The sequence below is a fragment of the Micromonospora zhanjiangensis genome, assembly GCF_042650605.1.
Lineage (GTDB): Bacteria > Actinomycetota > Actinomycetes > Mycobacteriales > Micromonosporaceae > Micromonospora_J > Micromonospora_J zhanjiangensis.
The window spans coordinates 226,869-337,651 of the sequence record NZ_JBHSBN010000003.1; the positions used below are offsets into that span (position 1 = coordinate 226,869).

General features: G+C 73.1%; 110 protein-coding genes, 1 tRNA gene, 4 pseudogenes and 1 riboswitch (2 of these 116 cut by a window edge). Of the genes and pseudogenes, 57 read left to right on the top strand and 58 right to left on the bottom strand.

Annotation, left to right across the window (positions count from 1 at the left end):
* On the bottom strand, positions 1 to 609 hold the 5' portion of the coding sequence (locus ACFOX0_RS06950) for an ArsB/NhaD family transporter (protein WP_377542868.1). The gene continues 123 nt to the left of window position 1, outside the view; only the first 609 of its 732 coding nucleotides appear in the window; it begins with the start codon at positions 607 to 609; its stop codon lies beyond the left edge, outside the window.
* A gap of 166 nt (positions 610 to 775) precedes the next feature.
* Here ACFOX0_RS06950 and gltX point away from each other — a divergent pair, with 166 nt between their 5' ends.
* On the top strand, positions 776 to 2,185 hold the full coding sequence (gene gltX, locus ACFOX0_RS06955) for a glutamate--tRNA ligase (protein WP_377542870.1): 1,410 nt from the start codon (positions 776 to 778) through the stop codon (positions 2,183 to 2,185).
* 224 nt (positions 2,186 to 2,409) lie between these two features.
* Positions 2,410 to 3,753 (top strand): poly(ethylene terephthalate) hydrolase family protein, encoded by a 1,344-nt coding sequence (locus tag ACFOX0_RS06960; RefSeq protein WP_377542871.1) that lies wholly within the window; start codon positions 2,410 to 2,412, stop codon positions 3,751 to 3,753.
* Here the strand turns inward: ACFOX0_RS06960 and ACFOX0_RS06965 are convergent.
* Positions 3,734 to 4,123, bottom strand: coding sequence for a copper resistance protein CopC (locus ACFOX0_RS06965; RefSeq protein ID WP_377542873.1), 390 nt, complete (start codon positions 4,121 to 4,123; stop codon positions 3,734 to 3,736). The genes ACFOX0_RS06960 and ACFOX0_RS06965 overlap by 20 nt on opposite strands.
* 318 nt (positions 4,124 to 4,441) lie before the next feature.
* Between ACFOX0_RS06965 and ACFOX0_RS06970 the strand changes: the two genes are divergently transcribed.
* On the top strand, positions 4,442 to 5,140 hold the full coding sequence (locus ACFOX0_RS06970; RefSeq protein WP_377542875.1) for a hypothetical protein: 699 nt from the start codon (positions 4,442 to 4,444) through the stop codon (positions 5,138 to 5,140).
* Between the two features lie 24 nt (positions 5,141 to 5,164).
* Here the strand turns inward: ACFOX0_RS06970 and ACFOX0_RS06975 are convergent, their stop codons facing one another.
* Positions 5,165 to 5,596, bottom strand: coding sequence for a hypothetical protein (locus ACFOX0_RS06975; protein WP_377542876.1), 432 nt, complete (start codon positions 5,594 to 5,596; stop codon positions 5,165 to 5,167).
* A 184-nt stretch (positions 5,597 to 5,780) separates the two neighbouring features.
* Positions 5,781 to 6,350 (bottom strand): hypothetical protein, encoded by a 570-nt coding sequence (locus ACFOX0_RS06980; RefSeq protein WP_377542878.1) that lies wholly within the window; start codon positions 6,348 to 6,350, stop codon positions 5,781 to 5,783.
* Between the two features lie 181 nt (positions 6,351 to 6,531).
* Between ACFOX0_RS06980 and ACFOX0_RS06985 the strand changes: the two genes are divergently transcribed.
* Both ACFOX0_RS06985 and ACFOX0_RS06990 read left to right on the top strand, forming a co-directional pair.
* Positions 6,532 to 7,803: a sensor histidine kinase gene (locus tag ACFOX0_RS06985; RefSeq protein ID WP_377542879.1), complete on the top strand. Its 1,272-nt coding sequence runs from the start codon at positions 6,532 to 6,534 to the stop codon at positions 7,801 to 7,803.
* Positions 7,800 to 8,465 (top strand): response regulator, encoded by a 666-nt coding sequence (locus tag ACFOX0_RS06990; protein ID WP_377542881.1) that lies wholly within the window; start codon positions 7,800 to 7,802, stop codon positions 8,463 to 8,465. Before ACFOX0_RS06985 ends, ACFOX0_RS06990 begins: the two co-directional genes overlap by 4 nt.
* Positions 8,466 to 8,532: 67 nt before the next feature.
* Here ACFOX0_RS06990 and ACFOX0_RS06995 read toward each other — a convergent pair whose 3' ends face one another.
* Positions 8,533 to 9,207: a phosphatase PAP2 family protein gene (locus ACFOX0_RS06995; protein ID WP_377542882.1), complete on the bottom strand. Its 675-nt coding sequence runs from the start codon at positions 9,205 to 9,207 to the stop codon at positions 8,533 to 8,535.
* A gap of 201 nt (positions 9,208 to 9,408) precedes the next feature.
* Here ACFOX0_RS06995 and ACFOX0_RS07000 point away from each other — a divergent pair, with 201 nt between their 5' ends.
* From ACFOX0_RS07000 to ACFOX0_RS07015, 4 genes and pseudogenes are all read left to right on the top strand, one after another.
* Positions 9,409 to 10,584, top strand: coding sequence for a PucR family transcriptional regulator (locus ACFOX0_RS07000; protein WP_377543110.1), 1,176 nt, complete (start codon positions 9,409 to 9,411; stop codon positions 10,582 to 10,584).
* Between the two features lie 136 nt (positions 10,585 to 10,720).
* Positions 10,721 to 11,644: pseudogene (locus ACFOX0_RS07005) on the top strand (ACP S-malonyltransferase); the annotation flags it as partial.
* On the top strand, positions 11,644 to 12,588 hold the full coding sequence (locus ACFOX0_RS07010; protein WP_377543112.1) for a beta-ketoacyl-ACP synthase III: 945 nt from the start codon (positions 11,644 to 11,646) through the stop codon (positions 12,586 to 12,588). The pseudogene ACFOX0_RS07005 and the gene ACFOX0_RS07010, both read left to right, overlap by 1 nt.
* Before the next feature lie 152 nt (positions 12,589 to 12,740).
* Entirely contained in the window at positions 12,741 to 12,980 is a 240-nt protein-coding gene (locus ACFOX0_RS07015) for an acyl carrier protein (protein ID WP_377542883.1), read from the top strand.
* Between the two features lies 1 nt (position 12,981).
* Here ACFOX0_RS07015 and ACFOX0_RS07020 read toward each other — a convergent pair whose 3' ends face one another.
* The gene (locus ACFOX0_RS07020) at positions 12,982 to 13,365 is read right to left on the bottom strand and encodes a zinc ribbon domain-containing protein (RefSeq protein ID WP_377542884.1); all 384 of its coding nucleotides are present in this window, start codon (positions 13,363 to 13,365) and stop codon (positions 12,982 to 12,984) included.
* Positions 13,366 to 13,418: 53 nt separating this feature from the next.
* Here ACFOX0_RS07020 and ACFOX0_RS07025 point away from each other — a divergent pair.
* Together ACFOX0_RS07025 and fabF are read left to right on the top strand one after the other, a co-directional pair.
* Positions 13,419 to 13,574: pseudogene (locus tag ACFOX0_RS07025) on the top strand (IS200/IS605 family transposase); the annotation flags it as partial.
* A gap of 108 nt (positions 13,575 to 13,682) precedes the next feature.
* Positions 13,683 to 14,909: a beta-ketoacyl-ACP synthase II gene (gene fabF, locus ACFOX0_RS07030; RefSeq protein ID WP_377542885.1), complete on the top strand. Its 1,227-nt coding sequence runs from the start codon at positions 13,683 to 13,685 to the stop codon at positions 14,907 to 14,909.
* Between the two features lie 160 nt (positions 14,910 to 15,069).
* Here the strand turns inward: fabF and ACFOX0_RS07035 are convergent, their stop codons facing one another.
* From ACFOX0_RS07035 to ACFOX0_RS07045, 3 genes are all read right to left on the bottom strand, one after another.
* Positions 15,070 to 15,288 (bottom strand): hypothetical protein, encoded by a 219-nt coding sequence (locus ACFOX0_RS07035; RefSeq protein ID WP_377542886.1) that lies wholly within the window; start codon positions 15,286 to 15,288, stop codon positions 15,070 to 15,072.
* Between the two features lie 43 nt (positions 15,289 to 15,331).
* Positions 15,332 to 17,050 carry a glycoside hydrolase family 3 protein gene (locus ACFOX0_RS07040; RefSeq protein WP_377542887.1) on the bottom strand — a complete coding sequence of 573 codons (1,719 nt, stop codon included), beginning with the start codon at positions 17,048 to 17,050 and terminating at the stop codon, positions 15,332 to 15,334.
* A 72-nt stretch (positions 17,051 to 17,122) separates the two neighbouring features.
* Complete coding sequence (locus tag ACFOX0_RS07045) at positions 17,123 to 17,614, bottom strand: DUF3145 domain-containing protein (protein ID WP_377542888.1); 492 nt, start codon at positions 17,612 to 17,614, stop codon at positions 17,123 to 17,125.
* A 329-nt stretch (positions 17,615 to 17,943) separates the two neighbouring features.
* Here ACFOX0_RS07045 and ACFOX0_RS07050 point away from each other — a divergent pair, with 329 nt between their 5' ends.
* From ACFOX0_RS07050 to ACFOX0_RS07075, 6 genes and pseudogenes are all read left to right on the top strand, one after another.
* Positions 17,944 to 18,273: a hypothetical protein gene (locus ACFOX0_RS07050; protein WP_377542889.1), complete on the top strand. Its 330-nt coding sequence runs from the start codon at positions 17,944 to 17,946 to the stop codon at positions 18,271 to 18,273.
* Between the two features lie 213 nt (positions 18,274 to 18,486).
* A pseudogene (locus tag ACFOX0_RS07055) lies at positions 18,487 to 18,702 on the top strand (alpha/beta fold hydrolase); the annotation flags it as partial.
* 298 nt (positions 18,703 to 19,000) lie between these two features.
* Positions 19,001 to 20,968: a HelD family protein gene (locus tag ACFOX0_RS07060; RefSeq protein ID WP_377543114.1), complete on the top strand. Its 1,968-nt coding sequence runs from the start codon at positions 19,001 to 19,003 to the stop codon at positions 20,966 to 20,968.
* Between the two features lie 35 nt (positions 20,969 to 21,003).
* Positions 21,004 to 21,273, top strand: coding sequence for a hypothetical protein (locus ACFOX0_RS07065; RefSeq protein WP_377542890.1), 270 nt, complete (start codon positions 21,004 to 21,006; stop codon positions 21,271 to 21,273).
* A 127-nt stretch (positions 21,274 to 21,400) separates the two neighbouring features.
* Entirely contained in the window at positions 21,401 to 22,318 is a 918-nt protein-coding gene (locus ACFOX0_RS07070) for a cation diffusion facilitator family transporter (RefSeq protein ID WP_377542891.1), read from the top strand.
* 183 nt (positions 22,319 to 22,501) lie between these two features.
* A riboswitch (cyclic di-AMP (ydaO/yuaA leader) is annotated at positions 22,502 to 22,632 on the top strand.
* A gap of 2 nt (positions 22,633 to 22,634) precedes the next feature.
* Entirely contained in the window at positions 22,635 to 23,675 is a 1,041-nt protein-coding gene (locus tag ACFOX0_RS07075; RefSeq protein ID WP_377542893.1) for a coiled-coil domain-containing protein, read from the top strand.
* A 257-nt stretch (positions 23,676 to 23,932) separates the two neighbouring features.
* Here ACFOX0_RS07075 and ACFOX0_RS07080 read toward each other — a convergent pair whose 3' ends face one another.
* Positions 23,933 to 24,385 (bottom strand): SRPBCC family protein, encoded by a 453-nt coding sequence (locus ACFOX0_RS07080; protein ID WP_377542894.1) that lies wholly within the window; start codon positions 24,383 to 24,385, stop codon positions 23,933 to 23,935.
* A 107-nt stretch (positions 24,386 to 24,492) separates the two neighbouring features.
* On the opposite strand from ACFOX0_RS07080, the gene surE reads away from it, so the two are divergent.
* Positions 24,493 to 25,305, top strand: coding sequence for a 5'/3'-nucleotidase SurE (surE, locus tag ACFOX0_RS07085; protein ID WP_377542896.1), 813 nt, complete (start codon positions 24,493 to 24,495; stop codon positions 25,303 to 25,305).
* Between the two features lie 22 nt (positions 25,306 to 25,327).
* Here surE and ACFOX0_RS07090 read toward each other — a convergent pair whose 3' ends face one another.
* Complete coding sequence (locus tag ACFOX0_RS07090; RefSeq protein ID WP_377542898.1) at positions 25,328 to 25,723, bottom strand: STAS domain-containing protein; 396 nt, start codon at positions 25,721 to 25,723, stop codon at positions 25,328 to 25,330.
* A gap of 409 nt (positions 25,724 to 26,132) precedes the next feature.
* Between ACFOX0_RS07090 and ACFOX0_RS07095 the strand changes: the two genes are divergently transcribed.
* Positions 26,133 to 26,558 (top strand): hypothetical protein, encoded by a 426-nt coding sequence (locus ACFOX0_RS07095; protein ID WP_377542899.1) that lies wholly within the window; start codon positions 26,133 to 26,135, stop codon positions 26,556 to 26,558.
* Positions 26,559 to 26,663: 105 nt separating this feature from the next.
* Here ACFOX0_RS07095 and ACFOX0_RS07100 read toward each other — a convergent pair whose 3' ends face one another.
* Positions 26,664 to 27,107, bottom strand: a complete 444-nt coding sequence (locus tag ACFOX0_RS07100) for a hypothetical protein (protein WP_377542900.1) — start codon at positions 27,105 to 27,107, stop codon at positions 26,664 to 26,666.
* Positions 27,108 to 27,370: 263 nt separating this feature from the next.
* On the opposite strand from ACFOX0_RS07100, the gene ACFOX0_RS07105 reads away from it, so the two are divergent.
* Entirely contained in the window at positions 27,371 to 28,048 is a 678-nt protein-coding gene (locus tag ACFOX0_RS07105) for a BON domain-containing protein (RefSeq protein WP_377542902.1), read from the top strand.
* Entirely contained in the window at positions 28,045 to 28,644 is a 600-nt protein-coding gene (locus tag ACFOX0_RS07110; protein ID WP_377542904.1) for a DsbA family protein, read from the top strand. Before ACFOX0_RS07105 ends, ACFOX0_RS07110 begins: the two co-directional genes overlap by 4 nt.
* A 128-nt stretch (positions 28,645 to 28,772) precedes the next feature.
* Here ACFOX0_RS07110 and ACFOX0_RS07115 read toward each other — a convergent pair whose 3' ends face one another.
* Positions 28,773 to 31,769, bottom strand: coding sequence for a LuxR C-terminal-related transcriptional regulator (locus ACFOX0_RS07115; protein ID WP_377542905.1), 2,997 nt, complete (start codon positions 31,767 to 31,769; stop codon positions 28,773 to 28,775).
* Between the two features lie 325 nt (positions 31,770 to 32,094).
* Here ACFOX0_RS07115 and ACFOX0_RS07120 point away from each other — a divergent pair, with 325 nt between their 5' ends.
* From ACFOX0_RS07120 to ACFOX0_RS07135, 4 genes are all read left to right on the top strand, one after another.
* Positions 32,095 to 32,490 carry a hypothetical protein gene (locus ACFOX0_RS07120; protein ID WP_377542906.1) on the top strand — a complete coding sequence of 132 codons (396 nt, stop codon included), beginning with the start codon at positions 32,095 to 32,097 and terminating at the stop codon, positions 32,488 to 32,490.
* Positions 32,487 to 33,671 (top strand): zinc-dependent alcohol dehydrogenase, encoded by a 1,185-nt coding sequence (locus ACFOX0_RS07125; RefSeq protein WP_377542907.1) that lies wholly within the window; start codon positions 32,487 to 32,489, stop codon positions 33,669 to 33,671. Before ACFOX0_RS07120 ends, ACFOX0_RS07125 begins: the two co-directional genes overlap by 4 nt.
* Before the next feature lie 24 nt (positions 33,672 to 33,695).
* Positions 33,696 to 34,868, top strand: a complete 1,173-nt coding sequence (locus ACFOX0_RS07130) for a saccharopine dehydrogenase family protein (protein WP_377542908.1) — start codon at positions 33,696 to 33,698, stop codon at positions 34,866 to 34,868.
* Between the two features lie 211 nt (positions 34,869 to 35,079).
* The gene (locus ACFOX0_RS07135) at positions 35,080 to 35,922 is read left to right on the top strand and encodes a hypothetical protein (RefSeq protein ID WP_377542910.1); all 843 of its coding nucleotides are present in this window, start codon (positions 35,080 to 35,082) and stop codon (positions 35,920 to 35,922) included.
* 134 nt (positions 35,923 to 36,056) lie between these two features.
* Here ACFOX0_RS07135 and ACFOX0_RS07140 read toward each other — a convergent pair whose 3' ends face one another.
* A complete protein-coding gene (locus ACFOX0_RS07140; RefSeq protein ID WP_377542911.1) occupies positions 36,057 to 36,728 on the bottom strand; it encodes a lysophospholipid acyltransferase family protein in 672 nt (223 codons plus the stop codon).
* A gap of 65 nt (positions 36,729 to 36,793) precedes the next feature.
* On the opposite strand from ACFOX0_RS07140, the gene ACFOX0_RS07145 reads away from it, so the two are divergent.
* Both ACFOX0_RS07145 and ACFOX0_RS07150 read left to right on the top strand, forming a co-directional pair.
* Complete coding sequence (locus ACFOX0_RS07145; protein ID WP_377542912.1) at positions 36,794 to 37,483, top strand: TetR/AcrR family transcriptional regulator; 690 nt, start codon at positions 36,794 to 36,796, stop codon at positions 37,481 to 37,483.
* 47 nt (positions 37,484 to 37,530) lie between these two features.
* Positions 37,531 to 38,598 carry a DNA polymerase III subunit beta family protein gene (locus tag ACFOX0_RS07150; RefSeq protein ID WP_377543115.1) on the top strand — a complete coding sequence of 356 codons (1,068 nt, stop codon included), beginning with the start codon at positions 37,531 to 37,533 and terminating at the stop codon, positions 38,596 to 38,598.
* Here the strand turns inward: ACFOX0_RS07150 and ACFOX0_RS07155 are convergent.
* The 3 genes from ACFOX0_RS07155 to ACFOX0_RS07165 form a co-directional block, all read right to left on the bottom strand.
* Positions 38,591 to 39,100: a DUF6114 domain-containing protein gene (locus ACFOX0_RS07155; RefSeq protein WP_377542913.1), complete on the bottom strand. Its 510-nt coding sequence runs from the start codon at positions 39,098 to 39,100 to the stop codon at positions 38,591 to 38,593. The two genes, ACFOX0_RS07150 and ACFOX0_RS07155, sit on opposite strands and share 8 nt — an antisense overlap.
* Before the next feature lies 1 nt (position 39,101).
* Positions 39,102 to 39,755, bottom strand: a complete 654-nt coding sequence (locus tag ACFOX0_RS07160; RefSeq protein ID WP_377542914.1) for a DUF6230 family protein — start codon at positions 39,753 to 39,755, stop codon at positions 39,102 to 39,104.
* A 225-nt stretch (positions 39,756 to 39,980) separates the two neighbouring features.
* Positions 39,981 to 40,739 (bottom strand): TetR/AcrR family transcriptional regulator, encoded by a 759-nt coding sequence (locus ACFOX0_RS07165; RefSeq protein WP_377542916.1) that lies wholly within the window; start codon positions 40,737 to 40,739, stop codon positions 39,981 to 39,983.
* Positions 40,740 to 41,118: 379 nt separating this feature from the next.
* Here ACFOX0_RS07165 and ACFOX0_RS07170 point away from each other — a divergent pair, with 379 nt between their 5' ends.
* The 4 genes from ACFOX0_RS07170 to mgrA all read left to right on the top strand — a co-directional run bounded on the left by ACFOX0_RS07170 (position 41,119) and on the right by mgrA (position 44,772).
* Positions 41,119 to 41,787, top strand: coding sequence for a Tat pathway signal sequence domain protein (locus ACFOX0_RS07170; protein WP_377542917.1), 669 nt, complete (start codon positions 41,119 to 41,121; stop codon positions 41,785 to 41,787).
* Between the two features lie 339 nt (positions 41,788 to 42,126).
* Positions 42,127 to 42,483 (top strand): YciI family protein, encoded by a 357-nt coding sequence (locus tag ACFOX0_RS07175; protein ID WP_377542918.1) that lies wholly within the window; start codon positions 42,127 to 42,129, stop codon positions 42,481 to 42,483.
* Complete coding sequence (locus ACFOX0_RS07180) at positions 42,480 to 43,721, top strand: RNA polymerase sigma factor (RefSeq protein WP_377542919.1); 1,242 nt, start codon at positions 42,480 to 42,482, stop codon at positions 43,719 to 43,721. The genes ACFOX0_RS07175 and ACFOX0_RS07180 overlap by 4 nt, the downstream gene beginning before the upstream one ends.
* Positions 43,722 to 43,779: 58 nt before the next feature.
* Positions 43,780 to 44,772, top strand: a complete 993-nt coding sequence (mgrA, locus tag ACFOX0_RS07185; protein WP_377542920.1) for an L-glyceraldehyde 3-phosphate reductase — start codon at positions 43,780 to 43,782, stop codon at positions 44,770 to 44,772.
* 68 nt (positions 44,773 to 44,840) lie between these two features.
* Here mgrA and ACFOX0_RS07190 read toward each other — a convergent pair whose 3' ends face one another.
* The 9 genes and pseudogenes from ACFOX0_RS07190 to ACFOX0_RS07230 all read right to left on the bottom strand — a co-directional run bounded on the left by ACFOX0_RS07190 (position 44,841) and on the right by ACFOX0_RS07230 (position 58,192).
* Positions 44,841 to 45,545, bottom strand: coding sequence for a lytic polysaccharide monooxygenase (locus ACFOX0_RS07190; RefSeq protein WP_377542921.1), 705 nt, complete (start codon positions 45,543 to 45,545; stop codon positions 44,841 to 44,843).
* Positions 45,546 to 45,659: 114 nt separating this feature from the next.
* Positions 45,660 to 46,643, bottom strand: coding sequence for a cytochrome c biogenesis CcdA family protein (locus ACFOX0_RS07195; RefSeq protein ID WP_377542923.1), 984 nt, complete (start codon positions 46,641 to 46,643; stop codon positions 45,660 to 45,662).
* Positions 46,644 to 46,649: 6 nt separating this feature from the next.
* Entirely contained in the window at positions 46,650 to 47,231 is a 582-nt protein-coding gene (locus ACFOX0_RS07200) for a TlpA family protein disulfide reductase (RefSeq protein ID WP_377542924.1), read from the bottom strand.
* 62 nt (positions 47,232 to 47,293) lie between these two features.
* Positions 47,294 to 48,760 carry an NADH-ubiquinone oxidoreductase-F iron-sulfur binding region domain-containing protein gene (locus tag ACFOX0_RS07205; RefSeq protein WP_377542925.1) on the bottom strand — a complete coding sequence of 489 codons (1,467 nt, stop codon included), beginning with the start codon at positions 48,758 to 48,760 and terminating at the stop codon, positions 47,294 to 47,296.
* On the bottom strand, positions 48,757 to 50,646 hold the full coding sequence (locus ACFOX0_RS07210) for a hypothetical protein (protein WP_377542926.1): 1,890 nt from the start codon (positions 50,644 to 50,646) through the stop codon (positions 48,757 to 48,759). Before ACFOX0_RS07210 ends, ACFOX0_RS07205 begins: the two co-directional genes overlap by 4 nt.
* 275 nt (positions 50,647 to 50,921) lie before the next feature.
* Positions 50,922 to 53,003, bottom strand: a pseudogene (locus ACFOX0_RS07215) (transglycosylase domain-containing protein); the annotation flags it as partial.
* A 112-nt stretch (positions 53,004 to 53,115) separates the two neighbouring features.
* A complete protein-coding gene (locus ACFOX0_RS07220) occupies positions 53,116 to 53,925 on the bottom strand; it encodes a DUF2306 domain-containing protein (RefSeq protein WP_377542927.1) in 810 nt (269 codons plus the stop codon).
* A 168-nt stretch (positions 53,926 to 54,093) separates the two neighbouring features.
* A complete protein-coding gene (locus ACFOX0_RS07225; protein ID WP_377542928.1) occupies positions 54,094 to 57,615 on the bottom strand; it encodes an AfsR/SARP family transcriptional regulator in 3,522 nt (1,173 codons plus the stop codon).
* 97 nt (positions 57,616 to 57,712) lie between these two features.
* Positions 57,713 to 58,192 carry a cupin domain-containing protein gene (locus tag ACFOX0_RS07230; RefSeq protein ID WP_377542929.1) on the bottom strand — a complete coding sequence of 160 codons (480 nt, stop codon included), beginning with the start codon at positions 58,190 to 58,192 and terminating at the stop codon, positions 57,713 to 57,715.
* A 237-nt stretch (positions 58,193 to 58,429) separates the two neighbouring features.
* Here ACFOX0_RS07230 and ACFOX0_RS07235 point away from each other — a divergent pair, with 237 nt between their 5' ends.
* Complete coding sequence (locus ACFOX0_RS07235) at positions 58,430 to 59,014, top strand: GNAT family N-acetyltransferase (protein WP_377542931.1); 585 nt, start codon at positions 58,430 to 58,432, stop codon at positions 59,012 to 59,014.
* Between the two features lie 10 nt (positions 59,015 to 59,024).
* Here ACFOX0_RS07235 and ACFOX0_RS07240 read toward each other — a convergent pair whose 3' ends face one another.
* From ACFOX0_RS07240 to ACFOX0_RS07250, 3 genes are all read right to left on the bottom strand, one after another.
* Positions 59,025 to 60,464, bottom strand: coding sequence for an HNH endonuclease signature motif containing protein (locus ACFOX0_RS07240; RefSeq protein WP_377542932.1), 1,440 nt, complete (start codon positions 60,462 to 60,464; stop codon positions 59,025 to 59,027).
* Between the two features lie 178 nt (positions 60,465 to 60,642).
* On the bottom strand, positions 60,643 to 61,842 hold the full coding sequence (locus tag ACFOX0_RS07245) for an RtcB family protein (protein WP_377542933.1): 1,200 nt from the start codon (positions 61,840 to 61,842) through the stop codon (positions 60,643 to 60,645).
* Positions 61,843 to 61,871: 29 nt separating this feature from the next.
* A tRNA-Gly gene (locus ACFOX0_RS07250) sits at positions 61,872 to 61,947 on the bottom strand.
* Between the two features lie 473 nt (positions 61,948 to 62,420).
* On the opposite strand from ACFOX0_RS07250, the gene ACFOX0_RS07255 reads away from it, so the two are divergent.
* Positions 62,421 to 65,606: a penicillin acylase family protein gene (locus ACFOX0_RS07255; protein ID WP_377542934.1), complete on the top strand. Its 3,186-nt coding sequence runs from the start codon at positions 62,421 to 62,423 to the stop codon at positions 65,604 to 65,606.
* Between the two features lie 76 nt (positions 65,607 to 65,682).
* Here the strand turns inward: ACFOX0_RS07255 and ACFOX0_RS07260 are convergent, their stop codons facing one another.
* Complete coding sequence (locus tag ACFOX0_RS07260) at positions 65,683 to 66,729, bottom strand: glutathione S-transferase family protein (protein WP_377542935.1); 1,047 nt, start codon at positions 66,727 to 66,729, stop codon at positions 65,683 to 65,685.
* A 170-nt stretch (positions 66,730 to 66,899) separates the two neighbouring features.
* On the opposite strand from ACFOX0_RS07260, the gene ACFOX0_RS07265 reads away from it, so the two are divergent.
* Both ACFOX0_RS07265 and ACFOX0_RS07270 read left to right on the top strand, forming a co-directional pair.
* On the top strand, positions 66,900 to 67,097 hold the full coding sequence (locus ACFOX0_RS07265) for a hypothetical protein (RefSeq protein ID WP_377542936.1): 198 nt from the start codon (positions 66,900 to 66,902) through the stop codon (positions 67,095 to 67,097).
* Positions 67,098 to 67,162: 65 nt separating this feature from the next.
* Entirely contained in the window at positions 67,163 to 68,233 is a 1,071-nt protein-coding gene (locus ACFOX0_RS07270) for a LacI family DNA-binding transcriptional regulator (RefSeq protein WP_377542937.1), read from the top strand.
* Positions 68,234 to 68,280: 47 nt separating this feature from the next.
* Here ACFOX0_RS07270 and ACFOX0_RS07275 read toward each other — a convergent pair whose 3' ends face one another.
* The 7 genes from ACFOX0_RS07275 to ACFOX0_RS07305 all read right to left on the bottom strand — a co-directional run bounded on the left by ACFOX0_RS07275 (position 68,281) and on the right by ACFOX0_RS07305 (position 75,306).
* Complete coding sequence (locus ACFOX0_RS07275; RefSeq protein WP_377542938.1) at positions 68,281 to 69,744, bottom strand: tryptophanase; 1,464 nt, start codon at positions 69,742 to 69,744, stop codon at positions 68,281 to 68,283.
* Complete coding sequence (locus ACFOX0_RS07280; protein ID WP_377542939.1) at positions 69,741 to 71,045, bottom strand: styrene monooxygenase/indole monooxygenase family protein; 1,305 nt, start codon at positions 71,043 to 71,045, stop codon at positions 69,741 to 69,743. The genes ACFOX0_RS07275 and ACFOX0_RS07280 overlap by 4 nt, the downstream gene beginning before the upstream one ends.
* Before the next feature lie 21 nt (positions 71,046 to 71,066).
* Complete coding sequence (locus ACFOX0_RS07285; RefSeq protein WP_377543117.1) at positions 71,067 to 71,657, bottom strand: GTP-binding protein; 591 nt, start codon at positions 71,655 to 71,657, stop codon at positions 71,067 to 71,069.
* A complete protein-coding gene (locus ACFOX0_RS07290) occupies positions 71,647 to 71,994 on the bottom strand; it encodes a DUF742 domain-containing protein (protein ID WP_377542940.1) in 348 nt (115 codons plus the stop codon). The genes ACFOX0_RS07285 and ACFOX0_RS07290 overlap by 11 nt, the downstream gene beginning before the upstream one ends.
* Positions 71,995 to 72,040: 46 nt before the next feature.
* Positions 72,041 to 72,502: a roadblock/LC7 domain-containing protein gene (locus tag ACFOX0_RS07295; protein ID WP_377542941.1), complete on the bottom strand. Its 462-nt coding sequence runs from the start codon at positions 72,500 to 72,502 to the stop codon at positions 72,041 to 72,043.
* Entirely contained in the window at positions 72,499 to 73,668 is a 1,170-nt protein-coding gene (locus ACFOX0_RS07300) for a sensor histidine kinase (protein ID WP_377542942.1), read from the bottom strand. The genes ACFOX0_RS07295 and ACFOX0_RS07300 overlap by 4 nt, the downstream gene beginning before the upstream one ends.
* Positions 73,669 to 74,046: 378 nt before the next feature.
* Positions 74,047 to 75,306 carry an FAD-binding protein gene (locus tag ACFOX0_RS07305; protein ID WP_377542943.1) on the bottom strand — a complete coding sequence of 420 codons (1,260 nt, stop codon included), beginning with the start codon at positions 75,304 to 75,306 and terminating at the stop codon, positions 74,047 to 74,049.
* Between the two features lie 534 nt (positions 75,307 to 75,840).
* On the opposite strand from ACFOX0_RS07305, the gene ACFOX0_RS07310 reads away from it, so the two are divergent.
* Positions 75,841 to 76,779: a helix-turn-helix transcriptional regulator gene (locus tag ACFOX0_RS07310; protein WP_377542944.1), complete on the top strand. Its 939-nt coding sequence runs from the start codon at positions 75,841 to 75,843 to the stop codon at positions 76,777 to 76,779.
* Between the two features lie 184 nt (positions 76,780 to 76,963).
* Here the strand turns inward: ACFOX0_RS07310 and ACFOX0_RS07315 are convergent, their stop codons facing one another.
* Entirely contained in the window at positions 76,964 to 77,419 is a 456-nt protein-coding gene (locus ACFOX0_RS07315; protein WP_377542945.1) for a DUF3761 domain-containing protein, read from the bottom strand.
* Between the two features lie 361 nt (positions 77,420 to 77,780).
* The gene (map, locus tag ACFOX0_RS07320) at positions 77,781 to 78,599 is read right to left on the bottom strand and encodes a type I methionyl aminopeptidase (RefSeq protein ID WP_377542947.1); all 819 of its coding nucleotides are present in this window, start codon (positions 78,597 to 78,599) and stop codon (positions 77,781 to 77,783) included.
* 76 nt (positions 78,600 to 78,675) lie between these two features.
* On the opposite strand from map, the gene ACFOX0_RS07325 reads away from it, so the two are divergent.
* Entirely contained in the window at positions 78,676 to 78,942 is a 267-nt protein-coding gene (locus ACFOX0_RS07325) for a helix-turn-helix domain-containing protein (protein ID WP_377542949.1), read from the top strand.
* Positions 78,943 to 78,974: 32 nt separating this feature from the next.
* On the opposite strand, the gene ACFOX0_RS07330 is transcribed toward ACFOX0_RS07325, so the two are convergent.
* Together ACFOX0_RS07330 and ACFOX0_RS07335 are read right to left on the bottom strand one after the other, a co-directional pair.
* Positions 78,975 to 79,712, bottom strand: coding sequence for a phosphotransferase family protein (locus ACFOX0_RS07330; RefSeq protein WP_377542950.1), 738 nt, complete (start codon positions 79,710 to 79,712; stop codon positions 78,975 to 78,977).
* Positions 79,713 to 79,784: 72 nt separating this feature from the next.
* Positions 79,785 to 80,339, bottom strand: a complete 555-nt coding sequence (locus ACFOX0_RS07335) for a Uma2 family endonuclease (protein WP_377542951.1) — start codon at positions 80,337 to 80,339, stop codon at positions 79,785 to 79,787.
* Positions 80,340 to 80,532: 193 nt separating this feature from the next.
* On the opposite strand from ACFOX0_RS07335, the gene ACFOX0_RS07340 reads away from it, so the two are divergent.
* The 6 genes from ACFOX0_RS07340 to ACFOX0_RS07365 all read left to right on the top strand — a co-directional run bounded on the left by ACFOX0_RS07340 (position 80,533) and on the right by ACFOX0_RS07365 (position 85,351).
* Positions 80,533 to 80,793, top strand: coding sequence for a hypothetical protein (locus ACFOX0_RS07340; protein ID WP_377542953.1), 261 nt, complete (start codon positions 80,533 to 80,535; stop codon positions 80,791 to 80,793).
* A gap of 8 nt (positions 80,794 to 80,801) precedes the next feature.
* Complete coding sequence (locus tag ACFOX0_RS07345) at positions 80,802 to 81,497, top strand: hypothetical protein (protein ID WP_377542955.1); 696 nt, start codon at positions 80,802 to 80,804, stop codon at positions 81,495 to 81,497.
* Positions 81,445 to 81,876: a hypothetical protein gene (locus ACFOX0_RS07350; RefSeq protein WP_377542957.1), complete on the top strand. Its 432-nt coding sequence runs from the start codon at positions 81,445 to 81,447 to the stop codon at positions 81,874 to 81,876. The genes ACFOX0_RS07345 and ACFOX0_RS07350 overlap by 53 nt, the downstream gene beginning before the upstream one ends.
* A 116-nt stretch (positions 81,877 to 81,992) precedes the next feature.
* Positions 81,993 to 84,083 (top strand): hypothetical protein, encoded by a 2,091-nt coding sequence (locus ACFOX0_RS07355; RefSeq protein ID WP_377542959.1) that lies wholly within the window; start codon positions 81,993 to 81,995, stop codon positions 84,081 to 84,083.
* Between the two features lie 199 nt (positions 84,084 to 84,282).
* On the top strand, positions 84,283 to 85,164 hold the full coding sequence (locus tag ACFOX0_RS07360; RefSeq protein ID WP_377542960.1) for a helix-turn-helix domain-containing protein: 882 nt from the start codon (positions 84,283 to 84,285) through the stop codon (positions 85,162 to 85,164).
* Positions 85,157 to 85,351, top strand: a complete 195-nt coding sequence (locus tag ACFOX0_RS07365) for a DUF397 domain-containing protein (protein WP_377542962.1) — start codon at positions 85,157 to 85,159, stop codon at positions 85,349 to 85,351. The genes ACFOX0_RS07360 and ACFOX0_RS07365 overlap by 8 nt, the downstream gene beginning before the upstream one ends.
* Positions 85,352 to 85,678: 327 nt before the next feature.
* Here the strand turns inward: ACFOX0_RS07365 and ACFOX0_RS07370 are convergent, their stop codons facing one another.
* From ACFOX0_RS07370 to ACFOX0_RS07395, 6 genes are all read right to left on the bottom strand, one after another.
* On the bottom strand, positions 85,679 to 85,993 hold the full coding sequence (locus tag ACFOX0_RS07370) for a helix-turn-helix domain-containing protein (protein ID WP_377542963.1): 315 nt from the start codon (positions 85,991 to 85,993) through the stop codon (positions 85,679 to 85,681).
* A gap of 121 nt (positions 85,994 to 86,114) precedes the next feature.
* The gene (locus ACFOX0_RS07375) at positions 86,115 to 86,315 is read right to left on the bottom strand and encodes a hypothetical protein (RefSeq protein ID WP_377542965.1); all 201 of its coding nucleotides are present in this window, start codon (positions 86,313 to 86,315) and stop codon (positions 86,115 to 86,117) included.
* Positions 86,308 to 86,508: a hypothetical protein gene (locus ACFOX0_RS07380; protein ID WP_377542967.1), complete on the bottom strand. Its 201-nt coding sequence runs from the start codon at positions 86,506 to 86,508 to the stop codon at positions 86,308 to 86,310. Before ACFOX0_RS07380 ends, ACFOX0_RS07375 begins: the two co-directional genes overlap by 8 nt.
* Positions 86,505 to 86,711: a hypothetical protein gene (locus ACFOX0_RS07385; RefSeq protein ID WP_377542969.1), complete on the bottom strand. Its 207-nt coding sequence runs from the start codon at positions 86,709 to 86,711 to the stop codon at positions 86,505 to 86,507. Before ACFOX0_RS07385 ends, ACFOX0_RS07380 begins: the two co-directional genes overlap by 4 nt.
* A 314-nt stretch (positions 86,712 to 87,025) precedes the next feature.
* Positions 87,026 to 87,241: a DUF397 domain-containing protein gene (locus ACFOX0_RS07390; protein WP_377542971.1), complete on the bottom strand. Its 216-nt coding sequence runs from the start codon at positions 87,239 to 87,241 to the stop codon at positions 87,026 to 87,028.
* A gap of 9 nt (positions 87,242 to 87,250) precedes the next feature.
* Positions 87,251 to 88,132, bottom strand: coding sequence for a Scr1 family TA system antitoxin-like transcriptional regulator (locus ACFOX0_RS07395; protein WP_377542973.1), 882 nt, complete (start codon positions 88,130 to 88,132; stop codon positions 87,251 to 87,253).
* A gap of 112 nt (positions 88,133 to 88,244) precedes the next feature.
* Between ACFOX0_RS07395 and ACFOX0_RS07400 the strand changes: the two genes are divergently transcribed.
* From ACFOX0_RS07400 to ACFOX0_RS07410, 3 genes are all read left to right on the top strand, one after another.
* Positions 88,245 to 89,021, top strand: coding sequence for a GntR family transcriptional regulator (locus tag ACFOX0_RS07400; RefSeq protein WP_377542974.1), 777 nt, complete (start codon positions 88,245 to 88,247; stop codon positions 89,019 to 89,021).
* 165 nt (positions 89,022 to 89,186) lie between these two features.
* On the top strand, positions 89,187 to 90,014 hold the full coding sequence (locus ACFOX0_RS07405; RefSeq protein ID WP_377542975.1) for a methyltransferase domain-containing protein: 828 nt from the start codon (positions 89,187 to 89,189) through the stop codon (positions 90,012 to 90,014).
* Positions 90,015 to 90,161: 147 nt separating this feature from the next.
* Positions 90,162 to 91,142, top strand: a complete 981-nt coding sequence (locus ACFOX0_RS07410; protein WP_377542977.1) for a hypothetical protein — start codon at positions 90,162 to 90,164, stop codon at positions 91,140 to 91,142.
* A 54-nt stretch (positions 91,143 to 91,196) separates the two neighbouring features.
* Here ACFOX0_RS07410 and ACFOX0_RS07415 read toward each other — a convergent pair whose 3' ends face one another.
* Positions 91,197 to 91,721: a GNAT family N-acetyltransferase gene (locus ACFOX0_RS07415; protein WP_377542978.1), complete on the bottom strand. Its 525-nt coding sequence runs from the start codon at positions 91,719 to 91,721 to the stop codon at positions 91,197 to 91,199.
* 60 nt (positions 91,722 to 91,781) lie between these two features.
* Between ACFOX0_RS07415 and ACFOX0_RS07420 the strand changes: the two genes are divergently transcribed.
* From ACFOX0_RS07420 to ACFOX0_RS07430, 3 genes are all read left to right on the top strand, one after another.
* Complete coding sequence (locus tag ACFOX0_RS07420; RefSeq protein ID WP_377542979.1) at positions 91,782 to 92,207, top strand: MarR family winged helix-turn-helix transcriptional regulator; 426 nt, start codon at positions 91,782 to 91,784, stop codon at positions 92,205 to 92,207.
* Positions 92,208 to 92,264: 57 nt separating this feature from the next.
* Positions 92,265 to 93,095 (top strand): alpha/beta fold hydrolase, encoded by an 831-nt coding sequence (locus tag ACFOX0_RS07425; RefSeq protein WP_377542981.1) that lies wholly within the window; start codon positions 92,265 to 92,267, stop codon positions 93,093 to 93,095.
* Positions 93,096 to 93,172: 77 nt separating this feature from the next.
* On the top strand, positions 93,173 to 93,931 hold the full coding sequence (locus ACFOX0_RS07430; RefSeq protein ID WP_377542983.1) for a class I SAM-dependent methyltransferase: 759 nt from the start codon (positions 93,173 to 93,175) through the stop codon (positions 93,929 to 93,931).
* Between the two features lie 113 nt (positions 93,932 to 94,044).
* On the opposite strand, the gene ACFOX0_RS07435 is transcribed toward ACFOX0_RS07430, so the two are convergent.
* From ACFOX0_RS07435 to ACFOX0_RS07445, 3 genes are read right to left on the bottom strand one after another with little or no spacing between them, the layout of a single operon-like run.
* Positions 94,045 to 96,246, bottom strand: a complete 2,202-nt coding sequence (locus ACFOX0_RS07435) for an FtsX-like permease family protein (protein WP_377542984.1) — start codon at positions 96,244 to 96,246, stop codon at positions 94,045 to 94,047.
* On the bottom strand, positions 96,243 to 96,917 hold the full coding sequence (locus tag ACFOX0_RS07440) for an ABC transporter ATP-binding protein (RefSeq protein ID WP_377542985.1): 675 nt from the start codon (positions 96,915 to 96,917) through the stop codon (positions 96,243 to 96,245). The genes ACFOX0_RS07435 and ACFOX0_RS07440 overlap by 4 nt, the downstream gene beginning before the upstream one ends.
* Positions 96,914 to 97,438, bottom strand: a complete 525-nt coding sequence (locus ACFOX0_RS07445) for a PadR family transcriptional regulator (RefSeq protein WP_377542986.1) — start codon at positions 97,436 to 97,438, stop codon at positions 96,914 to 96,916. Before ACFOX0_RS07445 ends, ACFOX0_RS07440 begins: the two co-directional genes overlap by 4 nt.
* A 92-nt stretch (positions 97,439 to 97,530) precedes the next feature.
* Here ACFOX0_RS07445 and ACFOX0_RS07450 point away from each other — a divergent pair, with 92 nt between their 5' ends.
* Positions 97,531 to 98,133: a sugar O-acetyltransferase gene (locus tag ACFOX0_RS07450; RefSeq protein WP_377542987.1), complete on the top strand. Its 603-nt coding sequence runs from the start codon at positions 97,531 to 97,533 to the stop codon at positions 98,131 to 98,133.
* 10 nt (positions 98,134 to 98,143) lie between these two features.
* Here the strand turns inward: ACFOX0_RS07450 and ACFOX0_RS07455 are convergent, their stop codons facing one another.
* Both ACFOX0_RS07455 and ACFOX0_RS07460 read right to left on the bottom strand, forming a co-directional pair.
* A complete protein-coding gene (locus tag ACFOX0_RS07455) occupies positions 98,144 to 98,923 on the bottom strand; it encodes a response regulator (RefSeq protein WP_377542988.1) in 780 nt (259 codons plus the stop codon).
* Entirely contained in the window at positions 98,920 to 99,780 is an 861-nt protein-coding gene (locus ACFOX0_RS07460) for a sensor histidine kinase (RefSeq protein WP_377542989.1), read from the bottom strand. The genes ACFOX0_RS07455 and ACFOX0_RS07460 overlap by 4 nt, the downstream gene beginning before the upstream one ends.
* A 134-nt stretch (positions 99,781 to 99,914) precedes the next feature.
* Here ACFOX0_RS07460 and ACFOX0_RS07465 point away from each other — a divergent pair, with 134 nt between their 5' ends.
* The 3 genes from ACFOX0_RS07465 to ACFOX0_RS07475 are packed head-to-tail and all read left to right on the top strand — an operon-like array spanning position 99,915 to position 102,120.
* Complete coding sequence (locus ACFOX0_RS07465; RefSeq protein ID WP_377542990.1) at positions 99,915 to 100,622, top strand: ABC transporter ATP-binding protein; 708 nt, start codon at positions 99,915 to 99,917, stop codon at positions 100,620 to 100,622.
* Positions 100,619 to 101,407 carry a hypothetical protein gene (locus ACFOX0_RS07470; RefSeq protein ID WP_377542992.1) on the top strand — a complete coding sequence of 263 codons (789 nt, stop codon included), beginning with the start codon at positions 100,619 to 100,621 and terminating at the stop codon, positions 101,405 to 101,407. Before ACFOX0_RS07465 ends, ACFOX0_RS07470 begins: the two co-directional genes overlap by 4 nt.
* A complete protein-coding gene (locus tag ACFOX0_RS07475) occupies positions 101,404 to 102,120 on the top strand; it encodes a hypothetical protein (RefSeq protein ID WP_377542994.1) in 717 nt (238 codons plus the stop codon). Before ACFOX0_RS07470 ends, ACFOX0_RS07475 begins: the two co-directional genes overlap by 4 nt.
* A gap of 126 nt (positions 102,121 to 102,246) precedes the next feature.
* Here ACFOX0_RS07475 and ACFOX0_RS07480 read toward each other — a convergent pair whose 3' ends face one another.
* Positions 102,247 to 103,098, bottom strand: coding sequence for an alpha/beta fold hydrolase (locus ACFOX0_RS07480; protein WP_377542996.1), 852 nt, complete (start codon positions 103,096 to 103,098; stop codon positions 102,247 to 102,249).
* A gap of 178 nt (positions 103,099 to 103,276) precedes the next feature.
* Here ACFOX0_RS07480 and ACFOX0_RS07485 point away from each other — a divergent pair, with 178 nt between their 5' ends.
* On the top strand, positions 103,277 to 104,233 hold the full coding sequence (locus ACFOX0_RS07485; protein WP_377542997.1) for an ATP-binding cassette domain-containing protein: 957 nt from the start codon (positions 103,277 to 103,279) through the stop codon (positions 104,231 to 104,233).
* Positions 104,230 to 105,063, top strand: coding sequence for an ABC transporter permease (locus tag ACFOX0_RS07490; RefSeq protein ID WP_377542998.1), 834 nt, complete (start codon positions 104,230 to 104,232; stop codon positions 105,061 to 105,063). Before ACFOX0_RS07485 ends, ACFOX0_RS07490 begins: the two co-directional genes overlap by 4 nt.
* 71 nt (positions 105,064 to 105,134) lie before the next feature.
* Here ACFOX0_RS07490 and ACFOX0_RS07495 read toward each other — a convergent pair whose 3' ends face one another.
* Positions 105,135 to 108,311 carry a BTAD domain-containing putative transcriptional regulator gene (locus tag ACFOX0_RS07495; protein ID WP_377543000.1) on the bottom strand — a complete coding sequence of 1,059 codons (3,177 nt, stop codon included), beginning with the start codon at positions 108,309 to 108,311 and terminating at the stop codon, positions 105,135 to 105,137.
* A gap of 112 nt (positions 108,312 to 108,423) precedes the next feature.
* On the opposite strand from ACFOX0_RS07495, the gene ACFOX0_RS07500 reads away from it, so the two are divergent.
* Positions 108,424 to 108,609 (top strand): hypothetical protein, encoded by a 186-nt coding sequence (locus tag ACFOX0_RS07500; protein WP_377543001.1) that lies wholly within the window; start codon positions 108,424 to 108,426, stop codon positions 108,607 to 108,609.
* On the opposite strand, the gene ACFOX0_RS07505 is transcribed toward ACFOX0_RS07500, so the two are convergent.
* The gene (locus ACFOX0_RS07505; protein WP_377543003.1) at positions 108,606 to 109,316 is read right to left on the bottom strand and encodes an alpha/beta fold hydrolase; all 711 of its coding nucleotides are present in this window, start codon (positions 109,314 to 109,316) and stop codon (positions 108,606 to 108,608) included. The genes ACFOX0_RS07500 and ACFOX0_RS07505 overlap by 4 nt on opposite strands.
* The gene (locus tag ACFOX0_RS07510) at positions 109,313 to 109,690 is read right to left on the bottom strand and encodes a hypothetical protein (protein WP_377543004.1); all 378 of its coding nucleotides are present in this window, start codon (positions 109,688 to 109,690) and stop codon (positions 109,313 to 109,315) included. The genes ACFOX0_RS07505 and ACFOX0_RS07510 overlap by 4 nt, the downstream gene beginning before the upstream one ends.
* Before the next feature lie 95 nt (positions 109,691 to 109,785).
* Between ACFOX0_RS07510 and ACFOX0_RS07515 the strand changes: the two genes are divergently transcribed.
* Positions 109,786 to 110,712 (top strand): LysR family transcriptional regulator, encoded by a 927-nt coding sequence (locus ACFOX0_RS07515; RefSeq protein ID WP_377543005.1) that lies wholly within the window; start codon positions 109,786 to 109,788, stop codon positions 110,710 to 110,712.
* Positions 110,713 to 110,716: 4 nt separating this feature from the next.
* Here ACFOX0_RS07515 and ACFOX0_RS07520 read toward each other — a convergent pair whose 3' ends face one another.
* Positions 110,717 to 110,783 carry the 3' end of a TetR/AcrR family transcriptional regulator gene (locus tag ACFOX0_RS07520; protein ID WP_377543007.1) on the bottom strand. 539 nt of this gene lie beyond the right edge of the window, so the window shows 67 of its 606 coding nt (coding positions 540-606); the start codon falls outside the window, past its right edge — the gene reads right to left on this strand; its stop codon occupies positions 110,717 to 110,719.

Here is a 110,783-nt window from a genome sequence, read left to right on the forward strand (position 1 = left end):
AGGGCGCCAGTACAGCAACCACAGGCGGGCGGCGGTGGCCAGCAACGCGGCGACCTGCGGCAGCGCCATCCGCTCGGCGAACCGCAGGACGGTCAGGCCGACCCGCTCGGCGGCCAGCAGGTTGGTCAGGTTGGACACCGGCAGCAGCAGGCTCGCCGTGTTGGCCAGCCAGACCGTGGTCATGGCCAGCGGCAGTGGAGCGATGCCGGCCCGGACCGCCATGGCGATCATGACCGGGGTGAGCAGCACGGCGGTGGTGTCCAGGTTCAGCACGAGCGTGGTCAGCGTGGCCAGCCCGACGCTCAGCCCGAACAGTGCCGGGTAGCTGCCCCGGGCCAGCCCGGCCATCCGGGCCGCCAGCACGTCGAAGAACTCGGCCCGGGCGGCCAGCTCGGCCAGGATCAGCACCGCGAACAGGAACACCAGCAGCGGCGCGATCCGCCGTACCGTGGCGGCCGCGTCGTGCTCGGGCACCAGACCCACCGCGAGCAGCAGCAACCCGACCCCGAGCAGGCCGAGCGCCAGCACGTCCGAGCCGCCCAGCCGGCTCCACCACCGCCGTACGCCGGGACGCGGCGCCTCCCGCTCCCCCACCGTCACCGCATCCACGCTCTCTCCCCGGCGCGGCCGGCGGCCCGGCGGCTCGCACGCGCGCCGACCCGGACTACCCCGCACGGCGCGGCGCGACACCGTGACCCGCCCGACGTCCACCACCCCCGGTCCGGGGGGAAACCTGGTGGCGAGCCCACCCGGGGCCGCCCGTAGGCTTGACCCCGTGACGGTACGCGTACGCTTCGCCCCATCCCCGACCGGAATGTTCCACGTCGGCGGCGCCCGCTCGGCGCTGCAGAACTGGATCTTCGCCAAGCAGCAGAGCGGCGTCTTCGTGCTGCGGATCGAGGACACCGACGCCGCCCGGAACCGCCCGGAGTGGACCGAGGGCATCCTGTCCGCGCTGGACTGGATCGGCATCCGGCGGGGCAGCTACGAGGGGCCGCACTTCCAGTCGGAGAACGCGGCCGAGCACCGGGCCGCCGCCGCCCGGCTGTACGAGTCCGGCCGCGCCTACTACTGCGACTGCACCCGGGACGCGGTGCAGGCCCGCACCGGGTCGCAGCACAAGGGGTACGACGGGTTCTGCCGGGACCGGAGCCTCGGCCCGGGCGAGGGGCGGGCGCTGCGGTTCCGTACGCCCGACGAGGGTGCCACGGTGGTGGTCGACCTGATCCGGGGCGAGCCGACCTTCGACAACAAGCTGATCGAGGACTTCGTGATCGCCCGCGGCGACGGGTCACCGGTGTTCCTGCTGGCCAACGTCGTCGACGACATGACCATGGGGATCACCCACGTGATCCGGGCCGAGGAGCACCTGCCGAACACCCCGAAGCAGCAGCTGCTGTGGGACGCGCTCGGGGTGAAGCCCCCGGTCTGGGCGCACGTGCCGGTGGTGGTCAACGAGAAGCGGCAGAAGCTGTCCAAGCGCCGGGACAAGGTGGCCCTGGAGGCGTACCGGGACGAGGGTTACCTCGCGGCCGCGATGCGCAACTACCTGATGCTGCTCGGTTGGGCGCCGTCCGGGGACCGGGAGATCGTCCCGTGGTCGGTGATCGAGGACGAGTTCCGGCTGTCCGAGGTCAACCCGTCACCGGCGTTCTTCGACGAGAAGAAGCTGCGGGCCTTCAACGGCGAGTACATCCGCGCGCTGCCGGTCGAGGAGTTCGTCGCCGCCTGCCAGCCGTGGCTGACCGGGACGGAGACCATCGCGCCGCCGCCGTGGCGGCCGGAGGAGTTCGACCCGGCCGCGTTCGCCGCGGTCGCGCCGCTGGCGCAGACCCGGATCGCGGTGCTCGGCGAGATCGTGCCGAACGTCGACTTCCTCTTCCTGGAGTCGCCGCTGATCGACGAGGCGGCCTGGGCCAAGGCGATGAAGGATGGCGCGGGCGAGTTGCTGGACGCCGCCGTCGCCGGGTACGAGGCGCTGGCCGACTGGACCGCCGCGCCGCTGAAGGCGGCACTGGAGGAGGTCGGCACGGCGCGCGGGTTGAAGCTCGGCAAGACCCAGGCCCCGGTACGGGTGGCGGTGACCGGCCGGACGGTGGGGCTGCCGCTGTTCGAGTCGCTGGAGGTGCTCGGTCGGGAGCGGACGCTCGCCCGCCTGCGGGCGGCCCGGGTCCGCCTGCCCTGACCGCCCCGCCCCAGCCCCCGCACCAGCCGAAAGCGCCGTCCGTGGTCCGGAGGGGCGTCGACCCGTACCGCCGGGCCGACGTCCTCCGGATCGGCGGATGCTATTGACGTTTCCCTATGTTAGCGTTAACAGATTGTTACCGGCTGAGACGGACGCACCCGGTGTCGCCGACCTGCCACCGCGGCGTGTCCCAGCCGCCACCGCGACAGTCAGGAGAAACGGCCGTGCGATCGGAAGCCACCTCGTCCCCGCCACCGGATGACGCCGCCACCGGGCGGACACCGCCGGGCGGTCCCCGCCGCCGGATCGGGCGGATCCTGGCCGCCGCCGTCGCGGTCGGCATGCTCACCGCCACGGTCGCGGTCTCCGCGGCGTCGGCCGCCGACAACCCGTACCAGCGGGGACCGGATCCGACCCTGGCCAGCGTCGCGGCGACCCGCGGGCCGTTCGCCACCACCCAGACCACGGTGCCGGCCGGCAACGGCTTCAACGGGGGCTACCTCTACTACCCCACCGACACCAGCCTCGGGACGTGGGGCGCGGTGGCGATCGTGCCCGGCTACAGCGCGCTGTTCGCCAACGAAGAGGCCTGGATGGGGCCGTGGCTGGCGTCCTTCGGGTTCGTCGTGCTCGGCATCGAGACCAACAGCCGCACCGACGGCGCGGAGCCGCGCGGTACCCAACTGCTGGCCGCCCTCGACTACCTGACCCGGTCCAGTCCGGTGCGTACCCGGGTCGACCCCAACCGGTTGGGCGTCATCGGCCACTCCGCCGGTGGCGCCGGCGCGCTCAGCGCGGCGCTGCGGCGGCCGTCACTGCGGTCCGTGGTCGGCCTCGCGCCCGGCGCGCCCGGCGGCGGCATCAACCTGGCCGACGACCGGGTGCCGACGATGTTCATCTCCGGTGAACGGGACACCACCGTCACCCGGTCCTACCTCCAGGGGCTCTACACCACCCTGCCGGCCAGCACGGAGAACGCCTGGGTGGAGATCACCGGCAACGACCACCTGTCGTTCACCAGGTCGAACCCGACCGAGATGCGCACCCTGATCCCCTGGTTGAAGATCTTCCTCGACAACGACACCCGGTACGCGCAGTTCCTCTGCCCGCTGGCGGACCCGAGCAACATCTCCATGTACCGCAACACCTGCCCGCTGGTACCGCCGGGCCTGCCGACCCCGACGCCGACGACCTCGTCCCCGGGCGACCCGTCGAGCCCGCCGCCGTCCAGCCCACCGCCGTCCACGCCGCCGCCGTCCAGCCCGCCGCCGGCCGGGGCCTGCGCCGCGACCTACCGCACCACCAGCACGTGGCCGGGCGGCTTCCAGGGCGAGGTCACGGTGACCGCCGGCAACGCGGCGATCAACGGTTGGACCGTCCGGTGGACCCTCGCCGGCGGCCAGAGCATCAGCCAGGTGTGGAACGGCACCCTGACCACGAGCGGCTCGTCCGTCTCGGTGCGGAACGTGTCGTACAACGGGTCCCTGCCGGCGGGTGGTTCGGCCACGTTCGGCTTCCTCGGCTCCGGCACGGCCACCAGCCCGGTGATCACCTGCACCAGCCCGTGACGATGCGCGCCGCCGGCCCGGCCGCCCGGACAACCGGGTGGCCGGCCGGCGGAGTCCTCGACGCGGGTCCTAGCTCGGACGGCGGCGGGCCAGCACGACGGCCGCGGTGGCGGCGGCGAGCAGCAGGACGCCGCCTGTCCGGGCCGGTTATCGTGATCTTCGTCGCAGCCGGGTCGAGCTTCGCTGCGAAGGCCGGCCGCAGCCGCGCCGGCGCCTTCGCCAGCCGCGCCCGGTTGGCCGGATCGCTGCTGGTCAGCGAGTTGTGTGCGGCCGCCGGACCGGCCGGCAGCAGTGCGCACAGCAGCCCTGTGACGACGGTCGGCAGCCGCACCGCGGATCGTCGAACCCCGCCCCCCACGGACGCCTCCATGCCGATACGATTCGCCCACCGATCACCTTCTGCCGGCTAGTCGGCCAGAGATCGCAGATAGTTCCAAAACACCGCACCGGAAGGTGCAACCGAACGGCCTACTCCGGAGTCTTTCAGGGGAGCGTCCGCACACCCCGCGATACACCACGTCACGGGCGCGGCAGCCGTTCGGGGACAGCGGACCGGCCGGCGGTCCAGCGGTCCACGGGGGCGAGGAGGGCGGCAATGAACCTTTTTCAACCTGAACCGCGCGGTGCACACGCGCCGTCCTCGGCCGCCGCCGCCGACGGCCCGCAAGGAGAGGTTGAAAGAGGCTCAATGAACCGGACGTCCAGGCGGCTGATCATCCTGCTGGCGGCGGCCTGTTCCGCCGTCGCGCTCACCGGCGCCACCGTGGCCGGGGCGGCGGCCGCTGCCGCGCCACGGGCCGCGGTCACCGGCACCACCGCGACGGCGCCCAAGCCCGGGCCGAAGGCGCCGCTGTCCGTACGGATCAGCGGTGAGCAGATGGGCGAGCCGCTGGTCATCCGCGCCGAGACCGACGAGACGCTGTACGACGCGGTGTTCGACCAGGTGAGCTGGATGGGCGGGGCCGGTCAGGCGCGGGCGCTGTCCGCCGAGGACCTCGGCGTCAAGTACACGGTGCTGGTGTTCTCCGGGGACGTCGCCACGCAGACCTACGACCTCTACCCGTTCGCCAAGGGCGGACCGCGCGCCTGCCGCCCGGCCAAGCAGCCGGGCCGCACCGGCACGGCCGCCTGGTTCTACGGCCGGCTCAACATGCCGGAGACGCTGCGCGCCGCCGGGGTGCCGCTGGCCGAACGGCCCGGCACGGTCACCGGCGGTATCGGCGGTGGGGTCGCGGTCGAGCGGGCCGAGACGCTCGATCCGGGCAAGGACGTCGACCGAGTCCTCGGTGACCTGCAACGGGTGCTGCTGCTCAACGCCGGGGTGGTCATCGCCATCACGGCCGGCCTGGCAGCCATCGCGCTGCTGATCCGCCGCCGCAGCGGGTGAGCCCGCACCGGAGGTGATCCGGGTTCAGCACCACCGGCGTGGCGGGCGCTCCCGTCGGGCGGTACGCGACGCCGGGCGGACCGCGCCGTGCCGGTGCGCGCCGGCCCAACCAGGACGGTCCGGACGGCAGCCGACCGGGTCAGGTCCGGGTTCGGCGCGGCGGCGCGGCTCGTCCTCGACCGGGTCGGCGGGACGCGGACGAGGCACCCGCGCGGTGGCGTACTCGGTGCCGGGCTCCGGCTCGGCCGGACGACCGGCGGCGGGCGACGCCGTGCCGACCGGTGGCTCGACGGCGGTGCCCGACGGCGCGGACCCCGGGTGGGTCGTCGGGTGCGGACGGAGCTCCCCGATCCAGCGCAGCTGCAGCCCCGGCCGGGCCGGCGCCGGCTGCTGATCGCCCAGCAGACAGGGCTGGTCGCCGTCGGCACAGCCGCGCTCGGCCTCGCCGTGCACCATCCCGACCTCCTCAGGCTCCACCGCCGCCGCGCGGGCGTGCTCCGCTCCGACCGGCCCACCGGGGCTCGTTGCCCGGGCGAACCTTTCGGGTCCTCACCGTACTGGCCGGCACCGACGGACCGGACGGCGCCGTCGGCGGAGATCACCTGGCCGACCGGGCCGTGGGCGGCAAGCGCACCGCCGGTCACCGTCCCGGGCGGCCCGGTTGACCCGGTACGGCCGACCGGAGGACCGCCCCGATCGTGGCCCAGAGCGGGGCGACGACGAACCAGATGACGACCACGGCACCGAGCCGCATCATCCACCGCACCAGTTCGCCGGTCCGCTCGGCATCGCCGACCAACAGGATGGCGGTGCCGAGCAGCGCGCAGGCGATGGCGGCGGCGAGCACGGCCTTGCCCCACTCCCGCCACTCGTACCGGGCCCGGCCCCAGCCGTTCTTCGGCGGCTTCCACGGCGGCGGTCCGCCGCCGAACCAGTGGGCGAACCGCTGGTCGGCCCAGCGGATCATGGTGTGCCCGAAGGCGACGGAGAACCCGAGGTACGCGGCGGCCAGGCCGTGCGTGACGTTCGCCGTGGCGCCCCGGCTCAGGTCGACCGTGGTGGCGATCAGCAGCACCACGTCCACCAGCGGCACGCAGACCAGCAGGACGGCACCCAGCCGGCGCCGGCGCAGCAGGTACCGGGCCAGCAGGCCGGCGCCGAGCAGCACCCAGAAACCGATCTCGCACGCGGCGATCACCGCCAGGACCATGAGACGGACCTCCACTTCGTCCGTTCCAGCCTGTCGCCCCGCACCGGCGTCGGCCTCGACGCGCACGACGAGATCCGGGTCCGTCGAACGATGGAGAGTACGACTTTCGGCGTACCCGGGCCGGTCCCGTCTCGTCGGGCGGGTGGAGACCGGCGGGTCGGGCGTGTGGTGGGATCGGACGGTGACCTCCTGGTTCGCCGGCCGACGGCGCCACCTGCGGCTGGACCTGGCGCTGGCCGGCGCGTCGTTCGCGGTGGGGCTGGTGCTGATCGGGATGGGCAACGTGCGGGTGTTGCCCACCGGTGGGCACACCCCGCCGACGGTGTTCGCGGTGTTCCTGTTCACGGCCTGCGTCGCGGTGGCCCTGCGCCGGTTCGCGCCGCGGACGAGCCTGGCGGTGGGGACCGCCGCGCTCGTCGCCGACCTGGTGGCGGGCGGTTCGCTGGCCACCAGCCTGGTGTACACCCAGGTGCTGTACGACGCGTGCGTCTACGGTCCGCCCCGGCTGTGGCGGTGGCTGCTGCGGATCGCGGTGGCGCTGACCGTGCTCGGCGCGGTGGCCGGGGTGCTGGTCGCCCGCTCCTGGCAGGGCGTCGCGCTGGGCGTACTGGTGATCCTGGTCGCGGTCCTGCCGGTGGTGACCGGGATCAGCGTCCGGCAGTACCGGGACCAGGCGGCGGAGGCCCGGGCCCGCGCCGAGCAGACCGCCCGGCTGGCGGAGCTCGACCGGCGCCAGGCGGTGCTGGCCGAACGGCACCGGATGGCCCGGGAACTGCACGACGTGATCGCCAACCAGCTCAGCGCGGTGGCCATCCACGCCACCGCCGCGCTCTCCGTCCGTGACCTCGACCGCGCGCAGTTGGACCAGGCGCTGCGGGTGATCCGGGAGAACAGCGTCCGCGGGCTGGCCGAGATGCGACAGATGATCGGGCTGCTCCGGGAGCCGGCGGACCCGATGGGCCCGGCCGACGACGGTCCGGGCGAGGACCGGCCGAGCGACGACGGTCCGGTGGGTGGCGTACCGGTGGGTGGACCGGGGGCGGCCGATCCGCCCACCCGGGTCCGGCTGGCCGAGGTGGACCGGCTGGTCCGGTGGGTCGGCGACGCCGGCCTGACGGTACGGCTGGACACCGTCGGCGCGGCCCGTCCGTTGCCGATCAGCGTCGACCTGGCCGCCTACCGGATCGTTCAGGAGGCGTTGACCAACGCGCTCAAGCACGGCTGCGGGGAGACGACCGTGACGGTCGGCTACCGGCCGGACGAGGTGACGGTGACCGTGGAGAACCCGCTGCCCACCGACGGCCCGGTGGGCGCGACGCTGCCCGGTGCCGGCGCCGGGCTGATCGGCATGCGGGAGCGGGCCGCGTTGCTGCACGGCCGGTTCGACGCCGGCCGGCACGGGGACCGCTGGCGGGTGCACGCCGAACTACCGACCGGGGAGACGCGGGAATGACCGACCGGATCACGGTGCTGCTCGCCGACGATCAGGAGGCCGTCCGGGCCGGCCTGGCGCTGATCCTGGCCAGCGCGCCGGACATCGAGGTGGTCGGCCAGGCCGCCGACGGCGAGGAGGCCGTCCGGCTGTGCCGCGAGCTGCGCCCGCGGGTGGCCGTGCTCGACATCCGGATGCCCCGGCTGGACGGCATCTCGGCGACCCGGGAGATCGCCGCCGAGGCCCTGGCCGACGTGCTGGTCCTGACCACCTTCGATCTCGACGAGTACGTCTTCGGCGCGCTGCGGGCCGGTGCCGCCGGTTTCCTGCTCAAGGACACCGACGCGGCCGGTCTGGTGGACGCGGTCCGCACGGTCGCCCGGGGCGAGGGGGTGATCGCGCCGGCGGTGACCCGCCGGTTGATCCAGGCGTTCGCGGCCACCACGCCCGCCGCGCCGGCGAGCACCCGGGCCGCCGTGGCCGGGTTGACCCCGCGCGAACGCGACGTGCTGGCCTGCCTGGGCCTGGGCCTGTCCAACCAGCAGGTCGCCGACCGGCTGGCGATGGCCGAGAGCACCACCAAGACCCATGTCAGCCGGATCCTCACCAAGCTCGGCCTGCGCAGCCGGGTGCAGGCCGCCATCCTGGCCCAGGAGTTGGGCCTGCCCGCACCCGGCGACTGAGCCGCCCCCGGGAACCGGGCCCGAGCTCACCCCTGCGGAGTGGACCCGCGGCGGCCGGCCCTGGCACTCACCCGGCCGGGACCGGCCCGCGGGCGGTCGGTCCGGCACCGGTCCGGTCGGCAGCCACCCGGTCGGAGCCGGCCAGTCGGGCGGCCAACGGCACCAGCGTCAGGGCCAGCAACCACCCGCCGAGCACGTCGACCGGCCAGTGCGCCAGCAGCGCCACCCGGGTCAGTCCGATCAGGACCGCGAACGCGGCGGCCAGGACGGCCAGCGCGACCCGTGCCGGCCGGCCCAGCCGGTGCCACAGCAGCAGGACCGCCGCCAGGGCCGCGGCGGCGGCGTTGCTGGTGTGCCCGCTGGGGAACCCGTTGCTGGTCGCCACGACGAACCCGTCGACCGGTCGGGGATGGTGCAGCAGCAGGTGCAGCAGGCTCCAGGTGACCGGGACCAGCACCGTCACCACGGCGCAGAACACCGCCGGCCGGCGCCGCCGGGCGGCCGCCAGGACCAGCGTGGCCAGCAGGCCGGCGGCCAGGAACGGGCCGGTCGCGGCCACGTCGGTGGCGATCCGGAGCACGGCGATCAGGCCGGGCCGGTCCGTGCCGTACCCGCGGAAGGCGGCACTGACCGCGGCGTCGAGGCCGGCCAGCGGCGCCCAGCCGACCATGGTGAGGGCGAGCAGTGCCAGGAGACCGGCCAGCGCGACCAGCGGGACCGCCAGCGGCGTACGGGTGATCATGTCCGCATGGTCGCACGCGGACGCGCCCGGGCGGGCCCGCGTCCGGCGTGGCAGGCTGGACCGGTGACTGACCGTTCCGGAGCCGCGAACGCGCAGGCCGGCGGCGCCGGATCCCGGTCCCGGGGCGCCGGGACCGGCCGGTCCCGGTCGGCCGGGCCCGGCCCGGCGGGCGACCGTGCGGCCGGCCCCGCCGGCGGCGACCTGACCGAGACGGTACGCCGGATCGAGCGCGCGGCCGGCTCGCTGGCCAGCGCCAGCCTGGCCCGGATGGACGACGCGCTGCCCTGGTTCCGCGGCCTGCCGGCCGACCAGCGGTCCTGGGTGATGCTGGTCGCCCAGGCCGGCGTCCGGTCGTTGGTGGAGTGGCTGCGGCAGGGCGGCGGTGTGGCGGACAGCCCGCAGGAGGTCTCCGACGAGGTGTTCGCGGCCGCCCCGCGCGCCCTGGCCCGGTCGATCAGCCTCCAGCAGACGGTCGCGCTGATCAAGGTCACCATCGACGTGGTCGAGGAGCAGGTCCCGCATCTGGCCGCCGTGGGCGAGGAGGTACTGCTGCGCGAGGTGGTGCTCCGGTTCTCCCGGGAGATCGCCTTCGCGGCGGCCCGGGTGTACGCCCGGGCCGCCGAGTCGCGCGGCGCCTGGGACGCCCGGTTGCAGGCGCTGCTGGTGGACGCGCTGCTGCGCGGCGACTCGTCGGACGTGCTGGCCAGCCGGGCGGCGGCGCTGGGCTGGTCGGACGCCCCGCCGGTGGCGGTGGCGGTCGGCCGGTCACCGGGCGGCGATGTCACCGCCGTGCTGCACACCGTCTACCGGATCGCCCGGCGGATCGACGTCGAGATCATCGGTGGGGTGCACGGCGACCGGCTCGTTCTCGTGCTCGGCGGGGTGGCCAATCCGTTGGCCGCCACCGAGCGGCTGCTGGCCGGCTTCGGTGACGGACCGGTGGTGGTCGGTCCGGCGGTGCCCAGCCTGGACACGGCGACCGACTCGGCCCGGGCGGCGCTGGCCGGGTTCCGGGCCGCGCCGGCCTGGCCGACCGCGCCGCGCCCGGTCGCGGCCGCGGACCTGCTGCCCGAGCGCGCGTTGGCCGGCGACTCGGAGGCCCGCCGCGACCTGCGGCAGGACGTCTACGGGGTGCTGGTACGGGCCGGTGGTGAGCTGCTGGAGACGCTGGACGCGTTCTTCGCCGCCGGCGGGGTGCTGGAGAGCGCCGCCCGGGCGCTGTACGTGCACCCCAACACCGTGCGCTACCGGCTGCGCCGGATCGCCGAGGTGACCGGCTTCGCGCCGCTGGCGCCCCGGGACGCGTTCGCCCTGCGGGTGGCCCTCACGGTGGGCCGGTTGGACCCGGCAGCCCTGGGAATCCCGAATCAGACGTGAAGCATGAATGCCCACGTAATCGCCCATAACACTCATGATCATTGCCGATATTTGTCGGAACTCTACAAAGCTCGTAGTACGGTTTGGTGACTGCCGGCACCCAACTGACCGCCAAGTATCCGGGAGAGTCGTAGACGTGCTCGCCGTACTCTCCCCCGGCCAGGGTTCACAGAAGCCCGGCTTCCTCGCCCCCTGGCTCGACCTGCCCGGAGCCCGGGACCGCCTGGCCGAGTGGTCGACGCTGGCCGGGGTCGACCTGGTCCACCTGGGCACCCGGGCCGACGCCGACGAGATCAAGGACACCGCGCGGACCCAGCCGCTGCTGGTCGCCGCCGCGCTGCTGGCCGCCGAGCAGCTGCCCATGTCCGAGGTCGGACTGACCGCCGGGCACAGCGTGGGCGAACTGGGCGCCGCCGCCCTGGCCGGCGTGCTGTCCGCCGAGGCGGCGATCACGCTGGCCGGCGCCCGGGGCCGGGAGATGGCCGCCGCCTGCGCGTTGGAACCGACCGGGATGGCCGCCGTGCTCGGCGGCGACCCGGACGAGGTGCTCACCGCCATCGAGGCGGCCGGCCTGCACGCCGCCAACCGTAACGGCGCCGGACAGGTTGTCGTGGCCGGGGCGGTCGACCGGCTGGAGAAGTTCGCCGCGCAGCCGCCGACCCGGGCCCGGGTCATCACGTTGCAGGTCGCCGGCGCGTTCCACACCCCGTACATGGCGCCGGCCGAGGCGGCGCTCGGCGCGGTGGCCGCCGACATCACACCCGCCGATCCGGCCCGGCTGCTGCTGTCCAACCTCGACGGCACCGCGGTCGACGACGGCCGGGAACTGCTCCGGCGACTGGTCCGCCAGGTCACCGCGCCGGTCCGCTGGGATCTGTGCATGCGTACCCTGGCCGAGGTCGGCGTCACCGGCGTGATCGAACTCCCGCCGGCCGGCACGCTCGCCGGGCTGGTCAAGCGGGAACTGCGGGCGACCGGCGGACCCGAGATCGTCACCCTGAACACCCCCGACGACCTGCCGGCCGCCCGGGACCTGATCGCCCGCACCGGAGGACACGCCTGATGGGTTCGCGCATCATCGCCATGGGCCACTACCAGCCGTCCCGGGTGGTCACCAACGACGAGTTGGCCCAGATCGTGGACACCAACGACGAGTGGATCCGGGACCGCGTCGGCATCGTCACCCGCCGGATCGCCGACACCGAGACGGTGGCCGACATGGCGACGGCCGCCGCCGGCAAGGCGCTGGCCAACTCGGGCCTGAGCGCCGCCGACATCGACCTGGTCGTGGTGGCCACCTGCACGTCGGTGGACCGCAGCCCGAACGTGGCCTGCCGGGTCGCCGCCAAGCTGGGCATCACCGCGCCGGGCGCCTTCGACATCAACACCGCCTGCTCGGGCTTCTCCTACGCGCTGGGCACCGTCGACCACGCGCTGAGCGCGGGGGCGGCCCGCAACGCGATCGTGATCGGGGCGGAGAAGCTGTCCGACTTCACCGACTGGACCGACCGGTCGACCTGCATCATCTTCGGCGACGCCGCCGGCGCCGCGGTGGTCACCGCCACCGGCCCGGGCGAGGAGTCCGGCGTCGGCCCGGTGGTCTGGGGCTCGGCCCCGGAGAAGAGCGACGCGGTACGCATCGAGGGCTGGCGCCCGTACATCGAGCAGGAGGGCCAGTCGGTGTTCCGCTGGGCCACCACCGCCCTCGCGCCGCTGGCCCGGCAGGCCTGCGAGCGGGCCGGTGTCAGCCCGCGGGAACTGGCGGCGTTCGTGCCGCACCAGGCCAACGCCCGGATCATCGACGGCATCGTCAAGCGGCTGGACATCCCGCAGGCGGTCATCGCCAAGGACATCGTCGAATCCGGCAACACCTCCGCGGCGAGCGTGCCGCTGGCCCTGTCCAAGCTGGTCGAGCGTCGGGAGGTGCCCTCGGGCGCGCCGGTGCTGCTGTTCGGCTTCGGCGGTGGCCTGACCTACGCGGGTCAGGTCGTCCGCTGCCCCTGAACCCGACCCTGCCCGCCGGTCCGCCGTCGCGAACCGGTGGCCACGAGTTCAGCCCGGCTTCACCCGCTCGGGCTGCAATGGGCCATCCCGCCCGAACCCCCACAGATCCCACTCGGGGAAACCACCGTATTCAGGGAGAGGAACCAATTCCCATGACCCGTGACGAGATCACCGCCGGCCTGGCCGAGATTCTCGAGGAAGTCGCCGGCGTGAACCCGGGCGACGTGGCCGTCGACAAGTCGTTCACCGACGATCTCGACGTCGACTCGCTGTCCATGGTCGAGGTCGTCGTCGCCGCCGAGGAGAAGTTCGGCGTGAAGATCCCGGACAACGAGGTGCAGAACCTCAAGACGGTCGGCGACGCCGTCAGCTACATCGAGGCCCAGGCCTGACTTAACGGGTCCCCACGGATGTTTCCGAGGGACTTTCCCTCCCGGCGATGCCGGGATTCCCAGCTCGGACCGCATCCGACCCACCGTCCCGGAAGGAGGCGATCGCATGTCTGACGTCGTCGGCACTGGCACGGTCGCGTTCAGCCGTGACGAGGATCGTCCTCGCGGCGTTGACGTCGCGGCCTGCGGTGTAGCCGCAGGCCGCGCAGTCGAAGACGCGCAGACCCAGCCCGAGGCGTTCCTTGGTTCTCGTACCGCACTCGGCGCAGGTCATCGTGGTGTAAGCGGGCGGCACCAGCACCACCTTCCGGCCCGCCCGCGTACCCCTGTCGATCAGTTCTCGTTTGCACACGCCGATCGCCGCGTCGGCCGCCTTGCGGGCCATCCGGGTTTTGGCCAGAAACCTCGGTTTGAAGTCCTCGACCGCGATCAGCGCAGATCAAAGGCCGCTCTTCACGTCTGCTGCGCCAGGAATTCCCGCATCTCAAGTCTCGAATACCGACCCTGTGGACCAACTCCTACTTCGTCGCCACCGTCGGCGGCACGACCCTCGAAGCGATCAACGAGTATGTCGAGAACCAACGCAACGCCTGACCACCCGCCCCTCCACCCTGACGACAGATGGGCAGACCCTGACCCACAGCGCAGGAGTCCCGTTTCCTCCCCGCGGCTGAAGCCGAGGGTTTCCATGGAAGGAATCTGATGAGTCGTACCGAGGTCGTCGTCACCGGGCTCGGCGCGACGACCCCGCTCGGCGGGGACGTCGCGTCGACCTGGGACGCCATGCTCGCCGGCCGCTCCGGGGTGGGTCCGCTCACCCAGGAGTGGGCCGCGCAGCTGCCGGTCCGGATCGCCGCCAGCCTGGCCGTCGAGCCCAGCGAGGTGATCGACCGGGTCAAGCTGCGCCGGCTGGACCGCTCCGAGGCGATCGCCCTGGTCGCCACCAAGGAGGCCTGGGCGGACGCCGGACTGGCCGGCACCGACCTGGACCCGGAACGGCTGGCGGTCAGCCTGGGCTCCGGCATCGGCGGGGCGCAGACCCTGCTCGCCCAGGACGACATCCTGGAGGCCTCCGGGCCACGCCGGGTGTCGCCGCACACCGTACCGATGTTGATGCCCAACGGGCCGGCCGCCTGGGTCGGCCTGGAGGTGGGCGCCAAGGCCGGCGTGCACTCGATGGCCAGCGCCTGCGCGACCGGTGCGGAGGCGATCGCGCTGGGGCTGGACATCATCCGCTCCGGCCGCGCCGACGTGGTGGTGGCCGGCGGCACCGAGGCGGTCATCCACCCGCTGCCGATCGCCGGCTTCGCCTCGATGCGGGCCATGTCGACCCGCAACGACGAGCCGGAACGGGCCTCCCGCCCGTGGGACGCCGGCCGGGACGGCTTCGTCCTCGGCGAGGGCGCCGGCGTCGTCGTACTGGAGACCGCCGAGCACGCCGCCGCTCGCGGCGCCCGGGTGTACGCCCGGCTGGCCGGCGCCGGAATCACCTCGGACGCGTACGACATCGTGCAGCCGCACGCCGAGGGCGAGGGGGCGATCCGGGCGATCCGCCGGGCCCTGGCCGACGCGGGGGTGTCCGGCCGCGACATCGTCCACGTCAACGCGCACGCCACGTCCACCCCGGTGGGCGACATGCTGGAGATCGGCGCGCTGCGGGCCGCGGTCGGCGACCACCCGCTGCTGACCGCCACCAAGTCGATGACCGGACACCTGCTCGGCGCGGCCGGCGCGGTGGAGTCGATCGCCACCATCCTGGCCATCCGGGACGGCGTCGTGCCGCCCACCATCAACCTGGAGGACCCGGACCCGGCGCTGGACCTGGACGTGGCCGCGCACAAGGCCCGCCACCTGGAGGTACCGGCGGCGCTGAACAACGCGTTCGGCTTCGGCGGGCACAACGTGGCGCTGGTCTTCACCCGCCCCTGAGCGGCGGTCCGCCCGGCCTCGGGACGCTCTCCGGACCATGCGGCGCCGGCACCCGCCGGTCCCGCTCCGGGTCCGGTCCCGCTCCGGGTCCGGTCCCGCTCCGGGTCCGGGTCCGGGTATCGCCCACCCGCCGCGCCGGCTCGTCGCCCACCCGTCCGGTTCAGCCCCGGTTGCGGGGGTGCTGGCGGGCGGTGCGTTCGTTGCCCCGGCGGTAGTTGCCGGTCCACCGGGCCATCACCAGTTGCGGGTCGTCCGCCACCTCGGCGAGGAACTCGGCCGCCCGACCACCACGTAGCACGGCCGCCACCCGCCCGCGGTGGGTGACCACCACCGACCCGTCCGACCGTTCCTGGAAACTGAAACCCGAAGCCGCCGCCATACCGGCAAGACTGCCAGCGGCCGCGGCGGGACGCAGCCGGATTTCAGCCGCCGCAGGAGGTGGCCGGCAGGCCGGAGACCGGCACCGGCGCCCGGCCGGTCGGCTTCGCCTTCCCGGCCAGCACGGCGGCCAGCGCCGCCATCGAGGACTCGGTCGACGAGTACGTCGCGAGCAGCCGCTCCGACTTCGCCTTCGCCAACAGGTACGGGGTGTCCATGGCCACCGTCACCGCCGCGTCGGCGCTCAGGTCGCCGGCGCCGTCGCCGTACCCGATCAGGTGGACCACCCGACCGCCGGAACCGACCACCTGCACCCCGGCCGCGCGCAGCGCCCTGGTGAGCAGGTCCCGGGTGTGCTGCCGGCCGTTGGAGGAGGTGACCGTGACCGGGCCGGGCAGCGCGGTGCACGGGCCGCGCAGCTGGGTCACCGCGGCCGCCGAGACCTGCTGGACGGCCGCCTTGTTCGGCGCGCTGCCCAGCGTGGACATCGCCGGGGCCGGGTGACCGGCCAACCGGAACTTCAGGGTCAGGACGTGGGTGGCCGCCTCGACCAGCCGGTCCCGGGGCAGCGAGCCGTCCCGCAGGCCGGCCAGCAGCCCGTCGTACGCCTTACCGACGTTCGGCGGCATGAGCAGCAGGTCGTTGCCGGCCTTGAGGGCCCGGACGGCGGCCTCGCCGGCCGGCCACTTCTGCGCCGGTGCCATGTTCATCCCGTCGGTGACCACCACGCCGGAGAAGCCGAGCTGCTTGCGCAGCACGTCGGTGATCACCTTGTGCGAGAACGTCGCCGGGGTGCCCGCGTCCACCGCCCGGGTGTCCAGGTGTCCGGACATCACCAGCCACGCCCCGGCGTCGATGCCGCTCTTGAACGGCGGCAGGTCGTTGCGGTCCAGGGTGGCCCGGCTCTGCTTGAGCACCGGCAGGTCCTGGTGCGAGTCGGCGGCGGTGTCGCCGTGCCCGGGAAAGTGCTTGAGGGTGGCCGCCACCCCGGCGCCCTGCAGGCCGCGGACGGCGCCGCCCACCTGGGCGGCGACGTTCTTCGGGTCGGCGCCGTAGGACCGGGAGCCGATCACCGTGCTCTGCGCGCGCAGCACGTCGGCGTCCGGCGCGAAGTCGACGTTGACGCCGAGGGCGGCGAGTTCGGAGCCGGCCGCCCGCCACGCCTTCTCGGTCAGCGCCGGGTCGCCGGCCGCGCCGAAGGCCATCCCGCTGGGCAGCTGGGTCACCCCGTCCTTGATCCGGGTCACCACGCCGTACTCCTGGTCGGTGCCGACCAGCAGCGGCACCGACCCGGCGGCCAGCTTCCGGGCGGCGGTCTGCAGGCCGGTGGTGAGGTCGCGGACCTGGGTCGGGTTGTCGACGTTGGTGGTGGCCTGGTTGCCGCCGGTCGGGTCGTCGGCCGAGAAGCCGACCAGGATCAGACCGCCCAGTCGGTACTTGGCGATCATCTGCGCCGGCGTGTCCACCCCGGCGAGCTTGCGGTTGCCGGCCGCGGAGCCGGCCGAGACGTTGTCCGCCGCGCTGCCGTAGGCGTACGGCATCAGCACCTGGCCGACCAGGTCCTCGTCACCGAGGGTGGCCACCAGCTGCGCCGCCCGGGCCGCCGGGTCCGCCCCGGCCGCGCCGCTGGGCGCCGGTGGTGTGGAGGCCGGCGGGGTGGCCGCGGGCCGGTCCGGCTCGCTGCCGCAACCGGCGAGCAGCAGCCCGGCCAGGATGGCGGGGACGACGCGACCGCGTCGGGGGGAGGTCGTCACGTCGGCCATCCCACCAGTCTGCCCGGACCTCCGGCAACCCGACGGGGTCCGGCGGCGGTTCGCCCGGCCGGTGAGCGGGGCTCAGCCGACCCGGGTGAGCAGGGTCACCGGTGCGCCGTCGCCGGCGTAGCGGTAGGGCTCCAGTTCGGCGTCCCAGGCGGTGCCGAGCGCCTTGTCCAGGGCATGGGCCAGGGCCTCGGGGGCCCGGACGGACTCCATGATCGTTCGCAGCCGGTCCTCGCCGAGCTGGATGTCGCCGGCCGCGCCGGCGGCGGCCCGGAACAGGCCGCGCCCCGGTACGTACATGAACCGCTCCCCGTCGACGCCCGGGCTCGGTTCCTCGGTGATCTCGAAACGGATCATGGGCCACTGCCGGAGGGCAGCAGCCAGTTCCGCGCCGGTCCCCGGGCGGCCGGTCCACCCGCACTCGGCCCGGCGGGCGCCGGGATCGACGGGCTGGGCCGTCCAGTGCAGGTTGACCGGCGCGGTGAGGACGCGCGCGATCGCCCACTCGACGTGCGGGCACACGGCGAGCGGGGTCGAGTGGACGTATACGACGCCACGCGTTGGCACGGTGACCTCCCGGAGAGCGAGGTGCGTCTTCCCCAACGACCTCGATCACCAGTCGGCACTGGTTACACATGATGGCCGGTGTGACCGATGATGCGCCAGGGATTCGGAAAACTCGCCGGTCGGAATATCCGTACCGGTGAGCCGGGTTGCACCCGCACGGCGGCCCGCGCCGGCCGTCCGACCAGTCCGGTCGTGTAAAGTTTTGTCGGCGGCCTGTGCCGTCGCACATCCCCTCTGGTAAACCCGGTGGCAGCCCTGATCCCACTCAGGCCCTCGCCGCCGCCGTCCCCGGACATCTGTCCTCCCGTACGTCTGCAAGGAGTACCTCCGTGGCGAGCAACACCTCCAAGACCGCGCGCGCGTCCGTCCGCGCCGGCCAGGCCGGCCAGGGTGGCGCCCTGAGCGTGCTCGGTGAGTTCAAGTACCTGATCCCGCTCAACGGCGGCAAGCACGCCTACGTGCGGAACCTGACCAACGGCAAGACCGTGCGCCTGCGCACCGACTCCGACGCCTTCGTCGAGGAGATCCGGACGCTGGCTGGCGCCGGGCACGCCGCGAAGATCCGGGCTGAGCTCAACGGGCTGGCCGCCGCCCACCCCGGCGACGGCTGGGACACCACCGAGAAGCGGCTGGTCGCGGCCGGCGTCTTCGAGGGCTGAGTCCCGCGGCCCGGGCGACCGGGCCCACGGCTGCACCGAGCGCCCCGGCACGGATCTCCTCCGTACCGGGGCGCTCGTCGTCGTACCCGGATCCGAACCGCCCCGTCTCCGGACCGCTCCGGATCGGACGGCCAGGGACCCGGCCGGCGCGGGCATGGTTGCGGGGGCGGCCGGGCGGGTAGGTCCAAACCCCCGGCCGTACGCACGGTGGTCGGAGCGCTGCCCGGCACCGAACTCGTCCGCTGCCCCGGCGCCGGCCACATGCTGATGCTGGAACGCCCCGACGAAGTCAACGGCGCGCTGGTCGGCGTGGTCCGGCGGGTCGCCGGCAGGGGCCGGGCCCGGGGTGGACGCCGGGCCGGTCGTCGTCCGCCGGTGCGCGGGCGGGGCCGGGCGTCGACCGGGCGGCCCGCGGCCGCGTGTTCCTGATCCCTGGTAACCGCCGGCCCGTCCGGTGCGTACCCTCGTCTGGCCACCGTCGCGCGTGCCCGCACCGGTGCGGTGGCCCGGGTCGACTCCCGTCGCCCGCCCACCGCCGTCGCCAGGAGCCCGTTCGTTGACCGTCGACCAGAACATCCTCCAGCAGGAGATCGCCGTCGAACAGCGGCATCTCGACCGGGTGTACGCCCGGCTGGCCCGGCTGCGGCAGTCGGCCGCGCTGGCCGAGAAGGAGGGTTACCGACTGGCCCGGGTGGGCACCTTCGGCGCGCTGGTCGAGCGGGATGCGATGGTGTTCCACGCCGCCCGGCGCCGGCACGTGCTGGACGCCGAGCACGAGGGCCTGGTCTTCGGCCGGCTGGACCTGCGCTCCGGCCAGGTGCTGCACGTCGGCCGGCTGGGCGTACGCGGCGAGCGGGCCGAGCCGCTGGTGATCGACTGGCGGGCACCCGCCGCGGCCGCGTTCTACCAGGCCACGGCCGCCGAACCGCGGGACGTGGTACGCCGGCGGATGATCTCGTCCAGCGGCGAGCGGGTCACCCGGATCGAGGACGACCTGTTGGACCCGGCCGCGGCGCCGGAGGACATGCGGGTGGTCGGCGACGGCGCGTTGCTGGCCAGCCTGGCCCGGGCCACCGGTCGCGGCATGCGAGACATCGTGGCCACCATCCAGCGCGAGCAGGACGAGGCGATCCGCTCCCCGGCGTCCGGCGTGACGATCGTGTCCGGCGGTCCGGGCACCGGCAAGACCGCGGTCGCCCTGCACCGGGCGGCGTACCTGCTCTACTCCGACCGGGCCCGGTTCGCCGGCGGCGGGGTGCTGGTGGTCGGCCCGTCCGGGGTGTTCGTCAACTACATCTCGTCGGTGTTGCCGTCGCTGGGCGAGGAGACCGCCACCCTGCACTCGCTGGGGTCGCTGGTCGAGGGACTGAACGCGACCCGGAGCGAGCCGGCGGCGGTGGCGACCGTGAAGGGCTCGCTGCGGATGCGCCGGGTGCTGGAACGCGCGGTCCGGGACGCGGTGCCGGACGGGCCGACCGAGTTGCGCCTGCTCTACCGGGGCGAGTTGCTCCGGTTGGACGCCGCGCGGCTGGACCGGATCCGGGACCGCGCGCTGCCCCGCGGCGCGCGCCGCAACGAGGTACGCCGGGCCGGCATCGACGGGCTCTTCGACGCCCTCTGGAGGCAGGCCCGCGACCTGCGGGTCGGCGGGTTGCCGAGCCAGCCCGACTTCGAGGACGACCTGGCCGAGCGGCCGGAGTTCCGGGACTTCCTGCGGGCCTGGTGGCCGCGGCTGCACCCGCGGCACGTGCTCGGTTGGCTGGCCCGGCCGGACCGGTTGCGCCGGTACGCCGAGGGGATCCTGTCCAGGGCGGAGATCCGGCTGCTGTCCGAGTCGTACCGTCGGCTGGCCGAGGACGGCCCGTCCATCCCGGACGTCGCGCTGCTGGACGAGCTGGACGAGCTGATGGGTCGGCCGCCCCGGCCGGCCCGCCGACGGCGGGACCCGTTCCAGGTGGCCGGTGGGGTGCGCGAGGTGACCACGACCTTCGACCGGCGACGGGCCGCCCGGGACGCGGCCGGCCGCCCCGAGGACTACCGGGAGTACGCGCACGTGGTGGTGGACGAGTCGCAGGACGTCTCGCCGATGCAGTGGCGGATGCTCGGCCGGCGCGGCCGGCTGGCCTCCTGGACGGTGGTCGGTGACCCGGCCCAGACCGCCTGGACCGGGGATGCCGAGGAGTTGTCCCGGGCCCGGGACAAGGCGCTGGGCAACCGCCGGCGGCACGAGTTCACGCTCTCCACCAACTACCGCAACTCGGCGGAGATCTTCGCGGTCGCCGCCGAGGTGATCCGCGAACGCTATCCGGACCTGGCGCTGCCGACCGCCGTACGGTCGACCGGGGTCCCGCCGGTGGCGCTGACCGTGCCGGCGGCCGAGCTGCCGGCGACGGTCACCGAGGCGACCCGCCGGCTGCTGTCCGAGGTGGACGGCACGGTCGGGGTGATCACCCCGGTCCCCCGCCGGGACGAGGTCACCGATTGGCTGGCGGCGCTGGCCGGGCCGCGGCTGCAGGTGGTCAACGCGCTGCAGGCCAAGGGCATGGAGTACGACGGCGTACTGCTGGTCGCGCCGGCCGAGATCCGGGCCGACTCGTCGGCCGGGGTGCGCACCCTCTACGTGGCGCTGTCCCGGGCCACCCAGCGACTCACCACCGTCGACCTCACCGAGGGCTCGGACACCGGCCCGGCCTGACCCGGCCGGCCGCTCCCGGCGGCCATAATGGATTCATGATGACCTGGGAGTACGCGTTACTTGTCCGGCGCCGCGAGGCGGAGGGTCAGCGCTGGCGGCTCAGCTTCTTCTGGTACGGGCCCGACGGGTCCCGGGAGGACGTCTCGGCGTACGCCGACACGGCCATCGCCCTGCTCAACCGGTTCGGCGCCCAGGGCTGGGAGCTGGTGTCGGCGGCCGAGGACGTGAACAACCTGGAGGGCACCACCGAGGTGCACCGCTACCACCTGAAGCGGCCGATCCGGGAGATCGGCCCGAGGCGGTGACGGCCCCGGGGCGCTGAGCGGGCGGCGGCCGTCGCCGGCGCGGTCCGGGATCCGGGACTCTTTTGCACACATCGCGATGTGAGCATATATTGGGTCGGAGTCGGATCGCTGGCGGAAGGTATGGGGCGTGGGCGCAGGTCATGACCACGGCACGCAGGTCCTGCGCGCCGCGGAGCGGCACCGGGGCCGCCTCTGGGCCACCTTCGCCCTGCTCGCCGCGTACATGGTCGTCGAGGCGGCCGCCGCCCTGGCGATCGGCTCGCTGGCCCTGCTCTCGGACGCCGGGCACATGTTCACCGACGTGCTCGGGATCGGCATGGCGCTCGCGGCGATCACCGCGGGCCGGCGCCGGCGGGACGACCCGCAGCGCACCTTCGGGCTCTACCGGCTGGAGGTGCTGGCCGCGCTCGCGAACGCGGTCCTGCTCTTCGGCGTGGCGATCTACGTGCTGGTCGAGGCGGTCCGTCGGTTCGGCGAGCCGCCCGAGGTACGCAGCACCCCGATGCTCGTGGTGGCCGTCGGTGGTCTGCTGGTCAACCTGGTCGCGTTCGGGCTGCTGCGGCGCGGGGCCGAGGAGAGCATCAACCTGCGCGGCGCGTACCTGGAGGTGCTCGGCGACCTGCTCGGCTCGGCCGGCGTGATCGCCGCGGCCGCCGTGATCGCGGTCACCGACTGGTGGTGGGCCGACCCGGTGGTGGCCGTGGGAATCGGGCTGTTCATCCTGCCGCGCACCTGGCGGCTGGGGCGGGCCGCGCTGCGCATCCTGGTGCAGGCCGCGCCGGAGCACCTGGACGTGCCGGCGGTGCAGGCCCGGCTGTGCGCGGTACGGGGCGTCACCGACGTGCACGACCTGCACGTCTGGACCCTCACCTCGGGCATGGAGGTCGCCTCCGCCCACCTGACCGTGTCCAGCGGCAGCGAGGTCGGGACGGTGCTGGCCGAGGCGCGGACCGCGCTGCGGGACGACTTCCACATCGAGCACGCCACCCTCCAGGTCGAGCCCGGAGCCCCGCCGGACGACGCGTGCGGCCCGCAGAGCTGGTGACGGTGCGCGACCGGGTCGATTAGGGGCGCCTTAAGTTTCCGGCCGGGCGGCGGCGCCGCGCCCGATTATGTCCGGCATATCGGCATGTTGCGCCGCCGACGCGGCGGGCATTTGCTGCGTCTGCCCGGAAGGTGCCGGTAAGCTCGGCGGCGGTCTCCGCCGGGCGGCGCCCTCCGGCGCCTGCGGTGGCCGTCGCCTAATCGCCCAAGCGGCGAGCCGGGGAACCACGTACGTGGGGTGCATCCGCGTCAGCGGTAGGGATCTTCCGTCCCGAACCCGTCAGCTAACCCGGTCGGCGGCTGACGGAAGGATGTCCATGACCCCCGTACCACCATTGGCTGTCCGGATCGCGGCACTGCTCGCCGCCGTCCTGGCGATCGGACTGCCGGCCGTTCCGGCCGGCGCCGCGGCCGCCGGCCCGACCCGCGGCCTCGCCGCGCCGGGCGACGTCGAAGGCGGCAGCGCCAGCCTCCGGGAACAACTCGACGCGGCGTCCAAGGGCTTCCTCGACGCCCAGGCGGCGGTGAAGAAGTCCACCCAACGGCAGCAGGAACTCACCACCCGGTTGGCGGCCATCGAGGCCGACCTCACGACCCGCAACCGGACCGTGGGCGAGCTGGCCGACGTCGCGTACCGGACCGGCCGGCTCAGCCGGGTCTCGGCGCTGCTGGAGAGCGGTTCGCCGGACGGCTTCCTGAACCGGGCCTCCCGGCTCGGCGCGGTCGCCTCCAACCAGGACCGGGAGGTCCGCGCCCTGGTCGAGACCCGGGACCAGGCGGCCCGCGCGAAGACCGCGATCGACCAGGAGATCCTGGAACAGCGCAAGCAGGTCGCGGCCATGGCCAAGCGCAAGCAGCAGGCCGAGCGGGCGCTCGCCGCGAACGGCGGCGGCGGGGCCAGCGCCGGGGTCAGCGGCACGAGCAGCAGCGCCGCGAAGGCCGCGCCGCGCAACTCCGACGGCTCCTGGCCGAGCGAGTCGTGCAGCGTCAACGACCCGACCACCGACGGCTGCATCACGCCGCGCACCCTGCACGCGATGAACCAGGCCAAGGCGGCCGGCTTCACCCGGTTCGTCTCCTGTCACCGCGACGGCGGGTCGGGCGAGCACCCGAAGGGGCGGGCCTGTGACTTCGCCGCCCAGAAGGGTGGCTTCGGCGGGGTCGCGTCCGGCGGCGACCGGACGTACGGCAACAACCTGGCGGCGTACTTCGTGAAGAACGCCGACCGGCTCGCCGTGCTGTACGTGATCTGGTTCAAACAGATCTGGCTGCCCAGCAGTGGTTGGCAGGCGTACACCAGCGGCAACGGCGACCCGTCCAGCGACCACACCAACCACGTACACCTGTCCGTGGTCTGACCGGCGCTTGGCGCGGACGGCTCGACCGCCGTCAGTCGCGGTCGAGCAGTCCGCGCAGCAGCGACTCCACGCCCGCCCGCGGTCGCCCCGGCGGGCGGGCCCTGGCCGACTACGACCGGCTGCGACGCCGCCCGGTGCAGCGCCTGGCCCGGGTGTCCCGCACGGTCAACCGGCTGGCCAACGTCCGCCGGTGCACCGCGCTGCGGGACGCGACGTTGCGCGCCGCCGTCGCCCTCGGCCCGAGCTGAGGGCCGCTGTCATTCGGAGGGTTCCGCCTCCAGGGCGGCGCGGGTCCGGGTGGCCAGGATCAGGTGGGCGGCGCGGGCCTGGCGGAAGGCGTACCCGAAGAGCGGGGTCGGCGCGGCGAGGGTGATCGTGACGTCGATCCGGACCAGCCCGTCCGGCTCGGGCGTGACCGTGGTGTGGTTGCGTACCGTGGTGGCGGGTCGCTGGCGGGCCACCATCACCAGCTGGTGATCGTCCCGACTGAGCAGGTCGACCCGGTAGGTGATCGGGAACCGGAACGGCCCGCACGCCAACCGGTCGGTGATGAGCCAGCCGCGCAGCGCGCCCGGAGCCGGCGGCACCGCCCGGACGGCGACGATCAGCGGATGCAGTTCCCGGTGCCGGTCGAGCTCGGCCACCGTCCGCATCGCGCGCTCCGGCGTGCAGCGGGCCTGGATCGTGTACTGGAAGGTGCCTTCGCGCACGGTCCGGACCGCCTCTCGCCGCGGGATCGTCCGGCCATTGTCCCCGACGCCGCCACGGTCGACGGGACCGGCCGCATAACGCGCGACCGACCGGGAAAACTGGGCACATGGCGTTGCGGGTACTGGTCACCAACGACGACGGGATCTCCGCCCCGGGCATCCGGGCGCTGGCCCGGACGGCCGTGGCGCACGGGCTGGACGTGCTGCTGGCGGCCCCGTTGCGGGACGCCAGCGGCACCAGCGCCGCGCTGACCGCGGTCGAACACGGCGCGCACGTCGTCGTCGAGGAGCAGTCCGTCGAGGACCTCGGCCTCACCGGGTACGGGGTGGCCGGCTCCCCCGGGTTCATCACCCTGATCGCCCTGCACGGCGCCTTCGGACCGCCGCCGGAGGTGGTGCTCTCCGGCGTGAACCTGGGCGCCAACGTGGGTCAGGCCGTGCTGCACTCGGGCACGGTGGGCGCCGCGCTGACCGCCGCGATCAACGGGTGCCGGGCCGTCGCGGTCTCGTTGGACACGATGCCGTCGGCGGAGGAGGTCGCGGGCGGCGGGCTGGCCGCCGCGGCCGCCGACCGACCGGACGACGACGCCCGGCACTTCGACACCGCGGCCCGGTTCGCGCTGGACCTGCTCCCCCGGCTGACCGCCGCGCCGCCGCGCAGCGTGTTCAACGTGAACGCGCCGGACCGGCCGTACGAGCGGGTGCGCGGGATCCGGCGGGGATCGCTCGCCAGTTTCGGTCAGGTCCAGATGACGGTGGCGGCGACCGGCAGCGGTTTCGTCCGTACCGCGCTGGAGGAGACCGGCCGCCCGGTCGAGGCGGGCACCGACGTGTCCTGGCTGACCCAGGGGTACGCGTCGGTGACCGCCATCCGGGCGGTGAGCGAAGTCTCCGAAGTGGACCTGTCCGATCTGGCCTGACCGGTCTGGCCTGACCGGCCGGTCAGGCGCCGCTCATCTCCGTGGCGACCCCGGCGGCGGCACCGGCACCGGAACCGGCACCCGCCGCGCCCGCGAAGTAGGGCTCCGGCGCGCCGAACAGTCCGAGCAGCCCGGTCACCCAGAGTTGCCGGTGGACGAAACGGCTCGGCTGGGTGACCACCAGCTTGACGCCGCTGACCTCGGCGGTCTGGAACCCCGCCACCATCGCGCTGATCCCCACCGAGTCGATGAAGCTGACCAGCCGCATGTTGAGCTCGATACGGGCCGGGCGCGCCTTCGCCAGTACACCGGCGATGGCTTCACGCACCTCGTACGCCGTGTCTACGTCGATCTCTCCGCGAGGGGCGATTTCCATGACTCCGCCGGGCAGGATCGACGTGACGATCGACAGGCTCACGCGAGCACCTCCACTCGCCCGTCTCCGGGCGCCTCATCAGTACGCGGGCCGCGACCGAGAGTATTCCTCCGACGGCCCCGACCGCCACCCCCCGAGCCGGTCAATCTGTGCGACGAGGGCGGAAAACAGCCCCTAACAGGGGCAGACAGCATCATATCTTCTCACTATGCGGGCGATCCATCACGACTCGACCGATCCCCACCATAGCCCGAACGTCCGACACCGTTCCCCCGACCGGGTGAACCCACGGTCGCCGCCCGACGACCCACGGACGAACTCCGCACCGCGTGCGACGTTTGCCGGGGCGGATGTCCGGGCACCTCGGGGTAGGCAACCGCAGCAATCCGCGCCGAACCGATATCCGGCGGTCCGAAGTGGCCATCTCGGTCGGCACCCGAGGAGGTAACAGATGTTCGGAACCAACCTGCTGGAGCGCAGGAGCCGGACCGAGCGGATCGCCGACCAGGCGTGGCAACACCTGGTCGCCGCGGTCACCTCGGCCGGTGACACCGTACGGGACACCGCCCGCGACACCGCCCGTTCGGCCAAGCTGTCCGGCACCGACCTCGCCGATGAGGCGCGGGACCGGGTCGGCTCCGCCGCCGACGAGGCGTGGCAGCGGGCCACCCGGGCGTTCGACGCCCTGGCCGGCCGTCGGCCGAGCCTGCCGTGGGGCCTGCTCATCGGGGCGGGCCTGATCGGTGCCGCCGTCGGCTGGGCGGCCGGCACCGCCGCCCGGACCGCGCTGGCCCGCGGTGACCGGGAGCTGACGTCGGAGCAGGTGGAGTTCGTCGACGTCGACCGGCCCAGCTCGCCCATGTCGCTGGACAACTGAGCTCCGTCGCCCACGCACGGGACGTCGTCGGCCGGGTCCTCGACCCGGCCGACCCGCCGTGCGGTCCGGGTCGAGGAAGGGTTCACCGGCCGTCCGGCGACGATCTCACCGCACCGAGGACGGGTTCGCCACGTCCGGTTCCACGGGCCACGGGACGCCGGTGGGCGGTGCCGGCGTCGGCGTAGCGGCGGACCCGGTCGGCTGCGGGTCGGTGGGCGCGGCGGTCGGGGTGACGACCGGCCGGCCGGTGGTCGACGGGGTCGGCGACGGCCCGGCCGGCGGGGTGCGCGACGGGCCGACGCCACCGCCGGGCGGCGGGACCCGCAGTTCGTCCGACTCGGTCGGCCAGCCGCCCGGCGGGGTCTCGGTCTCCCCGGCGGACGGTGCGGGGTCGTCGGCGGGCGTGCCGGTGATGTCCGCGGTGACCGCGACCGCCGGCGGATTGCCACCCACCGGCGGACGGAACAGGACGCTACCGAGCCAGATGGCCGGGCCCAGACCGACCAGGATGATGCCGCAGAAGAAGATCGCCAGCCGCCGGTCCGTCACCGCACCCGGTCCTCTCATGATGCGCTGGTGGGCATCGGGAGGGATGGCCCGCCCGACGGTCGCGTGCCCGACGCCCGGTCGTCCACATGGTGCCATGCCCGCGCGAGTCCCGCGATTCGTCACGCGGCTCGGCGAATCACCCCGACGGGGTGATGGCCGCTCATCCGGTCGCCGCGCAGCATCCCAGGGGTAGCGGTAGGCGACCCGCGACGGCGACGTCGCCCGCTTCCCCGCCCACCGATCGCCACCCGGGAAGGGACGACATGGCCACGCAGACGATCACCCGCTCGGACCGGGAGATCCAGCGCGACGTGCTGGAGGAACTGAACTGGGAGCCGCGGATCCAGCCCAACGAGATCGGCGTCACCGTGCAGGAGGGCGTGGTCACGTTGACCGGTTGGGTGGACAACTACGCGAAGAAGTGGGCGGCCGAACGCGCCGCGCACCGCCTGCGGCGGGTCCGGGCCGTCGCCAACGACATCGAGGTACGGCTGCCCACCTCGGCCAGCCGCACCGACGCGGACATCGCCACCGCTGCCACCCGCGCCCTGGAGTGGGACGCCTTCGTACCGGTGGACAAGCTGGAGGTGACCGTGGCGAACGGTTGGGTGACGCTGCGCGGCGAGGTGGAGTGGGAGTACCAGCGACGCGCCGCCGAGCGTTCGGTGCGCCGGCTGACCGGCGTGCACGGCGTCACCAACGGCGTCATCGTGCGGCCCGCCGTCGCGCCGGCGCCCGAGGAACTCAAGCACCGGATCACCGGCGCCCTGACCCGTACCGTCGCCGCCGACGCGGAGCGGATCACCATCGACGTGCTGGGCGACAGGGTGGTCCTGGCGGGCACCGTCTCGTCCTGGCTGGAACGCGAGGAGGCCGAGCGGGTGGCCTGGTCCGCGCCCGGCATCGGCGCGGTCGACAACCACATCGCGGTACGGCGGTGAAGGAGAAGGAGAAGGACCCGGACGGGGCCGGCCCGCTCACCGGTTCGCAGACCCCGTTGCAGATCACGGTCAGCCGGTTGCGGGTGCCGGTCGACGAGACCGACCACGTCCGGGGCGACCCGGCGGCGCCGGTGACCCTGGTGGAGTACGCCGACTTCCAGTGCCCGCACGGCGCCGCCGCGTACCGGAACCTGCTGGAGGTGCTGCGCCAACGGGACGGCACGGTGCGGCTGGTCTTCCGACACTTCCCGGTGGTCAACGTGCACCCGTACGCGGAGATGGCCGCCGAGACGGCCGAGGCGGCCGGGACCCGGGAACGGTTCTGGCCGATGCACGACTGGCTGTACGAGCACCAGGAGCAGCTCGATCCGGTGCACCTGTCGCTGGGGGTGCAGCAACTCGGACTGGCCGCGGAGGAGGTCTCGGACGAGGTGAACGCGCACACCCACCTGGACCGGGTACGGGCGGACTTCGTCGGCGGCATCCGTTCCGGCGTGCACGGCGCGCCGACCTTCTTCGTCAACGGCGTCCGCCACGAATCCGGCTACGCCCTCCCCGACCTCCTGGCCGCCGTCGACTCCGCCGCCGGCTCCTGACCCCCTCCCCTCCCCCTCCCCCCAGGGTTCACACCGTTGATCATGAAGTTGTTGTCGCGACACGCCGAGGCCGGGGACAACAACTTCATGATCAACACGAGTGGACGGGGGTGGGTGGGTGGGTGGGGTCAGAGGAGGTGGAGGTCGCGGGCGCGGCGGACGGCTTCGCGGCGGCGGGAGGCGTCCAGTTTGCGGTAGATGTTGCGGACGTGGGTCTTGACGGTGTTGACCGAGAGCGACAGCTCGCCGGCGATCTCGACGTTGGACAGGATGCTCTGCAGGTAACGCAGCACGGTCAGTTCCCGGTCGGTCAACGGCTCGGCACCGGCCACGGTGACGGCGACGGTCCCCGCGCCCGCCGGCGGCGCCGGTGAGGTCTGGACGGCGAGCAGGTCGCTCAGGGTCGACCAGTACGCCGTGCCGGCGTCCAGTTGGGCGGCCAGCAGGTCCCGGGCCGGCGGGTCGGACCGGGTGAACACCCGCCGGTAGCCCTCCGGTTCGGCCAGCGCCAGGACCCGTTCCAGGGTGCCCGCCGCCCGCCGTCCGTCCCCCACCGCCCGGGCGGTCAGCGCGTCCAGCAGGCCGGCCGCCAGTCGTACCGGGGTCGGCGCCGCCGCGTCCGGCGCGTCCCAGTCGGGCAGGTTCCGGGCCGCGGCCACCGGGTCGCCGGCCCGCAGCTCGACCCGGGCCAGGGCGACGGCGAGGGGCTTGTCCGCCGTACGGTCCGGTGCCGGCGGCAGCACCGCCCGGGCCGCGGTCAGGTCGCCGTGCACGGTGTGCAGCTCGGCCTCCAACGCCAGCAGCAGGTGCGTCAGCAGGCGGGACCCCGGCGCCTCGACCGCAGGTTCCGACCGCTTGTCGGACGGCGGGAGGACGGCGGCGTCGGCTCCGGGTCGCCCCGCGGTGCCGGGTGCGAGGTGCTGGCGGGCGGCGCGTACCGCGCGGTGGGCGGCAGCCAGCTCACCGCGGTCGGCCAGCAGGCGGGCCCGTACCGCGTCGGTGAGCGCGGCGACCACGGGCCCGGTGCCGGCCGGTGGGGCCGCGGACGCGAGGTGGGCCTCGGCCTCGGCGGGCCGGTCCCGCTCCACCGCGACCATCGCCAGGGCGAGGTGGGCGGGGGCGGAGTCGACGGGCCGGCCGTCCCGGCCCGGCGGCGACGTCAACGCGGCCCGGGCGGCCTGCTCGGCCACGGTCAGGTCGCCGTACACGGCCCGGATCAGGGCCAACCGGCCGGCGCAGGCCAGCACCGCGCCGGCCGGTCCGGACCGGTCCGCCTCGGCCAGACCCCGGCTCAGCTCCCGTTCCGCGCCGGGCAGGTCACCCGCGTCCAGCCGGGCGGCACCCAGACCGGCGTGGCCGAGCGCCCGGGCCGGCCCGTCGGCGCCGGCCACGTCCAGCAGCCGGTGCGCCGTGATGGCCGTACCCTCCGGGTGGCCGCCGCGGACGGCGACACCGAGCCGCAACGCGGCGGCGATCAGCCGGCGCCGCCCGGCGGCCGACGAGGGCCCGACGCTCACCGGTGATCCGGCGCCCGTCGGGGGCCCGGCGCCCGACGACAGCCCGGCGCCCGTCGGGGGCCCGGCGCCCGTCGGGGGCCCGGCGCCCGTCGGGGGCCCGGCGCCCGTCGGGGGCCCGGCGCCCGTCGGGGGCCCGGCGCCCGTCGGGGGCCCGGCGTTCGTCGCGGGGTCGGCGAGGAGTTCGGCGGTCGTGGCGAGATCGCCGGCGCGCAGCCGGTCGGCGGCGGCGGCCAGGGCCAGCGCCGGGTCGGCGCGGAGCGCCTCCGCGGGCGGCAGCGGCGCGGGTGTGCCGTCCCCGGGCTCGTCCGTCGGGTACGCCAGTTCGGGCCAGTGCCCGGCCAGCACGGTGGTCGCCCGGAGCCAGTCCGTCGCCGCCAGCGCGTGCCGCAGCGCCTCGGCCGGCCGGCCGTCGGTCGCCGCCCGGTCGGCCGCCCGGCGGTGCAGGTCCCGCAGCTCGATCGCCGGTCGCCGACGCAGCTCGGCGCGGAGCGCGTCGCCGAGCAGCCGGTGCAACCGGTACGCGGGTGGCCGGGCGCCGGTCGGGATGAGGAAACCGGTGAGCCGTACCGCCTCGGCCAGCAGGTGTTCCCCGTCGGGTCGGCCGGTCAGCGCGTCGAGCAGCCCGCCGGTGACCCGGTCGCAGACCGCGGCCCGGCACAACGCCTCCCGGACCGGCTCGGGGAGCGCGCCGAGCACCTCCTCGGTCAGGTAACCGGCCACGTCCGGGTGGTCGCCGCCGAAGTCGACCGCCGACCGGGCCGGGTCCGGCTGGTCGCGGACCGCCAGCGCCGCCAGCCGTACGCCGGCCGGCCAGCCCTCGGTCCGGGCGGTCAGCGCGGCCGCCTGCTCCGGCGGCAGGGCCACCCCGTGCGCGGCCAGCAGTTCGGCGGTCTCGTCGGTCGTGCAGGCCAGGTCGGCGGCCCGCAGCTCGGTCAACTCGCCGCGCAGCCGTCGGCGGGGCAGGGCCAGCGGCGGTTCGGTCCGGGCGGCGACCACCAGCCGGAACCGGTCACCGGTGTGCCGCAGCAGGTGGTCCAGCGCATCGGCCAGCCCTCGGTCCGCGGCCCGGTCGAGGTCGTCCACCAGCAGCACCACCGGCTCCGGCGCCCGGCTCAGCCCGTCGGCCAGCTCGTCGAGGAACTCCCGCCGGTCGGCCGGACCACCGACGCCGGCCCGGTCGGCGACAGCGGACCCGGTCGCGGGACCGGTCAGCGCCACCCGCAGGTACGCGATCAGCCGGTCACCCGGGTCGCCGGCCGCCACCGTCAACCAGCCGGGCCTGCCGGTGCCGCCCCGCCGGTGGTCATCCCGCCGGTGGTCCGGACGCCGTGCCCGGCACCAGGCGGCGAGCAGGGTGGTCTTGCCCCAGCCGGCCGGCGCGCACAGCAGGGTGACCGGCCCGGTGACGCCCTCGTCGAGCCGCCGCAGCAACCGGGACCGGTCGACCAACGGCTCGGGCACCGGCGGTGGGGCGAGCTTCGCGGCGAGCAGCCGGGGCGTACGCCCAGCGCCGTCCGGGACCGGTCGACGGCCGGTCCGGTACGGCGGGACGACCCCCGTTGAACGGACCCGCCCCGCTCCGATCCGCCGGGCTGCGCGCTCGGGCACCCCTGGCCTCCCTCCCCCACCCGACACCGGTGTCCCCCGGCCGCGCCCGCTTACCCGCGTCGGCGGACTTCACCCCGTCGGAGGGAGCCGAAATCACCCGCCGACCGGTCAACCTGTGCCGGGAGGGGGTCCCGGTCCGGCGGGACGGTAGCCCGGGTCCGGCGGGCGCGGGTGGCCCGGGGTCCACCGGAACGGGTCGGAACCACCGGCCGGGACAGGACCACCGGCCGGGACAGGACCACGGACCGGGACAGCGCCACCGGCCGGGCGAGGACGGGCGGACGAGGGTGGTGGGACGACGCGGGGGTGGGTGCCGATGGGATGGATGACGAGGTCGGCCGCGGCCGCCGCGGTGACCGCGGGCGGCGCCGCCGTCGGCCGGGCGCTGGCCGGGCGGGGTCTGGGCAGTTGGCCGGTGAGCCGCCCCACCGACCGGGACGGGCACTGGCAGGTGGTCACGGTGGGCCGGTCCCCGGCGGAACTGGCACCCGGCGGGCGGCTGCCCGAGCCGTTGGCCCGGCTCGGCGACGCGGTCGAGGTACGGCTGCGCCCGGCGCCCGGTGACCGGGGCACCGAGATCGCGGTACGGCTGCGGGACGGCGAACCGCGCGCGCTGACCGGCTTGGCCATCCAGGTCACCGGGGACGACCCGCGGCTGGCGATCCGCACCGCGCTGCGGTTGACCAAGCAGTGGGCCGAGACCGGCGAGGTGCTGTATTGAAGGCGCTGTGCTGGGTCGGCGCCGACCAGTTGGCGGTCGAGCGGATCCCCGACCCGGGCCTGCGCAACGCCCAGGACGTCATCGTCAAGGTGCGGCAGAGCGTCACCTGCGGGTCGGACCTGCACCTGCTCGGCGGGCACGTGCCGTTCATGCAGACCGGGGACGTGCTCGGCCACGAGTTCGTCGGTGAGGTGGTCGAGGTGGGCCGGGCGGTACGCCGGCACCGGGTCGGCGACCGGGTGGTGGTGTGCTCGTTCATCGCCTGCGGCCAGTGCTGGTTCTGCCGGCACGGCCTCTTCTCCTGCTGCGACAACGGCAACACCAGCCCTGGCATCACCGAGCTGGCCTGGGGACACGCGCCCGGCGGGTGTTTCGGCTACTCGGCCGCGCTGGGCGGTTTCGCCGGCAGCCACGCCGAGTACGTCCGGGTGCCGTACGCCGACCAGGGCGCGTTCCGGGTGCCGGACGAGGTCACCGACGACCGGGCCCTGTTCGCCTCGGACGCCGCCCCGACCGGCTGGATGGGCGCCGACCTGGGCGGCGTACGCCCCGGCGACGTGGTCGCGGTCTGGGGCGCCGGCGCGGTCGGCCAGCTCGCGGCCCAGGCGGCGGTCCTGCTCGGCGCCGACCGGGTGATCGTGATCGACCGGTACGACTACCGGCTGGCCATGGTCCGCCGGCACCTCGGCGCGGACACGATCGACTACCGGTCCGCCGACATCGGCGCGGAGTTGCGGGAACGCACCGGCGGACGCGGACCGGACGTGTGCATCGAGGCGGTGGGCCTGGCCGCCGAGGACACCGGGACCCGGTTCCTCTACGACCAGGTACGCCAGCAGCTACGGATCGAGGCCGACCGCCCGGTCGCGGTACGCGAGGCGATCCACGCCTGCCGCAAGGGTGGCACCGTCTTCGTCCTCGGCATGTTCACCGGTTTCGTCGACAGGTTCCCGCTCGGCGCGCTGATGAACAAGGGGCTGACCGTCCGCGGCGCGCAGCAGCACGGGCAGCGCTACATCCCGATGCTGCTGGGCCGGATGGCCCGGGACGAGCTGCGTACCGAGCACCTGGCCACCCACCGGCTGCCGTTGGACCGGGCGTCCGACGGGTACGCGCTGTTCCGCGACCGGGCGGACGACTGCGTACGGGCGGTCTTCGAGCCCGGTGACCGGGCCGGTTGACCTGCCGGATGGGAGACTCGGCGGATGCCCACCGATCGCGAGTACGACGTCGTCCTGTTCGGTGCCACCGGCTTCACCGGCGGCCTGACCGCGCGTTACCTGGCCGGGCACGCGCCGGCCGGGCTGCGCTGGGCGCTCGCCGGTCGGGATCCGGCCCGGCTGGCGGCGGTCCGCGACGCGCTCGCCGCGATCGACCCGGCCCACGCCGGCCTGCCGCTGCTGACCGCGGACGTCACCGACCCGGACTCGCTGCGTCGGATCGCCGAGGCCAGCCGGGTGGTGGTCAGCACGGTCGGCCCCTACCAGCGGTACGGCGAGCCGCTGGTGGCCGCGTGCGCCCGGGCCGGCACGGACTACGCCGACATCGCCGGCGAGCCGGAGTTCGTCGACCTGATGTACGTGCGGCACCACGCCGAGGCGGTCCGCACCGGGGCGCGACTGGTGCACGCCTGCGGCTTCGACTCGGTGCCGCACGACCTCGGGGTGTACTTCACGGTGCGGCAACTGCCGGCGGACGTACCGCTGACGGTGGCCGGCTATGTCCGGGCCGGTGCCCGGTTCTCGGCCGGGACGTACCGGTCGGCGCTCGGCGCGATCGCCCGGCGCCGGGAGACCGGCGCCGCGGCGCAGGCCCGCCGGGAGGTCGAGCCGTGGCCGGCGGACCGCCGGGTCCGGGCCGTGCCCGGCCGGCCCGGCCGGGTGCCGGTGGCGGACGGGTGGGCACTGCCGCTGCCCACCATCGACCCGCAGATCGTCCGCCGGTCGGCCGCGGCGCTGGACCGGTACGGCCCGGACTTCCGCTACTCGCACTACGCGGTGTTCCGCCGGTTGCCGACGGTGGTGGCCGGGGTGGCCGGGCTGGGGGTGCTGGCCGCGCTGGTCCGGGTGCCGCCGGCCCGGGACTGGCTGATGGGCCGGTCGAGCCCGGGCCAGGGGCCGTCCGCCGAACGCCGGGCGAGGAGCTGGTTCACCGTCCGGTTCGTCGGCACCGGCGGCGGCCGGCGGGTGGTGACCGAGGTCGCCGGCGGCGACCCGGGGTACGACGAGACGGCGAAGATGCTCGCCGAGACGGCGTTGAGCCTGGCCCTGGACGACCTGCCGCCGACGGCGGGCCAGGTCACCACGGCGGTGGCGATGGGTGACGCGCTCACCGACCGGCTGGTCCGCGCCGGGCTGGACTTCCGCGTGGTGCGGTGAAACCACTACTCAGACCCCGACGCGGGTAACCGCTTCCCTACTCTGGCCGGACCTCGATGGTCACCGATTTCCGTGCGTCGCGTTCCCCGGAATCCCGGCCCGGCGGGCGCGTCGCTGGCCGACTCCGCCCCGAACGTGAAATGCTCGTAGTCACCGCGTAGCCGGTTGGCTACTTTCAGCTATCGCTGGGATGGGGTGCACGTTGGCGCGGATGACCCTGCCTAAACCGGACACGGTGTTGCCGAGCGAATCGTCCGAGGCCGGATCGACCCGGTTGCACCTCCTCGTCACCGCCGAGGCCGTCGCCGATCCGGCGGATCCGTCGGACGCACCCCGGTCCGCCGTGGGCATCAGCACCGACCCGGTCCGGCCGGGCTGGATCCGGCTGCATCCGCTCGACCCGGACGACCGCATCCGCCCGTACGACATCGTCACGGTCGACGCGCGGCGGCCGGCGGCACCCCCGGATCCGGAGATCTGGCGACCGACCCCCCGGACGTTACGGGTCAGCCATCACCTCAAGCAGTGGCGGCTGCGCCAGCGGTGGCTCGACCCGCACGTCGAAGGCTCGATGTGCGAACTCGAACGACGTTCCGGTCCACCGCCCGTGCCACGGTCGCTGGCCCTGGTCCGCCCGCGCGAGGTGACCGCCCTGGAGATCGATCCGCAACCGGGTCTCACCGCCGGGCAGTGGCGCCGGCCGGGCCACCACCGGTGGCTGCCGACCGCACCGGGCCGGCCGGTCCCGGCGGGCGGACCACCACCCCCGACGGCCGGGCCGGCCCGGTTCCGTGGCGCCTACCGCTACCGGTGCCACGAACCCGGCTGCCCCGGACACCGGCAACGGATCCTCGACCGCGAGTTCGTGGCGTTGCAGCAGCGGCTGGCCGAACTGCCCGACGACCGGTTGCGGCGGGCCCTGGAGAACACCTTCCTGACCCGGCTCTGCGGTCCGGACCGGGCCACCGCCTTCTACGTCGGCACCCGGACCGACCGACCGGGCGGCTTCCGGGTGCTCGGCGTCTACTGGCCGTTGCGAGCGAGTGGGCACTAGCGCACCCAACCGTTCACAGTCCAGCGTTACCACCGGACGCTCCTCGTCTCACCCGCTCACGCGGTGCGAGGTTGACGCTTCACCGACCACCGCGCGTCCTGACCGGTGGCACAACTGGGAGGCCGATGTCGGGGCTACTCGACCGGGGCGGGATGGTAGCCGGTGGCCCGCTCCTGACCGGACAGTTCGCCGATGGCGCGCATGATCTCGTCGGTGACCTCCCGTCGGGCGCGCGCCGAGGCCGCCTCGCCGTGCCGGTGGGCGAAGTCCAGCGGCGGGCCGAACCGCAGCGTGACCGGTCGGATCCGCGGCCAACGCCGACCCACCGGCAGGATCTGCTCGGTGCCGGCCAGCGCCACCGGCAGCACCGGCGCCCGGGAGGTCATGGCCAGCCAGGCGACCCCGGTCCGTCCCCTGTGCAGTCGGCCGTCCAGGGACCGGGTGCCCTCGGGGTAGATGCCGAACATCCGCCCGTCGGCGAGCACCTCCACCGCCGCGTCCAGCGCCCGCAGCGCCGAGCGGTTGGCGCCCCGGCGTACCGGCACCGAGCCGATGGCGGTGAAGAACGCCCGGGTCAGTCGGCCCTTGAGCCCCCGACCGGTGAAGTACTCGGCCTTGGCCAGGAACACCACCGGCCGCGGGGTGAGCAGCGGGATGACCACGCTGTCCACGAAGGACAGGTGATTGCTGGCCAGGATCACCGGGCCTTTCGCCGGGACCTGCTCCCGGCCCAGCACGGTCGGCCGGTACAGCAACCGGGCCAGCGGGGCGAGCACGCCCCGTACCACCGGATCGAGGAGGGTCACGGGGGTGACTATAGCGTCCGAACGGTCGTTCGTTAAGTTGCCGTCGAGGTCGCTATAGTGAGCCGGTGAGTCCCCGCGTCTCGGTCGCCGCCGCCCGCCGCACCCGGGCGGCGATCGTCGACCGCGGCGTCGAGGTCGCCTCCCGGGAGGGGCTGGAAGGGCTGACCATCGGCCGACTCGCCGACGACCTGGCGATGAGCAAGTCCGGGCTGCTGGGGCACTTCGGCTCCAAGGAGAAACTGCAGCTGGTCGTCCTCGACCGGGCCGCGGAGATCTTCTGGCGGGAGGTGTGGGAGCCGGTGGCCGACCGGCCCGCCGGGTTGGCCCGGCTGCGCGCCGTCTGCGGGTCCTGGATCGGCTACCTGGAACGCGGCGTGTTCCCCGGCGGTTGTTTCTTCATCGCCGCCACCGCCGAGTTCGACGACCGACCCGGCCCGGTCCGGGACGCGGTCGCCGAGTACGCCCGGCGCTGGCAGCGCGAGCTGTCCTGGCAGATCCAGCGGGCCGTGACGGCCGGTGAACTGGATCCACGCACGGATCCCGACCAGGTGGTGTTCGAGCTGATCGGTATCGTGACGGCGGTCAACCAGACCCGGCAACTGCACCGCGACCCGGCCGCGCCGCAGCGGGGCCGCCGGGCGGTGGACCGCCTGCTGGACCACTTCTCCGCCCCGGCCGGCGCGGGTGCCCCCGCAGGCACGGTCGGGCCGCCCTCCGGTCCGACCGACCCAGCCGTGGGCGGGGCGCCGGGTTGACCCTCGACCAGGTCGAGACCACAGGATCGGTGGACGTGGAGAGCTTCATGCGCGGCATCGGGGAGATGGCCCGGGCCACCGGGCTGACGGTCAGCGCGCTGCGTTTCTACGACGGCGCCGGCGTGCTGGTACCGGCCGAGGTGGACCGGGTCACCGGCTACCGGCGGTACGCCCCGGAACAGGTCGCTCCGGGGCGGATGCTGGCCAGCCTGCGCCGGGTGGGAATGCCGCTGGCCGACATCAACCGGGTGCTGGCCGCCCGCGCCGACCCGGCCACGGTACGGGAACTGCTCGACGCGCACCTGCGCCGGTTGGAGGACGGGCTCGCCGACGCCCGCCGCGAACTGGCCCGCGTGCGGACCCACCTCGACCGGGCGGAGCACCCGACGAACGGCACCCGGATCACCGTCTCCGCCGCCGACCTGGCCGCCGCCGTGGACGCCGTACGCTTCGCCGTCGGCACCGATCCGGAGTTGCCGATGCTCGGCGGGGTGCTGTTCGAGGCCGACCCGGACGGCCTTCGGCTGGTCGCCACCGACCGCTACCGGCTGGCGCTGGCCGTCGCACCGGTGCGCGAACTGACCGGCCCGCCGATCCGGGTGCTGGCCCCGGCCGACCTGGTCGACCGGGTACGCGCCCTGCTCACCGGCGGCGAGGTGGTGCTGACGGTGGCCGCCGACGGGTTCGACGCCCGGTGCCGGGCCGGTGCGGTGGCCGGCGAGCCGCTGGAGTTCGACTTCCCGGACTACCGCCGACTGGTCCGGGACCGGGCCGGTACGGGCACCGCCCGCCGGGTGACGGTGGACGTCGCCGAGCTGCGCCGCACCCTCGCCGGCGGCACGGCGCCCGTGCTGCGGCGGGAAGCCCACGGCACCTCGTACGAGGTGACCGTGCTCGCGGTGGCCGGCGACGGGAGGCTGACGATTCTCGACGAGGCGGCGGCGGCCGGATCGGAACACGTCGCGGTGAACCGCGAGTTCCTGCTCGACGCGCTGGACGCGGGCGGACACGGGCAACTGGTGCTGGAACTCGACGGCCCGATCGCGCCGTTGGCGATCCGCACCCCCGCCGGTGACCGGACCCTGTCGATGCTGATGCCGGTCCGCCTCAGTTGACCGGGTCCGTCTGGTCCCGCGCCGGGCCCGCCTGGTCCCGCGCCGGGCCCGCCTGGTCCCGCGCCGGGCCCGCCTGGTCCCGCACCGGGCCCGCCTGGTCCCGCACCGACCGCGCCGGGCGGGACGGGCCACGTCGGGGAGTCCAGGCGAAGGCGAGACACGCGCCGATCAGGGACAGCAGCAGGCCGACCACGAAGCCGCCCAGGTTGGACGTCAGCCAGGAACCGAGGGCCAGCAGCATGGCGACGACCGAGTAGAAGAGCCGCTGGCTCGGGTTGGCCAGCAGCAGCACGCCGCAGACCAACAGCAGCAACGGCACCAGGTAGGACGCGAGACCCTGCGGGCCGACGTGCAGGATCACCGGCAGCGGCGCACGGACCGAGGCGAGGATCTCCAGGGCCCCGAGGGTCACCAGCAGCCCTCCCCAGAACGGCCGGGAGCGCCGCCAGGACCGCCAGGCCGACCGAGCCCCCGGGGCCCGGTCGGGTGACGTGGTGGTCATCTCAGCATTCGCTGTCGGTGAACTTCATCCGCAGGTGCGGAAGGCTGAAGGCGGCGGCGGTGGTGGCGTAGTTGCGCTGCCGCAGGTTGACGATGGTGACCGTCCGGGCCTGCTGGGAGAACACCCCGGGGCCGCCCTTCACGCCCGGCACCCGGTTCAGCGTGCTGGCGTCCTGGCCGATGTCGATGTCGTCGAAGGAGGCGTCGCCCTGGATGGCGTTCGAGTTGGGGTCGGTCTGGTCGTTGGCGGAGTCGACCACCATGTTGGTGCCCTTGACCGGGGTGCCGGCGTCACCTGCGGTGATCTTGAGGTTGATGCCGCCGAGGCTGACGCTCTGGCAGAGGTTGGTCAGCTCGGCCTTGTTGATCGCCGAGACGATGACCAGGACCTGCCCGCCGGTGTCACCCTGGTTGGGGCTGTTCTCGATCATCTCGTCGATGGTGGCGAACTGCTCGAACCCGGTGCCGGTGAGCTTGTTGGCGGTCACCGTGAACGGCATGCCGGAGATCGAGAACTGCGCGGCCAGGACGCCCTGCGCGGTGAGCAGCACCAGCGCCCCGGCGGCCGTGCCGGTGAGGCCCAGCGCCGCGGCGAACCGCCGCCAGCGCACCCCAGCACGTCCGGTATCGCTGTCGCCGGAGGTTCCTGCGGCCATGACCGCCTCCCTTGGTCGAATCGGTGCGACGGAATCGCGCGGCCACCGGAGTGGTCACGGAACAAAGATCCTCATCGGTTGCCGGCCGCCCTCTCGGATTCGGGCGACGGCACGGTGAAGTTACCGCCCGGTACCGAGCCGGTCAAGATTTACCATTGCCAACTTTCGAATGACTGCGCGGTCGGCCATTAGTCAAAAACCCCGGAGTTATCCGACTAAATTCGGTCAATGCGTATCCGTTGGCCGGCGGACGCACGGCGCCACCGTCACCACCCCGCCCTGGTCCACGGCCGCCGCCTCCCGGGCGGCCTCCGCCGGCCCGAGGAACGGGGCAACCATGAAGTAGGTCAGCACCGGCAGCAGCTCGGGCAACCGTTGCACGGCCCCGGCGGCCACCTGCTGCCGGATGGTCGCGTAGATCCCGCCCACGATGGAGTCGATCAACACGTCGTGCGGCACGGCCAGCGGCGGCAGCGGCCGGGCACCGCCGAAGAACTGCCGGAACTCGGCGAGCAGCCGATCCCGCTCCCGGCGCGCGGCCGGGCCGGCCGCGTCGACCTCGACCACCGCCATGGTGGCGAACGCCGGCACGCCGGCCAGCACGTCCAACAGGACCTTGAGAGCGCCACGGGCACCGGACCGCCAGTCACCCTCGTCCCGGTACGCGGCCTGCATGAGACGTACGACGACCGTGGTGCCGTGTCGGTAGGTGGCGAGGAACGCCGCCTCCTTGCCCTCGAACTGGGCGTAGAAGGCCGGCCGGGTGACCCCGGCGGCCTGGCAGATGTCGCTGACCCGGGCGTTGTCGTAGCCCTTCGCGGCAACCGTGTGCACCAGTCCGTCGTAGAGCCGGTCGCGTTGGGTCGCGGCGACCACCTCCGCCGGCAACCGGCGCGGTCCACGCTTGATCACCCGGTCCGGATCGCGGCCCTCGCGGGCGCCCGGCAACGGGGTACGCCCCAGCGGCGGAACGGTCGTAGCCATCGATCTCCTTGAGCCTGGTGCTTGACTTTAAGACTCTGCGAGGTTTATAACATCCCCAGGTTTGTTTCCGGCCGGTAACAAGCGGCTCCGCCCCTTTCCCCAACGGTATCGGAGAACTGGCAGATGGTTCCCCCGGCCGCGGCCGTCCGGCGCCGCACCCGACCCGAAAAGCGGCAGGTGACGCGGCTTCGCCGAGGTGGCAGAGCCTGACCTGCTCGGCAATCGCGCGACTCCGGTCGCGTCAATTGGTGGTGCCGTCGACGCGGCGCCAGGAATACCGCGCCGCCTATCCGGCGGGTGCCGGAATACCCATTCGCGGCGCGATCGGCAGCACCGTTCCATCCTGTTTCCGCACTTGCTGAACGGAAGGACCACCCCCATGTCCAGGTACCGGCAGTTCGCCGCCGTCGCGGCGACCGCGCTGATCGCCCTCATGCTGCCCAGTCCCGCGCGGGCCGCGGAGGACGTCGCCGTGCTGACCACCGAGAGCGTCGGCGGACCGAACGTCGCGGTCGGCGACGTCGCGTCGGCCAGCCTGCGGGCCGGCACGACGGCCAACTTCTACTCCAGCGCCACCGGCACCAGTGGTGTGAAGTGCACGCAGTCCGGCTTCACCGCCACCGTGACCGACAACCCGGCCGCCCCCGGCACCGCGACCGAAAGCCTCACCGCGCAGACCTTCGGCGGCTGCACCAGCAACGTCTTCGGCACCACCTCGGTACGCAGCGTCACCGTCAACAACCTGCCGTACACCACGACGGTCACCAGCGACGGTGTCGTCACGATCAAGGGTGCCGACGGGGCGCCGGTCAAGAGCACCATCGTGCTCGGCACGCTGCTGGGCACCGTCACCTGCGTCTACGAGGCGGACGGCAACACCCTGTCCGGAACCGCCAGCAACGACACCGTGTCGATCGGCTTCGCCGCCCAGAAGTTCACCCGGGTCTCCGGATCGAGCCTCTGCTTCAGCGCCGGCTACTTCACCGCGACGTACTCGCCGGTGCGGGACACCAGCCAGGCCGACAGCCCGATCATCTACGTGAACTGAGCCGTCCGAACGTACGGGCGTCCCCACCGGGGGCGCCCGCATCGGCGTGCAGGGCAGGCCCGCTCAGCCGGTCCCGGCACAGCGGCAAAGCAGCGGCAGGAAGAGTTGGTCGACGATCTGGGCCGGGTCGGTGACTCCGGCGCCCGCGCGCCTTCGCCGAGCGGCTGCACGAGGTGTTCCAGCCAATCGTCGACCAGCCCCCGAGCACGGACCCGCGCTGACGCCGTTCGTCGGGGCATTCCGCCACGTTGCCGCCGTCGATTGTCGATCCGGGGTCGGGTTGACTCGTCGTGGAAGTAGTCGGGCCCATCCGAGGCCCCACCCGACGGGACGTACGACATGGCGAAGTACCTCATCCTGATCTACGGCGACGAGCAGCAGTGGGCGGCGATGTCGCCGGCGCAATGGCAGGAGTTCCACGCCGCCCACGGTGCCTTCGCCGCCGCGGCCGGTGCTGGCCTCCGGGCCGGGGCCGAGTTGCAGCCGACGGCGACCGCGACCACCCTGCGGCCGGACCCGGACGGTCGGCTCGGCATCACCGACGGGCCGTTCCTGGAGACCAAGGAGGTCCTCGGCGGCTTCTACCTGCTGGAGGCCGCCGACCTGGACGAGGCGATCTCGCTCGCCCGGCGGCTGCCCGAGGTCTCCGTCGGGCACAGCGGAGTCGAGATCCGCCCGGTGCTGGAACGGGAATGAACCATGACGTCGTCGCGGCGGTGGCGCAGGCCCACCGCCGCGACTGGGCCCGGGTGCTCGCCGCCACGGTACGCCTGACCCGCGATCTCGACCTGGGGCAGGAGTGCGCCCAGGACGCGTACGCGCAGGCGTTGCGGACCTGGCCACGCACCGGCGTTCCGGACCGGCCCGGCGCCTGGCTCACCACCGTGGCGCGCAACCGGGCGCTCGACGTGCTGCGGCACGAGTCGGTGCTGCGCCGGAACCTGCCCCTGCTGGTGACGGACGAGACGACACCCGGGCCGGGCGAGGGCGGCACGGACGACGACCGGCTCCGGCTCGTCTTCACCTGCTGCCACCCGGCCCTGTCCCGGGACGCCCAGGTCGCCCTGACCCTGCGGCTGGTCTGCGGCCTGTCCACGGTCGAGGTGGCCCGCGCGTTCCTGGTGCCGGAGTCGACCATGGCCGCTCGGCTCACCCGGGCCAAGAAGAAGATCCTCGCGGCCCGGATCCCGTACCGGGTGCCGTCGCCCGACCAGCTCAGCGAGCGGGTCGGCGTCGTGCTGGACGTGGTCCATCTCGTCTTCACCACCGGGCACACCGCCCCGGTCGGCACGGACCTGGTCCGTCGGGACCTGGTGGACAGCGCCGTCGGCCTGGCCCGGATGCTGCACCTGCTCATGCCGACCGACGCCGGGATCGCCGCCCTGCTCGCGCTGCTGCTGCTGGTCGACGCCCGGCAGGAGACCCGGGTCTCGGATGCCGGCCGGCTGGTGCCGCTCGCCGAGCAGGACCGGGCCAGGTGGGACGCCCGGCAGATCGGCGAGGGCGTCGCCCTGCTGACCGGCGCCCTGCGCCGAGGGCCGGCGACCCGGTACGCCGTCGAGGCCGCCATCGCCGCCGTTCACGCCGAGGCGCCGAGCTGGGCGGAGACCGACTGGACGGAGATCGTCGGACTGTACGACGTGCTGCGCGACCGGTGGCCGTCACCGCTGGTGGACCTCAACCGCGCCGTCGCGCTGGGCCTGCGGGACGGCCCGCAGGCCGGCCTCGACGCGTTGGAACCGCTGCTCGCCGAACCCGCGCTGGCCGCCTACGGCTACCTCAGCGCCGCCCGGGCCGACTTCCTGCGCCGGCTCGACCGACGGGCCGAGGCGGCGCAGGCGTACCGGGAGGCCCTGCTGCTCACCGACAACAGCGTGGAACGCGCCTTCCTGACCACCCGCCTCGCCGAGGTCGCCCCGTACGGGTCCGCCTGATTCCACCCGCCGGAACGCGGTCGCCGAGGCGTCGGTGGCGGGCGTTACCCTCCCCTGCGTGACCTATCTCGCCGCCGACGACCGGTACGACTCGATGACCTACCGCCGGGCCGGGCGCAGCGGCCTGCGGCTGCCCGCCATCTCACTCGGGCTGTGGCACAACTTCGGGCACGGCCGCCCGTTGGACACCCAGCGGGACATCCTGCGGCGCGCCTTCGACCTCGGGATCACCCACGTCGACCTGGCCAACAACTACGGTCCGCCGGCCGGCTCGGCGGAGGAGAACTTCGGCCGGATCCTGGCCGCCGACTTCACGGCGTACCGGGACGAGCTGGTCGTGTCGACCAAGGCCGGCTACCACATGTGGCCCGGCCCGTACGGCGAGTGGGGTTCCCGGAAGTATCTGGTCGCGTCGCTGGACCAGTCGCTGCGCCGGACGGGCCTGGACTACGTCGACATCTTCTACCACCACCGGCCCGACCCGGACACGCCGCTGGAGGAGACGATGGGCGCGCTGGACGCCGTGGTGCGGGCCGGCAAGGCGCTCTACGTCGGCGTCTCCAACTACAACGCGGAGCAGACCGCGCAGGCCGCCGCGATCCTACGCGACCTGGGCACGCCGTTGCTGGTCAACCAGCCGTCGTACTCGATGATGAACCGCTGGATCGAGCGGGACAATCTGCTGGACACCCTGGACCGGGTGGGCACCGGCTGTGTCGCCTTCAGCCCGCTGGCCCAGGGCCTGCTCACCGACCGCTACCTGCACGGCGTACCGGCCGACTCGCGGATCGCCACCAGCGACTTCCTCAGCGAGAGCGCGCTGACCGACGAGACGATGAGCAGGATCCGGGCGTTGCACGGGATCGCCGCCCGGCGCGGGCAGAGCCTGGCCCAGCTCGCCCTGGCCTGGGCGTTGCGCGACCCGCGAATGACCAGCCTGATCATCGGGGCGAGCAGCGTCCGGCAACTGGAGGCCAACGTCGGCGCGTTGGCCGGCCTGTCGTTCACCGGCGAGGAACTGGCCGAGATCGACAAGACCGCGCTGGAGTAACGGGCCGGGCGGTTCGCGGGCCGCGTCCTTGTCGAACGCGGCCCGCGAACGGGCGACCGGCGCGCGGGTCAGCTGATGTTGACGTCGCTGCAGAAGAAGTACGCCTGGTCCATGTGGCTGGCCTGCCAGATGGTGAACACGATGGCCCGGCCGGAGTGGTTCGCCGTGGCGTTGATCTTCAGCTGGACGCCGCTGGTCGGCGTGGTGGCCCTCGTCCACTGCGCGGCGGGCGTCTTGCCGACGGTGGTCACCAGGTCCAGGTTGCCCCAGCCCAGCGCCTGCCGGGTCGGGTCGTAGCCCTGCTTGGTCACGTAGACCCGGACGAAGTCGGCGCCGTGGCTGGCCTGGTCGTGCAGGGTCAGGGTGAAGTTGCGACCGATGCTCTTGGCCTGCCAGTTGCCGACCGCGTCGAGCGAGTTGCCCAGGCCACCCTCGGCGTGGTTCATGCTGCACAGCGTCCCGTCCGGGACCGCGGCCTGGAAGTTGCCGCCCATCCCGTTCCGGTACAGACTCATCCAGTTCCACATCGTGTTGGGGTTGGCCTGCCAGGCCTGGTAACACATCGGATCCTGGGTGGCCATCGCCGGGTCCTGGAAGTGGCTGCCCCAACGCTGCCAGCAGCCGAAGTTACGGGACGGCGCGTCGATGATGTTGCCGTGCGCCCAGGCGCTGTTCGGCACCGTCGCCGATATCGCCACGGCGGCCAGGACGGCCGCCATCAGGGCGAGCACCCGGAACAGCCAGGTGCGGCGGGTTGCGGCCAGTACTGCCATGGGAGAGACCTCCTCGCGCTTAATTGACAGATTCAAATTAACCGATGTCTGCCTCGATCGCTAGTGCGGCGTGCGGGATGATTTGGTGGAGATCGAGCCGGTGCGGGTGTTCCGTCAGCTCCGCGCGCGGCGGGCCCCGGTCAGTCGGCCGACCGTCCACCCGCCCACCGCAAGGGCGACCAGCAGCGCGGCCAGCAGGCCGGGCCCGACCCCGCCGACCGTGGCGGCGAGCCGCTGCTGCACCCCGGCCGCCGCGCCGATCACCGGATCGCCGAGCGCCGACCGGACGCCGGACATCAACCGTAGCTCGTACCAGCCGTAGTAACCGACGTATCCGCCGGCCAGTACCAGCACGACGCCGCCGAGCCGGGACACCAGGCCGGTGAGCCGGCGCAGCCGGGCCAGCACCGATTCCTGGACCAGCGCAACGGCCAGCGCGGTCACCCCGACCACCAGGCCCATCCCGACGGCGTACGCGCCGAACAGCGCGATGCCCTCGACCGTCGAGCCGGCCCGCAGACTGGACACCACGGTGGCCAGGAACGGCGCGATCGTGCAGCTGAGCGAGGCCACGGCGTACGCCATGCCGAACAGCACCATCGACGCGAAGGTGCCGGACAGCCGGGGCGCCCGGGCGCCGAGTCCGGGTGCCGGCAGCTTCCGACCGGCCAGCAGCCAACCGCCGAGCGCCACCAGCAGCACCCCCAGCCCGGCGGTCAGCCAGGGCAGCCGCGGCTGCAACCAACCGGTGACCGGCGCCAGGAGCAGCCCGAACGCGCCGAACACGGCGACGTACCCGATGGTGAGGGCGGCGGTCGAGACCAGCGCCCGCCCGACCGGGCCGACACCCCGCCGCCCCGGCGCGGACCCCGACGGATCCGGCCGCTTGCCCGGTCCGGGCCCTGGCCGATCACCCGGTCCGGGCCCTGGCCGGTCTGTCGGGACGGGCCCCGGCCGGTCGGTGGTCGCGGGCGTTCCGGGGGCGGTGGACCGGCGGGCAACCAGCACCGACAGGTACGCCGGCAGCATCGCGAACCCGCACGGGTTGACCGCGCCGAGCATGCCGGCGGTCAGGGCGAGCAGCAGGGCGGCGGTCACCGGCGCTCAGGCGGCGGCCAGCGCCGCGACCTTCTGCTCGAACTCCTGGCTGTCCAGCCAGCCCCGGTGGGTCACCCGGCCGTCCTTGTCGAGGATGACGAAGGTGCTCTGCTCGGCCACCTGGAACCGGCGCCAGACCGTCCCGGCCCTGTCGTTGAGCTGGGTGACCTGCTGCAGCGAGAACTCCTTGACGAAGTCCTTCATCGCCGGCAGCTCACCCAGACCGGCGACACCGACGAAGCCCACCCGGTCGCCGTACTGGGCGGACAGCTCGGCCACCGAGGAGGCCTGGCCGGCGCAGGTGGCGCACCACGGCGCCCAGAACCACAGCACGGTCGGCCTGCCGGCCAGGGTGGCGCCCTTGAACGGCTGGCCGGCCAGGGTCTTCGCCTCGAAGGTGAGCGACTTCGGCACGGTCGCCGGGGCGGCCGACGCGGACGCCGACGCCCCGGTCGACGCCGTGGGCGAGCCGCTCGCGGCGCCGGCGGCGGCCGGTACGACCGCGCCGTCACCAGCGGCCCCGCATCCCGTGGCCGCGCCGAGCAGGCCGGCCACCAGCAGCGCCGTGCACACCGGTCGGATCCGCATCCGCTTCTCCCTCGCGTCCGGTTGTCGCGCTCCCGCCACCGGTCGGCGGCGGGTCGTACCGGTCACTCCGAGCCGCTCATCCGCAGCGCCAGCGCCGGGCACATCTGCACCGCCTTGCGCGCGCCGCGCTCCAGCCAGGTCGGTACGGCGGTCTGCGGGAAGGCCGGGAACCCGTTGCTGTCCAGCCGGATGAACTCCGGTACGACGACCGCGCAGAGACCGTGCCCGTCACACCGGGACCAGTCGACGGTCAGCCGGTACTTCGGGCTGTCCGGGGTGCTCGGCAGGCCCATCATGCCCTTGACCCGCTTGCCGCAACCGTCCCGGGTGGTGTGCGCGGCGAGGTCGTCGGCGAACACCTCCAGGGCCGAGGTGGCGAACCGCCCGCTGCCGTCCGGGTGGCTGCACGCGCCCCGGCCGCGGATCACGCCGGCCGCCCGGCGGACCACGTCGGCGGTGGCGCCGCCCGCCACGGCCAGATCGACCGACCGGGCCAGGTCCGGCAGCCCGAGCCGGCACGGCCCGCACTGGCCGGCGGACTCGGCGGCCAGGTACTGCACCACCTGGGCGACCTCGCCCAGCGGGCAGGTGTCGTTGCCGAGCGGGACGACGATACCGGCACCGAGGGTGCCGCCGACCGCGGCGAGTCCCTTGCGGGACACCTCCGCCTTGGTCGCCGCCTCGGCGGTGATCCACTTGCCGTGGTAGCCGCCCATCAGGATGCCCGGACCGGCCGGGACCTCGCACAGCTCCAGGATCTCGCGCAGCGGGGTGCCGGCCGGGCACTCCACCACCGCGGGCCGGCCGGCGGAACCGGTCACCGTGAGCAACACCGTGCCGGGCTCGTCGCTGGTGCCGACCGCGGAATACTCGTACGGGCCGAGCCGGGAGGCGAGCGCGAGTTGGGCGTACGTCTCGGCGTTGGACAGCAGGGTGGGCAACTCGCCCACGCCGGAGTCGCTGGACCGCTTCTTGACGCCGGGCGGGATGTGCGCGGCGCCGTTGATGCCGTTGACCAGCGCGCCGCCCTCACCGGAGATGAACCGGTGCGGGACGGTGACGATGCCGGTCTGCACCGGCATCCGCCGCTCGCTCAACGCCGCGGCGATGGAGTCCTCCCCCACGCCGTCGTCGGCCACGCCGATCACGATCTCGTCGGCGTCCAACGCGTACGCGGCCAGCGCGGCGCCGTCCAGGATCAGGTGCGGCGCCCGGGTGAGCAGCACCTTGTCCTTCCAGCTTGCCGGTTCGCCCTCGGTCGCGTTGACCACCACCACCGGCGGCAGGTTCTGCTTGTCCGACGACTCGAGGACGGCACGCAGCTTTCGGGCGAACGGGAAGCCGGCCCCGCCCTTGCCCTTGAGCTGGATGTCCTCGGCCAGCCGCAACAGCGCGGCCGGGGACAGCGGGCTGACCGGCCCGTGCACCTCCTCGTGCGCCATCAGGTCGAGACTGCCGAACTCGTCGAAGCCGGCAGTGAGCCGGGGCTCGCCGAAGCACGCCACCGGCGGCACCTTCGACCTGCTCACTGTGCCTCACCTCGCAACTTTGTCCAGTACTCCCCGTCCACCTCGGAGGCCGCCCGCTTGCGGCGCGACCGGGCGGAGCCGCCCTCGGCGTCCCGCATGGCCCGGCGCGAGGCGAGGTTTATCAACGTCGGCGTGTCGTCGTCGACCGGTCGCGCCGGGCTGGTCGGGGCGTACCCGCTGACCGGGCTGGCCGCGAGGTAGCCGCTCACCGGGCTGTCGTCGACGTAGTCGTCCTCGTCGTCGTCCCGGCTGTGCCGGCCGGCGCGGCGGGCCGCCTCGTCCTCCTCCCACTGCTTCGGCCGCTCCCAGTAGTTGGTGCTGGCCGAGTCGAAGCTGTCGTCGACCGCATCCGCCGCGAGCACCGGCACCGACACCGGCGCGACGTCGTCGTTCCGGGACCGCCGCGACCGCGGCGCCGAGACCGGCGCGACATCCTCGTCCCGCGTCCGCCGCGACCGCGGCGCCGACACCGGCGCGACATCCTCGTCCCGCGTCCGCCGCGACCGCGGCGCCGACACCGGCGCCACATCCTCGTCCCGCGTCCGCCGCGACCGCGGCGCCGACACCGGCGCCACATCCTCATCCCGCGTCCGCCGCGACCGCGGCGCCGACACCGGCGCCACATCCTCATCCCGGACCCGACGCGAGCGCGGGGCCGACACCGGCGCGACGTCCTCGTCGCGGGAGCGGCGCGGGCGGGCGGAGACCGGGGCCACGTCCTCCTCGGCCCGGTCCCGGCGGGAACGCGACGCGGTGGGCTCGGCGGACCAGCGCTTCGGGCTGTCCCACGGCTCCTCCGGAACCGCCGACGACGGGACGGCGGTCGTCTGCGCGGCGGCGGCCGGCGGCTGGTAGACCCGCCCGCCGCGCTCCTCCGACCACGGGTCGGCCGGCGGCGCGTCCTCGGCCGGCCGGCCGCGCGGCACCTCGGGCACGGTGAACCGGTTGGCCGACCGGCGGCGGGTCTCCCGCACCGTCGACTCGCCGTTCGCCCCCCAGGAATCGATCTTGGGATCGTTCGGGCCGGACTTCAGGCCCTGGTACCAGCCCTCCTCGCTGCTGACCCGGGCGCCCGGACGACGGCGGGTCGCGCCCTCGGTCGAGCCACGGGCCTTGTCCGAGCCGCGAACCTTGTCGGTGGCCTCGGCCATCTTGCCGACCGGCTTCAGCGAACCGGTGGTCGAGCCGCTCTCCTTGCTCTTGCGGCCGATGCTCACCGACACGCGGACGATCATGGTGGCCACCACGCCGAGCACGCAGACGAGGTAGCTGACCACGACCCAGGTGGCCGGCGGCCGACCGGCGTTCAGGCCGTGGAACAGGGCGATCGGCCAGGAGACGTAGGCGGTGCTGTGCAGTGCCCGCCACATCCACGGCTTGCCCTTGCCGACGAACCGCATCCGGACGATGCCGGTCCACAACACGGCGACCATCAGGTAACCGGCGACGGTGCCGAGCCCGATGTAGACGCCGCGGCCGGAGACGAACGGAACGACCGAATCCAGCGCCCCGGCCCGACCGATCGCGATCTTGGTCAGGATGTGCAGCACCAACGCGCCGACCGCGACCGTGCCCATCGCCCGGTGGGCCGACTGCAGCAGCACCCGGTGCCGGATCATCAGCACCAGCCGATCGGTCGCCACCAGGCCGGCCATCACGGTCATGCTCAGCAGAACCAGAACCACGACGCCTGCGTAGAACTCGGTGAAGACGAACAGATAGACGTACAGGATCTGCCCGAAGGAGGTCAGCATCGCCATCGCCCAGAACGCCGCCAACCCCGAGGCCACCAGGCCGGCGATCGCCGGCTTGGGGATGGAACGCCCGGTACGACTACTGGCGCTCCTGGGCGTGACGGGTCGCTGGATCTCTTTTGTCCGCGCCATACGCTCCTCGATCTTCCGCGTCGTGCCACTGACGCGTCCCACGTGGCCGGTTTGCCCCCCGACAAGCGCGGTTGCCTGCCCAGCTCTGTCCTTCGTGCAGCCATAAGCCCGCCACCGGGTTTCGCGCTCCCGGTGACTTGCCCGTCATCAGGTACGTGTGGACGCCGTCAGCGGATGAGTCCCGCGATGATTATTTTTCACCACCGCCCGACGGGTGTCCCGCCCCGACCGGGTACTGCCTGGTCGGGGCGGTTCCACCACGGTCAGCCGAAGGCGAGGGAGCGGTCCGGGGCCGGGAAGCTCTTGATCGGTTTTCCCTGCATCGCGGCGAGCATCGTCCGGGCGACGGCGGCGTTCACGCTCGCCGACACCCCGTCGCCGACCGCGTCCCGAGGATCGTCCGGGTTCGCGGCGATACCGGCCGCGGCCACCTGCGGGGTGAACCCGGCGAACGTCGCCGTGGCGTTGTTCTCCGTGGTCCCGGTCTTGCCGGCCACCGCCCGACTGCCGAGCATCGAGCCGACCGCGCCGGCCGTACCGCCGTCGCACTTGCCGAACGCCGACTGCTGGCCGACCGGGCAACGGGCCGCGTCGGTGGCCGCGCGGGCGACGCCCGCGTCGAGCACCCGCTTGCAACTCGGCTGACCGGCCGAGATCTTCTGCCCGTCGGCACCGGTGATCGACACCACCGGCAGCGGCGCGCAGTACATCCCGTCGCTGGCCAGGGTGGCGTACGCGTTGGCCACGTCCAGCGGCGTGGTGGACGCGACACCCAGGGTGAACGCCCCCCAGTTCGCGCTGTTCTTGGCGGTCGTCGCGTCCGACTCGGCCCGGAACCTGATGCCGAGCCGCTGCGCCATCTCGACCGCCTTGTTCACGCCGACCTGCTGCTCCAGCCAGACGAAGTAGGTGTTCACCGAGCGGCCGAAGCCGGTCCACATGTTCCGCTGGCCGTCCATCCACTTCGGGTTGGCGTTCGACGGGCACCAGTAGCCGTCACAGCTGACCGGGCCGCCGTCCGGGTACTGCGACTTGAACTTCGCCGGCGCGTCGAACGAGGTGCTCAGCGGCTTGCCCGCCTCCAGGGCGGCCAGCATGACGAACATCTTGAACGTCGAACCGGCCTGGTAGCCGGTGATGTTTCCACCGCCGGCGATCAGTTGGTTGACGGTGTTCGGCCGGTTGGCCTGACCCTTCGGGTTCGCCTTCAGGCTGTAGTGCCGGTTCACCGCCATCGCCAGCACCCGGCCGGTGCCCGGCTCGACCGCGGCGATCGGCAGGGCGCGGGGGCTGTTGTAGCCGTACACCTTGGTGGCCTGCTTCGTCGCCTCCGCCTGCACCTTCGGGTCCAGCGAGGTGACGATGGAGTAGCCGCCCTGGCGCAGCGCCTGCTCGCGCTCCTGCGGGGTTGCCCCGAAGGCCGGCTGTTCCCGCCACCACTGGCGCAGGTAGTCGCAGAAGAAGCCCCAGTCGTCGTGGCCGCTCGGGGTCGCGGTGCAGCCGTTCGGCGGCTCGGTGGGGCGCAGGACCAGCTTCTCGGCCTTGGCCTGGGCCGCCTGGTCGGCGGTGATGTGGCCCATCTTGACCATGGAGTCGAGCACGTACGCGCGGCGCGCCAGGGCCTGGTCCGGGGCGTTGCCGATCGGGCTGTAAACGTCCGGCGACTGCACCAGACCGGCGATCAGCGCGGCCTCGGCGAGGGTCAGCTTCGCCGGCGACTTGCCGAAGTAGCGCTGGCTGGCGGCGTCGATCCCGTACGCGCCGGCACCGAAGTACGCGATGTTGAGGTAGCGGTTGAGAATCTCGTCCTTGGAGATCTTGTGTTCCAGCGCGACGGCGTACCGGATCTCCTGGACCTTGCGGCCCTTGGTGGTCTCGGTGGCCTTCTGCCGCTCCTGCTCGGTCAGGTTCGGGTCGGTCTTCAGGACGTTCCGGACATACTGCATGGTCAGCGTGGATCCGCCCTGGGAGACGTCGTCGCTGTTGCTGTTGACCACGAAGGCCCGGGCCAGGCTGCGCATGTCCACGCCGTTGTGCTGGTAGAACCGCACGTCCTCGGCCGCCACCATCGCCTGCCGCATCACCGGGGCGATCTGGTCCAGCGGCACGTTGATCCGGTTCACGTCGTAGAAGGTCGTGATCAAGGTCTTGCCGTCGTTGGCGTACACGTAGGACAGTTGCGCCGGCGGCGGTGTGCGCAGATCGCTCGGCAACTGGGCGAAGTTGTCACTGGCCGACTTGGTGACCAGCCCGACCAGGGTGTTGGCCGGCAGCGCGGCGGCGGCGAGCGCGAGCCCGGCGAGCACACCGCACAGCACCAACGTGAGCAACTTGGGCAGCAACGAGCGGAGGGACATCCGTAAAGCTTGCCCCCCGGTGTGGGGTTGTCGCACACCGGGGGGCGATTGTCAGCAAGCTCACTGTTTCACCACAGGCCACGGCCAGGAATCACCGCCGGCCGGCCAGGATTCACCGCCGGCCACGGCCAGGATCGGCCGGGCCGCCACCGGCGGCGACAGCGGCTGACCGGGTGGACCGGGTGGACCGCCCGCAGTCGCGGCGGGTGGCGTCGCGGTCCAGCCACCACTCGGCGATCAACAGCGAGAGGACCCAGCCGGCCCAGGTGGTCACGGACGCGATGGCCGCGGCGAACCTGGCCTGGTCCCCGCCGTACGTGGTCTCCAGTTGCGGGGCCAGCACGATCGCCATGACCACGGCCCAGAGCCGGTTCGTGATGATCGACATGGTCAGCGCGAAGCTGCGGATCATCCAGCGCCGGTGCTCGGCGTACCGGCCCTTGACGGCCATCCGGAAGCCGGCGCCGGTGACCGCCAGCCAGAGCAGCGCCAGCAGCACGTCACTGATCCGGGCGGTCGGCCCGTACGGGCTGAAAGCGCCCACGGTCAGGCCCAGCAGGCCGGCCGGCAGCACCCCGCCGAAGACGTAGACCCGCCCGACGATCCGGTGCGCGGCGCGGTTCCGGCGGCGCAGCCACGGCCAGATCTGGTGCAGGCAGGTCAGCATCGCCACCGAGCCGAACAGCACGTGTCCCACCAGTAGCGGGAAGTGCGGCGCGAAGTCGGGCGGCGCGGGCACCCGGGAGTTCGCCGGGTCGAAGGACAGGTACGGCGGCAACGAGAAGGTCAGGAAGGCGACCACGACCAGGGCCAGCGGCACGATCCACGGCCGGCGCCACCAGCGCCGGCGGGTCGCCGGCGTCGCCGCCCGGCGCGGGCTCCGACCAGCCGGCGGGACCGGCTCGTCGATCAGCTGGGTCATCGGGTTCTCCTCGGTGGGTGCGTCCGGCGATTCGCACCCAGCCTCGGCGCGCCGGCTGACCGGCCGCGCACCAACCGCTGACCGCCGACGGACCACGGCTGACCGCCGACCGACCACGTCGCCACGGCACTGCACCATGACCGCCGCCACGGTCACCGCGTCAGCACGTCAGGTGGGCGGTCGGTGGCCGGCGAGGACCTCGCCGAGCAGCGTCAGCGCCGCGTCGCGGGACATCGCCGCCGCCCGGGCGACACCCGTGGCGTACCGTCGCGTCCCGGCTGCCTCCGTCCCGGCCGCGCAAACCGGGTCCGGCTTCCCGCCCGGATCCCCGCCGGAGTCGCCGCCCGGGTCGCCGCCGGAGTCGCCGCCCGGGTCGCCGTCGGAGTCGCCGCCCGGGTCGCCGCCGGAGTCGCCGCCCGGGTCGCCGCCGGAGTCGCCGCCCGGGTCGCCGCCGGTGGGGTCGCCGCGCAGCGCGCGGGCGGCACCCACCAGCAGTCCGGCACGCTCGGCGTCCGCGTCGAGCAGCGCGGGACCGGCCAGTCCCTCGGCGGCGGCCGCGATCTCCGGCACGTTGCCGGAGGTTAACGCCAGGGCGAGCGCCCGGTGGTGCCAGATCCGGGCCGCCGGCAGGTCGCCGGCCGACTCGGCCAGCCGGCCCAGCGCGGTGAGAATCCGGGTCCGGGTGCCGGAGTTGACCCAGTCGTCCGGGCAGCAGGCGAGGGCGGCCTCGTGCCACCGGCGGGCCGTGGCGTGGTCGCCCGCCCGCCGGGCGAGCTCCCCGAGTCCGTACGCCGACAGGGCGCGCATCGCGGGCATGCCGGTCCGGCGGGCGAGGTCCTCGGCCGCTTCGAAGTCGGCGCGGGCGGCAGCCAGGTCCCCCGCGGCCGCCGACCGTTCGCCGCGCCGGCACCGCAGCTCGGTCAGGTCCTCCAGCGCGCCGAGTTGGCCCGCCAGCTCCACCGCCTCGTCACCGAGTACCCGGGCCGTGGCGTGGTCGCCGCGCCAGGTGGCGATGCCGGCCAGCCCGTCCAGGGCCTGCGAGATGCCCCACCGGTCCCCGGTCGCCCGGAAGTCCGCCAGCGCCGATCGCAGCTTCTCCCCGGCCTCGGTCAGCTCGCCGGCGTACAGGTGCAGGAAGCCCCAACCGAAGTGGCCGAGGGCCCGCGACCAGCCGTCCGAGCCGAGCAGTCGGCGCCGGCGGAACATCTCCGCCTCCGGCGGCGGCCCGGTGACCTGCGCCCAGAGCACCAGCAACAACGGTTCCCGGGGTGGCCGGCGGTAATCCGCGAGGATGGTCTCGACCCGCTTCAGGTGGGTGGTCATCTCGCCGTCGCGGTGGCCGACCGACGCGACGGTGAGGACACTCAGGACGTACTCCTCGGTCAGCCCGGCCGGTGGTCCGTCGCCGAACCGGCCGAGCAGCTCGACCACCGACGGCGCGGCCGTGCCGCGCAGCCCGCGCATGAACCAGAACCCGGCCAGGGCGCCGACCAGCCGCAGCGCCAGCGTCGGCTCCGCGCCGACCGCCCAGCGCAGTGCCGCCGTGAGATTCGCCTGTTCGGCGGTCAGGCCGGCCAGCCAGGACAGCTGTTCGGCGCCGCGCAGGTGCGGACCGGCCGCGCGGGCCAGGTCCAGGAAGTAGTCGGCGTGGGCCCGAAACAGCCGGTCCCGCTCGCCGGCCCCGGCCAGTTGCTCGGCCCCGAAGGCCCGGATCGTCTCCAGCATCCGGTAACGCCCGCCGCTGTCCTCCACCAACGACTTGTCGACCAGTCCGGCCAGCAGATCGACAAGATCCTCCGTCCCGATGTCGGCCCGGCCGGTCGGGCCGCAGATCCGTTCCACCGCGGCGAGCGTGCCGCCGTCGGCGAACACGGCCAACCGCCGGGCCAGCGTCCGCTCCTCCTCGGCCAGTAGCTCCCAGCTCCACTCGACCACCGCGCGCAGGGTGTGGTGCCGGGGCGCCGCCGTGCCGTCCCCCCGGGACAGCAGCCGGAACCGGTCGGTGAGGCGCTCGGCGACCGCCTCGACCGGCAACGACCGCAGTCGTACCGCCGCCAGTTCGATGGCCAGCGGCATGCCGTCCAGGGCGGCGCAGATCCGCCCGACCGTCCCGACGGTCCGGTCGTCGACCGCGAAGTCGGGCCGGACCGCGGCCGCCCGATCGGCGAACAGCCGTACGGCCGGCGAGGCGAGCGCCTGCTCGACCGTGGCGCCGGCCGGTGGCAGCGGCAGCGGCGCCAGCCGGCACAGGGACTCACCGGTCAGGCCGAGCGGTTCCCGGCTGGTGGCCAGCACCCGCAGCCGGGGACAGGCGCCGAGCAGTCGGCGGCAGAGCCGGGCGGTCTCCGCGAGCACGTGCTCGCAGTTGTCCAGCACCAGCAGCACCGACCGCTCGGCGAGCGCGGCGACCAGCCGGTCGACCACGTCGGACGTACCCACCGACGGACCGAGCCGGCCGACCTCGCGCAGCCCGAGCGCGGCGAAGACGGCCCGGGGCACCTGCCGACCGTCGGCGAGCGGCGCCAGCTCGACGAAGCAGACCTCCCCCGTCCGGCGTCCGGCCGCCTCCACCGCCAGCCTGGTCTTGCCGGCACCACCCGGTCCGGTCACCGTCACCAGCCGCCCCGACCGCAGCAGCGCCCCCACCCGGTCCAGGTCGGCCGCCCGCCCCACGAAGCTGGTCAACTGCGCCGGCACCCCGCCCCGAGGGACGGACGCCGCGTACGGCACGGGCTGCGCCGGTTCGTGGGCTCCCGGCAGGCGGTCGACCGGTCCGTGGCTTCCCGGCAGGCGGTCGACCGGTCCGTGGCTTCCCGGGACGCGGTCGACCGGCGCCGCCGACGTAGGGCCGGAACGGGCGCCGGCGGACCCGACCGCTCCGGCCGCTCCGCCGCGCACCTCGGCAGCACGCGGGCCGACGTCGCGCGGGCCGACGTCCGGCGGCAGCTCGCCGCGCAGCACGGCGAGGCGGATCGCGTCGAGTTCGGCGGACGGGTCGGTGCCCAGTTCCTCGGCCAGGATCCGTCGGGCGTCCTCGAACACCGCCAGCGCGTCGGCCTGCCGGCCGGTCGCGTACAGCGCCCGCATGAGTTGCCCGCGCAACCGTTCCCGCAGCGGGTGGGCGGCCACCTCGTCGGTCAGTTCGGCCACCAGCCCGGCCTGCCGGCCCAGCGTCAGCACCGCCTCGGCACGGTCCTCCACCGCCGTCATCCGCAACTCGGCCAGCCGGACCGCCGGTGCCGCCGCGAACGCCACGACGGGCACGTCGGCCAGCGCGGTCGGTCCGCGCCAGAGGTCGAGCGCCTCGGTCAGCAGCGCCGCCGCGCGCGCCGGCTCGCCGTCGGCGAGTGCTCGCTGGCCGGCCCGGGCCAGCCGGGTGAACCGGTGCGCGTCGACCCGGTCCGGATCGACCGCCAGCCGGTACCCGGACGGCCGCGACTCGATCAACTCCGGCCCGCCACCCAGCGCCCGGCGCAGCCGGGAGACCTGTGACTGCAACGCGTTGCCGACGTCGCCGGCCGGCGGGTCGGTACCCCAGACACCGTCGATCAGCCGGTCCGTGCCGACCACCCGGCCCGCGTCCAGCAGCAGCAGCGCCAGCAACGCCCGCAACCGCGGCCCACCGACGGGTACGACCTGCCCGCCGGCACCGCGCACCTCGATCGGGCCGAGGACACCGAACCACCACACGCCGTCGATTGTCGCCCGCCCCGCCCACCGACCCTGTCCCCGTCGGGCGTGACCTGAGACCCAGGGCGGTGAACCCCGAACCCGGAGGCGGTGAACCTCAGACCCAGTAGGTGTCGTGCTCGACCATGAACGCGGCCCGCTCCTCGTCGGTCAGCCGGGCCAGCTCGGTCAGTCCCTCGAAGTACGCCTCGCGCGGCGCCCCCGGCGCGAACATCAGCAGCATCGAGGCGGGCTCGCCGGACTCGTTGCGGAAGGCGTGCACGCCGCCCTCCGGGACGTACAGGAAGTCACCCGGCGTCCCGTCGATCCAGCGCGCGCCGTCGTAGAGCCGGACCGTGCCGGACAGCACGTAGAAGGACTCGGAGAAGGACCGGTGGAAGTGCGGTGCCGGCCCGCCCGGCGCGGCCGCCATGTTCCACCGGTACAGGCCGAACTGCCCGTTGGTGGACGCCCCGGTGGCCAGGTAACCCGCCGATCCCCCGGACTGGTAGATCAGCTCGGGCTCCTGGTCGGCCGGTCGGATCCTCGCGCTGACCTCGCCGCTCTCGCCCCGGTAACGCGCCGGTGGATAGGACATCCGTCTCTCCTGTCTGCCGGTTTCCCGGCTTTCTCCCCGCTGCCGGCTCCCCCGGCCTTTCCCCACTGCCGGTTTCCCGGCTTTGTCCCCGCTGCCGGTTTCCCGGCACGGGCTACCGTGCTTCCGCCGGCGCGCTCCCGCGACCTGCGCCGGAGCGAGGGCCGTCGCCGGGCCGCCGAACCGCCGGACCGGTTCAACCTCACCGAGGCGTCCGTGCTCCCGGCTACCATGACCAGGATGCACGCCTCCCCCGACAAGATCGAGATCCGGCCGGGCGGCCCGGACGACGTCCCGGCGGTGCTGGCCATGTTCGACAGCGCGGTGAGGTGGCTGGTGGCGCGCGGCCGGACCGGTCAGTGGGGCGACCAGCCCCGGTCGACCGAGCCGGGCATGATCGACCGGATCGAATCCTGGGCGCGGGCCGGTGAGCTGCACCTGGCCTGCCTCGACGGCCGGCCGATCGGTGCGCTCGGGGTGGGCGCCGCGCTGCCGTACGTGCCGGCCGTCGACGAACCCGAGGTGTACGTCCGGCTACTGATCACCGATCGGGCCTACGCCGGTCGTCAGGTCGGTGCGCGGCTGCTCGACCACGCCCGCGAGAACGCCCGCGCCCGCGGCGTGGACCTGTTGCGGGTGGACTGCTACGGCGGTGACGACCGGGCGCTGGTGCGCTACTACGAGCGCCAGGGCTTCACCCCGACCGTACCGTTCACGGTGGACACGCCCCGCGGTCCCTGGCTCGGCCAGGTGCTGGAGCAACGGCTCCACCGAACGCGCGGCGACGGCGGTGAGCCAACGGTCGGCTCCGCCTCGACGTCGTAGCCGTCCGCGCTCACCACCAGCATCGTTGAAGCGGTTCAAAACAAATCCTTCGCCCCTCAGACAGCGCCGTCGACCGGCCATCGCACCGCGCCGTCGACCGGCGCTGGCTGGCAGCGCAAGGGTGTAGGCGGCGCCGGCGCCGCCGGGTCAACCGGCGCCGACTCGATGCGCAGGGGAGGCTGGCGGAGCTGCTGCCGTCAGCAGCGCCGGTGGTACTGGTTGCGGCGGGATGTCGGGTCGGATCGAGCCAGCTCGGGGGCAGGAATTCCGGCATTCCGTCGCCGGCGAGCCGGACCTGCCACTCGCCCCGGTGGATGACCCGGTGGTGGTAGCGGCACAGCAGCACCGCGTTGGCCAGGGCCGTCTCCCCGCCGTCGCTCCAGTGCAGGATGTGGTGTCCGTCCGTCCAGCGTGGCGGCCGGTCACAGCCCGGAAAGGCGCAGCCGCGGTCGCGCAGGACCAGGGCCCGCCGCAGTGGACCGGTGAACAGGCGCCGCTGCCGGCCCACGTCCAGGACCTGACCGGCGCCGTCGAGAACGGCGGGCACGATCCCGGCGTCACAGGCCAGTCGGCGCACCGTCGCCGGGGTGAGCGCCTCGCCAGTGTCCAACGTCCCGGTGGCCACCCCTCGGGTGAGAGTGTCGAGGTCGACGGTGACAACGAGCTGCGGCCGGTCCCCACCGTTGTCGGGCAACTGTCCGGTTTGCAGGGCGAGGCGGCAGACCTCGGTGAGGGCGTCGGCGCGGCGCTGTCCGGGCGACCGGTCGTCGCCGACTCCCGCAGGGGCACACAGCGGGTCGATCGCGGCGTGGATGATCGCCGCGCTCTCCGCATCGAGGCGCCCGGTGAGCCGGACCTGCCCGTCCGCGCGCGGCGAGGACAAGGTGACATGCCGCCGGTCGTACGTCCGCTCCTCGGCCCGGCGCAGGGCGGCCTCCTCGGCCCGCTCGGCCACCTCGGGGGCGACGTGGATCAGGATCCGTTCGCCCAGCTTGCGCAGCACGCCGGGCTCGTGCCGGGCTGCGGCGTCCACCAGCCACTGGGCGGCCTTGTCGACCACCTCGGGCCCGACCTCGGTCGGCAGGTCGGCCAGCACGTCGATGATCACCCGCGCCTGTTCGACGGTGAGCGCGCCGCGCCCCAACGCGTCGGCGACCACGGCCGGGCCGGCGTCCAGCGCGGCGGCCAGGCTGGCCATCTCCCGGGCCGTGCCGGCCCGCACCCGCAACCGGTCCCGCAGCCAGACCGCCGTCGAGGACGCGCCGTGTCCACCCGCGACGGCTCGCCCGTCCACCTCCCGCACCAGGGCCAACCGCACGGCCGCGAGTCGCTGCTCCAGCACCTGGACCGTGTCCAGACAGGACAACAGGTCCGGCTCGGGCAGGGCCCACACCGGGGCATCGAGACACGGTGAGATCAGCTCCCCGACCCGCGTCAACGCTTCCAGCACCCGAGCATATTCGCACACACGTACGACAGAATCGGCGGCCCGGCCCGCCGGGACAGCAAAGAATCTGCAAACACGGTAGGTGGGCTCAGCGGCGGGCGGCCGAGCGCCGACCGGCCCAGGCCAGGACCGGTCGGGCCGGGACCGGGACCGGGCCAGAACCGGGCCAGAACCGGTCGGGCTATCCCTTCACGCAGACCACCTGCTTGAGGTGCGCCACCACCTCGACCAGGTCGCGCTGCCGCCGCATCACGTCGGCGATGTCCTTGTACGCGCCGGGGATCTCGTCGACCACCCCGGCGTCCTTGCGGCACTCCACCCCGGCGGTCTGCGCCGCCAGGTCGGCCGTGCTGAACGTCTTCTTCGCCTTGGTACGCGACATCTTCCGGCCCGCGCCGTGCGACGCCGAGCAGTACGCGTCGGGGTTGCCCCGGCCACGCACGATGAACGAACCGGTGCCCATCGAGCCGGGAATGATGCCCAGGTCGCCCCGGCCGGCCCGGATCGCGCCCTTGCGGGTGACCAGCACCTCCATCCCGTCGTGGGTCTCCTCGGCGACGTAGTTGTGGTGGCACGACACGGGCTCGTCGAACCGGACGCCCGGGAACCGGTCCCGGACCACGCCGCAGAGCAGGGCCAGCATCACGGCCCGGTTGCGTCGCGCGTACTCCTGGGCCCACCACAGGTCACGCCGGTAGGCGTCCATCTCCGGCGTGCCCGCGACGAACACGGCCAGGTCGCGGTCCGGCAGGTCGGCGTTGTGCGGCAGGTCGCGGGCCACCGCCATGTGCCGCTCGGCCAGTTCCTTGCCGATGTTGCGGGATCCCGAGTGCAGCATCAGCCAGACCCGCCCGGCGTCCGGGCCGTCCTGCTCGACGCACACCTCGATGAAGTGGTTCCCGCCGCCGAGCGTGCCCAGCTGGCTCCGCGCCCGCGTCCGCAGGTTCGACACCGCCGGGTCGAGGTCGCCGAACCGGCGCCAGAAGTCGTCCCAACCGTCCTGCTCCAGGCCAGGGACCCGGCGTACGTCGACCGGGTCGTCGTGCCGGGCGAAGCCGACCGGGACGGCGTCCTCGATCGCGCCGCGCAGGCCGGCCAGGTTGTCCGGCAGGTCGGCCACGGTCAGCGAGGTCCGCACCGCGGACATCCCGCAGCCGATGTCCACCCCGACGGCGGCCGGCGAGACGGCCTGCCGCATGGCGATGACCGAGCCGACCGTGGCGCCCTTGCCGAAGTGCACGTCCGGCATCACCGCGACACCCCGCACCCAGGGCAGCCCGCCGATGTTGCGCAGCTGCCCGAGCGCCTGCGCCTCGATGCCGTCCACGTCCGTCCAGACCCGAACCGGGGCAGCGGTGCCGGCCAGCAGTTCGTAGCTCATGGGTGACCTTTCGTTGGTTGGTTCACTGGTGGAGCGGTTGGCGGGGTTCGAACCCGCGACCTTCGCCATGGCGGGGCGACGCGCTACCGGCTGCGCTACAACCGCGTGCTGGATCCAATCTCTGCCCGCCGGCCGGAACGGCTGCCGGACGACGCGAGCAGGCCGGGTGGAACGACAGAGCCGCCCGGTCCCGGCTGGCGGGTGGGCGGCTCCGGTGTCGGCTCGGCGCTCAGTCGCGCCGTCCGCCCCGCCGTCGACCGCCCGCGCCCGGCCGCCGGTCGCCGGCCGCCCCGCACAACGGCAGCCGCCCAGCACCGCGCGGTTGCCGCCGCGCGGATTCGGGGTACGGACGCTGCGCCATGTCGGGCTCCCTGACTGGATGATCTGGTGACGTCCAGGCTAGGTGCGCCCGGTACGGGCGGCAATCCGATTAGGAGCCGGCCCGCGGCGGTGGCCCCCGCGGCCACCGGGCTCGGTCACCTCGGACTTCGGAAAACACGCGCTAGCCAGAGACGAACGTCATTGTTACCCTTCGGTAGCCACTGTGTTTCGGCCCGCTCGCCGGAGGGATTCCCCCCATGTCCCGACGCGTCCCCGCCCTGCTCGCCGCCGCCGTCACCGCGGCCGCTCTCGTGCTGGTGCCGCTGTCGGCACCGGCCGCCGCCGCGGTCCTCACCCCCGACGACTACTGCCTCGACCAGTGCGCCGACATCGTCCCACCGGGCGAGAACGGCAACGCCACGCTGGCCGACATCCTGGCGCACAAGGCGCTCGGCACCCGGCCGGCGCACTCGGGCGACCAGCTCGGCCCGTATGCGAAGCTGGTGTCCGCGTACACCGGGCTGACCGACGAACAGATCACCGACTTCTACAACAACGCGTCGTTCGGCGTACCGGCCGGGCAGGTCGAGCGCAGCTACTCGCCGCGCGCCGACGTGACCATCGTGCGGGACAAGGCCCGGGGCGTCCCGCACGTCACCGGTACGACCCGGGAGGGCACCATGTTCGGCGCCGGGTACGCCGGTGCCGAGGACCGGTTGTTCGTGATGGACCTGCTGCGCCGGGTCGGACGCGGCCAGTTGACCCCGTTCGCCGGCGGCGCCCCGGGCAACCGGGAGTTGGAGCAGCAGGTCTGGCGCAGCGCCCCGTACACCGAGGCGGACCTGCAGCAGCAGGTCGACCGGCTGCGCGACTCCGGCCTGCCCCGGGCCCGGCAGCTCTACACGGACGTGCAGCAGTACATCGCCGGGGTGAACGCGTACATCGCCGCCTGCATGGCGGCCCGCAACTGCCCCGGCGAGTACGTGCTCACCGGACACCTCGACGCGATCACCAACGCGGGCGGGCCGGAGCCGTTCCAGATGACCGACCTGATCGCGGTGGCCGGCGTGGTCGGTGGGCTGTTCGGCGGCGGGGGCGGTGGTGAGGTGCAGTCGGCGCTGGTCCGGCTCACCGCCCGGGCCCGGTACGGCCCGACCGAGGGCGACCGGCTGTGGGCCGCGTTCCGGGAGCAGAACGACCCGGAGACGGTGCTCACCCTGCACGACGGGCAGAGCTTCCCGTACGGGCAGGCCGACGACAACGCCCCCGGCGTGGCGATGCCGGACGCGGGCAGCGTGCGGTCGCAGCCGATCGTGTTCGACCCGTCCGGTTCGGCCGGCGCGGCGGTCACGGCCGGCACCGGCACCCAGCGCGGCGCGGCGGCGACGCAGGTCGGCCCGGAGACCGCCACCCGGCGGGGCATGTCCAACGCGGTGGTGGTCTCCGCCGCGCACTCGGCCACCGGTCACCCGATCGCGGTGTTCGGCCCGCAGACCGGCTACTTCTCGCCGCAGTTGCTGATGCTGCAGGAGCTGCAGGGCCCCGGGGTCTCCGCCCGCGGCGTCGCGTTCGCCGGCCTCAACCTCTACGTGCTGCTCGGCCGCGGCCAGGACTACTCGTGGAGCGCCACCTCCGCCGAGCAGGACATCACCGACACGTACGCGGTGCAGCTGTGCAACACCGACGGCTCGGCGCCGAGCCTCACCTCCGAGGCGTACCTGTTCCACGGGCAGTGCCAGCCGATGGAGAAGCTGACCCGGGTCAACTCGTGGAAGCCGACCGTGGCCGACTCGACGCCGGCCGGATCGTACCGGTTGACCTCCTACCGCACCAAGTACGGCCTGGTCGCCTACCGCGGCACGGTGGCCGGCCGGCCGGTCGCGTTCACCCAGCTACGCTCGACGTACCGGCACGAGGCGGACTCGGCGATCGGCTTCCAGGCGTTCAACGACCCGGTGGCGATGGGGTCGGCCAGCGGCTTCCTGGCCAGCGCCGCCGACGTGAAGTTCGCCTTCAACTGGTTCTACGTCAACTCCACCGACACGGCGTACTTCAACTCCGGTGACAATCCGGTCCGGCCGGCCGGGGCGAACCCGAACCTGCCGACCCGGGCCGAGCCGGCGTACGAGTGGTCCGGCTGGAACGCCGACACCAACGTCGCCACCTACACCCCGGCCGCGCGGCACCCGCAGGCGGTCAACCAGGACTACTTCGTCAGCTGGAACAACAAGCAGGCCAAGGACTACAGCGCCGCCGACGGCAACTTCAGCTTCGGCGCCGTGCACCGCGGCGACCTGCTCGACAGGCGGATCCGGCAGGCCCTCGCGGCCGGGCCGGTGGACCGGGCCGGCGTGGTCCGGGTGGTGCAGGACGCGGCGGTCACCGACCTGCGGGCCGAGAATCTGCTGCCGGAGCTACTGCGGCTGCTGGCCGGCCAGCCCGGCCAGGAGGCCAACGTCGCCAGGCTGACCGAGTGGCAGGCCGCCGGCGCGAAGCGGGTGGAGACGTCGTACGGCTCGAAGATTTACCGGTACGCCGACGCGATCCGGCTGTTCGACGCCTGGTGGCCGCGGCTGGTGGCCGGGGTGTTCCGGCCCGGCCTCGGCGACGACGTGTACGCGTCCCTGGTCAACATCCTGTCCATCAACGAGTCGCCCAGTGGCGGCCAGAACGGCGACACCTCCGGTGGCCCGCCGTCGGCCAACCAGGCGCAGAGCCACAAGGGTTCGTCCTTCCAGTTCGGCTGGTGGGGTTACCTGGACAAGGACCTGCGTCAGGTGCTCGGTGACCCGGTCGGCGGCGGCCTCGGCCGGATGTACTGCGGTGGGGGCGACCGGGCCGCCTGCGGGCGGGTGCTGGCCGACACGCTGACCGCGGCGGCGGCCGAGCCGGCCACGGTCACCTACCCGGGCGACGCCGACTGCGCGGCCGGCGACCAGTGGTGCGCGGACAGCATCATCCAGTCGCCGCTGGGCGGCATCACGCACGACAAGATCTCCTGGCAGAACCGGCCCACCTTCCAGCAGGTGGTGTCGTTCCCGGCGAAGCGCGGCGACAACGTCGCCAACCTGGCGCTGGGCGCCAAGGCCAGCGGCGACACGTTCCTCGGGTACTCGGCGGGAGCGGCCGTGGACGGCGATCCGACCACCCGGTGGAGCAGCTGGTGGACGGACAACCAGTCGTTCACGGTGGACCTGGGCGCCACCCGTACGGTGGGACGAGTCATCCTGCGCTGGGAGGCCGCGTACGGCAGCGCGTACCGGATCGAGACGTCCACCGACGGGCGGACCTGGCGCGCGGTGTTCAGCACCACCACCGGCAACGGCGGTACGGACAACGTGGTGTTCGCCCCGACCGGGGCGCGCTACCTACGACTGGTCGGGGTCGACCGGGGCACCGACTACGGCTACTCACTCTGGGAGTTCGAGGCGTACCCGAAGTAACCCCGCCCGCCTCCTCTCTTCCCCGACATTGTCGGGACCGCCCGCCCGCGCGGGCGGTGACGGCGTGGACGCGGGGTCAGAGCGGGGGGCGGGGGGTGTGTGCGGAAGGGACGGTCTCGTCGGGGCGGGGTGGGGGCGTGCCGTCGCCGAACGGCCGGCCGCCGAGGGTGGCCCGGTCGTGCGGCTCCAGCCAGCCGGACAGGTCCGGTCCCGCCGGTACGATGCCGGTCGGGTTGATGTTCCGGTGCACCTCGTAGTAGTGCCGCTTGATGTGGTCGAAGTCGATCGTGTCGCCGAACCCCGGCGTGCCGAACAGGTCCCGGGCGTACGCCCACAGCACCGGCATCTCGGTCAGCTTCTGCCGGTTGCACTTGAAGTGGCCGTGGTAGACGGCGTCGAACCGGACCAGCGTGGTGAACAGCCGCACGTCGACCTCGGTGATGGTGTCGCCGACCAGGTAGCGCTGCCCTTCGAGCCGGTCCGACAGCCAGTCCAGCCGGTCGAACAACCGGTGGTACGCCTGCTCGTACGCCTCCTGCGAGGTGGCGAACCCGGCCCGGTAGACCCCGTTGTTGACGTCGGCGAAGACCAGCCGGTTGACCTCGTCGATCTCGGTGCGCAACGCCTGCGGGTAGAGATCCGGCGCGCCGGGCCGGTGGTGGTCGCGCCACTGGGTGGACAGGTCCAGGGTGATCTGGGCGTAGTCGTTGGTCACCACCTGGCCGGTCGGCACGTCGACGATCGCCGGCACGGTGATGCCGCGTTCGTAGCCGGGCTGGCGGGCGAAGAACGCCTCCTGCAACCGCTCGATGCCGAGCACCGGGTCCCGGCCGCCGGGGTCCAGGTCGAAGGTCCAGCTCCGCTCGTCGTGGGTGGGTCCGGCGATCCCCATCGACAGGACGTCCTCCAGGCCGAGCAGCCGACGGACGATGATCGCCCGGTTGGCCCACGGGCAGGCCCGGCTGACGACGAGCCGGTAGCGGCCGGGTTCGACCGGGTAGCCGTCCCGTCCGTCGGCGGTGATCCGGGTGCCGATGTACCGCTGGTCGCGGTTGTACTCGCCGGTCGACTCCGGTTCGCCGGATCCGCCGCTGCCGCTGCCCGTCGCCGTACGGTCGGCCATCCGCCCGCCCCCTTCTGCCGGTGTGATCCCGGCACCGAGACTAGTGCGCCGACTGCCCGACCCGCACCGCCCCGAGCACTTTTTCTTGAGCGGTACAGAAAATCTCTTGACCGGTACAGAGAACTTGCATACTGTACCGGTACAGAGGTGCTCGAACACGGGAGGAAGCGATGAACCAGATGCCGCTCGCCAGCTGGCTGTCCCACGAGGTGACCAACCGGGAGGTGCTCAGCGCCCGCCCCGACGCGCCGGTCGTGCCGGACCGGAAGAAGCCGGCCCGGACCGGGGCGCGCACCCGGCAGGCCCGTACCGCGGTGGCCGGTGCCCTGCACCGGGTTGCCCGGGCCGTCGAGCCCGCCGGGTGCTGATCGACCCGCCGACCCGCGCGCTACCGTCTAGTCAGACGACGGAGTGGAGTGACGCGGTGGCTCGGGTGACGCTGCAGACGATCGCCGACCATGTCGGGGTCAGCCGGATGACGGTGTCCAACGCCTTCTCCCGGCCGGACCAGCTCTCGGCGGCGCTGCGCGAACGGGTGCTGGCCGCGGCGGCCGAGCTCGGGTACGTCGGTCCCGACCCGGCCGGCCGGGCCCTGGCCCGCGGCACCACCGGCGCGGTCGGCATCCTGCTCACCAAGTCGCTGCGCTACGCCTTCGCCGACGAGGTGGCCACCACCTTCCTCGGCGCCCTCACCGACGAACTGGCGCCGACCGGGCTGGCGCTGACGCTGCTCCCCGCCGACGTGCGGGACGAGGTGGCGCCGGCCCGGGACGCGGCGATGGACGGCGCGGTGATCTTCTCTTGCGACCCGGACCTGCCCGCCCTGGAGATCCTGCGTCGCCGGCGGATCCCGCTGGTCAACGTCGACCAGCCGCCCGAACGCGGCGTACCCGGCGTCAACATCGACGACCGGGCCGGGGCCCGGGACGCCGCCCAACACCTGATCGACCTCGGCCACCGGTCGATCGGCATCCTGACCTTCAGCCTGCACGGGCCGCACGGCGTCGACGTCGACCCGCCGCCGCCGGTGCCGACCGACTCGTACGTCACCCGGCAGCGGATGCTCGGCTGGCGGGACGCGCTGGACCCGGCCGGGATCCGACCCGTGGTGGCGAACCTGCCGCACAGCCACCTGGGCGACACCACCGACCTGGTCCGGGAGATGCTGACCCGGCCCGACGGGCCGACCGGACTGCTCTGCTTCTCCGACGCGATGGCCGAGGCCGCCGTGCGCACCATCGAGGAGGCCGGGCTGCGGGTTCCGGCGGACCTGTCGGTGGTGGGCTTCGACGACAACCCGCTGGCGGCGCGGATGCGACCGCGGTTGACCACCGTCCGGCAGGACTCCGAGGCGAAGGGACGCGCGGCGGCCGCGGCGCTGACCGCGGCCATCCGGCACCACCGGGACGGCACCACGGCCCGCGTCCGGGACGTCAAGCTGCCGACCGAACTCGTCGTACGCGAGAGCACCGCCCCGCCCGCGTCGGACGCCCCGGGCGCCTAGCGGCCCTCCACGGTGGGACGGTCGGCCGGTCCGGACCGGCGCTCGGGTCAGGCCCCGGCGGGCTGCGGGGTGACCACCGGTGCGGCGGGTCGGGGTACGGCCACCGGCCCGGCGCCCGGCTGCCCGGCCGGGCGCATCCGGGCGGTGAAGTGGCGCAGCATCGGTGGCTCGTACTCGAATTCCACGCCGGTGATGCGGTCGGCGCGTTCCCGCAGCGCGATCAGCGCGTCGGCGACGTAGTCCATGTGGGCGTCGGTGTACGACCGGCGCGGAATGGTCAGCCGCAGCAGTTCCAGCGGCGACAGCTCCTGTTTCCCGGTCACCGGGTCCCGACCGGCCAGGAAGGAGCCGATCTCCACCGCCCGGATTCCCGATTCGAGGTACAGCTCGCAGGCCAGTGCGTGCCCGGGGAACCGGTCCGGCGGGATGTGCGGCGCGAACGCCGCCGCGTCGACGAAGACGGCGTGCCCGCCGGTCGGGTACTGGATCGGCACGCCGCCGGCGATCAACCGGTCGCCGAGGTAGCGGACCTGGGCGATCCGGGCGTCCAGGTGGGCCTGGCCCAGGCCCTCCTCCAGCCCGACGGCCAGCGCCTCCATGTCCCGGCCGGCCAGCCCGCCGTAGGTGACGAAGCCCTCCATCGCGATGCACCGGATCTGCACCGCCCGGAACAGTTCCTCGTCGTCCCGGAAGCAGCACAGGCCGCCGATGTTGACCAGGCCGTCCTTCTTGGCGGACATCATGAACACGTCGGCCAGGCCGACCATCTCCCGGGCGATGTCGGCGATGCCGCGATCCCGGTAGCCCTGCTCCCGCTGCTGGATGAACCAGGCGTTCTCGGCGTAGCGGGCGCCGTCCAGCACCAACGGCACGCCGTGCCGACGGGCCAGCGTGGACACCGCCCGCAGGTTGGCCATCGAGACCGGTTGCCCGCCGGCGCTGTTGCAGGTGACGGTGGCGACGACGGCGGCCACGTTCGCCGGACCGACCTGGTTGATCGCCTGTTCCAGCTCGGCCAGGTCGAAGTTGCCCTTCCAGTCGGCGTACTCGCCGGTGTTCGTCGCCTTCGGGGTCAGCACGTTGATGGTCCGGGCGCCGGCCAGCTCGGCGTGCGCCTTGGTGGTGTCGAAGTGGTAGTTCGAGATGAAGACCGGCGCGTCGCTGGCCACCCGCTCGACCAGTGCCGGGAAGAGGATCTGCTCCGCCCCGCGCCCCTGATGCACCGGGATGGTGTACGGCAGGCCGAGCAGCCGCTGTACCGACTCGGCCAGCCGCTCGAAGCTACGACTGCCGGCGTAACCCTCGTCGCCCATCATCAGACCGGCCCACTGCCGGTCGCTCATCGCGCCGGTGCCGCTGTCGGTGAGCAGATCGATGAAGACGTCCTCGCTGCGCAGCAGGAACGGGTTCCAGCCGGCCGCCGCCAGCGCCGACCGCCGGTCGGCCTCCGGGATCAACCGGATGGGTTCCACCATCTTGATCCGGTAGGGCTCGGGCATGCGCTTGTTCATGGTGACTCCCCATATCTGTGTCCCGGTGGGTGCGGGACAGGTGGGTGGACGCCGGGATCGGCCCCGTGAACCGCGGCACGCAGGAACGCATCCGCCTTGTACGGATCGAGAAACCAGTGCTGGAAGTCGTTGGGATCGGAGAAGCCGTTGACCAGTCGGCGGGCGATCGTGCCGTTGTGCTGGGCGGCGCCGAGCAGCGCCCGCACGTGCGGCGGCATCGGCTGCAGCATGGCGTTGGTCCACTCGGTGACGGCCCGGCCGTGCTCGGCCCAGAAGTTCTCGAAGGTACGGACCATCCACGCGTGGTCGAACGGCTCGGTCCCCCGGGACTTGATCGCCGCGCAGTAGCTGGCCGCGCACTTCGCCGCGGTGTTGCTGCCCTGGCCGGTGATCGGATCGTTGGCCACGACCACGTCGGCCATGCCGAGGACCAGGCCGCCGGAGGGCAGGACCGCCGCCGGCCGCCGTACCGTGGGGGTATACCGGCCGGACAGGGTGGCCCGGCCGTCGGTGAGTTCGACGTGGCGGCACCGTTCGTAGACCCACGGGGTGTACTGGCGGATCAGGTCGAGGGTCATCTTCAGGTGTTCGGCCGGGTCGCGCCGGTACCGCCAGAGGTCCAGCGGGCCGTCCGGGACCGCCTCCCAGAACAGGATGTCGCACCGGCCGCTGAGAGTCAGGCCCGGGATGACGATCAGCTCACCCAGTCCGGGCACCACGTTTAGCTCGATCTTGGTGCGGTTGAAGAACGGGTCCGGGTCGAGCCCGTGCACGTACGCGACGGCGAGGCCGCGCTGCGGCGCCTCGAACACCGACCGCAGCGGATCCCGGTCGAAGACGCCGACCAGGTCGCTCTTGCCGGCGGCCACAATGGTCAGGTCGTAGCGCCGCATGCTGGTCAGCCCGTCCAGGTCGGCGGTGGTGACGCCCTGGTAGTGCACCAGCCCGCCGCGCTCCTCGAACAGCTCCAGCCAGGCGGCCATCTTCAGTCGCTGGTCGACGCTGGAGGCGTACTCGTCCAGCGGGGCGAGGACGTTCACCACCTTCTCCCCCGGCGGGGCGGACACCGACAGCTGCATCCCCTCGACCCCCGGGGCGTCCCGCTGCCACAGGTTCAGCCCGTACACCTGCTCGGTGCGCAGCGCCGTGCCGAACATGGCCTGGGTGCTCATCACCCACCCGCTCCGGATCTCGTCCGGGGTACGGGCGGACATGATGGTCACCTCGTAACCCTCGGCGAGCAGGCTCAACCCCAACTGGAGGCCGGACTGGCCGGCGCCGACGATGAGGATTCTCCGCATGTTCTCTTCCTTCGCCGACGGTCAGCGCACCGGGATGGCCTGGGAGGTGGTGCCGGTGAGCCGCATCGTGTGCACGACGACCTCGAGCAGGGCCTGGGCGACCGAGGTCGGGTTGCGGGCGTCGAAGGCGATCAGGGGCACCTCGGGGTTGAGCGCGAGCGCGTCCCGGACCTCGTTCAGGTGGTGCGTCTGCACTCCGTCGAAGAGGTTGAGGGCCACCACGAAGGGCAGTTTGCTGTCCTGCTCGAAGTAGTTCACCGCGGCGAACGACGAGGCCAGCCGGCGGGAGTCGGCCAGCACCAGCGCCCCGGTGGCGCCCCGGCAGATGTCGTCCCACATCGGCCAGAAGCGGGCCTGGCCCGGCGTACCGAACAGGTAGAGCACCAGGTCCCGGTCGATGGTCAGCCGGCCGAAGTCCATCCCGACGGTGGTGGTGACCTTGTCCAGCCCCGGGTCGAGCGGGTCGATCGACTCGCTGGCCGCGGTCATCCACGCCTCGGTGTTGATCGGCGGGATCTCCGAGATCGCGTTCACGCAGGTGGTCTTGCCGACGCCGAAGCCGCCGGCGATGACGATCTTCGCCGAGTTGATCGGCGGCGGGTTATCGGACACGTTGCCGTAGCCCGTCACGCAGCTTCTCCAACAGGCGGAAGTCGAACGGCGAACTGTACTTCTCGCTGTGCACCACGATGTGGTCCGAGGCGGCGAGATCGTCCACCACCACCCGGACCACCCCGAGCGGCATGCCGGAGAAGGCGGACAGTTCCGCCACCGACTTGGTCTCGCTGGCGTACTCGTAGACCGATCGGGCCTCCGGCAGCAGTCCGGCGGCGTACGCCGGGTCGTAGTGCGGCACCGAGACCAGGGTGTGCACCAGCAGGGGTTGCCTGGTCCTGGTGCGTCCCCTGGTCAGGATGTAGGGCCGTACCTTCCAATGCGTCGCGGCCACCGTGGTTGTGCTCCTTCGGCCTGTGCGGGTGTTTCGTCGGTCGGGGTTACTGCCGGCTCGCGCTGAGTCGGTGCAGTTGGCTGCGGATCTGGGGGGTGAGCAGGTGCCCGACCGACCCGACCAGCCGGGTCATCCGGTAGGCGACCGTCCGCAGGTCGCAGTTCGGGCCGACGGCCACCGCCAGCCCGGCCGACATGTCCACCCGCATCAGCAGCAGGTGCCCGCGCGGCAGCCGGATGGTGAGGTATTCGGCCGAGCCCAGGTTCAGCAGGTCGGCGCCCCGGTCGGCCATGCTGATCATCCCGGCGGTCAACGCCGCGAGCTGGTCGCCGAGGTCCCGGCCGATACCCGCCGAGGAGACCAGTTGCAGGCCGTCCAGCGACACCAGCAGGGCGTGCACCACGTCCGGCGTCTCGTCCACGAACTGCTGGATCAGCCAGGCGAACTCCTGCGGTCCGCGGGCACCGACCGGGTGGAAGGTGGCACCGGAGCCGTTGCTGTGCGTCACCGCGGACGCCCATCGATCGCCTGGTCCGGTCTGGACCGCAGCGCGTCACCGAATCCGGCGGCGAAGTCGGCGGTCTCGTCCGGCCACCGACCGCGGTCCGAGCCGGTCGGCGGCTGCGGCGCCACGCCACCGCCGTAGTCCGGGGTGTCCTTCAGGCTGGTCGGCACCCGCACCGGCAGGCCACCGGTGGTGCGGTCCAGGTCCGCCTCGGTCGCCGGCGCCCGGACCGGTTCCGGCGTGGCGCGGCCCAGGTGCCGGGCCGGGCCGGGGTCACCGAACTCACCACCGCCGCCCGGGCCGGCCGCCGTCGCGTACCCGTCGAAGGCGGACCGGGCCTGCCGCGGCTCATCGACCGGCAACCGCACCGGGCCGCTGGGCGGTGGTGGCGCGCACAGCACCGATTCCGGCAGCACCACCGTGACCAGCGTGCCGGCGCCGTGCCGCTGGTGCAGCCGTACGCCGATCCGGTGGGCCAGGGACAGCCGTTGCACCACGGCCAGGCCGAGGTGCGCGGCCGACCCGCCGCGCAGCGGGTCGAGCTGGCCGGCCAGCATCGCGTTGATCCGGTCGAGCTGTTCGGGGCGCAGGCCGATCCCCTGGTCCTCGATCCGGATCAGCACGCTGCCGGACTCGGTGAGGGTGGCCGAGACGGCCGCGATGGACTTGGGCGGCGAGAACCGGGTGGCGTTGTCCAGCAGCTCGGTCAGGAGCCGGATCACGTCGTCGGCGGCGAACTCGACCACCGCGAGTTCGGCGACCCGGCTCACCGCGACCCGCTGGTAGTGCTCGATGGTGGAGGTCGAGGCCCGGATCACGTCGATCAGGGTGGTCACCTGACGGCCGGCGTCGTCCACCTTCCGGCCCGCCAGCACCTGGAGGTTCTCGGCCTGTCGACGGATCCGGGAATTGGCGTGGTCGATCCGATAGAGCCGCTCCAACCGGGCCGGGTCCCGCTCGTCCGCCTCGACCGCGTCGAGATCCTCGCCGATCAGGTACGCGGCGGCCATCACCCGCAGTGCGTACTGCTCGGCGATCTCCCGCCAGAATTCCCCGCCACCACCGCTGCTGCCACCGTTGTCGGGGCGCCCGGCCAGGTCCGGCGGTCGGTGCCGGTCGGGAGCGGGACTCTGGGAGCGACGCCAGGGCCAGCGGCCGGACCGACTCACCTCGTGACCTCTGCGTACATTCCCGCCCTTCCGATGTGCATGGTTAGCCTCGTGGTCAACAGGTTCCCGGGAAAGAAGTCAATCATCATTCGTTCGATGAACGCAAGATTCCTAATGATTCCTGAGACAGTCTTGCGGTTTGAAATGAGACATCCTGGAATGTCGCCCGGAGCGAGCGACCGGGCATAATGCGACCAGGGATTATCACGGAAGGTAACCGCGTATTGGATCTATATCCCCTACCCCCCAAAACTGACATTTGCCACGCTCCGGAACACTCCCCTAACCGCCCGACCCCCGCAGGTCTAGGGGTTAGGGGATCTACCGGGCCGGGGGGTTAGGGACCAGGGGCAACGGGCCGGCCCGCGGCGCCGCCCCTCAGTCGCCGGCGAGCCACCCGTCGACCAGGTCGTTGCGGAACTTGCCGGACGGGTCGTACCGGTGGGTCAGGTCGCGGAAGGCGGCCAGCCGGTCGGCCCGCTCGGGCTCGGCCCACGGGTCCAGGTCGAACAGCTTGCCCCAGTGCGGCCGGGCGCCCAGCGGTGCCAACCGTTCCTCGATCGCCGCCAGCACCGGCGCGACCGCGACCGCGTCCGGTTGCCAGGTGAAGTGCAGCGCCGCGCTGTCGCGCCGGTGGCACGGGCTCAGCCACAGCTCGTCGGCCGCGATCGTCCGGATCTCGCTGACCTGCAGCACGGGCGCGATCCGGTCGGCCATGCCGGCCAGCGCCCGGACCGCCTCGACCAGCCGGTCGCGCGGCACGAACCACTCGGACTGCAGCTCCGCCCCGCTGCTCGGGGTGAACTCCAGCTTGAAGTGCGGCAGCCGGGCGTGCCACGGCCCGGGCGCCCCGCCCTGCTCGGTGCAGTTCCCGGCGGGCATGCCGGGCACCGGGTGCCGCGGCCCGTCGGCCGCCACCGCGCCGAGCCAGCGCGGGCCGGGCACCGGCGGGTCGCGGTCGACGCGGCGCTTGAGCCAGACCTGGTTGAACCGCGGCCCGCTCCAGTCGGTGAACAGGCTGACGCTGTACGCCGCCGCGCAGAGCGCCGGCCAGTCGGTGGCCAACGCCGTCAGTGGCAGGTCGTCGTACACGTGCTGGGCCACCTGGTACGTCGGCTCGATGTCCAGGGTCAGCTCGGTGACCACGCCGAAACAACCGAGCCCGACGACGGTACCGGCGAACCCGTCGGTGGTCCGGTCGACGGTCACCACCGACCCGTCGGCGGTGACCAGCTCCATCGCCGACACGGCGGTGGAGAGGTTGCCGTTGCCCACGCCGGAGCCGTGAGTCGCCGTCGCGCAGGCACCGGCCACCGAGATGTGCGGCAACGAGGCCAGGTTGGCCAGGGCGAAGCCGGCCTCGTGCAGGCGTACCGCCAGTTCGCCGTAGCGGACGCCGGCCGCGACCCGGACCCGGCGCCCGGCCGGGTCGATCCGGACGGTCGGCGGCAGGCCGGCCACGGTGACCAGGTCACCGCCGGTGTCGGCGAGTCGGTTGAACGAGTGCCCGGAGCCCAGCGCACGGACCCGGTCGCTGCCGGCGACCAGTTCGGCCAGTTCGTCCACTGAGGCCGGCCGGGCCAGTCGGCGGCCGCCGAAGGTGACGTTGCCCGCCCAGTTGGTGATCGCGTCGGTCATGCTGGCCTCCCGGTGTCGGGTGCCAGGCTAGGCCGGGCCGACGGGCGTTGGCGAAGCCGGGGTATTTCCAACCGCCCGGCGCTCATCGCCCACCACCGATCGGTGGGTCCTCGGTGATGTCGCGCATCGGACCGTCGGGACTGCGGTTGGGGCGCCGGCCGAATGCATTCTCCGCTGCCCTTTCCGATCGGTCCCATGACGACGGACCTCGGGGTGCGGCCCCCCGGAAGCCCGCCGAGCCTTCGTGAACACATGATGACAGGAATATGCCGACCGGGCCCGGCGCGGGAGCCCCGATCGCTGTCCGGGCAACGCATCGCGACCCGGCGACACGCCGCGGATCCCCTGACAGCAGGCTCGTCCGAAACAATCCGAGCGGCAATTGCCAGTGATGTTTATCGATACCTTGTCCCCCTTCGAGTGGACCCGCGGTGATACGGTCGGCCTTGCCGATGGGGAGGACACATGACCGAACGGACCCAGGGAGGAAACACGGACCCGGGCCAGGAAATCGCGCTGTCAATCTATTCACAGATGTTGCGCGACGACGCGAGCACAGCCCAGGACGCCGTCGCCTCTCTCGGCCTGTCCGACAAGGAGGGCACAGCAGCGCTGACCGAACTGCGCGAGCTGGGCCTGCTCGTCACCCATTCGCCCACCGGCGCCCTCCGCACCGCGCGGCCGGAACAGGCCCTCGTCCGGCTGATCGGCCAGGGCCAGCGGGCGTACGCCGCCTATCACCGGGAGAACACCCGCAACCGGGAGCTGATCGAGCGCCTGGTCGACGGCTTCCTGCCGCTGGCAACGGCGGCGCCACAGGAGGTCACCGTCCGCACGGTGACCGACCCCCGGCAGGTGGCCGTCCTGCTGGACGAGCTCACCGAGCAGACCCAGGAGGAGATCCTGTCCATGCACCCGGGACCGGTGCCGCCCCGGGAGACGATCGAGGACGCGCTCCCGCGCGGCCGGATGCTCGCCGAACGGGGGCTCCGGTCGCGGAGCATCTACCAGCGCCGACTGGTCACCGTGCCGTACGTGCTGGAGAACCTGCGCCAACTGACCCGGCTGCGGCACGAGATCCGGGTGGCGTCCGACGTCCCGGTCCGACTGATCATCTCCGACGGACGGCGGGCGATCGTTCCGGCCGATCCCGACGACGGCGCGGCCGGGGCGTTGGTCATCACCGGCCCGGTCCTGGTGCGGTCGCTCACCGCCGTCTTCTCCCACTTCTGGTCCACCTCCCGGGACCTCGACGACGATTCCCGCAGGCGGGCGGCGGGCCCGTTGTCCCCGGAGGAGCAGACCCTGCTGAAGATGCTGGCCGCCGGCATGAAGGACGAGAAGATCGCGCGGAACATCGGGGTGTCCCTGCGCACCGTCGCGCGCATCGTCGCCGACCTGATGGAACGCCTCGACGCCGACAGCCGGTTCCAGGCGGGCGTACGGGCCGCCCGGCTCGGCTGGTTGGACTAGCGACCGACCCGCCCCGCCGGCCACGGTGCGGCCGACGGGGCGGGGATGGCGGATGGCGCGTGCTCAGGCGGTGGGTTCGGTCCCGACCGCCGGCCCGTCGTCGTCGGCCGGGAAGGCGGCCAGCCCCTCGGGAAACCGGTGACCGGTCCTCGACGGCCGACACCCGGTGCCCGTACCGTCGGGGTCAGTACCAGATCTCCACGCCGCCGTGCCCCGAGCAGGTGCCGCGACGGTGCTGGCTGAAGCTGTACGTCCCGTCCTTGCATTTCGCCGTCGCGCCCGACGGCTTCGAACCACCACCCGAAACGGGCCGGTGAACGCATACGCCGTCGACGTTCCGGTAGTACTCCGCACCGCAGCTTCCCGAACCGGAACCCGACTTCTTCGACGAAGTGCCGGGCTTTCCGGACGCGGCACCGGACCTGCCCGACGGGGCACCCGGGGTGCTCAACCTCGCTACCGCCGTCGGTGAGGGCGACGGCGTGACCTGCCCGGTCGGTGACGGCGTGGGGCTCGTCCGGAGCAGGTCGGCAGTCGCCGACACGGTCGGTGTGGCGCCCGCGCGATCGGTCGTACCGGCCGGTGCGCAGCCGGTCAGCAGGAGCAATCCCGCCGCCACGGTCACGACGATTTTCCTCATTCGCGCCTCCACGTTCGTAGGAGTGGATTCGCCTCGGAAATCTAGGTGACGGTTCCCGCGATCGATATTGGTCGCGGTGCTTGCGGGTGACGCTTTTCAGCCGACCCGGACGGCGTATCGGATGTCGATCCGATGCCGAGCGGAGGGGCGGCCGACCGGAACGGCGTCGGTGACCGGAACCGCCGGAACGTCGAGCCGACCCACCCGGATCAGCCGTACCGTCCGAACGTGGGACCGGCGGCGGCCCGGCCGATATCGGTGATCGGCCCGTCGACCGGCCGGCGGCTCGGCGACCAGGCCCCGTTCGCGGCCGGCCGGTCCCGGCCCGGGCCCCGGGTACGCCCCGGGGCGGGCCGGTGGATCAGGAGGCTGCGGCGGGCCTTCTGGTGGAGTCGGCCGGGTTGGCGCCGGGGGTGGGCCGGCCGGTCAGCACCTGGGGGCCGGCGGTCGTGACGGCCACCGTGTGCTCGGAGTGGGCGGTACGGGAACCGTCGGCGGAGCGGATCGTCCAGCCGTCCTCGTCGACCTTGATCTTGTCGGTGGAGCGGCAGAGCCAGGGCTCGATGGCGATGGTGAGGCCGGGGTCGAGCTTCAGGCCACGGCCGGGCCGGCCGCTGTTGGGCACGTGCGGGGCCTCGTGCATGGTGCGGCCGATGCCGTGACCGCCGAACTCGCCGTTGACGCCGTACCCGTAGGAACGGGCCACCTCGCCGATCGCCGCGGAGACGTCACCGAGCCGGCCGCCGGGTTGGGCGGCGGCGACGCCGGCCGCCAGGGCGACCTCGGTGGCCTCGATCAGCCGCAGGTCGGCCGGGTCGGGGGTGCCGACGACGAAGGAGAGCGCGGAGTCGGCGACCCAGCCGTCGATGCCGACCGCCATGTCGATGCTGAGCAGGTCACCGTCGCGCAGGACGTAGTCGCGCGGCAGGCCGTGCAGGACCGCGTCGTTGACCGACAGGCACAGCACGTTGCGGAACGGCCCTCGGCCGAACGACGGGGCGTAGTCCCAGTAGCAGGACTTGGCGCCGCGTTCGGCGATCCGGCGCCGGGCGTGGTGTTCGAGATCCATCAGGTTCACGCCGACCGCGGCGACCCCGCTCAACTCGGCCAGCAACTCGCCGACGAACTGCCCGGTCACCGCCATCCGGCCGATCTCGTCGGCGGACTTGAGCTCGATCACGACAGCCTCCCCTCTCCGTAGCGGTATTTTTATACCACGTCGGGTCGGGGCCGCCACGGGAGGATATCCTGCTGACATGGTTCGTCAGCCGCTCACCGCCGAGCAGATCGCCGCCGGCCAGCGCCTCGGGGTCGCCCTGCGGGCCGCGCGGGCCGGCCGCAGCCTCGTCGAGGTGGCCCTGGCTGCCGGCATCTCCCCCGAGACGCTACGCAAGATCGAGGCGGGTCGGCTGCCCGCGCCGGCGTTCGGGACCGTGGTCGGCCTCAGCCGGGCCCTCGACGTTCCGCTGGGCGACCTGGCCGACGTGTGGTCGGCCGAGACGCCGGTCCGCCAGGCGTCGTAGGCACGCCCGGCCGACCGCCTCACCAGCCGGCCTCACATCCGGGCTCTCAACACGTCGATCTCGCAGCCCGGCGCGGCCGGGTCGAAGCCGTGCTCGACCAGCCAGCGGATCGCCAGCAGGCTGCGCAACGACCACCAGCCGCGGATCACGTCGACATCCACGTCGGTGCCGTAGCCGGCGAGCAGGTCGGCAAGGCGTTCCTCGTGGCCGAGCGTCAGGATGGCGAGGTCGTACAGGGCGTCGCCCCGGGCCGCCTCGGACCAGTCGATCACACCGGTGACTTCGTCACCGTCGAGGAACACGTGGCAGATCTGCAGGTCGCCGTGCACGAACGCCGGTGTCCACGGCCGCAGCGCGGCCTCGGCGACCCTGCGGTTGCGGGTGACCAGGTCGGTGGGGAGGACGTCGTTGGCCAGCAGCCACTCGCACTCGGCGTCCAGGTCCGTCGCGAGCTCGTCGACGCTCCGGCCCGTCCACGGCGGCAGCGGCGCGTCGTGCAGCTTCCGTACAGCGGCACCCGCCGCGGCCCAGGCCGCCGGCGACGCGGTCGACGGCTCACCGAGGCGGCCGAGCGCCGTGCCGGGGACGGCGGCGAGCGCCAGCACGGGCGGCTTGCGCCACAACACCTTCGGGGTCGGGATCGGCGCCATGGCCATCGCCGCGACCTCGACATCGGTACGCGCCTGATCGGCGTCGACCTTCAGGAACACGTCACCGACGCGCAGGGTCGCGCGCTCACTGTGGGCGACGACGACCTTGACCTCCGGCACGCCGGCCAGTATCGCGGCGGCGCCCGCCGGCGTCGCCGCATTTATCGGGTACGACCGGACAGGTGATCCGTCTCAGTCGAGGTGGTCGGTCGGCGAGGTTTGCAGCAGCCAGGCCAACGGCATCTTCGCCCGTTCCGCGTAGCCGCCCTGGCCGGCGAGTTCGTACAGGGTGACGGTCTGGGCGCCGTCCCGGTCGACGACCCAGTAGCGGGGAATGCCGGCCGAGGCGTACTCGCGGACCTTGGTGACCGCGTCCATCGCCTCCGATCCGGGCGAGACGATCTCGACCACGAGGACGACGTCCGCCACCGCCGACCAGACCCCGCGGGGCGGCGGCTTGCGCCACACGCTCAGGTCGGGGATCCGGCCGCCGCTTCCCGTCGGCCCGTTGATCCGTACGCCGGCCGCCTGGAGCACCTGCTCGGCGGGCCAGCCGGCCATGATGAGCCAGGCGAAGATCCGGCTGGCGATCATGGCGTGTTCCGAATCCGGCAGGGGCGCCACCGACAGGACCCCCTCGGGGCCGGTCTCGTAGCGGTGACCGTTCGGATCGGCGGCGTTCATGGCCGCCACGTCGTCGAGGGTCACGACGGCAGGCATGTGCCTGCCGACGGCCTCAGCGCTCATGAACCCAGCCTAGGGCCGCCCGGCATCGTCGTCAGCACGCCTCGCCCCGCACTCCGGGCCGGCCCCTGGTCTGCCCGGTTTCGGTCGTGATGCGGACTGCGGGGTTTGACCGTCTCGGATAGCGTCCGATCGATAGACGAACAGTGATCACATCTCGGGGAGCGTCGATGTCCAGCATCGAAGGCTGACGGCGGTGTCCATCGAGGACGTCAAGGCGACCATCCGGCGGGGCAATCGGGCCGTCAAGGAATCTCGCGGCACTCTGGAACGGGCCAACACCCGCCTGCTCGACGCCACCCGAGCGGCCCTGCCGGCGCTGGCCGGCAGCGAGCATCCCGAGGTGCAGCGCGCCCGCGCTGGCTTCGCCGAATCCGCGCGCGAGATCGAGCTGACCCTGCGCCGGCTGGGCGCCGCCGCCGAGCACGGCGCCGACTACCTGACCACCATCGGATGAGCGGTTCGATGGACGAGGTACTCGCCCGGCTCAAGGCCGCGATCGAGGACCTCGACACCGCCGCCGTCACCGCTACCCGCGCCGCGGCCGACGCCCGCCAGGCCGAGGCCCACTACCGCGAGGCCGGCACCGGCAGCGACCACCGCGCCGCCCAGGGCGCGGTCGACGAGAGTACGACGGCGGCCGAGAAGGCCGGCAAGGTCGCCCGCCTGCTGGCCGAGACGGGCGGCCACCTCATCGCGTACGTCAACACGATCGCTCCGGGCGCGGTCCCGACAGACCGTGGCGTCGAATCAGCCGTCCCCACCGGTGAACAGCTCGTGACGGAATCCGTCCGGCGCTCGGATGCTCGGGCGGGATTCGCCGGCTTCCTCAGTAAGATGACCCGAAACGTCGAGGACATCCAAGACGTCGGCAAAAGCGCCACCGAGGTTGCCCAGACCAGTTACAGCATCCTGAAAGACCCGACCGGCCCGACAGGAGCAAAGTCAACCGGCACCACAACCCCGACGATCAGGCCGGCGAACCCGCCGGCAAAGATCGAGGCGGCCGAGGCTGTCGGTCATCTTCTTGCCGCGGGACTGGTTGTCGCCATCGCCGTACACAGATCAGGCCAGATGATCCGTCGAGAGTTTGCGAGGCTGCGATCCCATGCAGACGAGAAGAGAAATCAGCGACCTCATCCGCGCGACGGCTCGACGTGACTGGGGCAGTGTCGATCAACTTCTCGCCGAGCTGGATCGGACCGGCTGGGCCGGCGGCTCACAGATGATCAGCGCGGCATTCGCGATAGCCGTGTCTCGGCGGTTCCATCCAGGGCAGGACGTTCGGGACATCGCACGGTTCGTCGCGGACACCAGGGCCCGCTACCGTGACGGAACGAAACTTTCGGCCCTGGACATGGAAGCCATGATCCGCGCGGTCCTCGGTGAGGCCGACCTGGTGGACGATATCGCTCCCGAGTCGGCCTTCTCTGCTCAGCTCGTCATCCTCGGAACCCTGCTGCACGACGAGGACTTCTCCGAGCCGCAGCTTGAGGAGTTTATCCGGGACGTAGAAGAGACCGCCGCCGAGTACATGTAGGTCCAACGACGGACGGATGCCGCGCGCCCGGTGATCAACTGTGATTGCTCGATCACCTTCAGTACTGTGTGGCTGTGCTTCGAGGTGGGTTCCGGTGGGTCAGGCGCCACTGGTGGATGGTGCTGCTCCCCGCCGCGGTCGCGGCGGCTGCGGTGTGGGCGTTGGTCTCGGACGACAAGCTGGGCTGGACGGCGGTCGCTGGCGTGACCGCGGCGGTGGTGGGCGCGTTCGCTCCGTCGGTCCTGGATCGGGTCCGGGCCGCGCGGGAGCGACGTGAGCAGCGGAATCGGACGGTCGCGGAAGCGTTGGTGGCGGAGTTGCCGGAGTCGGTGGTGTGGCTCTTGCATCCGCAGGCGGCGGTGGTCGGGTTCGTCGGCCGCGGGTGGCTGCTGAGGGCACTGGACGGGTGGTGCGCGGATCCGCGGGCGAGCGTGGTGCGGCTGCTCGTCGGGGCGGGCGGGGTGGGCAAGACCCGGCTGGGACGGCACTTCGCCGGCCGATTGGCGGGCTGGACGTGGTGGCCGGTGGCGCCCGGCGGGGAGCCGAAAATCGCGGAGGCGCTCACGGCGGACGGGCGGCCGGGCCGGGTGCTGCTGACGGTGGATTACGCCGAGACCCGCGACCCGCAGGCGTTGGCGCGTCTGTTGTGTACGGCGCAACGGGCCGACGGGGTGCGGGTGCTGTTGCTGGCCCGATCGGCGGGACTGTGGTGGTCGTCGTTGTCGGCGGCGTACCCGTCGCAGGCGCACCTGGTCGACGCGTTGACCGTGCAGGCGAACGTGATCGAGGTGCCGGCCCGTATCGAGGAACGCACCCCGCAGCAGATCGTGAACGAGGCGGCAGTGGCCTTCGCCGAACGGCTCGGTCGCCGTCCTCCGGATGAGGCTCCGCTGGGTGGGCTCGATCCGGACGTACCGGTGTTGCGGTTGCACGCGGAGGCACTGCTGGCGGTGTTGGGCGGGCCGCGCGGTGACGACCGGTACGACGTACTGGCTGAGGTTTTGGGTCATGAGGCCCGGTACTGGCGGCACCGGGCCGGCCGCGACGGGTTGCCGGGCGCGGGCGAGCCGGCCACCGACGTGGTGTTGCGGCGTCTGGTCGCCGTGGCGGCCCTGCTCGGTGCGGAGGACCGCGAGCAGGCCGCGGAGCTGGTCCGCCGGGTGCCGGGCCTGGGCGAAGCGTCGCCGGAGGTGGTCGACCGGTACGTGGGCTGGTTGTACGGCCTCTACCCGGCGGCCGGGGCGGGTGACGGGCTGGGGACGCTGCAACCGGATCTGCTCGCCGAGGACCTCGCGGTCGCTGTTCTGCGGGAGAGCACGGCCGCCCAGCGCCGCGGGATTCTGCACGGGTTGGCTGTCGGGCAGGCGGGACGGGCGTTGACGGTCCTGAGCCGCGCCCGCAGCCATCAGCCCGACGCCGAGACGATGATCGACGAAGCGCTGGCCACGGATCTGCCGGTGATGACCGAGGCGGTGCTCCAGATCGGCCTCCAGTTTCCGCAGGTTCTCGCTCCCCGGGTCGTGGCGCTGCTCGCGGCGGCCGAAATCGACCCTGAATGGGCCCGGCGAACAGAGCGTAGGGTGCCGTATCCGTCGATCGAGTTCGGCCGGCTCGCGCTCGCGTTGACCACTCAGGCCCTGCACGGCGCGGCGCGGACGAGTGAGTCGACTGACCGGGCGTCGTTACTGATCTCGCACGCTGTTCGGTTGTCGGAGGTGGGACGACGCGCCGACGCACTGCAAGCCAGCCAGGAAGCCGGCGACATCTACCGGAAACTGGCCACCAACAACCCCGACACCTACCTCCCCCACCTCGCCGGATCGATGAACAACCACGCCCTGCGGTTGGCGGAGCTGGGACGGCACGCCGACGCACTGCAAACCAGCCAGGAAGCCGGCGACCTCTACCGGAAACTGGCCACCAACAACCCCGACACCTACCTCCCCCACCTCGCCAACTCTCTGTGGAACGTGGGAGATGTAGCGCGCTTTCTCGGAGAGCGGTCGGATCAGATCCTTGAGGCGGTCGCGGAAGGCGTGCGGTACTTCGAGGAACTGGCTGCCGCCGAGCCGGAGGCGTTCAGTGCCCGCCGCGACGCGGCGGCAGCCACCTTGGCCGAACTGAAAGACAGCAGCACCGGCCAGCATCCCCAGCTGACATCGCCCAGGTCGCCTCAGGCCGATGACGCGGCCACTGACGCCCCTTGACGGGAAGCCTTCAAAACACCGCCGTCGCGGCATTTCTGCCGCCGTGGTGCACGGTCTTCTGTCGTATCCATCTTGTACGGTCGAGGTCTGTCCCGATAAATATCGGCCCCGCCTACCGCAATTCCCGGGGCGCGATTCCGGTGTTACACATCCACCGGCGGGATGTTGCAAAACGAGACCCCGAAAGGATGGAAAGCCGATGGCCGAAGACATGGGGTCAACGGTCCCAAGGCGACAACTCGGCCGCACCCTGCGGCAACTCCGCCTCGAATCCCAGATCACCCTCGACGGCGCCGCCAACGCCCTCGACTGCAGCCGCCAGAAGGTCTGGCGCATCGAATGCGGCATCGGCGCCGTCCGCGGCGTCGACGTCCGCGCCATGTGCGAGCTGTACGACGCCACCGCCGAACTCACCACCGCCCTCGTCGCCCTCGCCGGCGAAACCAAATCCAAAGGATGGTGGCACGCCTACGGCGACCTCATCCCCGACTGGTTCGAGCTGTACGTCGGCCTCGAATCCACCGCCTCCCGCCTCCGAGAGTACGAGCACACTCTCATTCCCGGCCTCTTGCAGACACGCCGGTACGCGCTCGCGATCTACCAGCATCGCATCGAGATGACTGAGGAGGAACGAGAACGAGCCGCAGATGTCCGGCTGGAACGCCAAGCACTGTTGCGGCGACGGCTCCCACCAGCACCGCGTTTCGAGGTCGTGCTCTCCGAGGCCGTCCTTCTACGCACCATCCCCGATCGTGATGCGATGGCCGAACAACTAGCGCACCTGATCAAGATGAGCCAGCTTCCCAATGTCTCGCTGAGAGTCCTCCCGCTGGCGAGGGGCCCGCATCGGGGCGCAGAGGCCGGCGCCTTCGTCCTGCTAGAGTTCCCGATAGGCAGCCGGGTAATTCCGGATCCGCCGGTCGTCTACTGCGAGTCCTGGACCGGCGCCCTCTATCTGGACCGCGCGGACGAGTTCGCCTCCTACGAAGACATCTGGGCGGGGCTGGAAAACGACGCGCTCGATGAGGAACAATCAAGAGAATTGATCTTCAAGATCTTCGGGGAGGTACGTCGTGCTTGATCTTACTGCCGCTCGGTGGCAAAAGAGCAGCCGCAGCGGCAGCAATGGCGGCAACTGCGTGGAGGTGGCCAACAATCTGACCAGCGTGGTCGCCGTACGCGACAGCAAGGACCCCACCGGGCCGATCCTTACTTTCTCGCCCACGGCCTGGGCGGGCTTCGTCCGCTCAACCGCGAAGGCAGGTTAATGGCGTACCCGCTGGAGGAGGACCGTCCCCGTCGTTTCGGGCGGGGGCGGTCCGCCGCCGAGTCTGCGGAGCTACCCGATTCGGCAGACCGCCGAGAGAGCCTGCTCGTGGAGCGGGCTCTCTCCGAGCCGCCGAACGCCGTACGTCGGGTCTTGACGGACGTCCTTCCCTGGACGGCGGTTCTGCCGGGACAGGACTTCGACGAGCTACTGGAAGAGCTGGCCCAAGCCGCTACAGGGCTGAGAGATCACTCGCCGGTCGCCGTAGTACTGGCTCAGTGGCGGCACACTGCCGAGGTGTACGCCGATCCGGGATTGCTTGGAGTCCTCACCCGAGAGCCCGAAGGAGACTTCGGCCCGGCGCCGACTCCGTATCCCATTTGACTCCCAGCGCCGTCGCCAACCGTTCCAGGGCGGGCAGGATCTGCACCGTGCCACCGGACTCGAACCGCGCGACGGCAGACGGCGTCATCCCCGATGCCTGCGCGAGCTGAGGCTGGCTCCAGCCTCGCTCTTCGCGGAGTTCCCGCACCGCGCGGCCGAGTTCGAAGGCCAGCCGCACGGCCTCGTACGCCTCCCGCGCGCCGGGTTCCGCCATCCGGCGGTCCCGCATGGCGTTCCAACTCGTCCGGCCACCGTCCATCGGCACATCCTGCTCGGCTCGGCCCATAGTCAGTGCCGGCACACGCCGATGACAATCACGATCGCCAGAATTGCCAACACGGTCCAGTAGAGGACGCCGCCCCGACGCAGGTCGTTCGGGTTCATGGCCGGTCCGGGCGGATGATCGGGGCGGGCGGGTCGGAGAAGGTCTCCAGATAGCGCACCGCGACCGCCAGAGCCTCGCAGCTCGGCACCCGGCAAATCGGGCAGCCGTTCATGGTGGGCCAGTGCTCGGCCACCGTCTTCTTGGCGGCGACGACCAGTTGCTGGTGAACCTGCTCCGGAGTCGGTGAATCAGGCACGTCCGCCTCGGGCTGTCAGGTCGGCGAGAGTGCGTTCGGCCCAGTCGAGTTGGGGACAGCCCTCCTCGGTGCACTGCTGGCAGGTGCCCCGCTCGTACGTCCGGTCCGGCCGGTCCCGGTGCTGATCGACCGTGAGCTGCGCGGCGAGGGTGAGGACCAGCGGGTCCGGCGCGCAATCGTCCGTGCCGGTCACCGCCCGCCCTCCTGCTCACGCTCCCGACTGGCCGGCGGTCCGTCGTGAGCCTCGGTCGTGACGGCCTGGTCGCCGTCGTCGCGGCGGCGGGCGACGCTCGCCCGGTACGCCTCGACACCCGCCCGCCAGGCCGCGTCGACAGCCCGGTCCCGGCGCTCACGCTGCCAGCGAGTCCAGAACGTGGTGACTGGCCGGATACGCATGGGACATCTCCTCCGAGGTCAGCGGTCCGGCGGCGCGATAGCCGCTCCCCAGCGAAGACACGCGCCGCCGGACCGGTCCGAGGGGCGCGGCGGTGGGGGCCGCCGCGTCCGGCTGACCACCGACCACCAAGAGCAGGTCAACGGCCGGTAGTTTGTCGTTCCGAGCCCCAAACACAGTGCCTGTGAACACAGTGTCGGGATTGCACCGCGACCATCAATATCACAAGGGGCCAAGCAGGCATCACTGAACGTGTCGCGCAGGCATGACGAAGGGCCGGCACCGCCAGGCGCCGGCCCTTCGGTTCAGGTACGTATCAGCCGAGTTGGCCGTCCTTCACACCAGCGATGAACCGGGCCCAGTTGTCCGGCCTGAAAGTCAGTACCACGCCGGTCGGTCCTGCCTTCGAGTCGCAGACCGGAACCACGTGGGACCGGTCGGTGGGCTGCCCGACCTGGACGCAGTTCTGCCCACCGTCGCTCCGGCTCGACTTCCGCCAGGTCGACCAACGCGGGTCACTGTGGATGAACACGGCACCTCCCTAGGCGTCAACGGACGCGGCGTCGGCCGCCTGCTGAATGAGTTCCGCGCTGTCCTTGGCGGACAGCGCGTTTTCGCGTAGCTCGTCGAACGTCTGCGCGTAGTCCGCCGCCTCGGCGGGCTCGGTGATGAGCAAATCGGTGGTTACCGTGTCCACGACCACCAGAGTGAGATCGTCAGGATCGCCGTAGTCGTATACGGAGAACGGCGCCCGAGGGACCCACCCCTGCCCGAGAGGTGCGTCCACCGGCAGGATGCGAATGCTCAGGTGGGTGGCCGTGGTCGCCAGCTTGTGCAGGTGCCGCAACTGCTCCCGCATGATCCCGCGCGGCACCGGGCATCGCCAGATCGCCTGCGGTTCCAGGACAACGTGATAGACGGGGTCAGACGCGTCCCGATCGAGCACCTGCCGCTGGCGGCGCAACCGACCCCGGCCCGCCGCTTCGAGATCGAAGGCAGCACCCTTGCCGAGCGCGACCTCACCGCGATGCCGCGCGTACGCCTCGGTCTGCAGCAGGCCGGGCAACATGCTGCTCTGATACTCACGGATGGTCGCGCCACACTCCAGGTCGGCGGTACGGACCTGCCGCTCGCCCATGCCCGCGTACTGCGGATCGTCCCACCAGCCGCGGGCGAGGCCGTCGCGGGCGACGCGTTGAAGGGTCCGGTACTGCCGGCTGGACTCACCGATGGGCAGCACGTCCAGCACCTTGAGGATGGTGTCCAGGCCAGCACGCCGCTCGCCGGCCTCGATCTTGCTGACCACCGTACGGTCGATGCCGGCCGCCCTCGCGACGGCCGTGGTCGTGCTCGTCCCCCGAAGCTGGCGGATCGCAGCACCCAGGCGGACCCGTCGAGCGAACGGGCTGACCTCGGCGTACATCCTCGGCACGGACACCTACCTTCCGACAGTGTCAACTGACACTTTATCCGGACCGGTGAACATCACGTCGGTGATCAACTTCTGCCTACTCACAGCCGGTACGGTGACGGACGTGCCTGCCCAGCGCCAGCCTCCCCGGTACCGCCAGGTGGCCGACGAGCTACGCCGCCGGATCCTGTCCGGCGCCATCCCACCTGGCTCGGTCCTGCCGTCCGAGTCGTCCCTGATGGACGAGTTCGACGTCAGCCGCGGAACCGTCCGCGAGGCGGTCGCCCTGCTGCGCACCGAGGGCATGGCCGTCACCGAGATGGGTCGCGGCACCTACGCACGACCGGTCCGGCCCGTACGCCGCATCGGATCCGACCGGTACCGCCGCGAACTCGACAACCTCACCGGCGAGCGCCCGTCGACCGAGTTCACCACCGACCAGGGCATCGACTGGTCGGATTACCAACTGGACAAGACCTTCCGCGAGGTCACCGCCTCGGCGGCGCTCGCCGAACTGTTCGGCGTCGAGCCCGGCACGATGGTGCTGGAACGACGGTTCGTCTTCCGCGCCCAGGGCGTGCCGCAGCAGATGTCGACCTCCTGCCTGCTGCTCGACATGGTGACCGGGACGCCCGTCGCCGATCCCGACAACGAGCCGTGGCCGGGCGGCAACGCCGCCCAACTCCACAGCCTGGGCATCCTCATCACCGGCGTCCGCGAACGGGTACGCGCCCGGATGCCGCTTCAGGACGAGATCGACGCGCTCCGCATCCCCGGCGGCACACCCGTCATCACCATCACCCGGCAGACGTACGCGGACCAGCGGGTCGTCGAAGTCGCGACGGACATCGTCATCCCCGCCGACCGCGTCGAACTCGACTACTGGATCGACCTGCGGTAGACCGTGCCCTCTCGCCGACGCGTACGGGTGACGCGGCCGGGACACGTCGGGCACGGATGGCTTCCGACGCGGTGGCGACCCGTCGACCCCGCCAGGGGCGGGCTGTGGCTGGTTTCATCCCGTGTCGCGCTGACACCGCACGTGGTGGGTCGTGAGGATGGAGGCATGAGTTCATCGCAGCCCCTCGCCGAGCCCGGGTCCGCCCCGGATCACCGCTACCTGCTCGACAACGCCCGGGTGGAGGCGGGCGAGCGGTTCACCTGGCTGGCCGAGCTGTTCGACGGGGTCACCCGGGGGCACCTCGACCGGCTCGGGGTGCGGCCGGGCTGGCGCTGCTGGGAGGTCGGCGCCGGAGGCCGCAGCATCCCCGAGGCACTCGCCACGGCCGTCGGACCGACCGGTCACGTGCTGGCCACGGACATCAATCCGGACTGGTTGGACCCGAACGGCGGGTACGAGGTGCTCCGGCACGACGTCGTCGGGGACCCGCCGCCGCAGCCGGGCACGTTCGACCTGGTGCACGCCCGGCTCGTACTCGTCCACGTGCCCGACCGGGCCCGGGCGTTGGCGACGATGGTGGCGGCGCTGCGACCCGGCGGTTGGTTGTTGATCGAGGACGCCGACACCGAGCTGCAGCCGCTGGCCTGCCTAGACGAGGTCGGCCCGGCGCAGCGGCGCGCCAACCGGCTGCGGCGCGCCGTTCGGGAGTTGATGACCCGTCGCGGCGCCGACCTGCGCTTCGGCCGTACGCTGCCGCGGGCGTTGCGGACGGCCGGCCTGGTCGATGTCGCGGCGGCCGGTTGCTTCCCGGTCGGCGGGGTGGCCTGCGACCGACTGGAGGCCGCGACGGTGCGGATGGTCCGCGCCGAGTTGCTCGCCGCGGGGCTGGCCGACGACGCCGAGATCGACGCGCACCTGGCCGCCATCGATGCCGGCGAGCTGGACCTCACCCTCGCGCCGCTGATCTCGGCCTGGGGCCGCCGCCCGGGATAGCCCCCTGGTGACGACCGTCGCCGCCCCGGACCGGGTGACACCGCGGCGCCGCACTCGACGGGTCGTGCCCCTGGGAACGTCGATCCTGCCCCAATGTCTGGCCACGAGGGTAACCGTCCCTGCCGGCCGGGAGCTTAGGGTTCGCTCGTGCACAGGCACGAGGACCGTCGAGGGCGCGACCCCGCCCTCCGGTCCGGCCGCGCGGTCACCGAGGCGAGCGACACGGTGGCCGACCGCCGGGCGCCCCTGACCGGTTCGCGGGTGCGGGCCCTGCAACGGTCGTACGGGAACAGTGCCGTCAACTCCCTGCTCCGGACCGGCACCGTCCAGCGCGTGGATCCGCCGACCGTGGCGCCCTCCCCCGCTCCCGCCGCCGCGGAACGAACGGTGATCGGGCACATCTACACCGTCCGAGGTGAGATCGACGGAAACGCCGTCGTCTACACCGGCTCGACGGCGCGAGAGATAGCCCAACGGCTCTACAAGGACAAGCACACCTGGTCGACGCTGATCAAGAACAAGTCGACGACCATCGAGGTGCACGAGGTCACGGCGGTCCTCGACGTCGGGAAGTCCGGCGGCGGGACTCAGCGGTCGGCGGAGAACGAGGCGCTGCGGGCCGCGGAGCAGGTCGTCATCAAACGTCGGCGGACCGACGTGGGCGCGGGACGCGAGCTGAACGCCCGTCAGGCCGCCACCGAGGAGAACGTCGAGGCGTGGGCGGAACTGCACCAGGTCCGGCTCGGCGCTCGGACCACCTTCCGAGCCGGCGTCAAGGTCGCCGGCATGGTCAGCTTCCAGTTGCTGGACTTCTTCCTCATGTACCGCGACCTGAAACTGTCCCAGTACGTCATGGCGCCGTACCTGCTGGAGGACGCCGCCGGCATCTTCACCCTGCAGGAGACCGACCGCGGCATCTTCCGTTCCAACTGGTACTGGAAGAACTACCAGACCGGGCCGCTCGCGGGTCAGCGGGTGCAGATCACCCGGGACGAGTTCCGGGAACTCAGGGAGGAGGCGGAACTCCTCTGGGGGACCACCGACTGGAAGGGCGACTTCGTGCCGGGTCTGTTGCGGCAGGAGTTGCCGGTCGTCGAGGCCCCGGGCGAGTCCGCCGACTCGGCCTGAGTCGGTGCGCGGCCGGCGCAGTTCGCCGCCGGCCGGGCCCGTCCGGTGGCCGGTTCACCGGACGCGTTTCTCGTAGCGTCGGCACGGGACGATGACGGTCCCGGTGCCGGACCCCGGAGCCGGGTCGTCACCGCCGGTTCCGGTTTCGGCCGGGTAGTCGAGTGGCGCCACGTCGCGCCACCCGCAGCGGGCGTAGAACCGGCGGGCCCGGGTGTTGCCCACCGCGACCGCCAGCCAGGCGGTGTCGAACCGTACGGCGACCATCCGTTCGCCGGCCGCGAGGAGTGCGTCGGCGACACCGGTCCCGCGGGCCGGCCCGGCGACGTACACCTGCTCCACCTCGTCCCGCGCCACGGTGACGAACCCGACGAGCCGCCCGGCCAGGGTGGCGACCGTGGTGGTGGCCAGCCGGGGCGGCACCCGCCGCCGGAAGTCGGCGAGTTGCCGGTGCCGGTGCAGCTCGTCCGGGACGTGTCCGGCGTGCCCGTCCAACCAGCCGTGACACCACAGTACGGCGATCGCCTCGGCGTCCTGCGCGTGCGCGGCGCGCAGTGCGAGTTCACGGTCGTCGTCGGTCATGTCGATCCTCCAGCAGAACAGTAACTTGCATTTCTAAGTTAGGAAGCTAAGATACTGCGCATGAACCATCCGAACAACCTCGGGTTGGAGTTGCACACGCTGGTCTCCCGCCTGGAGCGGGCCGGTGACCGGATCCTGCGCGCCGACCACGGCCTGTCGTACCGGCGCTTCATGGTGCTGGTCATGGTCGGCGAGCTGGGCGCGTCCACCCAGCGGGCGCTGGCCGACGGCCTGGCGGTGACCGAACCGTCGGTCAGCCGGATGGTCGCCGCCCTCGCCGGCACCGGGCTGCTCACCGTGGCACCGGATCCGGCCGGCGGCAACCGTCGACGGATCGCCCTGACCGACGCCGGCCGGGAACTGGTCGAGCGGGCCGGCACCGAGCTGATCCGACAGCTCACCGAACTGGTCAGGTCCAGCGGCGTGCCGTTCGAGACGTACCTGGCGCACACCCGACGGTTGAACGCCGCCCTCGACGGCGGCTGAGGAAGACCTCGCCGCCACACCCCGACACCCACCCCTGTCCACCGTGAGGATTTCGCCATGCTCACCACCCCGGACCTGCGGACCGTCCGCTCCACCGATGGCACCACGATCGCCTACCACACCACCGGCGCCGGCCCGGATCTGCTGGTCGTCCCCGGCGCGCTCAGCGACGCCGCGGATTTCACCGCTTTGACCGAGGCGCTCGCCGCCAGCTTCACCGTGCACACCATCCAGCGGCGGGGCCGCCGCGGCAGCGGACCCCAGGGCCCCGGGTACGGCATCGAGGCGGAATGCGCCGACCTCGCCGCCGTCCGGGCGGCCACCGGCGCCCGGTACGTCTTCGGTCACAGCTTCGGCGGGCTGGTGACGCTGGAGGCGGCCCGCCGCGACCCGGGCATCACCCGGTTGGCCGTCTACGAACCCGGTGTGGCCGTGGACGGGCTGATCCCGACCGACTGGATCCCGCGCGCCCGCCGATTCCTCGACCAGGGACGGCCGTTCGACGCGTTCGCCACGTTCGCCATCGCCACCGGACCGAGCGCGGCGCGCCGCAACCCGAGATGGCTGATGGCCACCATCCTGCGCCTGGCCTTCCGGGGCGAGAAGCGGGCGAAGGTCTTCGAACTGCTCGAACCCGCCCTGCGGGAACACGCGGAGATCGGCCGGCTGGACGACAGCTACCCCAACTACCGGCAGGTGTCCGCCGAGGTGTTGCTGATGACGGGCGGCAGGAGCGACCTGGCCCATGTGGGTCCGTCCACGGCCCGGCTCGGCGAGGTGCTGCCCTCGTCGCGGGTGGTCACCTTCCCGAAACTGGACCACTTCGGGCCGCACCACAAGGGCGAGGCCGAGGTCGCCGAGGCGGTGACCGCCTTCCTCCTCGGCTGACTCACCGACCGCCCCGGGTGGATGGACCAGAGGAAACCGGCTCGCGGTGGTACGTGGGACCGACCAGGATGCCCAGGATGCGTACCTTCGACGAACTGGTCGCCGAGGCAGCCGAGGCCGACGTCACCGGGTGGGGCTTCGGCTGGCTGGACGGGCGGGCCACCGAGGAACGCCCACCGTGGGGATACGCCCGGCTGATCGCGGCCCGGCTGGCCGGGGTGGCCTCGGCGCTGGACATCGACACCGGCGGCGGCGAGATCATCGCCGAGGTGCCGCGGCTCCCGCCCCGGATGGTGGTCACCGAGGGCTGGCCGCCGAACACGGACCGGGCCCGCGACCTGCTGTCCCCGCGCGGCGTCGAGGTCGTACCGGTCGAGCCGGGCCGGCCGCTGCCCTTCCCCGACGCCGGTTTCGAGCTGGTGACCAGCCGGCACCCGGTGTCCCCCGACTGGACCGAGATCGCCCGGGTACTGACCGACGACGGCCGGTACCTCGCCCAGCACGTCGGGCCCGCGTCGGCGTACGAGTTGATCGAATGGTTCGTCGGGCCGCTGCCCCGGGAGAACCTGGACCGGCAGCCGGACCGCGAGGTCGCGGCGGCGCGGGCCGCCGGGCTGGCGGTGGTGGACCTGCGCACCGCGCGCTGCCGGATGGAGTTCTACGACGTCGGCGCGGTGGTCTGGATCCTGCGCAGGTGTGTCTGGTGGGTGCCGGACTTCACTGTCGAACGCTACGTGGACGCGCTGCGCCGCCTCGACGGGCAGATCCGCCGGCACGGCGCGTTCGTGGCCCACTCGACCCGGACCCTGATCGAGACCCGGCGGGTGCCGCGCTGATCCGTTCAGGCAGCAATGTCCCCGACATCGCTGCCTCAACGTCAGCACGTCGCAGCAAGGTCGGGGACATTGCCGCTCTCGCCGCCTCGGCGGAGGGGAGGAAAAAGGGCGGGTCAGTCGTTGCGGGCGGCTTCGGGGCCGGTGATGCGGCGCAGCAGCGGGAGCGTCGAGGCCACGATGGCGAGCGACACCGCCAGGCCGGCGGCCACCATGAGCCAGAACGACGGGGGCGGCGCGAGCAGGTCGTAGCGCAACTGCGCGCGCAGGAACAGGTGCGCGGCCAGGAAACCCGTCCCGAGCGCCACGACCGAGACCACCAGCAGCGGCACCACCGTCTCCAGTGCCACCACCCGGCGCAGCGTGCCCAGTTGTACGCCGGTGAGCCGCAGCATGCTGAACGGCCGTTTCCGGTCGCTCAACCCGCCGGCCACGGCCGCCGCCAGGCTGCACCCGGCGATCGGCAGGCTGGCCAGCATGATGACGTCGGCCAGCCGCTGGAACTGGACCAGTTCCCGGGAGTTGTCCGCCGCCCACTCGGCGCCACTCGCGGGGAACTGACCGCGCGGGAACGCGTTGATCATCATGGTGCGGGCCCGTTCGAAGGCGACCGGACCGGTCGTGTCGACCACGATGGACAGGATCGGCTGCCGGGCGACCTCGGCGGCCGGGATGGTGGCGGCGTCCCAGACGTGGCGCTCCTGCGCGGGCAGGTCGAGAGCGCGCGGTCCGACCAGGTCGCTGGGGACTGCCGCGACCTCGGCGCCGGCCGGACAACCACCGAACACCCGGAGGCGGTCCAGTTCGGCACAGGTGATCAAGCCCTGCCAGGCGTTCCGGTCCGGGTTGTGACGCAACACGATCACCTGCCGCACGCCGGGGACCGCCGCGAGGCCGGCCGGGATCTGGTCCGCGGAGGGCGCCGGACCGTCCTCCGGCCAGAAGGTCTTCGCGAGGCTGCTGACCGCCAGCGAGTCGCCGCTGGGCGCGCCGCGGTTGGCGACGAACGTGGTGATCGTGCCGGTGGCGACGCTGGTCACGAAAAGCGCCACGACCAGCCCGCTGATCGACCGGAACCCGGCCTGCGGGTTGTCCGCCAGCCGCCGGCCGGCGATCAGCGCCGCCGGGCGGCCCGCCCGCCCGGCCAGCAGCCGGGCGCCGGTCATGGTCAGCCACGGCCCGGCCAGCACCAGCCCGATCAGGGTCAGCACGAACCCCGAGATGTACGCGGTGATCTGCCCGTCGGTCGACTGCGGCCGACGGCCGATGAAGTACGCCAGCTCGGCGAGCCCGGCGACCAGTGGGATCAGTCGCCAGGCACGCGGCGGTCTCGGCGTGACCCGCCGGCTCACGCCCAGCGGTGAGATCCGTACCCGGCGCAGCGCCAGCACGGACGCCACCACGGCGCCGAGCGGGATCCCGACGGCGACCAGCAGCAGGTCGGCGGCGGTGAGCGACAGGTCGGTGCCGAAGAACCGCTCGCCGGTGAACGGGATGGCCGCGAGACCGGGCCGCAGGGCGAGGAACACGCCGAACCCGGCGGCGGTGCCCACCGCGGCGGCGAGCGTCGACTCCACCGCCGAGATGACGGAGGTCTGCCGTGGGGTGGCGCCGACCAGCCGCATCGCGGCGAAGCGTTGCTCCCGCCGGGTGGCGGCGAGCCGGGTCGCGGTGCCGATGAAGATGAGCACCGGGAAGAGCAGCCCGGCGGCGACGGCGGCGAGCGTCAGCTTCATGCCGGCGCCGTTGATCCCGACGTAGCAGTCCATGGTGCACTCGTCCGGCGAGGTGGTCATGATCCGGTCGACCCGTTGCGGGCCCAGGGGTTCCAGCTGCGCCGGCGTACGGCCCAGGACGATCAGCAGCGAGTCGGGCGACGGCAGCGCGTCCCGGCCGAGGAGGCCGATCGGGTGACCGGGAAACCGGTCGCCGAGTTCGGCGGCCGGCGTGGACCGCAGCAGCGCGTCCAGGGCCGGCGAGGCGTAGTACTCCCCCGGTCCGGGCAGCCGGGGCATCCCCGGCGGTACCGGAGCGCCCGGCCCCAGCGCGGCGATCTCGACCCGGCCGATCGACCTGCCGTGGTAGTAGTCCCGGCGGACCTGCCACAGCATGGCGTCGGTGGCCGACGCGTCGGCGGCCGGCACGACGGCGGTGTTGAGCCAGGCGTACCGCTGGTTCTGGGTGCCGACGGCGTTCATGCCGGCGAGGGCGGCCAGCAGCAGGCCGACGCCGAGCGCCACCGCGGCGGTGATGACGGCGAGCCGGGTGACGGCCTCCCGGCCGCCGGCCAGGGCCAGCCGTACCCCGAGGGGGATCATGCCGCCACCAGCGCGTTCACCCGACCGTCACGGACCACGACCTGCCGGTCGGCGTACGCGGCGACGCGGGCCTCGTGGGTGACCAGGACGACGGTGGTGCCCTGCTCGCGGGCGGCGGTGACCAGCAGGTCCATCACCTGCTCGCCGGTCAGCGTGTCCAGCGCCCCGGTCGGCTCGTCGGCGAACAGCACCTGCGGCCGGGCGACCAGGCCCCGGGCCAGCGCCACCCGCTGCGCCTGCCCGCCGGACAGCTCGCCGGAGCGGCGCCCTTCCAGCCCGGTCAGGCCGAGCCGGTCGAACCAGGGCCGCGCCTGCGCCAGCGCGGCCGCCCGTTTCACGCCGCCGAGCAGCAGCGGCAACGCCACGTTCTCCGCCGCGGTCAGCTCCGGTACGAGCTGGCCGAACTGGAAGACGAAGCCGAACGTGTCCCGGCGCAGCAGGCTGCGTTCCCGCTCGCCGAGGGTGTCGATCCGGCGGCCGGCGAAGCGGATCTCACCGGAGTCGGGGACCAGGATGCCGGCCAGGCAGTGCAGCAGGGTCGACTTCCCGGAACCGCTCGGGCCCATCACGGCGACGATCTCGCCGGTCGCCACCGAGAGGTTCGCCCCACGCAGTGCCGGGGTCTCGCCGAAGGACAGGGCGGCGTCCCGCGCCTCGATCGCGGCGGTCACCGCTTCACCTCCCGGCGCAGCGCGTCCAGCCGGGCGACCGTGGTGTCGATCCAGTGCAGGTCGGCCTCCAGGTGGAACAGGCCGTGATCGGCCAGCATGGTGTCGACCAGGCTGCCGCCCCGCTTGATCTCGGTGAGTTCCTTCATCCGGCGCAGGTGGGTGGCGCGCTGGGCGTCGAGGTACTCCTGCGCGGGACGGTCCAGCATGAGTGCCAGCACCACCTTGGTGAACAGCAGGCTCTGCAGGTTCGGCTCGGCCTCGACCGGCTCGGTCAGCCAGGTGTCGACCTCGGTGGCGCCGCGTTCGGTGATGACGTACCGCTTGCGTTCCGGGCCCTCGCCCGGCGCGACCTCGTCCATCACGATCTTGCCGTCCCGGGTGAGCCGGCCGAGGGTGGCGTAGACCTGACCGAACGGCAGCGGCTTGCCCCGGCTGAAGAAGGTGTCGTAGTCGCGTTTGAGGTCGTAGCCGTGGCTCGGTTCGCGTTCGAGCAGGCCAAGCAGGGTCATGGGAACGCTCATGCCGACGACCATACCCCGCGCGTATACCCCGCGTATATACCTCTGGCGTAGATCCTGCTCGGCGGCGGGAGTGCGCGCGATACCCTCCCCCGGTGACGGATCCCACCGACGGCCGGCCCATGCGTGAGCGGATGCGCGCCGGTGACCTCTACCTCGCCGACGACCCGGAGCTGCGCGAGCGCGCCCTGCGGGCGTTCGACCTGATGGACGAGTACAACGCGACGTCCGCGCGGGACTGCGACACCCGGCGGCGGGTGCTGACCGAGCTGCTGGGCGCCGTGGGCGAGGACACCGAGATCCGGCCACCGCTGCGGGTGGACTACGGCGAGAACATCCGGGTCGGTGCCCGAACCTTCGCCAACTACGGCCTGGTGGCGTTGGACGTCGCCGCGATCACCATCGGCGACGACGTGCAGATCGGCACGAATGTCCAGCTGCTGACCCCGACGCACCCGATCGAACCGGAACCGCGCCGGGCGAAGTGGGAGGCCGCGAAGCCGATCACGATCGGCGACAACGTGTGGCTGGGCAGCGGGGCCGTCGTCCTGCCCGGCGTCACCATCGGCGAGAACACCGTCGTCGGCGCCGGCTCGGTGGTCACCCGCGACCTGCCCGCCGACGTCGTCGCGGTCGGCAACCCGGCCCGGATCGTCCGTCGGCTCGACCCCGGAGCCACCGGCGAGCAGCCGGGCTGAGCGGCGGCGGTCAGCGCCCGGCGGGTCGCGGGGCGACCAGACCGCCCTCGTACGCGGCGATGACGAGTTGGGCGCGGTCCCGGGCGGCGAGCTTGGTGAGCAGGTTGCCGATGTGCGTCTTGACCGTCTTCACGGAGATGTGCAGCGCGTTCGCGATCTCGTCGTTGGACAGGCCACGGGCGACGTGCACGAGGATGTCGGTCTCCCGCCCGGTGAGGACGGCCAGGGCGGGTGCCCGTCGGCCGCCGGGCCGAGCCAGGTAGTGCTCGACGAGCCGGGTCAGGATGCTGGGGGCGTACAACGACTCCCCGGCGTGGGTCCGGCGGACGGCGTCGACCAACTGGTCGGGGTGGGCGTCCTTGAGCAGGAAACCGCTGGCCCCGGCGCGCAGCGCGCCGTACACGTACTCGTCCAGCTCGAACATGCTGAGCACGACGACGCGGACGGCGCGCAGCTCGGCGTCGGCGGTGATGGCGCGGGTCGCGGCGATGCCGTCGCCGACGGGCATCCGGATGTCCATCAGGACGACGTCCGGGCGCAGCTCGCGGGCGAGCGCCGCGGCCTCCGGGCCGGTGCCGGCCTCGCCGACGACCTCGAAGCCGGCGGCGCCGAGGATGATGGCCAGGCTGTGCCGCAGCAGCGGCTGGTCGTCCGCGACGAGCACCCGCACGGCCGGCGGCGATCCGGCGGGCGGCGGCCCGGCCCGGGACGGTTCGGCGGGCGGCGGCCCGGCCCGCAGCGGTTCGACCGGTGGCTCGGGCCGTGACGGTTCCGGCCGCGGTACGGTCATCGGGCGGGCCCGTCGGGCAGCCGGGCGGTGAGGCGGAAACCCGGCCCGGCGGGACCGGCCAGCAGCGTGCCGCCCAGCGCGGTCACGCGTTCGCGCAGCCCGGTCAGCCCGTGGCCGGCACCGGGCCGGGACGTCCAGCCGTCCCGGGGTCCGTCGTCCTGGACGCCGACCACGAGCGCGGCGCCGTCGCGGCGCACGGTGACCCGGACCCTGGTCGGGCCGGCGTGCCGGGCGGCGTTGCCCAGGCCCTCCCGGACGACCGCGCAGACGGCCAGTTGCCCGCCCGGCGACACGACGCCGAGGTCCGCCACGTCGAGCGTGGCGGACAGCCCGGCGCCGGCCGCCGCCGCGACGATCGCGGGCAGGTCGGCGAGCGTGGCCGCGGGCAGCAGCGGCAGCGGGTCGTCACCCGGCGTACGCAGCACCGCGAGCATCCGCCGCAGTTCCGTCGTGGTCTCCCGGGCCACCCGCTCGATGTCGGCGAGCGCGTCGGCGCGTTCCCGGTCACCGTCCGGGCCGGGCATCCGGCCGGCCGCGGCGGCCCGCACGGTGACCAGGCCCAGCCCGTGCGAGACCAGGTCGTGCAGTTCGCGGGCGACCCGCAGGCGTTCGGCGTGCGCGGCCCGCTCGCCGGCCCAGGCGGTCAGCCGGTGCTCGTACTCCCGGCGGTGCCGGCGGGTGCGCGACAGCGCCCAGATCAGCACGGCGCCGGCGCCGGCGGCGAGGAGCAGGGGCACCACCGTCGCGGCGGGACCGGTGCCACCGACCGTCAGCAGCAACAGGACGAGGACGACGAGCAGCGCCCCGGCGCCCGGCCAGACCCGGGACCGCCAGGCCGGCCGGTCGGTGCTGTCCATCCGCGGAGTGTAGGTTCGCCGCGCCGGCCCGGACAATCGGACTCCGGTCGCAGGACCTGAGTCCGAGCACCGGTACGCCGATTCCCGACCGTGACCCGACGACAGGCCCGCCGATCCCGGCTGGGATGGCGGTCATGCTTCTCATCGAAGGTGTCGTCAAACGGCGGCGCGGCCGGGACGTCCTGCGCGACGTCAGCTTCCGGGCCGACCCGGGCCGGGTGACCGGCTTCGTCGGGCCCAACGGGGCCGGCAAGTCGTCGACCCTGCGGATCCTGCTCGGGCTGGACCGGGCCGACGCCGGCCGGGCGCTGGTCGACGGCCGGCCGTACCGGGAGCTGCGCCGGCCACTGCGGACGGTCGGGTCGATGCTGGACGGTTCCGGGGCGCACCGGTCCCGTACCGCCCGCAACCACCTGGCCTGGCTCGCGCGCGGCAACGGTATCCCCCGACGCCGGGTCGACGAGGTGCTCGACCAGGTCGGCCTCGCCGGGACCGGCCGGACCCGGGTCGGCAGGTTCTCGCTCGGCATGGGGCAGCGGCTCGGGCTCGCCGCGGCCCTGCTCGGCGAGCCGCGGACGCTGGTGCTGGACGAGCCGGTGAACGGCCTCGACCCGGACGGCATCCGGTGGATCCGGGGCCTGCTGCGCGCCCACGCCGACGCGGGTGGGACCGTGCTGCTGTCCAGCCACCTGATGGGCGAGGTCGCCGAGGTGGCCGACGACCTGGTCGTCATCACCCGCGGCCGGGTCGTCGCTGCCGGCCCGATCGGGCAGGTCACCGCCGGGTACGCCACGGTCGAGGAGACCTTCTTCGCCCTCACCGAGCCGCGGGAGGCACGGTGAGCTTCCACCGGTTGGCCCGCGCCGAACTGCGCAAGGCGGCCACGCTGCCCGCGACGTACGCGGCGCTGGCCGTCGCCGTCGCCGGTTCGCTCGCGATCACCCTGGTCAACTCGATCTCCGTCCGCAACGCGCTGGCCTCCGGGCGGGCGGACCTGGTCGGCTACACCTCCTGGGTGGAGGCCGCCTTCTCGGCGCTTCCGCTCGGTACGGTCGGCGCGGTCGTCCTCGGCGTCGTGGCGATCAGCAGCGAGTACACCTCGAACAGCGGGGACGCGGGTGGCGGGCGACAGATCACCTCGACCCTGACGGCCTGTCCCCGACGGCTGCGCCTGCTGCTGGCCAAGGCGAGCGTGGTCGTACTGCTGGTCGTCGGGTCGGCCGTGGTGTCGATCCCCGGCTCGCTCGTCGCCGCGTACGCCGTCGTCGGGACCGCCGGCGGCCCGACGGCGCCGCCGGGCCAGATCGCGGCGCGGGCGGTCGGGGCGACCGTCTACTGGGCCCTCACGGCCCTCATCGCCCTGGCGGTCACGGTGCTGACCCGCAACGGGATCGCGCCGTTGATCGTGCTCATCGTGGACAACTCGCTGGTGTCGTTCTCGCTGCTGCTGTCCTACCTGACCCCGCTGGCGCACTACCTGCCCGACCTGGCCGGCATCCGGCTGTTCGGCGACAACCCGGTGCTCGCCGACGCGCTCGCCCCGCTCACCGGCGGCCTGGTCATGGCCGCCTGGACGGTCGGGCTGCTGGCGGTGGCGGCCGTCGTGCTGCACCGGCGGGACGCGTGAGCCGCGCGTTCGCCGACGTCGTCGGGGCCGAGGTGGACAAGCTGCGCACCCTGCCGATCGTCGTCGCCACGGCGCTCGGCACGGTCGGCACGGCGGTCACCGTCGCGGCGGCCCTGGTCGCCGCGGCCCGGCGGACCGGGGCGGCCGGCGTCGACGGTACGGCGACGACGCTGCGCACGGTCGCGTTCCTGCAGGTCGGCACGATCCTGCTGGGCGTCGTCGGCGCGGCGGTCGAGTACGGCGGCAATCAGCTCCGGACCACCCTGGTGGCCTGTCCGAACCGGTTGCTGCTGCTGGCCGGTCGGGCCGTCGCGTACCTGGCCGTCGCGACCGTCACCAGCGGCGCCGCACTGGGTGCGGGGCTGCTGGTGGCGGGCCTCGGGGCCGGCGGGTCGGTGCGGCCGGATCCGGGCCGGCTCGTCGGGGCGGCGGCCTACCTGGTCGGGATCGGGCTGCTCGGCCACGTGCTGGCCGTCCTGCTGCGGGCGCTGGTCCCCGCGCTGGTGGCCATGCTCGGGCTGGTGCTGGTCGTCTCGCCCCTGCTGGCCGGGCTCACCGGGTACGCCCGGCTGCTCCCGGACCGGGCCGGCCAGGCGCTCTACGCCGTCCCGAGCCCGGGGCTGACGGCCCCCGACGGCGGCCTGGTGCTGCTCGGGTGGATCGTGGCCGTCGGCGCGGCGGCGGCGACCACCTTCCGGCGGCTCGACGCGTGACAGCCTCACCGTCGACGGACGCTACCGCGGTCCCGGCGCGTCCGCTGGCGACCGCGTCGGGCGTCACCTGTCCACTGACGACCGCGTCGGGCGCCACCGGACAGGTGGCGTCCGACGCGTGACCGGTCAGGCGTGGGCCATCGCGGGCTGGCCGATGAACTCCATGATCGCCCTGTTGACCTCGTCCGCGTTGGTCCACGGAGTGCCGTGCGGTGCGCCCTTCAGGGTGATCAACTGGCTGCCCGGCAGCATCGGTTGCAACCGCTGCCCGGTCGCCGGATACGGCAGGACCCTGTCCTGGTCACCCTGGACGATCAGCACCGGTACGTCGATCCGGGATACGTCGTCCCGGAAGTCGGTGAGCCAGGCGTCCACGGAGTCCAGCGTGGCCTTCGCCGACGCCTGCGCGCCGATGTTCCAGTGCGCCCGGTACGCCTCCTCGCTGACCAGCTTCCCCTTGTTCTGGTCCCAGTTGAAGAAGTTGTTGCAGAACTGGCTGAGGAAGGCGAACCGGTCGGCGAGGATGGCCTGCTTGAACCCGTCGAACAGGCGCTGCTCCACGCCCTCGGGATTGTCGGCGGTCTTGAGCAGGAACGGGGCGAGCGGCGCCAGCAGCACCGCCCGGTCCACCCGGTCGGACCCGTACCGGCCGAGGTAGCGGGTCACCTCGCCGGTTCCCATCGAGTGTCCGATCAGAATGGCGTCGCGCAGGTCGAGTTCCCGCATCAGGGTGTCGAGATCGGCGGTGAACGTGTCGTAGTCGTACCCACCGGCGGTGTGCGAGGAGTTTCCGAATCCGCGCCGGTCGTAGGTGATCGTCCGGTATCCGGCGGCGAGCAGCGGTCCGCTCACCTTCTCCCAGGTCGCCCCGTTGAACGGGAAACCGTGGATGAGGACCACCGGTCGACCCGCGCCGTGGTCCTCGTAGTAGATGTCGACGGGCGCGGAGTTCTCGGCGCCCACGGTGACGAACGGCATGATCTCTCCTCCTGACGTGGTGCGTTCCGGCGGCATTCCCGAACCGGCCGCCGCTACGCCTGCCCGGCGCCCGCGGGGGGCGTCGCCCGCTGGGGGCCGGCGCGCTGCCAGCGGGGCGTGCGGGCCGTTGCCAGCGTGGTGTGCGCGGATTGCCAGCGGCACCGGTCAGGGTGACCGCATGAGTTACGCATTCGAGGCGGAGGGCCTGGTCAAGCGGTTCGGTACGACGACCGCACTGGCCGGGATCGACCTCGCCGCACGACGGGGGACCGTGTTGGGCGTGCTGGGGCCGAACGGCGCCGGCAAGACCACCGCGGTACGGATCCTCGCCACACTGCTGCGCGCCGACTCCGGACGCGCCACCGTCGGGGGGTACGACGTGGTCCGCGACGCCGCGCGGGTCCGGCGGATGATCGGGCTGACCGGGCAGTACGCCTCGGTCGACGAGGACCTGACCGGCACGCAGAACCTGGTGCTGATCGGCCAGTTGCTCGACCTGACCCGGCGGGAGGCCCGGGCCCGGGCGACCGAACTGCTGGCCTGGTTCGACCTGACCGAGGCGGCCGGACGGCCGGCCAAGACGTACTCCGGTGGCATGCGCCGGCGGTTGGACCTGGCGGCGAGCCTGGTCGGCCGGCCGGACGTGATCTACCTGGACGAGCCGACGACCGGCCTGGACCCGGCCAAGCGCGAGGACATGTGGGGCGTGGTCCGCTCGCTGGTCGACGACGGTTCGACGGTGCTGCTCACCACGCAGTACCTGGACGAGGCCGACGCGCTGGCCGACGAGATCTCGGTGATCGACCACGGCCGGGTGATCGCGCACGGCACCCCGGCGCAGCTGAAGCGGATCGCCGGCAGCCAGACCATCGTGGTCCGGCCGACCGACCCGGCCCGGGTGGGCGACGTCGCGGAGGTCCTGCGCGCCTGCACCGGCCACGATCCGGAGTTGCCCAGGCCGGGCCTGCTCACCGTGCCGGTGGACAGCGACGCGACGTTCACCATGGTCGTCCGGCGGCTCGACGAGGCCGGCATCGGGGTGGTCGAGCTGGCGCTGCGACTGCCCAGCCTGGACGAGGTGTTCTTCACGCTGACCGGCCACGGCGCCCAGACCCCTGCGGAGGTATCAGCATGAGCACGGCGACCCACGCGGCGCGGGCGCCGCGGCAGACCCGTACCCCGGTGGCGGGGGACGACCGGAAGCGGCCCTTCGGGCTGTTCCGGCACAGTCTCGCGCTCGCCCACCGGAGTTTGATCAAGACGGTCCGGACGCCCGAGCAACTGTTGGACGTGACCCTGCAACCGATCATCTTCGTGCTGATCTTCGTCTACCTGCTCGGCGGCGCGATCTCCGGTTCGCAGCACGCGTACCTGCAGTTCCTGTTGCCGGCAATCATGGTGCAAACCGTGCTGTTCGCGTCGGCGGCCACCGGCGTCAGCCTCAACACCGACATCGAGAAGGGCGTCTTCGACCGGTTCCGCAGCTTGCCGATCGCCCGGTCCGCGCCGCTGATCGGTTCGGTGCTGGGCGACCTCGTCCGGTTCGTGGTCTCGATCCTGGTGCTGTTCGGCTTCGGGTACGCGATCGGCTTCCGGATCGGCACCGACCCGTTGTCCACCCTCGCGGCCTGCCTGCTGACCATCGCGTTCGCGTTCGCCGTCACCTGGGTCGGCGTGCTGATCGGCGTGCTGATGCGCAGCCCGGGCGCGGTGCAGGGCACCGCCTTCCTGATCATGTTTCCGCTGACCTTCGGCACCAACATGATGGTCCCGACGGACACCCTGCCCGGCTGGCTGCAGTGGTGGGTCAAGGTCAACCCGGTGGCGGACGTGATGGCCGCCGCGCGGGGTCTGGTCGTCGGTGGCCCGGTGGCCGGTCCGGTGACCCGGTCGCTGATCTGGACCGTGGCCATCATCGCGGTCTTCGCGCCGCTCGCGGTGCGGGCGTACCGGCGGCGGGCCTGAGTCGACGGGAGTCGCCGGGTCGCGCCTGAACCGCGGCCCGGCGCGGCCGCCGTGCTCGACGACGCGGCGGCTCACCCGACCGGGTCGGCGCCCAGCATCGCCAGGGCGTCGGCCCGGGCCAGGCCGTTCCCCGTGGCGTACGCGGCGGCGTACGCCACGTCGCCCAGCTCCGCGCGCAGCCGCTCGGCCAGCCGCTGGGCATCCACATTGGACTTATCCGGCCGACCGCGCAACGAGTCGGAGGCGCCGAGCAGTTCGGCGGCCCGCTCGTACCGGTGCTCGGCCGCCGCGACGGCCACCCAGCCGACCGTGATGGTCGCCAGGACCGGCATGTCGCGGGCACCGAGGCCGCGGTCGGTGGCCTCGGACATGCACCGGCGGGCGGCCGGCAGGTCGCCGCGGGCCAGCGCGAGGTGCGCCTTCGCGGCCGAGATGAGACCGCCCATCTGCGGCGCCATCCCCGGCCAGGTCTCCTGGCGACGCCACGCCGCGTCGACGCACTCCTGCGCCTCGTCGAGCGAACCCTCCAGCCGGGCGAGTTCGCCGAGCGCCATCAGCCCGAACACGACCTCCCGACCGTCCCGGCCCGCCGTCCGCTCCGCGACGAACCGGCGCAGGTCCGCCTTGGCCCCCGGTACGTCGCCGGAGCGGGCCCGCATGCCGGCCAGCCAGACCATCTGGATCCCCGGTTCCTCGGCGGGACTGAGCTCCCGGGACAGCCGGGCCGACTCCTCCAGCGCGGCCGTCGCTCCCGGATAGTCGCCGCGCTTGGTGAGCGCGTCCGCGTACTGGGCCAGGGTCATCGACAGGCTCCACCGTTCGCCGACCGCGCGCAGCTCGGTCACCGCCCGGGTCAGGTCGGTAAGCATCCCCTCGGCGTCGCCGTCGTTCTCCTTGAGCTGGCCGCACAACGCCAGCAACATGCCGCTGGTCCACGGGTCGGCATGGACCCGCCCCCGGTCCACCGCGGCGATGCCGGCGGCGGTGTCGTCGGTGAAGATGGCCAGAAACGCGTCGACCAGCGGCAGGTACGGGTTGTCGGAACCCCGCGTCGCGTCGATGGCGGCCGCCAGCGCGGCGATCTCCGACCCGCCCGGGACCCGTTCGTTACCGAACATGTCGGTGATCATGCGGATGGCGAGCACGACGGCGCGCTCGGCGGCCGGGGCCGGCCCGGGCAGCGTGAGGGTGCGGGTGAGCACGTCCCCGCCGATCCCACCGTCGCCCCAGATCACCAGCGGCAGGGCCAGCGCCGCACCGATCCGCAGTGCGGTGTCGGCGTCGCCCGCGTCGCAGGCGAAGTGCAGGGCGCCGACGATGTTCTCCCGTTCCGCCTCCAGCAGCCGCAGCCAGGGCAACTGACCGGCGGTGCGCAGGTGCGGATCGGCGGTCCGGACCAGCCGCAGGAAGTAGCCGGCGTGGGCGGCGCGGACGTCGGCGACACCGCCGGCCGCGGCGAGCCGTTCCAGGCCGTACTCCCGGATGGTTTCCAGCATCCGGAACCGGCCGTCGCCGACCACCTGCAGCAGCGACTTGTCGACCAGCGCGTCGAGCAGCGCCGCGGCGTCGTCCCCGCCGGCGCCGGCCGCCGAGTCGGCGGTGATCGACGACGGAAACACGGCGAGCCGTTCGGCCAGGCGACGCTCGTCCCCGGTGAGCAGCCCCCAGCTCCAGTCGACCACCGCGCGCAGCGTCCGGTGCCGCGGCAGGGCGGTCCGGCTGCCGCCGGTGAGCAGCCGGAACCGGTCGTCCAGGCCGGCGGCGACCTGGCGCGGTGAGAGCGTCCGCAGCCGGGCCGCGGCCAGCTCGATCGCCAGCGGCAGCCCGTCGAGGCGGCGGCAGATCTCCACCACGTCCGCGACGTTGTCGTCGGTCACCGCGAAGCCGGACCGCACCGCCGCGGCCCGGTCGCGCAACAACTGCACCGACGGGTACGCCAGCGCGTCGACCGGTGCCGCGTCCGCCGGTGGCAGCCGCAACGGCGGTACGGCGTCGAGCACCTCGCCGAGGATGCCCAGCGGCTCCCGGGAGGTGGCCAGCACCCGCAGCCCCGGGCAGCGGCCGAGCAGGTCGTCGGCCAGCCGGGCGGCGGCGTCGACGACGTGTTCGCAGTTGTCCAGCACGATCAGGGTCTCGTCGGTGGACAGCGTGTCGACCAACCGGCCCATCGTGTCGCGCGGCGCGAGGCCGACGGTTTCGCCCGGCCGGTCGGTCCGCCGGCCGAGCGTGTCGAGCACGACCCGCGGCACGTCGGCCGGGTCGGTGATCGGCGCCAGCTCGACCAGCCAGGCGCCACCGGCGATGTCCTCGGCGAGCACGGCGGCGGCCACGCCGGCCAGTCGGGTCTTGCCCGCGCCGCCCGGCCCGATCAGGGTGACCAGCCGGTTCCCGGCGAGCTGCTTGGTGAGCCGGCGCAGGTCCTCGTCCCGACCGACGAAGGTGGTGAGCGCGGCCCGCAGGTTGCCCCGTGGCGCGGGGAGCCGGGCCGGGGGCTCCCCCGGCGACGCGCCCGGCCCGGCCGCGTCGCCGCGCAGCAGCGCCAGGTGGGCGGCGCGCAGGTCCGCGGACGGGTCGACACCCAGCTCGTCGGCCAGCCGCCGACGGATCCGCTCGTACGCGGTGAGTGCCTCGGCCGGTCGACCGGCGGCCGCCAGCGCCCGCAGGTGCAACGCGGCGAGCCGTTCACGCAGCGGGTGGGCGGCGGTCAGCTCGTCGAGTTCGGCGACGGCCGGCGCGGTCAGTCCGGTGCGCAGTTCCGCCTCGGCCCGGTCCTCCAGCGCGGACAGCCGCAGCTCCGCCAACCGGGCCACGGCGGCGCTCGCGTACGGCGCGTCGGCGACCTCGGCCAGCGCCGGGCCGCGCCAGAGGGCCAACGCGGCCCGCAGGTCGGCCAGGGCCCGCCCGGCGTCGCCGTCGCGCAGCGCCTCCCGGCCCGCGCGGGCCAGCCGCGCGAACCGCTCGGCGTCGACGTCGTCGGGACCGAGGGCGAGCCGGTAGCCGGCCGGGCCGGACAACACTCCGAGCCCGGGTACGGCCCGGCGCAGCCGGGACACCAACGACTGCACCGCGTTGGGGGTGTCGGCGGGCGGGGCGTCACCCCAGAGCGCCTCGGCGAGCGCGTCCACGCCCACCGAACGGCCGGGATCGAGCGCGAGCCGGATCAGCAACGCGCGCAGCCGCGCCCCGCCGACCTCGACGACCCGGTCGCCGTCGCGGACCTCCAACGGCCCGAGGATCCCCACCCGCACGGTCCAACTCTCTCATCCGTACTCCAGGACCGTGCACCGCCGACGCCCGGCTCACCGGCCGTACCGGCTCGGCGTGCCCGGGGTTGCGTCGAGCGACCGATAAGCTCGCACCATGGCCGGATTCCGCACCGTGCACGTCCCCTACTCCGTCGAGCAGGACGAGGACGGTGTCTGGTGTGCTCGGGCCCAACTGCACCCCGGGGTGGTCGCCTACGGCGACGGTGACACCGAGCAGGCAGCCGTGGACGACCTCCGCGAGGGACTCCTCGGCCTGGCGGCCTCGGCGCCCCTCTCCTAGTCCCGGCCAGGACCTGCGGGCGTGGTCGCGTAGTGGGTGAGCAGGTCGGTCAGGGTGTGGGGGCGGCTCAGCGCCACGCAGTGGCCGGCCGCGATCTCGTCCGGGACGATGCCCAGTCGGTCGTGGACCAGCCGGCGGAGGAAGCCGGCCGGGAAGAAGCGGTCCTCGGTGCACAGCACGAACCCGGTCGGCACGTCGGGCCAGGAGCCCAGCGGCCAGGGCGCGTTCATGGCTGCCTCGGACGGGTGGTTCCGTTCCCTGCCGACCGCCCGCTCGGCCAGTTCGCGGGGCACGTCGTGGTAGAAGGCGACGTACGGGTCGTCATTGCCGGTGCGGCCGCCGTCCCGGGCGGCCTGTTCGCGGGCGGCCCGCTGGTAGCCGGTATTGGCCCACCAGTCGCGGGGTGCCTCGCCGGGGGCGGGGACCATCGCGGCGACCAGGACGAGGGCGTCGGCCGCGAGCCGGTCGGCGACCAGCGGGGCGGTGAACCCGCCGAACGACTGGCCCACGACCACCAGGCCGGTGCGGTCGCCGACCGCGTCGACCGCACCGATCACCGTGTCGGCGTAGTCGGTCAGCGTCGCCGAGTCGTCGTCGGGCAGGTCGGGCGTGACGCAGGCGTGTCCCCGGGCGCGCAGTTCGGCCGCCACGAGGTGCCAGTACCAGCCGCCGTCCCCGGCGCCGTGGATCAGGACGAAGGTGCTCATGGTCGGTCCGCCGCCGCGTCGTGGGGGCCGTCGCGCAGCACTCCCCGTACCAGGTCGAGGGTGACCTCCGGCGGGAGGTCCGGCAGCCACCAGGTCGCGCCGGCCCGGCGGTACGGCTCGGGATCGGTGCCCGGCGGCAGCGCGACGGCGACGTCGTACGGCGACGTACGGTCGGGCCGTGACGCGGTGAGGGTAGCCACCATCTCGGCCAACCGGTCGGGGTGCCCGACGTCGAGTGGGAAGAACCCGTCGTGGCGGGCGGCCCGGCGCAGCGGCCCGGTCCGGCCCGGGTATCCGGCGACCCAGACCGTACGCGGGTCGGCCAGCTCGTCGAAGAGCGGCAACCAGAGGGCCGAGCGCAGGCGGCGGGTCATGCCACCACGCTAGGGGGCGATTGAGATCGGGAAAAGCGATCATTTCCGATGAAGGCGATCGGCATCTTCGATGACTTCCTGCTAGCGTCGACGGCGTGTCCGGGATCGAGTTGCGGCATCTGGCCACCATGGCCGCCGTCGTCGAGGAGGGGTCGTTCGGGCGGGCGGCCCAGCGGCTGGGCTACACCCAGTCGTCGGTGAGCCAGCAGATCGCGGCGCTGGAGAAGGCGGTCGGCGGGGCGGTCTTCGACCGGCCGGGCGGACCGAGGCCGGTACGGATCACCCCGCTCGGCACGGTGGTCCTGACGCACGGCCGGGACCTGCTGGAACGGGCCGAGGCGATGACGATCGCCCTGGACCGGTTCCGGGCCGGCGGCGGCCGGATCGACATCGGCACCTTCCAGAGCCTGTCCACCGTGATCCTGCCGCCGGTGGTCCGCGCGCTGCGGGCCGAGTTCCCCGACTGCGACATCCGGCTGTTCGAGGAGGAGACCGAGACGCCGCGGGTCGACCGGGTCGACCTGATGTTCTTCGACCGTCGCGTCGACGGCGACGACGTCGAGCGACTCAAGCTGCTCGACGACCCGTACCTGCTGGTCGCGCCGCGCGGCGACTTCCCGGCCGGGCCGGTACGGCTGGACCGGTTGCACGGCCGGCCGATGGTGGCCTGGCCGCCGGCCTGCGACCAACCCGGCGTGACGGGGGCGCTCGCCCGCGCCGGCGTACGCCCGGAGATCGTGTTCCGGGCGGCGGCCAACGAGGCCGTGCTGTCGATGGTCCGGGCCGGCATCGGCTCGGCGATCCCGCCCCGGCTGGTCCTCCAGGGCGCCGGCGTGGCCACCGACGCGGCGTTGACCGTCCACGAACCACGGCCGGCGTTCCCGCCGCGCGAGATCCACCTGCTGTGGCCGGCCGGCCGCACCCGGTCGCCGCTCGCGGCCCGGGCGATCGAGATAGCCGTGGCGGTCGCCGCGACGTACCAACCTCGGGACGAGAAGCGGGCACTTCCGTCGATCTCCTGACGGGCTACCCCGCCTGGTGGACCCGCAGCAGCGGCAGGAAGAGTTCGTCGACGATCGAGTTGATGCGGGCG

Excerpts from the sequence above, each read along its gene's own strand:
- ACFOX0_RS07035 (WP_377542886.1), bottom strand. The coding sequence starts at position 15,288 with ATGGCGGCGGCTTCGGGTTTCAGTTTCCAGGAACGGTCGGACGGGTCG.
- ACFOX0_RS07395 (WP_377542973.1), bottom strand. The coding sequence starts at position 88,132 with ATGTACGCCGAGGTCAGCCCGTTCGCTCGACGGGTCCGCCTGGGTGCT.
- ACFOX0_RS07310 (WP_377542944.1), top strand. The coding sequence starts at position 75,841 with ATGTTGCGCGACGACGCGAGCACAGCCCAGGACGCCGTCGCCTCTCTC.
- ACFOX0_RS06965 (WP_377542873.1), bottom strand. The coding sequence starts at position 4,123 with ATGGAGGCGTCCGTGGGGGGCGGGGTTCGACGATCCGCGGTGCGGCTG.
- ACFOX0_RS07230 (WP_377542929.1), bottom strand. The coding sequence starts at position 58,192 with ATGTCCTATCCACCGGCGCGTTACCGGGGCGAGAGCGGCGAGGTCAGC.
- ACFOX0_RS07160 (WP_377542914.1), bottom strand. The coding sequence starts at position 39,755 with ATGGCCGCAGGAACCTCCGGCGACAGCGATACCGGACGTGCTGGGGTG.
- ACFOX0_RS07455 (WP_377542988.1), bottom strand. The coding sequence starts at position 98,923 with ATGACCGTACCGCGGCCGGAACCGTCACGGCCCGAGCCACCGGTCGAA.
- ACFOX0_RS06990 (WP_377542881.1), top strand. The coding sequence starts at position 7,800 with ATGACCGACCGGATCACGGTGCTGCTCGCCGACGATCAGGAGGCCGTC.
- ACFOX0_RS07130 (WP_377542908.1), top strand. The coding sequence starts at position 33,696 with ATGCCCACCGATCGCGAGTACGACGTCGTCCTGTTCGGTGCCACCGGC.
- ACFOX0_RS07420 (WP_377542979.1), top strand. The coding sequence starts at position 91,782 with ATGAACCATCCGAACAACCTCGGGTTGGAGTTGCACACGCTGGTCTCC.
- surE (WP_377542896.1), top strand. The coding sequence starts at position 24,493 with ATGGCGTTGCGGGTACTGGTCACCAACGACGACGGGATCTCCGCCCCG.
- ACFOX0_RS07315 (WP_377542945.1), bottom strand. The coding sequence starts at position 77,419 with ATGAGGAAAATCGTCGTGACCGTGGCGGCGGGATTGCTCCTGCTGACC.
- ACFOX0_RS07370 (WP_377542963.1), bottom strand. The coding sequence starts at position 85,993 with ATGGACGGTGGCCGGACGAGTTGGAACGCCATGCGGGACCGCCGGATG.
- ACFOX0_RS07150 (WP_377543115.1), top strand. The coding sequence starts at position 37,531 with ATGCGCGGCATCGGGGAGATGGCCCGGGCCACCGGGCTGACGGTCAGC.
- ACFOX0_RS07360 (WP_377542960.1), top strand. The coding sequence starts at position 84,283 with ATGGCCGAAGACATGGGGTCAACGGTCCCAAGGCGACAACTCGGCCGC.
- ACFOX0_RS07220 (WP_377542927.1), bottom strand. The coding sequence starts at position 53,925 with ATGACCCAGCTGATCGACGAGCCGGTCCCGCCGGCTGGTCGGAGCCCG.
- ACFOX0_RS07040 (WP_377542887.1), bottom strand. The coding sequence starts at position 17,050 with ATGGCCGACGTGACGACCTCCCCCCGACGCGGTCGCGTCGTCCCCGCC.
- ACFOX0_RS06980 (WP_377542878.1), bottom strand. The coding sequence starts at position 6,350 with ATGGTCCTGGCGGTGATCGCCGCGTGCGAGATCGGTTTCTGGGTGCTG.
- ACFOX0_RS07065 (WP_377542890.1), top strand. The coding sequence starts at position 21,004 with ATGATGACCTGGGAGTACGCGTTACTTGTCCGGCGCCGCGAGGCGGAG.
- ACFOX0_RS07435 (WP_377542984.1), bottom strand. The coding sequence starts at position 96,246 with ATGATCCCCCTCGGGGTACGGCTGGCCCTGGCCGGCGGCCGGGAGGCC.
- ACFOX0_RS07155 (WP_377542913.1), bottom strand. The coding sequence starts at position 39,100 with ATGACCACCACGTCACCCGACCGGGCCCCGGGGGCTCGGTCGGCCTGG.
- ACFOX0_RS07075 (WP_377542893.1), top strand. The coding sequence starts at position 22,635 with ATGACCCCCGTACCACCATTGGCTGTCCGGATCGCGGCACTGCTCGCC.
- ACFOX0_RS07015 (WP_377542883.1), top strand. The coding sequence starts at position 12,741 with ATGACCCGTGACGAGATCACCGCCGGCCTGGCCGAGATTCTCGAGGAA.
- ACFOX0_RS07165 (WP_377542916.1), bottom strand. The coding sequence starts at position 40,739 with ATGGCTACGACCGTTCCGCCGCTGGGGCGTACCCCGTTGCCGGGCGCC.
- ACFOX0_RS07425 (WP_377542981.1), top strand. The coding sequence starts at position 92,265 with ATGCTCACCACCCCGGACCTGCGGACCGTCCGCTCCACCGATGGCACC.
- ACFOX0_RS07345 (WP_377542955.1), top strand. The coding sequence starts at position 80,802 with ATGGACGAGGTACTCGCCCGGCTCAAGGCCGCGATCGAGGACCTCGAC.
- ACFOX0_RS07235 (WP_377542931.1), top strand. The coding sequence starts at position 58,430 with ATGCACGCCTCCCCCGACAAGATCGAGATCCGGCCGGGCGGCCCGGAC.
- ACFOX0_RS07415 (WP_377542978.1), bottom strand. The coding sequence starts at position 91,721 with ATGACCGACGACGACCGTGAACTCGCACTGCGCGCCGCGCACGCGCAG.
- ACFOX0_RS07190 (WP_377542921.1), bottom strand. The coding sequence starts at position 45,545 with ATGGCAGTACTGGCCGCAACCCGCCGCACCTGGCTGTTCCGGGTGCTC.
- ACFOX0_RS07280 (WP_377542939.1), bottom strand. The coding sequence starts at position 71,045 with ATGCGGAGAATCCTCATCGTCGGCGCCGGCCAGTCCGGCCTCCAGTTG.
- ACFOX0_RS07210 (WP_377542926.1), bottom strand. The coding sequence starts at position 50,646 with ATGGCGCGGACAAAAGAGATCCAGCGACCCGTCACGCCCAGGAGCGCC.
- ACFOX0_RS07105 (WP_377542902.1), top strand. The coding sequence starts at position 27,371 with ATGGCCACGCAGACGATCACCCGCTCGGACCGGGAGATCCAGCGCGAC.
- ACFOX0_RS07135 (WP_377542910.1), top strand. The coding sequence starts at position 35,080 with ATGACCCTGCCTAAACCGGACACGGTGTTGCCGAGCGAATCGTCCGAG.
- ACFOX0_RS07060 (WP_377543114.1), top strand. The coding sequence starts at position 19,001 with ATGGTGTTCCACGCCGCCCGGCGCCGGCACGTGCTGGACGCCGAGCAC.
- ACFOX0_RS07385 (WP_377542969.1), bottom strand. The coding sequence starts at position 86,711 with ATGCGTATCCGGCCAGTCACCACGTTCTGGACTCGCTGGCAGCGTGAG.
- ACFOX0_RS07325 (WP_377542949.1), top strand. The coding sequence starts at position 78,676 with ATGGTTCGTCAGCCGCTCACCGCCGAGCAGATCGCCGCCGGCCAGCGC.
- ACFOX0_RS07170 (WP_377542917.1), top strand. The coding sequence starts at position 41,119 with ATGTCCAGGTACCGGCAGTTCGCCGCCGTCGCGGCGACCGCGCTGATC.
- ACFOX0_RS07485 (WP_377542997.1), top strand. The coding sequence starts at position 103,277 with ATGAGTTACGCATTCGAGGCGGAGGGCCTGGTCAAGCGGTTCGGTACG.
- ACFOX0_RS06970 (WP_377542875.1), top strand. The coding sequence starts at position 4,442 with ATGAACCGGACGTCCAGGCGGCTGATCATCCTGCTGGCGGCGGCCTGT.
- ACFOX0_RS07200 (WP_377542924.1), bottom strand. The coding sequence starts at position 47,231 with ATGCGGATCCGACCGGTGTGCACGGCGCTGCTGGTGGCCGGCCTGCTC.
- ACFOX0_RS07245 (WP_377542933.1), bottom strand. The coding sequence starts at position 61,842 with ATGAGCTACGAACTGCTGGCCGGCACCGCTGCCCCGGTTCGGGTCTGG.
- ACFOX0_RS07505 (WP_377543003.1), bottom strand. The coding sequence starts at position 109,316 with ATGAGCACCTTCGTCCTGATCCACGGCGCCGGGGACGGCGGCTGGTAC.
- ACFOX0_RS07500 (WP_377543001.1), top strand. The coding sequence starts at position 108,424 with ATGGCCGGATTCCGCACCGTGCACGTCCCCTACTCCGTCGAGCAGGAC.
- ACFOX0_RS07265 (WP_377542936.1), top strand. The coding sequence starts at position 66,900 with ATGAACCAGATGCCGCTCGCCAGCTGGCTGTCCCACGAGGTGACCAAC.
- ACFOX0_RS07355 (WP_377542959.1), top strand. The coding sequence starts at position 81,993 with ATGGTGCTGCTCCCCGCCGCGGTCGCGGCGGCTGCGGTGTGGGCGTTG.
- ACFOX0_RS07510 (WP_377543004.1), bottom strand. The coding sequence starts at position 109,690 with ATGACCCGCCGCCTGCGCTCGGCCCTCTGGTTGCCGCTCTTCGACGAG.
- ACFOX0_RS06995 (WP_377542882.1), bottom strand. The coding sequence starts at position 9,207 with ATGATCACCCGTACGCCGCTGGCGGTCCCGCTGGTCGCGCTGGCCGGT.
- fabF (WP_377542885.1), top strand. The coding sequence starts at position 13,683 with ATGAGTCGTACCGAGGTCGTCGTCACCGGGCTCGGCGCGACGACCCCG.
- ACFOX0_RS07460 (WP_377542989.1), bottom strand. The coding sequence starts at position 99,780 with ATGGACAGCACCGACCGGCCGGCCTGGCGGTCCCGGGTCTGGCCGGGC.
- ACFOX0_RS07095 (WP_377542899.1), top strand. The coding sequence starts at position 26,133 with ATGTTCGGAACCAACCTGCTGGAGCGCAGGAGCCGGACCGAGCGGATC.
- ACFOX0_RS07480 (WP_377542996.1), bottom strand. The coding sequence starts at position 103,098 with ATGCCGTTCGTCACCGTGGGCGCCGAGAACTCCGCGCCCGTCGACATC.
- ACFOX0_RS07445 (WP_377542986.1), bottom strand. The coding sequence starts at position 97,438 with ATGAGCGTTCCCATGACCCTGCTTGGCCTGCTCGAACGCGAACCGAGC.
- ACFOX0_RS07260 (WP_377542935.1), bottom strand. The coding sequence starts at position 66,729 with ATGGCCGACCGTACGGCGACGGGCAGCGGCAGCGGCGGATCCGGCGAA.
- ACFOX0_RS07020 (WP_377542884.1), bottom strand. The coding sequence starts at position 13,365 with ATGGCCCGCAAGGCGGCCGACGCGGCGATCGGCGTGTGCAAACGAGAA.
- ACFOX0_RS07335 (WP_377542951.1), bottom strand. The coding sequence starts at position 80,339 with ATGAGCGCTGAGGCCGTCGGCAGGCACATGCCTGCCGTCGTGACCCTC.
- ACFOX0_RS07255 (WP_377542934.1), top strand. The coding sequence starts at position 62,421 with ATGTCCCGACGCGTCCCCGCCCTGCTCGCCGCCGCCGTCACCGCGGCC.
- ACFOX0_RS07180 (WP_377542919.1), top strand. The coding sequence starts at position 42,480 with ATGAACCATGACGTCGTCGCGGCGGTGGCGCAGGCCCACCGCCGCGAC.
- ACFOX0_RS07175 (WP_377542918.1), top strand. The coding sequence starts at position 42,127 with ATGGCGAAGTACCTCATCCTGATCTACGGCGACGAGCAGCAGTGGGCG.
- ACFOX0_RS07120 (WP_377542906.1), top strand. The coding sequence starts at position 32,095 with ATGACGAGGTCGGCCGCGGCCGCCGCGGTGACCGCGGGCGGCGCCGCC.
- ACFOX0_RS07305 (WP_377542943.1), bottom strand. The coding sequence starts at position 75,306 with ATGACCGACGCGATCACCAACTGGGCGGGCAACGTCACCTTCGGCGGC.
- ACFOX0_RS06975 (WP_377542876.1), bottom strand. The coding sequence starts at position 5,596 with ATGGTGCACGGCGAGGCCGAGCGCGGCTGTGCCGACGGCGACCAGCCC.
- ACFOX0_RS07275 (WP_377542938.1), bottom strand. The coding sequence starts at position 69,744 with ATGAACAAGCGCATGCCCGAGCCCTACCGGATCAAGATGGTGGAACCC.
- ACFOX0_RS07465 (WP_377542990.1), top strand. The coding sequence starts at position 99,915 with ATGCTTCTCATCGAAGGTGTCGTCAAACGGCGGCGCGGCCGGGACGTC.
- ACFOX0_RS07405 (WP_377542975.1), top strand. The coding sequence starts at position 89,187 with ATGAGTTCATCGCAGCCCCTCGCCGAGCCCGGGTCCGCCCCGGATCAC.
- ACFOX0_RS07490 (WP_377542998.1), top strand. The coding sequence starts at position 104,230 with ATGAGCACGGCGACCCACGCGGCGCGGGCGCCGCGGCAGACCCGTACC.
- ACFOX0_RS07430 (WP_377542983.1), top strand. The coding sequence starts at position 93,173 with ATGCGTACCTTCGACGAACTGGTCGCCGAGGCAGCCGAGGCCGACGTC.
- ACFOX0_RS07350 (WP_377542957.1), top strand. The coding sequence starts at position 81,445 with ATGCAGACGAGAAGAGAAATCAGCGACCTCATCCGCGCGACGGCTCGA.